The 115343-nt window shown below is 30.7% G+C and carries 107 protein-coding genes, 2 pseudogenes, 2 CRISPR repeat arrays and 3 riboswitches (1 of these 114 only partly in view); of the genes and pseudogenes, 76 read left to right on the top strand and 33 right to left on the bottom strand.

Annotated features, from left to right (window positions below; genetic code table 11):
- Positions 1 to 283: 283 nt before the first annotated feature.
- Together rd and map are read right to left on the bottom strand one after the other, a co-directional pair.
- The gene (gene rd / locus ACJDU8_RS05205) at positions 284 to 973 is read right to left on the bottom strand and encodes a rubredoxin (protein ID WP_406791092.1); all 690 of its coding nucleotides are present in this window, start codon (positions 971 to 973) and stop codon (positions 284 to 286) included.
- A 244-nt stretch (positions 974 to 1217) separates the two neighbouring features.
- Complete coding sequence (map, locus tag ACJDU8_RS05200; protein WP_406791091.1) at positions 1218 to 1973, bottom strand: type I methionyl aminopeptidase; 756 nt, start codon at positions 1971 to 1973, stop codon at positions 1218 to 1220.
- A gap of 214 nt (positions 1974 to 2187) precedes the next feature.
- Here map and ACJDU8_RS05195 point away from each other — a divergent pair.
- From ACJDU8_RS05195 to ACJDU8_RS05145, 11 genes and pseudogenes are all read left to right on the top strand, one after another.
- Positions 2188 to 3341 (top strand): annotated as a pseudogene (locus ACJDU8_RS05195) (ABC transporter permease).
- On the top strand, positions 3334 to 4020 hold the full coding sequence (locus ACJDU8_RS05190) for an ABC transporter ATP-binding protein (RefSeq protein ID WP_406791090.1): 687 nt from the start codon (positions 3334 to 3336) through the stop codon (positions 4018 to 4020). Before ACJDU8_RS05195 ends, ACJDU8_RS05190 begins: the two are co-directional and overlap by 8 nt.
- A gap of 40 nt (positions 4021 to 4060) precedes the next feature.
- The gene (locus ACJDU8_RS05185; RefSeq protein ID WP_406791089.1) at positions 4061 to 4825 is read left to right on the top strand and encodes a LamB/YcsF family protein; all 765 of its coding nucleotides are present in this window, start codon (positions 4061 to 4063) and stop codon (positions 4823 to 4825) included.
- Entirely contained in the window at positions 4822 to 5550 is a 729-nt protein-coding gene (pxpB, locus tag ACJDU8_RS05180; RefSeq protein WP_406791088.1) for a 5-oxoprolinase subunit PxpB, read from the top strand. The genes ACJDU8_RS05185 and pxpB overlap by 4 nt, the downstream gene beginning before the upstream one ends.
- Positions 5547 to 6563: a 5-oxoprolinase subunit C family protein gene (locus ACJDU8_RS05175; protein WP_406791087.1), complete on the top strand. Its 1017-nt coding sequence runs from the start codon at positions 5547 to 5549 to the stop codon at positions 6561 to 6563. Before pxpB ends, ACJDU8_RS05175 begins: the two co-directional genes overlap by 4 nt.
- Positions 6564 to 7164: 601 nt before the next feature.
- Positions 7165 to 9141: a methyl-accepting chemotaxis protein gene (locus tag ACJDU8_RS05170; protein ID WP_406791086.1), complete on the top strand. Its 1977-nt coding sequence runs from the start codon at positions 7165 to 7167 to the stop codon at positions 9139 to 9141.
- 383 nt (positions 9142 to 9524) lie between these two features.
- Positions 9525 to 10994: a nitrogenase component 1 gene (locus ACJDU8_RS05165; RefSeq protein WP_406791085.1), complete on the top strand. Its 1470-nt coding sequence runs from the start codon at positions 9525 to 9527 to the stop codon at positions 10992 to 10994.
- Positions 10991 to 12289 (top strand): nitrogenase component 1, encoded by a 1299-nt coding sequence (locus ACJDU8_RS05160; RefSeq protein ID WP_406791084.1) that lies wholly within the window; start codon positions 10991 to 10993, stop codon positions 12287 to 12289. Before ACJDU8_RS05165 ends, ACJDU8_RS05160 begins: the two co-directional genes overlap by 4 nt.
- 17 nt (positions 12290 to 12306) lie before the next feature.
- Positions 12307 to 12666: a NifB/NifX family molybdenum-iron cluster-binding protein gene (locus ACJDU8_RS05155; RefSeq protein ID WP_406791083.1), complete on the top strand. Its 360-nt coding sequence runs from the start codon at positions 12307 to 12309 to the stop codon at positions 12664 to 12666.
- Positions 12667 to 12731: 65 nt separating this feature from the next.
- A riboswitch (SAM riboswitch) is annotated at positions 12732 to 12836 on the top strand.
- Between the two features lie 184 nt (positions 12837 to 13020).
- The gene (gene hisC / locus ACJDU8_RS05150; RefSeq protein WP_406791082.1) at positions 13021 to 14136 is read left to right on the top strand and encodes a histidinol-phosphate transaminase; all 1116 of its coding nucleotides are present in this window, start codon (positions 13021 to 13023) and stop codon (positions 14134 to 14136) included.
- Positions 14137 to 14159: 23 nt separating this feature from the next.
- Complete coding sequence (locus ACJDU8_RS05145; RefSeq protein ID WP_406791081.1) at positions 14160 to 15269, top strand: iron-containing alcohol dehydrogenase family protein; 1110 nt, start codon at positions 14160 to 14162, stop codon at positions 15267 to 15269.
- Positions 15270 to 15307: 38 nt separating this feature from the next.
- On the opposite strand, the gene ACJDU8_RS05140 is transcribed toward ACJDU8_RS05145, so the two are convergent.
- Entirely contained in the window at positions 15308 to 17608 is a 2301-nt protein-coding gene (locus ACJDU8_RS05140) for a heavy metal translocating P-type ATPase (RefSeq protein WP_406791080.1), read from the bottom strand.
- A gap of 362 nt (positions 17609 to 17970) precedes the next feature.
- Between ACJDU8_RS05140 and deoC the strand changes: the two genes are divergently transcribed.
- Entirely contained in the window at positions 17971 to 18627 is a 657-nt protein-coding gene (gene deoC, locus ACJDU8_RS05135) for a deoxyribose-phosphate aldolase (RefSeq protein WP_406791079.1), read from the top strand.
- A 32-nt stretch (positions 18628 to 18659) separates the two neighbouring features.
- Here the strand turns inward: deoC and ACJDU8_RS05130 are convergent, their stop codons facing one another.
- Positions 18660 to 19985, bottom strand: a complete 1326-nt coding sequence (locus ACJDU8_RS05130) for a sensor histidine kinase (protein WP_406791078.1) — start codon at positions 19983 to 19985, stop codon at positions 18660 to 18662.
- Positions 19986 to 20200: 215 nt separating this feature from the next.
- Positions 20201 to 20395, bottom strand: a complete 195-nt coding sequence (locus ACJDU8_RS05125) for a helix-turn-helix transcriptional regulator (protein ID WP_406791077.1) — start codon at positions 20393 to 20395, stop codon at positions 20201 to 20203.
- A gap of 656 nt (positions 20396 to 21051) precedes the next feature.
- On the opposite strand from ACJDU8_RS05125, the gene ACJDU8_RS05120 reads away from it, so the two are divergent.
- The 5 genes from ACJDU8_RS05120 (at position 21052) to ACJDU8_RS05100 (ending at position 25628) form a co-directional block, all read left to right on the top strand.
- Positions 21052 to 22140 (top strand): ABC transporter ATP-binding protein, encoded by a 1089-nt coding sequence (locus ACJDU8_RS05120; RefSeq protein WP_406791076.1) that lies wholly within the window; start codon positions 21052 to 21054, stop codon positions 22138 to 22140.
- 27 nt (positions 22141 to 22167) lie between these two features.
- Complete coding sequence (locus tag ACJDU8_RS05115) at positions 22168 to 23226, top strand: ABC transporter substrate-binding protein (RefSeq protein WP_406791075.1); 1059 nt, start codon at positions 22168 to 22170, stop codon at positions 23224 to 23226.
- 91 nt (positions 23227 to 23317) lie between these two features.
- Complete coding sequence (locus tag ACJDU8_RS05110; protein ID WP_406791074.1) at positions 23318 to 24223, top strand: ABC transporter permease; 906 nt, start codon at positions 23318 to 23320, stop codon at positions 24221 to 24223.
- On the top strand, positions 24223 to 24999 hold the full coding sequence (locus tag ACJDU8_RS05105; RefSeq protein WP_406791073.1) for an ABC transporter permease: 777 nt from the start codon (positions 24223 to 24225) through the stop codon (positions 24997 to 24999). Before ACJDU8_RS05110 ends, ACJDU8_RS05105 begins: the two co-directional genes overlap by 1 nt.
- 497 nt (positions 25000 to 25496) lie before the next feature.
- Entirely contained in the window at positions 25497 to 25628 is a 132-nt protein-coding gene (locus ACJDU8_RS05100) for a hypothetical protein (RefSeq protein ID WP_406791072.1), read from the top strand.
- A gap of 56 nt (positions 25629 to 25684) precedes the next feature.
- Here the strand turns inward: ACJDU8_RS05100 and ACJDU8_RS05095 are convergent, their stop codons facing one another.
- From ACJDU8_RS05095 to ACJDU8_RS05080, 4 genes are all read right to left on the bottom strand, one after another.
- Positions 25685 to 26329: a superoxide dismutase gene (locus ACJDU8_RS05095; protein WP_406791071.1), complete on the bottom strand. Its 645-nt coding sequence runs from the start codon at positions 26327 to 26329 to the stop codon at positions 25685 to 25687.
- 100 nt (positions 26330 to 26429) lie between these two features.
- Positions 26430 to 26966 carry a macro domain-containing protein gene (locus ACJDU8_RS05090; RefSeq protein ID WP_406791070.1) on the bottom strand — a complete coding sequence of 179 codons (537 nt, stop codon included), beginning with the start codon at positions 26964 to 26966 and terminating at the stop codon, positions 26430 to 26432.
- A 38-nt stretch (positions 26967 to 27004) separates the two neighbouring features.
- A complete protein-coding gene (locus ACJDU8_RS05085; RefSeq protein ID WP_406791069.1) occupies positions 27005 to 28114 on the bottom strand; it encodes an Ldh family oxidoreductase in 1110 nt (369 codons plus the stop codon).
- A gap of 125 nt (positions 28115 to 28239) precedes the next feature.
- A complete protein-coding gene (locus ACJDU8_RS05080) occupies positions 28240 to 28638 on the bottom strand; it encodes a lamin tail domain-containing protein (RefSeq protein ID WP_406791068.1) in 399 nt (132 codons plus the stop codon).
- A gap of 225 nt (positions 28639 to 28863) precedes the next feature.
- Between ACJDU8_RS05080 and ACJDU8_RS05075 the strand changes: the two genes are divergently transcribed.
- Positions 28864 to 29133 carry a SoxR reducing system RseC family protein gene (locus ACJDU8_RS05075; protein WP_406791067.1) on the top strand — a complete coding sequence of 90 codons (270 nt, stop codon included), beginning with the start codon at positions 28864 to 28866 and terminating at the stop codon, positions 29131 to 29133.
- 169 nt (positions 29134 to 29302) lie between these two features.
- Here ACJDU8_RS05075 and ACJDU8_RS05070 read toward each other — a convergent pair whose 3' ends face one another.
- The 3 genes from ACJDU8_RS05070 to ACJDU8_RS05060 are packed head-to-tail and all read right to left on the bottom strand — an operon-like array spanning position 29303 to position 32976.
- Positions 29303 to 30421, bottom strand: a complete 1119-nt coding sequence (locus ACJDU8_RS05070; protein ID WP_406791066.1) for a Ger(x)C family spore germination protein — start codon at positions 30419 to 30421, stop codon at positions 29303 to 29305.
- Positions 30411 to 31502 (bottom strand): GerAB/ArcD/ProY family transporter, encoded by a 1092-nt coding sequence (locus tag ACJDU8_RS05065; RefSeq protein ID WP_406791065.1) that lies wholly within the window; start codon positions 31500 to 31502, stop codon positions 30411 to 30413. Before ACJDU8_RS05065 ends, ACJDU8_RS05070 begins: the two co-directional genes overlap by 11 nt.
- Positions 31483 to 32976, bottom strand: a complete 1494-nt coding sequence (locus tag ACJDU8_RS05060; protein WP_406791064.1) for a spore germination protein — start codon at positions 32974 to 32976, stop codon at positions 31483 to 31485. Before ACJDU8_RS05060 ends, ACJDU8_RS05065 begins: the two co-directional genes overlap by 20 nt.
- A 314-nt stretch (positions 32977 to 33290) precedes the next feature.
- A CRISPR array of direct repeats spans positions 33291 to 34498; the repeat unit is 30 nt; unit sequence GTTGAACCTTAACAAGGATTGTATTTAAAT.
- 94 nt (positions 34499 to 34592) lie between these two features.
- Here ACJDU8_RS05060 and ACJDU8_RS05055 point away from each other — a divergent pair.
- The 10 genes and pseudogenes from ACJDU8_RS05055 to cas2 all read left to right on the top strand — a co-directional run bounded on the left by ACJDU8_RS05055 (position 34593) and on the right by cas2 (position 45506).
- Complete coding sequence (locus ACJDU8_RS05055) at positions 34593 to 35753, top strand: RNA-binding domain-containing protein (protein ID WP_406791063.1); 1161 nt, start codon at positions 34593 to 34595, stop codon at positions 35751 to 35753.
- A gap of 82 nt (positions 35754 to 35835) precedes the next feature.
- Positions 35836 to 36039: pseudogene (locus tag ACJDU8_RS05050) on the top strand (HI0074 family nucleotidyltransferase substrate-binding subunit); the annotation flags it as partial.
- Positions 36040 to 36812: 773 nt separating this feature from the next.
- Positions 36813 to 37523: a CRISPR-associated endoribonuclease Cas6 gene (locus ACJDU8_RS05045; RefSeq protein ID WP_406791062.1), complete on the top strand. Its 711-nt coding sequence runs from the start codon at positions 36813 to 36815 to the stop codon at positions 37521 to 37523.
- Positions 37524 to 37539: 16 nt separating this feature from the next.
- The gene (locus ACJDU8_RS05040) at positions 37540 to 39309 is read left to right on the top strand and encodes a hypothetical protein (protein ID WP_406791061.1); all 1770 of its coding nucleotides are present in this window, start codon (positions 37540 to 37542) and stop codon (positions 39307 to 39309) included.
- Positions 39310 to 40239 carry a type I CRISPR-associated protein Cas7 gene (locus ACJDU8_RS05035; RefSeq protein WP_406791060.1) on the top strand — a complete coding sequence of 310 codons (930 nt, stop codon included), beginning with the start codon at positions 39310 to 39312 and terminating at the stop codon, positions 40237 to 40239. It abuts the gene before it with no gap.
- A gap of 3 nt (positions 40240 to 40242) precedes the next feature.
- On the top strand, positions 40243 to 40983 hold the full coding sequence (cas5b, locus tag ACJDU8_RS05030) for a type I-B CRISPR-associated protein Cas5b (RefSeq protein ID WP_406791059.1): 741 nt from the start codon (positions 40243 to 40245) through the stop codon (positions 40981 to 40983).
- A 20-nt stretch (positions 40984 to 41003) separates the two neighbouring features.
- Positions 41004 to 43553: a CRISPR-associated helicase Cas3' gene (gene cas3, locus ACJDU8_RS05025; RefSeq protein WP_406791058.1), complete on the top strand. Its 2550-nt coding sequence runs from the start codon at positions 41004 to 41006 to the stop codon at positions 43551 to 43553.
- Positions 43554 to 43680: 127 nt separating this feature from the next.
- Entirely contained in the window at positions 43681 to 44175 is a 495-nt protein-coding gene (gene cas4 / locus ACJDU8_RS05020) for a CRISPR-associated protein Cas4 (protein ID WP_406791057.1), read from the top strand.
- 26 nt (positions 44176 to 44201) lie between these two features.
- The gene (gene cas1b, locus ACJDU8_RS05015) at positions 44202 to 45206 is read left to right on the top strand and encodes a type I-B CRISPR-associated endonuclease Cas1b (protein WP_406791056.1); all 1005 of its coding nucleotides are present in this window, start codon (positions 44202 to 44204) and stop codon (positions 45204 to 45206) included.
- A 15-nt stretch (positions 45207 to 45221) separates the two neighbouring features.
- Complete coding sequence (cas2, locus tag ACJDU8_RS05010; RefSeq protein WP_406791055.1) at positions 45222 to 45506, top strand: CRISPR-associated endonuclease Cas2; 285 nt, start codon at positions 45222 to 45224, stop codon at positions 45504 to 45506.
- Positions 45507 to 45683: 177 nt separating this feature from the next.
- Positions 45684 to 47096: a CRISPR direct-repeat array (repeat unit 30 nt; unit sequence GTTGAACCTTAACAAGAATTGTATTTAAAT).
- 403 nt (positions 47097 to 47499) lie between these two features.
- Here cas2 and ACJDU8_RS05005 read toward each other — a convergent pair.
- The 7 genes from ACJDU8_RS05005 to ACJDU8_RS04975 all read right to left on the bottom strand — a co-directional run bounded on the left by ACJDU8_RS05005 (position 47500) and on the right by ACJDU8_RS04975 (position 53112).
- Complete coding sequence (locus ACJDU8_RS05005; RefSeq protein WP_406791054.1) at positions 47500 to 47643, bottom strand: hypothetical protein; 144 nt, start codon at positions 47641 to 47643, stop codon at positions 47500 to 47502.
- Positions 47644 to 47657: 14 nt separating this feature from the next.
- A complete protein-coding gene (locus tag ACJDU8_RS05000; protein WP_406791053.1) occupies positions 47658 to 47816 on the bottom strand; it encodes a hypothetical protein in 159 nt (52 codons plus the stop codon).
- Between the two features lie 246 nt (positions 47817 to 48062).
- The gene (locus tag ACJDU8_RS04995) at positions 48063 to 48755 is read right to left on the bottom strand and encodes a response regulator transcription factor (RefSeq protein WP_406791052.1); all 693 of its coding nucleotides are present in this window, start codon (positions 48753 to 48755) and stop codon (positions 48063 to 48065) included.
- A complete protein-coding gene (locus tag ACJDU8_RS04990; protein WP_406791051.1) occupies positions 48752 to 50230 on the bottom strand; it encodes a HAMP domain-containing sensor histidine kinase in 1479 nt (492 codons plus the stop codon). The genes ACJDU8_RS04995 and ACJDU8_RS04990 overlap by 4 nt, the downstream gene beginning before the upstream one ends.
- Positions 50231 to 50305: 75 nt before the next feature.
- Positions 50306 to 51502 (bottom strand): ABC transporter permease, encoded by a 1197-nt coding sequence (locus ACJDU8_RS04985; protein ID WP_406791050.1) that lies wholly within the window; start codon positions 51500 to 51502, stop codon positions 50306 to 50308.
- Between the two features lie 14 nt (positions 51503 to 51516).
- On the bottom strand, positions 51517 to 52209 hold the full coding sequence (locus ACJDU8_RS04980) for an ABC transporter ATP-binding protein (RefSeq protein ID WP_406791111.1): 693 nt from the start codon (positions 52207 to 52209) through the stop codon (positions 51517 to 51519).
- 27 nt (positions 52210 to 52236) lie between these two features.
- Entirely contained in the window at positions 52237 to 53112 is an 876-nt protein-coding gene (locus tag ACJDU8_RS04975) for an efflux RND transporter periplasmic adaptor subunit (RefSeq protein WP_406791049.1), read from the bottom strand.
- A gap of 341 nt (positions 53113 to 53453) precedes the next feature.
- Here ACJDU8_RS04975 and ACJDU8_RS04970 point away from each other — a divergent pair, with 341 nt between their 5' ends.
- The 12 genes from ACJDU8_RS04970 (at position 53454) to ACJDU8_RS04915 (ending at position 66245) form a co-directional block, all read left to right on the top strand.
- The gene (locus ACJDU8_RS04970; RefSeq protein ID WP_406791048.1) at positions 53454 to 54329 is read left to right on the top strand and encodes a branched-chain amino acid ABC transporter permease; all 876 of its coding nucleotides are present in this window, start codon (positions 53454 to 53456) and stop codon (positions 54327 to 54329) included.
- Between the two features lie 13 nt (positions 54330 to 54342).
- On the top strand, positions 54343 to 55317 hold the full coding sequence (locus ACJDU8_RS04965) for a branched-chain amino acid ABC transporter permease (protein WP_406791047.1): 975 nt from the start codon (positions 54343 to 54345) through the stop codon (positions 55315 to 55317).
- A complete protein-coding gene (locus ACJDU8_RS04960; protein WP_406791110.1) occupies positions 55304 to 56074 on the top strand; it encodes an ABC transporter ATP-binding protein in 771 nt (256 codons plus the stop codon). Before ACJDU8_RS04965 ends, ACJDU8_RS04960 begins: the two co-directional genes overlap by 14 nt.
- Positions 56075 to 56776 carry an ABC transporter ATP-binding protein gene (locus ACJDU8_RS04955; protein ID WP_406791046.1) on the top strand — a complete coding sequence of 234 codons (702 nt, stop codon included), beginning with the start codon at positions 56075 to 56077 and terminating at the stop codon, positions 56774 to 56776. It begins immediately after the preceding gene.
- Positions 56777 to 56849: 73 nt separating this feature from the next.
- Positions 56850 to 57986 (top strand): ABC transporter substrate-binding protein, encoded by a 1137-nt coding sequence (locus ACJDU8_RS04950; RefSeq protein WP_406791045.1) that lies wholly within the window; start codon positions 56850 to 56852, stop codon positions 57984 to 57986.
- A 193-nt stretch (positions 57987 to 58179) separates the two neighbouring features.
- A complete protein-coding gene (gene proC / locus ACJDU8_RS04945; protein ID WP_406791044.1) occupies positions 58180 to 59031 on the top strand; it encodes a pyrroline-5-carboxylate reductase in 852 nt (283 codons plus the stop codon).
- A 39-nt stretch (positions 59032 to 59070) separates the two neighbouring features.
- Positions 59071 to 59889: a glutamate 5-kinase gene (proB, locus tag ACJDU8_RS04940; protein WP_406791043.1), complete on the top strand. Its 819-nt coding sequence runs from the start codon at positions 59071 to 59073 to the stop codon at positions 59887 to 59889.
- A 68-nt stretch (positions 59890 to 59957) separates the two neighbouring features.
- Positions 59958 to 61214: a glutamate-5-semialdehyde dehydrogenase gene (locus ACJDU8_RS04935; protein ID WP_406791042.1), complete on the top strand. Its 1257-nt coding sequence runs from the start codon at positions 59958 to 59960 to the stop codon at positions 61212 to 61214.
- A gap of 209 nt (positions 61215 to 61423) precedes the next feature.
- Positions 61424 to 62452 (top strand): low-specificity L-threonine aldolase, encoded by a 1029-nt coding sequence (gene ltaE / locus ACJDU8_RS04930; protein ID WP_406791041.1) that lies wholly within the window; start codon positions 61424 to 61426, stop codon positions 62450 to 62452.
- 139 nt (positions 62453 to 62591) lie between these two features.
- On the top strand, positions 62592 to 64604 hold the full coding sequence (locus ACJDU8_RS04925) for a penicillin-binding transpeptidase domain-containing protein (protein WP_406791109.1): 2013 nt from the start codon (positions 62592 to 62594) through the stop codon (positions 64602 to 64604).
- 296 nt (positions 64605 to 64900) lie between these two features.
- Positions 64901 to 65554: a cysteine hydrolase family protein gene (locus ACJDU8_RS04920; protein WP_406791040.1), complete on the top strand. Its 654-nt coding sequence runs from the start codon at positions 64901 to 64903 to the stop codon at positions 65552 to 65554.
- A gap of 178 nt (positions 65555 to 65732) precedes the next feature.
- Entirely contained in the window at positions 65733 to 66245 is a 513-nt protein-coding gene (locus tag ACJDU8_RS04915) for a phosphatase PAP2 family protein (protein ID WP_406791039.1), read from the top strand.
- A gap of 56 nt (positions 66246 to 66301) precedes the next feature.
- On the opposite strand, the gene ACJDU8_RS04910 is transcribed toward ACJDU8_RS04915, so the two are convergent.
- Positions 66302 to 66424 (bottom strand): hypothetical protein, encoded by a 123-nt coding sequence (locus tag ACJDU8_RS04910; protein ID WP_406791038.1) that lies wholly within the window; start codon positions 66422 to 66424, stop codon positions 66302 to 66304.
- Positions 66425 to 66841: 417 nt separating this feature from the next.
- On the opposite strand from ACJDU8_RS04910, the gene ACJDU8_RS04905 reads away from it, so the two are divergent.
- From ACJDU8_RS04905 to ACJDU8_RS04880, 6 genes are all read left to right on the top strand, one after another.
- Complete coding sequence (locus ACJDU8_RS04905; protein WP_406791037.1) at positions 66842 to 67285, top strand: MarR family winged helix-turn-helix transcriptional regulator; 444 nt, start codon at positions 66842 to 66844, stop codon at positions 67283 to 67285.
- A 44-nt stretch (positions 67286 to 67329) separates the two neighbouring features.
- Positions 67330 to 69465, top strand: coding sequence for a cell wall-binding repeat-containing protein (locus ACJDU8_RS04900; protein ID WP_406791036.1), 2136 nt, complete (start codon positions 67330 to 67332; stop codon positions 69463 to 69465).
- A gap of 151 nt (positions 69466 to 69616) precedes the next feature.
- A complete protein-coding gene (locus ACJDU8_RS04895; RefSeq protein ID WP_406791035.1) occupies positions 69617 to 71239 on the top strand; it encodes a S41 family peptidase in 1623 nt (540 codons plus the stop codon).
- 43 nt (positions 71240 to 71282) lie between these two features.
- Positions 71283 to 72011, top strand: coding sequence for a M48 family metallopeptidase (locus ACJDU8_RS04890; protein ID WP_406791034.1), 729 nt, complete (start codon positions 71283 to 71285; stop codon positions 72009 to 72011).
- Positions 72012 to 72117: 106 nt separating this feature from the next.
- Positions 72118 to 72672, top strand: a complete 555-nt coding sequence (locus ACJDU8_RS04885) for a manganese efflux pump MntP (protein WP_406791033.1) — start codon at positions 72118 to 72120, stop codon at positions 72670 to 72672.
- A 16-nt stretch (positions 72673 to 72688) separates the two neighbouring features.
- The gene (locus ACJDU8_RS04880; protein ID WP_406791032.1) at positions 72689 to 73135 is read left to right on the top strand and encodes a Fur family transcriptional regulator; all 447 of its coding nucleotides are present in this window, start codon (positions 72689 to 72691) and stop codon (positions 73133 to 73135) included.
- Here the strand turns inward: ACJDU8_RS04880 and ACJDU8_RS04875 are convergent.
- Positions 73127 to 73450: a hypothetical protein gene (locus tag ACJDU8_RS04875; RefSeq protein ID WP_406791031.1), complete on the bottom strand. Its 324-nt coding sequence runs from the start codon at positions 73448 to 73450 to the stop codon at positions 73127 to 73129. The genes ACJDU8_RS04880 and ACJDU8_RS04875 overlap by 9 nt on opposite strands.
- 226 nt (positions 73451 to 73676) lie before the next feature.
- Here ACJDU8_RS04875 and ACJDU8_RS04870 point away from each other — a divergent pair, with 226 nt between their 5' ends.
- Entirely contained in the window at positions 73677 to 74735 is a 1059-nt protein-coding gene (locus ACJDU8_RS04870; RefSeq protein ID WP_406791030.1) for an HD-GYP domain-containing protein, read from the top strand.
- 90 nt (positions 74736 to 74825) lie between these two features.
- Positions 74826 to 75455 (top strand): rhomboid family intramembrane serine protease, encoded by a 630-nt coding sequence (locus ACJDU8_RS04865; protein ID WP_406791029.1) that lies wholly within the window; start codon positions 74826 to 74828, stop codon positions 75453 to 75455.
- 86 nt (positions 75456 to 75541) lie between these two features.
- On the opposite strand, the gene ACJDU8_RS04860 is transcribed toward ACJDU8_RS04865, so the two are convergent.
- Positions 75542 to 77302, bottom strand: a complete 1761-nt coding sequence (locus tag ACJDU8_RS04860) for an ATP-dependent metallopeptidase FtsH/Yme1/Tma family protein (protein WP_406791108.1) — start codon at positions 77300 to 77302, stop codon at positions 75542 to 75544.
- 425 nt (positions 77303 to 77727) lie between these two features.
- On the opposite strand from ACJDU8_RS04860, the gene ACJDU8_RS04855 reads away from it, so the two are divergent.
- Both ACJDU8_RS04855 and ACJDU8_RS04850 read left to right on the top strand, forming a co-directional pair.
- On the top strand, positions 77728 to 77988 hold the full coding sequence (locus ACJDU8_RS04855; RefSeq protein WP_406791028.1) for a hypothetical protein: 261 nt from the start codon (positions 77728 to 77730) through the stop codon (positions 77986 to 77988).
- A 617-nt stretch (positions 77989 to 78605) separates the two neighbouring features.
- On the top strand, positions 78606 to 80303 hold the full coding sequence (locus ACJDU8_RS04850; protein ID WP_406791027.1) for an arsenic transporter: 1698 nt from the start codon (positions 78606 to 78608) through the stop codon (positions 80301 to 80303).
- Positions 80304 to 80415: 112 nt separating this feature from the next.
- Here ACJDU8_RS04850 and ACJDU8_RS04845 read toward each other — a convergent pair whose 3' ends face one another.
- The 6 genes from ACJDU8_RS04845 to ACJDU8_RS04820 all read right to left on the bottom strand — a co-directional run bounded on the left by ACJDU8_RS04845 (position 80416) and on the right by ACJDU8_RS04820 (position 83669).
- Positions 80416 to 80589 (bottom strand): hypothetical protein, encoded by a 174-nt coding sequence (locus ACJDU8_RS04845; protein ID WP_406791026.1) that lies wholly within the window; start codon positions 80587 to 80589, stop codon positions 80416 to 80418.
- A 54-nt stretch (positions 80590 to 80643) separates the two neighbouring features.
- Positions 80644 to 81522, bottom strand: a complete 879-nt coding sequence (locus ACJDU8_RS04840) for a hypothetical protein (RefSeq protein WP_406791025.1) — start codon at positions 81520 to 81522, stop codon at positions 80644 to 80646.
- A gap of 144 nt (positions 81523 to 81666) precedes the next feature.
- A complete protein-coding gene (locus tag ACJDU8_RS04835; protein WP_406791024.1) occupies positions 81667 to 81846 on the bottom strand; it encodes a hypothetical protein in 180 nt (59 codons plus the stop codon).
- Between the two features lie 92 nt (positions 81847 to 81938).
- The gene (locus ACJDU8_RS04830) at positions 81939 to 82118 is read right to left on the bottom strand and encodes a hypothetical protein (protein ID WP_406791023.1); all 180 of its coding nucleotides are present in this window, start codon (positions 82116 to 82118) and stop codon (positions 81939 to 81941) included.
- 354 nt (positions 82119 to 82472) lie between these two features.
- On the bottom strand, positions 82473 to 83237 hold the full coding sequence (locus ACJDU8_RS04825; RefSeq protein ID WP_406791022.1) for a hypothetical protein: 765 nt from the start codon (positions 83235 to 83237) through the stop codon (positions 82473 to 82475).
- A gap of 219 nt (positions 83238 to 83456) precedes the next feature.
- A complete protein-coding gene (locus ACJDU8_RS04820) occupies positions 83457 to 83669 on the bottom strand; it encodes a hypothetical protein (protein WP_406791021.1) in 213 nt (70 codons plus the stop codon).
- A 289-nt stretch (positions 83670 to 83958) separates the two neighbouring features.
- Here ACJDU8_RS04820 and ACJDU8_RS04815 point away from each other — a divergent pair, with 289 nt between their 5' ends.
- From ACJDU8_RS04815 to clpB, 14 genes are all read left to right on the top strand, one after another.
- Positions 83959 to 84522 carry a zinc-ribbon domain-containing protein gene (locus ACJDU8_RS04815; protein ID WP_406791020.1) on the top strand — a complete coding sequence of 188 codons (564 nt, stop codon included), beginning with the start codon at positions 83959 to 83961 and terminating at the stop codon, positions 84520 to 84522.
- A gap of 53 nt (positions 84523 to 84575) precedes the next feature.
- Entirely contained in the window at positions 84576 to 85196 is a 621-nt protein-coding gene (locus ACJDU8_RS04810) for a YARHG domain-containing protein (protein WP_406791019.1), read from the top strand.
- Positions 85197 to 85475: 279 nt separating this feature from the next.
- Positions 85476 to 86342 carry an N-acetylmuramoyl-L-alanine amidase family protein gene (locus ACJDU8_RS04805; RefSeq protein ID WP_406791018.1) on the top strand — a complete coding sequence of 289 codons (867 nt, stop codon included), beginning with the start codon at positions 85476 to 85478 and terminating at the stop codon, positions 86340 to 86342.
- 129 nt (positions 86343 to 86471) lie between these two features.
- The gene (locus tag ACJDU8_RS04800) at positions 86472 to 86747 is read left to right on the top strand and encodes a metal-sensing transcriptional repressor (RefSeq protein ID WP_406791017.1); all 276 of its coding nucleotides are present in this window, start codon (positions 86472 to 86474) and stop codon (positions 86745 to 86747) included.
- A gap of 110 nt (positions 86748 to 86857) precedes the next feature.
- A complete protein-coding gene (locus ACJDU8_RS04795; protein WP_406791016.1) occupies positions 86858 to 88705 on the top strand; it encodes a heavy metal translocating P-type ATPase in 1848 nt (615 codons plus the stop codon).
- Entirely contained in the window at positions 88702 to 88881 is a 180-nt protein-coding gene (locus ACJDU8_RS04790) for a hypothetical protein (protein WP_406791015.1), read from the top strand. The genes ACJDU8_RS04795 and ACJDU8_RS04790 overlap by 4 nt, the downstream gene beginning before the upstream one ends.
- Before the next feature lie 168 nt (positions 88882 to 89049).
- Complete coding sequence (locus ACJDU8_RS04785; RefSeq protein WP_406791107.1) at positions 89050 to 89562, top strand: RNA polymerase sigma factor; 513 nt, start codon at positions 89050 to 89052, stop codon at positions 89560 to 89562.
- Positions 89559 to 90017 (top strand): hypothetical protein, encoded by a 459-nt coding sequence (locus ACJDU8_RS04780; RefSeq protein ID WP_406791014.1) that lies wholly within the window; start codon positions 89559 to 89561, stop codon positions 90015 to 90017. Before ACJDU8_RS04785 ends, ACJDU8_RS04780 begins: the two co-directional genes overlap by 4 nt.
- On the top strand, positions 89998 to 90522 hold the full coding sequence (locus ACJDU8_RS04775; RefSeq protein WP_406791013.1) for a hypothetical protein: 525 nt from the start codon (positions 89998 to 90000) through the stop codon (positions 90520 to 90522). The genes ACJDU8_RS04780 and ACJDU8_RS04775 overlap by 20 nt, the downstream gene beginning before the upstream one ends.
- The gene (locus ACJDU8_RS04770) at positions 90515 to 90820 is read left to right on the top strand and encodes a LiaI-LiaF-like domain-containing protein (protein WP_406791012.1); all 306 of its coding nucleotides are present in this window, start codon (positions 90515 to 90517) and stop codon (positions 90818 to 90820) included. Before ACJDU8_RS04775 ends, ACJDU8_RS04770 begins: the two co-directional genes overlap by 8 nt.
- Positions 90821 to 91117: 297 nt before the next feature.
- Complete coding sequence (locus ACJDU8_RS04765; protein WP_406791011.1) at positions 91118 to 91282, top strand: YtxH domain-containing protein; 165 nt, start codon at positions 91118 to 91120, stop codon at positions 91280 to 91282.
- A gap of 219 nt (positions 91283 to 91501) precedes the next feature.
- Positions 91502 to 92806 (top strand): helix-turn-helix domain-containing protein, encoded by a 1305-nt coding sequence (locus ACJDU8_RS04760; protein WP_406791010.1) that lies wholly within the window; start codon positions 91502 to 91504, stop codon positions 92804 to 92806.
- A gap of 18 nt (positions 92807 to 92824) precedes the next feature.
- Entirely contained in the window at positions 92825 to 94087 is a 1263-nt protein-coding gene (locus ACJDU8_RS04755) for a transcriptional regulator (protein WP_406791009.1), read from the top strand.
- Positions 94088 to 94164: 77 nt separating this feature from the next.
- Positions 94165 to 96765 (top strand): ATP-dependent chaperone ClpB, encoded by a 2601-nt coding sequence (gene clpB / locus ACJDU8_RS04750; protein ID WP_406791008.1) that lies wholly within the window; start codon positions 94165 to 94167, stop codon positions 96763 to 96765.
- Positions 96766 to 96827: 62 nt separating this feature from the next.
- Here the strand turns inward: clpB and ACJDU8_RS04745 are convergent, their stop codons facing one another.
- Together ACJDU8_RS04745 and ACJDU8_RS04740 are read right to left on the bottom strand one after the other, a co-directional pair.
- Positions 96828 to 97559: a type 1 glutamine amidotransferase gene (locus tag ACJDU8_RS04745; RefSeq protein WP_406791007.1), complete on the bottom strand. Its 732-nt coding sequence runs from the start codon at positions 97557 to 97559 to the stop codon at positions 96828 to 96830.
- A gap of 27 nt (positions 97560 to 97586) precedes the next feature.
- Positions 97587 to 98945, bottom strand: a complete 1359-nt coding sequence (locus ACJDU8_RS04740) for a MurT ligase domain-containing protein (RefSeq protein WP_406791006.1) — start codon at positions 98943 to 98945, stop codon at positions 97587 to 97589.
- Between the two features lie 577 nt (positions 98946 to 99522).
- Here ACJDU8_RS04740 and pckA point away from each other — a divergent pair.
- The 3 genes from pckA (at position 99523) to lgt (ending at position 103001) form a co-directional block, all read left to right on the top strand.
- On the top strand, positions 99523 to 101109 hold the full coding sequence (gene pckA / locus ACJDU8_RS04735; RefSeq protein ID WP_406791005.1) for a phosphoenolpyruvate carboxykinase (ATP): 1587 nt from the start codon (positions 99523 to 99525) through the stop codon (positions 101107 to 101109).
- A 239-nt stretch (positions 101110 to 101348) separates the two neighbouring features.
- On the top strand, positions 101349 to 102182 hold the full coding sequence (locus ACJDU8_RS04730) for an undecaprenyl-diphosphate phosphatase (protein ID WP_406791004.1): 834 nt from the start codon (positions 101349 to 101351) through the stop codon (positions 102180 to 102182).
- A 51-nt stretch (positions 102183 to 102233) separates the two neighbouring features.
- Positions 102234 to 103001 carry a prolipoprotein diacylglyceryl transferase gene (gene lgt / locus ACJDU8_RS04725; RefSeq protein WP_406791003.1) on the top strand — a complete coding sequence of 256 codons (768 nt, stop codon included), beginning with the start codon at positions 102234 to 102236 and terminating at the stop codon, positions 102999 to 103001.
- A 46-nt stretch (positions 103002 to 103047) separates the two neighbouring features.
- Here lgt and ACJDU8_RS04720 read toward each other — a convergent pair whose 3' ends face one another.
- Positions 103048 to 104268 carry a S1C family serine protease gene (locus ACJDU8_RS04720; RefSeq protein WP_406791002.1) on the bottom strand — a complete coding sequence of 407 codons (1221 nt, stop codon included), beginning with the start codon at positions 104266 to 104268 and terminating at the stop codon, positions 103048 to 103050.
- A gap of 260 nt (positions 104269 to 104528) precedes the next feature.
- On the opposite strand from ACJDU8_RS04720, the gene ACJDU8_RS04715 reads away from it, so the two are divergent.
- The 5 genes from ACJDU8_RS04715 to ACJDU8_RS04695 all read left to right on the top strand — a co-directional run bounded on the left by ACJDU8_RS04715 (position 104529) and on the right by ACJDU8_RS04695 (position 110339).
- Positions 104529 to 105914 (top strand): MATE family efflux transporter, encoded by a 1386-nt coding sequence (locus ACJDU8_RS04715; protein WP_406791001.1) that lies wholly within the window; start codon positions 104529 to 104531, stop codon positions 105912 to 105914.
- A gap of 39 nt (positions 105915 to 105953) precedes the next feature.
- A complete protein-coding gene (locus ACJDU8_RS04710; protein ID WP_406791000.1) occupies positions 105954 to 107651 on the top strand; it encodes a TaqI-like C-terminal specificity domain-containing protein in 1698 nt (565 codons plus the stop codon).
- Positions 107648 to 107857: a hypothetical protein gene (locus ACJDU8_RS04705; RefSeq protein ID WP_406790999.1), complete on the top strand. Its 210-nt coding sequence runs from the start codon at positions 107648 to 107650 to the stop codon at positions 107855 to 107857. Before ACJDU8_RS04710 ends, ACJDU8_RS04705 begins: the two co-directional genes overlap by 4 nt.
- 112 nt (positions 107858 to 107969) lie before the next feature.
- A riboswitch (purine riboswitch) is annotated at positions 107970 to 108070 on the top strand.
- Positions 108071 to 108145: 75 nt separating this feature from the next.
- The gene (locus tag ACJDU8_RS04700) at positions 108146 to 109552 is read left to right on the top strand and encodes an NCS2 family permease (RefSeq protein ID WP_406790998.1); all 1407 of its coding nucleotides are present in this window, start codon (positions 108146 to 108148) and stop codon (positions 109550 to 109552) included.
- Positions 109553 to 109748: 196 nt separating this feature from the next.
- Entirely contained in the window at positions 109749 to 110339 is a 591-nt protein-coding gene (locus ACJDU8_RS04695) for a YdcF family protein (RefSeq protein WP_406790997.1), read from the top strand.
- Positions 110340 to 110403: 64 nt separating this feature from the next.
- Here the strand turns inward: ACJDU8_RS04695 and ACJDU8_RS04690 are convergent, their stop codons facing one another.
- On the bottom strand, positions 110404 to 110595 hold the full coding sequence (locus ACJDU8_RS04690) for a hydrolase (RefSeq protein WP_406790996.1): 192 nt from the start codon (positions 110593 to 110595) through the stop codon (positions 110404 to 110406).
- Positions 110596 to 110722: 127 nt separating this feature from the next.
- The gene (locus ACJDU8_RS04685; RefSeq protein ID WP_406790995.1) at positions 110723 to 111307 is read right to left on the bottom strand and encodes a GDSL-type esterase/lipase family protein; all 585 of its coding nucleotides are present in this window, start codon (positions 111305 to 111307) and stop codon (positions 110723 to 110725) included.
- Positions 111308 to 111477: 170 nt separating this feature from the next.
- Positions 111478 to 111578: riboswitch (purine riboswitch) on the top strand.
- A gap of 178 nt (positions 111579 to 111756) precedes the next feature.
- On the opposite strand from ACJDU8_RS04685, the gene purE reads away from it, so the two are divergent.
- The 4 genes in view from purE to purM are tightly spaced (at most 39 nt apart) and all read left to right on the top strand, a layout consistent with a single transcriptional unit that may run on beyond the window.
- Positions 111757 to 112236: a 5-(carboxyamino)imidazole ribonucleotide mutase gene (gene purE, locus ACJDU8_RS04680; protein WP_406790994.1), complete on the top strand. Its 480-nt coding sequence runs from the start codon at positions 111757 to 111759 to the stop codon at positions 112234 to 112236.
- Positions 112237 to 112238: 2 nt separating this feature from the next.
- On the top strand, positions 112239 to 112946 hold the full coding sequence (purC, locus tag ACJDU8_RS04675) for a phosphoribosylaminoimidazolesuccinocarboxamide synthase (RefSeq protein ID WP_406790993.1): 708 nt from the start codon (positions 112239 to 112241) through the stop codon (positions 112944 to 112946).
- Positions 112947 to 112985: 39 nt separating this feature from the next.
- Positions 112986 to 114437 (top strand): amidophosphoribosyltransferase, encoded by a 1452-nt coding sequence (gene purF / locus ACJDU8_RS04670; protein WP_406790992.1) that lies wholly within the window; start codon positions 112986 to 112988, stop codon positions 114435 to 114437.
- Between the two features lie 13 nt (positions 114438 to 114450).
- Positions 114451 to 115343 carry the 5' portion of a phosphoribosylformylglycinamidine cyclo-ligase gene (gene purM / locus ACJDU8_RS04665; protein WP_406790991.1) on the top strand. It continues 103 nt past the right edge of the window, so the window shows 893 of its 996 coding nt (coding positions 1-893); the start codon lies at positions 114451 to 114453; its stop codon lies beyond the right edge, outside the window.

Genomic DNA, 115343 nt, shown 5'->3' with positions numbered 1-115343 from the left:
GTCTTATTACCCTGTTAGGGTTTACAAAACCAGATTTAGAAAATATAAATCGAAATGTTGACTTTGTAATTTCAATTACTCCCTTTTAACAGCAATTATTAAGTTTAACTTTATATTTATATATTAATATATATTTTATATATTTTCAACATAATAATATTAAATTTTTATAATTTATAGTAAAACTATAGGAGTTCCTTTAACTTTTTAAAAACTTATAATGTCAATTTGTAAAAGGAAATCCTATAGTTAATGTAAAGATTTTAAATCATATAATTATTATTTAGTCTAAGGGTTTAAATTTATCTTTGCCTACACCACAGACTGGGCATTTCCAGTTGCTAGGTAAATTTTCAAATAGAGTACCTACTTTAACACCCGAGTCAGGATCTCCTATAGCAGGATCATAAATGTATCCGCATATTGAACATTGATACTTAGGCATGTTTTTTACAGGATTATTCTTATTTGCTGCGTGAGTTGGTGAGGTTTGTGGAGACTTGCCACGTTTTACATTTTGATAATATGAGTATGTCATAGGGTCTATATCTTTTAATAATTCTGAATTAAGTACTTTTCCAATAAATATAGTGTGGGTTGCTACGTCTATTTCTTGTTCAACTTTTAACTCAATCCATGAAGCAGCATTATCAAGAACTATTGGGACACCGCTTGCACCTGTTTTAAAGGATACCCCAGAAAACTTATCAGTAGTTCTTCCTGATTTAAAACCGAACTTACCTATAAATTCTAAAGGGGCTTCTGTTGAAAGAGCGGATACTCCTATTAACTTGCTTTTTTGTATATATTCATGGGTAAGATTTTGTTTATTAATACTTACTGCAATTTTAGCTGGATCTGATGTTATCTGAAAAACTGTATTTGCAATTTGGCCATTTTTCTTACCTCCAGAAATAGAACTTATAACATATAAACCATAACTTAGTTTATAAAATGCTTTGTTATCAATCATAATTTAATTATACTTACATATATAAGATTTAATATGTAAGTAATGCCTCCTCTCGTTTATATATTGTTTTACTTAAATATTATATTAAAAGTAATATTTACTTATTCCCCTTTATTCTGTAATAGATCTTTTAAGTTGAAATGTTAAGTTATATATATTGTGTAACATGAATATTTTTATTCAATAGTTAAAATAATGCGGTAATAACAAACCACAAATAATAAGTATTATTTGTGGTTTGTTATCATATATTATCTTGATCTGTTAAGATTATAGGTTCATTTTTTGTTATAGCAATGGTGTGTTCATATTGTGCCGATAAGCTGCCGTCAGCAGTACGTGCTGTCCAATTATTATCATCTAATATGGTTCTGTAGGTTCCTATGTTTATCATAGGCTCTATGGTAATCACCATTCCTTCACTAAGCTTTAGCCCTCTTCCAGCTCTGCCGTAATGGGGTACCACTACGTCATCATGCATTACCTTACCTATGCCATGTCCTGTATAGTCTCTTACCACAGAATATCCTAGAGACTCTGCATAAGTTTGTATAACGTGACTTATATCTCCTATTCTATTTCCACAAATGGCTTCTTTTATACCTTTATAAAGGCATTTTTTTGTAACTTTCATAAGGTCTTCAGCTTTTTGTGAGACTTTTCCTACTGGATATGACCACGCAGAATCTGCCAGCCAGCCATTTGAATTTACAACCATATCAATAGTTACAATATCACCCTCCTTTAAGGGTTTATGTGTTGGAAAACCGTGGCAAATTTCATCGTTCACCGAGGCACATGTGGCATAAGGAAATCCCATATAACCTTTTTGTTCTGGTTTTGCACCTTGTTCCTTTAGATATTTTTCTACGAAGGAGTCTATCTCCATAGTAGTTAAACCAGGTTTTATCATTTTTTTAATTTCTTTGTGGCAGGATGCCAGTATTTTTCCAGCTGATGCCATGTAGCTTATTTCTCTATCAGTTCTTATAGATATCAAATTTTTCCCCTCTATCTTAAAATTTATAATATTTACTCTATTTTAACATATGTGTATACAAAAAAGATGATATTATTTTTTAGACTTTATAAAAACTTTTGTATTTGTTGTTGGTTATATAAATATTAGCTATAATTATAGTTAATGTATCTAAAAAATAGCTTTTTTCTATAATTTTAGACATGAAATAATAAATGTAATTTAGGAGGGTGTAATGTTTGTTGCATTTAAAATAGCGTGGAAATTTTTAAAACACAGTAAAATACAGACTTTTGTTATAATACTTGGTATAGCCATAGGGGTTTCTGTTCAGATTTTTATAGGGCTTTTAAGTAGTGGACTGGAAAATACCATTTTAAATAAAATTGTTGCAGACTCTTCTCAGGTTACAGTTTACTCTCATAGTGGAGGTATTGAAAATTGGCAGGACAAAAAAATGAAAATTATAAAAGGGGATTTAAATGTAAATCATGTGGCACCGGTGGCTGATTGCCAGGCTTTTATCAAACTTGAAAATGCAAACCAGCCAGTTCAGATGAGAGGCTTTATTCCTGAAGATGTAAGTGAGTTATATGGTATGAAATATAATATATATGAGGGAAAGATGTATGAAAGTGCTGGACAAGTTATTGTAGGAAAAGACTTAAAAGAAAGGTTAGGCCTTAAATTAGGAGATAATATTGACATATTTACTATAAGCGCAAAAAAATTAACTTTGAATGTAGTAGGTTTTTTTGATTTGGGTGCCTCTAAGATAAATGCTACTTGGGTTATTACGGATTTAACTGCAGTGCAGCAGCTGATTGGCTTTGGCGATAAAGTTACTTCTATAGAAGTAGGAGTGAGGGATATATATAATGCGGACCTGGAGGCAAAAGCTATAGGAAAAGTACTTCTTGATGAAAACTTACAAGTTCAAAACTGGAAAGATCAAAATCAGTTTTTGGCCAATGGCATGATTGGGCAAAAAATTTGTACCCTTATAATCCAATTTTTTGTACTTCTTGCCGCAGTTCTTAGCATTATAAGTATACTTGGTATAAGTGTAGTTCAAAAGTATAAACAGATAGGCATATTAAAAGCTATGGGAATAAGGGACAGCAGTGCAGGTTTTATATTTTTGTACAAGCATTTATTTTAGGAGTATTGGGTACAGCATTAGGGTTATTTTTTACGTGGATTTATATAAAGGGGTTCAATAAGTATATAGTTAATTCTAAAGGATTACCTTTAGTTGATATAATTGTAAACTATAGGTTTATTGAATTATCATGTGCTATTGACATAGCTGCTTCAACTTTTGCAGCATTTTTCCCTGCACTTAAATCTTTTAGACTTAATCCTGTGGAGGTAATAAAAAATGGATAATATTATTGAACTTAAAAATGTTAGTAAAGTTTTTGGGTGGAGAATTAAAAATAAAGTTTTATATGATATTAGCTTATCTATACCAAAAGGTTCTTTTAATTCCATAATAGGAGCATCAGGGAGTGGAAAAACTACTTTATTAAATATAATGGGTATTTTAGATAATCCCACAGAAGGTCAGGTCTATATTGAAGGGAAAAATATAAAAGATATGGGTAGGAGGTCTTTGGCTTCTTTTAGAAATACAAATATAGGGTTTATTTTTCAATTTCATTACCTTCTTCCTGAATTTAATGCTATGGAAAATGTACTTATGCCTTATAGAATAAAGCATTTTTTGTGTGGAAGAAAGGTCAAAGCTAGGGCCGAGGAGCTTTTGGATTTAGTAGGTATTGCAGATCTTAGAAAGAAGAATGTTTATGATTTATCTGGAGGAGAGCAGCAAAGGGTAGCTATAGCCAGGGCACTTATGAACAAACCTAAAATAATTTTGGCAGATGAACCTACAGGAAATTTAGATTCCACTAATGCAGGTGAGATATATAATTTATTTAGAGGTATAAACAGCAAATTTAATACAACTTTTATTATTGTAACCCATGATAAAAACATAGCAAATAGAGCGGATAGAATTATAGAGATAAAAGATGGAAAGGTACAAAAAGTAACTGTTACCTGATAATAAAGATGGTAGATGTGTATTTTAGGAAGGAGAAGATATGTATAAAGTTGATTTAAATTGTGATCTTGGAGAGAGTTTTGGAGCTTATAAAATAGGATGTGATGAGGAAGTATTAAAATATATTACTTCTGCTAATATTGCATGTGGATTTCATGCGGGAGATCCAGGAGTAATGCATGAAACCGTAAAGAGTGCTCTTTTAAATAATGTAGCAATTGGTGCCCATCCAGGGCTTCCTGATTTAGCTGGATTTGGAAGGCGTAATATGGATATATCTCCTGTGGAGGTCTATAATATGGTTGTGTATCAAATAGGGGCACTTTATGCATTTGTAAAATCTGAAGGTGGAGTAATGCAGCATGTGAAACCTCATGGAGCACTTTACAACATGGCAGCAAAAAACAAAGCTATTGCTGAAGCTGTTGCAGAAGGGGTATATAAAGTTAATTCTGAACTTGTTCTTTTTGGATTGTCAGGGAGTAAACTTATATCTGAAGGCAATAGAATAGGACTTAAAACGGCCAGTGAAGTATTTGCAGATAGAACTTATCAAATAGATGGATCCCTTACTCCAAGAAGTGAGCCTGATGCGGTGATTACAGATAGCGGTGAGGCTATATCTAGAGTTTATCGCATGGTAAAAGATGGTTTAGTTATGTGCCAGCAGAGAGAAGATATTAAAATAAAAGTTGATACGGTATGTATTCATGGTGACAGCAGGCAGTCATTAATTTTTGCAAGTAAGATTAGAGACTATCTTGAGAGTTCTGGTGTTTCTGTAGAAAGGATCAATTATATATGAAGCAGTATGAATTTAAATGGAGTATCTTTCCTGTAAGTGAGTCTGCGGTTTTAGTAGAGTTCGGAAAGGAAATAAATAAAGATATACATCAAATAGTTAGAATGTTTGCAAAATACTTGGATGAACATCCTTTTACAGGAATGGTGGAGTATGTACCTGCATTCTCTACTCTTACCATATTTTATGATGCGGTAAAGGTGAAATCTGTAACAGAGGGAGAACAACAATGCTGTGAAATAGTTTCTTTAATGATTGATAAAATGCTTTGTAATCTTAATCTGTCACTTGAAGGAAAAGTGAGGATTGTGAAAATTCCCGTATGCTATGGGGGAGAATTTGGACCAGACCTTCAGTATGTTGCCAGGTATAATAATATTTCTTTAGATAGAGTGATAAAAATTCATTCAAGTAATGAATATGTTGTATATATGATTGGATTTGCTCCTGGCTTCCCTTATTTAGGAGGAATGTCTAAAGAAATATCCACTCCAAGGCGTAAGTCACCACGTAAATCAGTTCCTATAGGTTCCGTTGGAATTGCGGGAATGCAAACAGGCATTTATCCAATTAGTACTCCAGGAGGATGGCAGATTATTGGAAGTACACCTAGAGCATTATTCTGTCCTCATAAATGTCCTCCAAGTATTCTAAAGCCAGGGGATATAGTGAAATTTTATTCTATTTCCCTTAGTGAATATGAAAAATATAAGGAGAGCGAAAAGTGAATATAAGGATTTTTAAACCAGGACTTCTTACAACTATTCAGGATTTAGGCAGATATGGATATCAAAGGTATGGGGTCATAGTTAGCGGTGCTATGGATATGTATTCACTCCGTCTGGCCAATATTCTAGTTGGCAATAAGGAAGGAGAAGGAGCACTGGAAATTACATTAGTGGGACCTTATTTAGAGATGTCTAAAGGAACTCTTTTTTCCATAACGGGAGGAGATTTTTTACCAACTATAGAAGGAAAATCTGTACCTATGTGGAGACCTGTATATTTAAATAAGGACAGCATATTGGAATTTAGTAATTGCAGATTAGGCTGTCGTGCATATTTATCTGTTGCTGGAGGATTTGATGTTCCTGAGATTATGAAAAGTAAAAGTACATACATTAAGGCTGGAATAGGAGGATACAAAGGAAGAGCTTTGAAAAAAGGTGATATAATTAAGCTCAATCCTCCGAGAAAAAAATCCATTAATATTATGGATAGACTATTAAAAGAAAAGGCATCACAAGCATTTATTTCAGTTAACTGGAAAGTGGGAGGATACAGAAAAGGGGGAAGTGGATACAATTCTATTAGAGTTGTTAGAGGAAGACAATTCAAGTATTTTTCTCAAGAAAGTTTAAATGATTTTTTTCATTCTGATTTTATGATTTCACTGCAGTCTGATAGAATGGGATACCATCTATTAGGACCTAGGATTCGGTTAACTGAAACTTTTGAAATGATTTCTGAAGCGGTTTCTTTTGGAAGCGTTCAAGTTCCTCACGATGGCAATCCTATTATACTTTTGGCAGACAGGCAGACTACAGGAGGGTATCCTAAGATTGCACAGATAGCTTCTGTAGATCTAGAAAAAATAGCACAGATGAAACCTAATGAAAAAATTACGTTTGTAGAAATTTCTTTAAAAGATGCAGAAAATTTGTATTTTAATAGAGAAATATATATACGTAATTTGAAAACAGCTGTAAATTTAAAGAACTCTATCAATTTTCAAATATAATATTATTTTCTTACTTGCGTTAATTTTTTAAATATTTAGTTGACTTATCTAAATGTTCAGGGTATAATATAAACAAGAAAGTAAAAAAATTTTTCTTGCAGATCCTAACTCATAATTTAATATGAATTGAAATGTTAAATATTTTAAAATAGTTAGGGTAAAAATGCAATTAGTTTATTTATAGGTATGTGTTTATATTTATAGATATTCCGTTGTGTACAAGTGTTAGTCTGTAGGAAGTTGATTATTAATAGTGTATATTCCTATAAAACGTCCAATTTGTAAATTACTATAAGCCTTTGTGATGTGCGTAGTAGTACTGAAAAAGCGGTCGAAAAAAGGTGATAAAAAATTCAAGTAAAACCAAGTTTTTTATATGAGTTAGGGTTTGTTTAACCACCAGTTAGTGTCATTTAGCTAATTGGTGGTTTTAATTTTGTTGCATTAAACTAAAATTTATTTAAAAATTATATTTTTTAAATAAGAGTTTCATCTAAAAATATCATGTCGAATTATTATGGATTTTGAAAAACATATGTGGTAAGATATGATAATGTGTATTTGTTAATAAAAAGTTTAAAAAGGGAGGTGAAATTTATATATGTTAAAGAAAATATCATTGGAGCATAAGCTAGTCAGTATATTAATATTATTTATCGTTATACCACTGTTAGTAATATCTATTACAAGTTTTCACATTGCATCAAAACTTGTAAATAATAAAGCAAGCCAGCTAACTCTTCAAATATCAGATGAAAAAACTTCATTTATAGACTTACATAGCAATTCATTAAAAAATTTAATACAAGCTTTGGCAATTAATCAGGCTGTAATAGGAGAGAATAAAGACGATATAATCAATGCACTGAGAAGTATAACTGACAGTAATAAAGATATAATGCAATCATATGTAGCAGATGGATCAAAACAGATGATTATATATCCTGATGCTAAACTACCTGAAGGCTATGATCCTACCAGCAGGCCCTGGTATAAAGATGCAATAGCTGCCAATGGACAAGTGTCCGTAACTAAACCTTATAAAGATGCTGTTACAGATAAGATTATAATAACTATTGCTAAACAATTACATTTCAATGACGGAAAAGAAGGAGTTGTAGGTATTGACATTGATTTATCTACATTATGCAATAAGTTAACGGCAACTAAAGTTGGAAAAACAGGATACTCTATACTAGCTTTACCGGATGGTACTATTATTGCGGATCCTGATAAAAGCAAATTAATGCTTAGCATAAAAAAAGAGATTCCATCTGGACAAACAATTTTAAATGAGAAACATGGAAATTTACAATATAAAGATGGAAAATCTTCAAAAGTAGTTGGATTTAATCAATCTAAAGAAACGGGCTGGATAGTTATAGCTGTTCTTCCCCAGAGTGATTATGTAGGAGATTTAAATGCAGGTATGACAACAGCTTTTGTAATTTTAATTATTATGCTTATAGCCGCTGTTATATGTGGAATAATTATTGCAAAATATGTAACCAGACCTCTGTTAAGAATACAGGATTTTGCAAAAAGGCTGTCTGTCTGTGACTTTAGTACTCCTATAAAGATAACAAGGGCTGATGAATTTTCACAAACAGCTAGTTTGCTTAATATTGCACAGAAAAATGTAAAAGAACTAGTAAAAACCATCATTGATAATTCTAAGAGTATGAGTTCTTCCAGTGAAGAACTTTCTGCGGCAGTTGAAGAAATAACATTAAAATTTAAAAGTGTGAATGGTTCAATAAATAGCATAGTAGCAGGTTCACAGAAAGTTACTTCTTCTGCAGAGGAGGTAACTGCATCTGTAGAGGAAATAGATGCAAATGTAAACGAATTATCAAGCAAAGCTGAAAATGGAAATATTAATGCAAGCCAGGCTAAAGAAAAGGCACTTTCAATACAGCACAATGCCAGGGGTTCAATACAAGAGTGTAAAAATATTTATAAAGATGAAGAAACAAGAATATTAAAAGCTATAGATGATGGAAAAGTAGTTTCACAAATAAAAGAAATGGCAGATGTGATTGCAAGTATTGCAGAACAAACCAATCTACTGGCATTAAATGCATCTATTGAAGCTGTAAGAGCAGGGGAACAAGGAAAAGGATTTGCTGTAGTTGCCCAAGAAGTAAGGGTTCTAGCTGAACAATCCTCTGAAGTGGTTTCTACTATACAAAGTACTGTAGTAAAGGTTCAGGAAGCTTTCGACAATCTTTCAAGTACAAGTAACGAATTATTAAAATTTATTGATGAAAATGTAAATCTCCAGTTAGATAATTATTCAAATACAGGAGAGGAGTATTTTAAAGATTCTGAAGTTACTTTTAATACTTCCAAGGAATTAGCAACAATGACAAAAGAAATAAAAATTACAGTAGATGAAATAACTAAAGCTATTAGTAGTATGGCAGAAACTGCACAAAAATCATCAGAAAGTACCAATGAGATTAAGAGTTCTATAAATTATGCAACTCAAGGTATTATACAGGTTAGCAAAACTGCTGAAGAACAATCTCATTTGGCACAAAGACTTAATGAAATCATTCAAAAATTCAAAGTTTAGTTTCAGATTAAAATTAGTATGATTATTATATTGACAAAAAATTTTTCAAGTAGTATAGTAATAAAAAGTGATATAGTTGACAATAAATACACCTAACCTTACATTTTTTATATTATTAGATTAATTATAAATCTAATATATAAAAAGTGTAAGATTAATTTGAATTATGATGGAAATAAGTATAGTTAGTTCACTAGAGATACTGGAGGCTAGTCTTATTTTATAAAGTAAAATTAGCCTTTTTAATTTATGTGGTATAAAATAAATAAAAATTATTTAGATAAGGCTAACTGGAAAACCAGAGGTATTAAGTATTATAAATTTTACTTAGTATCTCTTTTTTTATTACAATTATTTGGAAATGTTAAAAGGAGATGAAAAGTATGTCAATTAATTTTAACACCTCACTTTCCCAGACGAGAGAGGAGCGGCTGGGAGCTATTACAGGCTACAGCGGAGATCTACATGATTTATGTAATAGGTCAAAATGTGGAAATTTAAATAACAGGGAAAGATGTTTTAGTCAATCCAGCTCTTGTAATGCAGGATGTGCATTAAGTCAACTTTCCGGAATAAGAGATGTAGCAGTAATAAACCATGCACCATCAGGCTGTACAGCCATGTCAGCAAATGTAAATGTTACAAATATTCAAATGGCTACTAAAAGAGGAATTATAAATAACACTGTATTTGTTGGAACTGATATGAATGAAAGAGATACAGTATTTGGGGCTGCAGAAAGTCTTAAAGAAATAACAAGAGAAATTTACAAAAGATATAATCCTAAAGCAATTTTTATAGGAACTTCCTGTGCAACAGGTATTATTGGAGAAGATGTAGATAGTGTTGTAGAGGAATTGAAAGAAGAGATACCAGTACCAATAGCTGCTGTTTATTGTGAAGGATTTAGATCTAGAGTGTGGGCTTCTGGGTTTGATGCTTCAGATCATGCAGTTCTTACCAATATCGTGAAACCTCCTAATAAAAAGAATAATATAATTAATTTTAAAAATTTTTATGAAAGTGCCAGAGAGGAGATAATAGATATATTTTCAAATTTTGGAGTGAAACCATTATTTTTATATCAGAATTCAACAATAGAAGAACTGTCCCATTTATCAGAATCTCTGGCTACAGTATGTATATGTGGAACACTTGGAACATATTTGGGAAATGGTCTTGAAGAAAAATATGGAGTTCCATATATAAAAACAATCAATCCATTAGGTATTGCAGGATTTGAGACCTGGCTTAGGAGTATAGGTGAAGTAATAGAAAAGCAGCAGGAAGTAGAAAATTATATAAAAAGAGAAAGAGAAATATACTTACCTAAAATAGAAGAGGTAAAAAAGAAACTTAAGGGGTTAAGGGCAGTACTTGGAATGGGACCTGGCTATACTTTTGAAGTATCCCGTGTGCTTCAGGAACTTGGTATTGAAATAGCATGGGCAGGTGCATGGCATTATGATAGAAAACATGACAGCGGTATAATTCCCCCTGCTGTTAATTATTTAATGAAAAATTCATCACATAATATAAAATTAAGTGTAACTGAACAACAGAATTATGAAATATTGAATATATTAAATGAATATCATCCGGATATATATTTTTCAAGGCATCCAGGAACTACTGTATGGGCTATAAAGCAGGGAATACCTGCCTTATGTGTAAATGATGAATATATGATTTTTGGATATAGGGGAACATTAAATTTTGCATATAGTGTGCTTGATACAATTAATAATAGGAGTTTTGAAAAAAATCTTGCTTCTAGAGTTAAATTGCCATATACGGATTGGTGGTATGAGCAAAATAATTCAACATTTTTAAAGAAAGGTATGGTAATATGACAAAGATATTAGATCAGCCAAGATATAAATGTGCTATGGCAGCTATGCAGACTGTACATGGAATAACCAGAGCTATTCCTGTTTTACACTCTGGACCGGGATGTGCTGAAAAACTTGAAAGGGATTTTGGAAGTTCAGGATATTTTTCCTCTCATATATTTCCATGCACAAATATAAGTGAAAAAGAAGTGATTTTTGGAGGAGAGGGTAAGATCAAAGAAACCATAGAAAATGCACTTAAAGTGATAGATGCAGATCTTTATGTAGTTTTAACCAGCTGTAGTTCAGAGATAGTTGGAGATGATGCAGAAGAAGTGGTACGCTCATTTAAAAATGCAAAAAAGCCTGTGATATATGCATCAACACCTGGATTTAAAGGTAATAATTATTTGGGCCATGAGTGGGTCATTGAAGCTATTATTGAACAATATTTGAAACCTTCTAACAAGAAGACGAAGGAATTAGTAAATATATGGGCTAGTATACCTCTTCATGATCCGTTTTGGCTTGGTAATTTAAGACAATTAGAAAAGCTTGTTTCAGAGCTTGGATTAATTCCCAATACTATATTCGGATATGGAAGAGGAATTGAGAATATAGATAAAATACCAGAGGCAGAATTTAACCTTTTGGTATCCCCTTGGGTAGGACTTGAAAATATGAAACTTTTAGAAAATAAATTTGGTACCCCTTATTTTCACTATCCAGTATTGCCTATAGGGGCTTTTGAAACAAGCAAATTCCTACGTGCGTTAGGTGAGTTTGCGAAAATAGATAAGCAAAAAGTGGAAGATATCATTGAGAGTCATGAACAGGAATATTATTATTATATAGAGCGTTTTGCAGATGTATTTCTTGAAACTCGTGTTATGTCAAAGCGTTTTGTGGTAGTTTCAGATGCTCAGTACTGTGTTGGAATTACTAAATTTTTGGTAAATGATTTTGGACTCTTTCCTTCGAAACAATATATAACTGATGATACTCCTTTAAAATATCAAAATAACGTAAGGGAATATTTTAAAGAGCTGAATGATGGTATAGAAGCAGAAGTAGAATTTTGTACAGATGGATATAAGATAGATAACGAAATTAAAAATACGGATTTTTATGGATATCCATTGATTATAGGAAGTTCATGGGAGAAGAAAATAGCGGAGGAAACAAAGGCGCATTATATTACTATTTCATGGCCTGTATTTGAAAGGCTTATAATAAATAGTTCCTATGTAGGATATTCAGGCGGACTAAAACTCTTAGAAGATATATATTCTGTAGTTCTTACAAGATTTAATTGATTTATGGGAGGGTGCATATGAATTATAAAGTTGCAGTTGCAAGTAGTGATGGCAAATTTATAAATGAACATTTTAGGAAAGCCAGCCAATTTTATATATATAAAGTGGAAGATGATAATTATGAATTTGTAGAATTGAGAAAAATAGATAATATTTTTCTCCAGAGAGGAGATCACTATGATAGAATTTTATCTGTTATTAAACATCTTTCAGGATGCAAAATAGTTCTGGTAAGTCAAATAGGTAGAGAAGCTGTTATGTTTCTAAATAGGAATGGAATAGAGGTTTTTGATGTAAATCAACCTATAGATAAAGCTTTAAAAAGATTAATTAAATATTATTCTAAAATAAATAAAATTTCTAAACCTTGTGACTAGAAATGTTTTTATAGATAGGTTGTTTACGTTGTTAGAAATATAATACAAAAATAAATTAATAAATATCCTTATCAAGAGAAACCGAGGGGCTGGCCCGATGAAGTTTCAGCAAGTAGTGTGTTTTCATACGAAGTGCTAAGTCCTGCAGATGTATTTCTGAAAGATGGGGAAATCAATGTTAAAAATTTTTTAGCATATACTCCTTTTCATCTGCGAAAGGGATTTTTTATTTCATGAAATTAATTATATATTGTTAAATTTTAGTTGACTGGAAAAACCAGAGACCTTAAATAAAATTTATATTTAAGGTCTCTGGTTTTTTTCATTATTGAATTTGAAAGGAATGATTATATTATGACTAAACTAAAGTGTAGAAATTCATTAAATAATATCCAAGTTCATAAACCATCTAAAGCTGTGGAAAAAATACAAAGAGAATTAGGTCCTAATAATATTTTAAGATTATCAGCAAATGAAAATACTAATGGATGTTCGCCTTTGGTTGAAGGCGCATTAAAGGAGTATATTAATAAATTATATTTGTATCCTGACGGCATATGTTCTGAGGTAAGAGAGATATTGGCCAATATTTATGACTTAAAGCTGGAACAATTCATTTTTGGAAATGGCTCATTTGAAATTATTGAATTAATTGCACAAACTTTTATAAATCCACAGGATGAGTCAATTATTCCGGATCCATCTTTTTGGTGGTATAAGACAGCAACCCTTAAAATGGATGGTGTTGTTGTAAGTGTTCCGTTAAAGGATCATAGAGTGGATTTGAAAAAAATTGCAGATAAAATAACTAATAAAACTAAAATTATTTGGTTGTGCAATCCAAACAATCCTACGGGAACTATATTTAAAAAGAAAGAGTTAATGGATTTTTTAGAATCAGTACCGAAGAATATAATCCTGGTATTTGATGAAGCTTATTACGAACTTGTAAGTGATCCACAGTATCCTCAGACTACAAACTTATTGTATAAATATGAAAATATAATAATTCTAAGGACATTTTCAAAGGTTTATGGATTAGCGGGGCTTAGGATTGGTTATGGTATAGCAAATAAACATATAATTGCTTATCTTAATAAGATAAGAATGCCTGCCAATGTTAATGCATTAGCTCAAGTTGCTGCTGCAGCTAGTCTTAAAGATGAGGATTTTAAGAGAAAATGTATTGAAAGTAATACTGTAGGTAAACAATATTTTTACAAGACTTTTAAAGAAATGAAGCTAGAGTATATTCCTACTGAAACAAATTTTATAATGGTTAATGTAGGAAAAGATAGTACTTATGTAGCCAATAAAATATTGGAAAAGGGTATAGATGTACATGCAGGTACTGAATTTAATATGCCAACTTGGCTCAGAGTTACAATTGGAAGGCCAGAGGAAAATAAATTATTCATAGAAAGTCTAAGAGATATTGTACTAGGTTCAACAATCAGACAATGGTATTAAATATATTTTAAGGGGATGAAAAAATGATAAGAATTAAAACACCAGAAGTTTATGTTAATGAAATAAATGCTCTAGAAAAAAGTGGGGAATACATCTCTAAGCTAGGTAATTATGCATTAATTGTTGGTGGAAAATCAGCACTACAGGCAGTAGAAAAAAAATTTTTTAAGAGTTTTAACAAAGAAAAAATTCAATATTACACTGAAGAGTATAGTGGGTATTGTACATTTAAAGCTATAGATAAGTATACTGAGTTGGCCAATAAATTAGGAGTAAATTTAATTATAGGCGTAGGCGGAGGAACAATATTGGATTTGGCAAAAGCAATAGGTGAAAGAGCAAACCTGTATGTAGTAACAATTCCAACTATTGCTGCCACCTGTGCTGCATGGTCGGCTTTATCAGTAATATATAATGAAAATGGTGAACATACAGATTACTTTTTGTTAGAAAAATCTCCAAAACTTGTTTTAGTGGACATAAGTGTAATTAAAGAAGCTCCAATAAGATATTTGAATGCAGGTATTGGTGATACCATTGCAAAATGGTATGAAATAGTACCTAACTTATCTGGAAATAACGATATTAATCTAAAGATAGGCCTACAAACGGCAAAATTGGCACTTGATATACTAAAAAATTATATTAATGGGTTACATAAAAAATCAGATGATAATGACATTGGAAATCAGCAATATAAAGATGTAATTGATTCTATCATAATTTTAGCAGGATTTGTTGGAAGTATTAATAATGGAAAGCATATAGCTGCAATGGGACATGCTATTCATGATAGTTTCACCCATATCCCAGATACAAAGTATACTTTACATGGCGAAAAAGTTATTTTCGGATTAATTGTACAATTTCTCCTTGAGGGAAAGGATGACGAAGAAATAGAAGGGCTTATTGATGTACTAAACAAATTAAAATTACCTGTTACATTACAACAATTAGGAATAGAAGATGATGTTAATAAAAAAATATTAAGTATAGTTAACGGAGTAGACATACATTCAAAAGAATTAGATAAGCTTAACTTTAAAGTAAATAGTACTCTAATCAAAGAAGCAATTATTAAAGCAAATCGTCTTGGAATTCAAAGTCTTAATAAGGCATCTTCAAATAAATAACTAGATATAATAGTATATTTATTTGAAGATATTTAATGTTAAAATTTAAATCTTTTAAGACTAAGTGAATTTAATAAAACCGATATGGAGCTAAAAGACATAGCTGCAGCTCCAATTACTGGATTTAAATGTCCTGTTACAGCAATAGGTATTCCAATTAAGTTATATATAAAGGCCCAGAACAAATTTTGTTTTATTTTTCTCATAGTTATTTTTGAAAGTTTTATTGAAGCTGGCAGAGCATTTAGGTCTTCTTTTAAAAGCACAATATCTCCAGTATCGATAGCTACATCGGTACCTGTTCCTATAGCAAATCCTATATCTGCTGTAGCAAGGGCAGGTGCATCATTTATTCCATCCCCAACCATGGCCACAATATGTCCACTTTTTTTTAATTTAGTGATTTCTTCAGCTTTATTCTCAGGCTGGACTTCTGATATTATGTTCTTTATGTTTAGGGCATTTGCTACAGAAGCGGCAGTATCTTTATTATCACCTGTAAGCATATAAACTTTTATATTCATTTCTTGAAGAGATTTAATAACCTTCTTTGAATTCTCTTTTATTTTATCTGATAATGTAATAGCTCCAACTAAAATGCCGTTAAATGCTACTAATACAGCTGTTTCGCCTTGCTTTTGAAATTTAACTAGTTTATCCCCTAAATTAGTTAAATCTACAGAATGTTCTTCTAAAAATTTTTTATTTCCTATAAGTATTAACTTATTTTTTATTACTGCAGATACACCTTTTCCTGGAATGTATTGAAATTTATCTACATTTTCAAATTCTTTTGCATAATTTTTTTTTGCATATTTGTATATTGCCTCTCCAAAAGGGTGCTCAGAATATTTCTCAGCTGACGCAGCTAAGATTAATAAATCATTTTTGTTATTAATGTTTATGAGGGAATTATTATTTTTAAATAAAATAATACTGTTAACTTCAGGTTTTCCTGTAGTTAAAGTACCTGTTTTGTCAAATACTATTGTATTTATTTTACAGGCTTCTTCCAATTTACCACCATTTTTAATTAATATTCCGTTTTCTGCTCCTTTTCCCATTCCTACCATTATTGCAGCAGGTGTTGCTAATCCTAATGCACATGGACATGATACTACTAAAACTGATACTGCATAGATTATAGGAATATTTATAAGGAATATTTGATGATGAAAGATAATAAAATACCAGATAATAAAAGTGAGGGCTGATATGAGTAAAACAGCAGGTATAAAGAATCCGGATACTTTATCTGCCATTTTCTGTATAGGTGCTTTACTTTCTTGGGCTTCTTCTACCAGTTTTATAATATTTGAAAGTACAGTATCACTCCCAACTTTAGTAGCTTTAAATTTGAAGGAGCCATTTTTGTTAATGGAAGCTCCAGTTACAAAATTATCTTTTTTCTTTTCTACAGGTATACTTTCACCTGTAAGCATAGATTCATCAACTATGGAATGACCGTTAATTACAATTCCATCTGCAGGTATTTTTTCGCCAGGCCTTACTATTATAGTATCTCCTATTAGCACATTTTCAATGGGGATGTCACACTCAGTATTATTTCTAAGTACTCTAGCTTTTCTAGGTCTTAGCTTATTTAAAGATTGTATAGATTTCGAAGTTCTATTTTTAGCAATCGATTCCAAATATTTCCCAAGAAGTACAAGGGTAATTATAGTAGCTGAGGATTCAAAATATAAATTTACCATACCTAGAGTATAAGTTAAGGGTTGAAAAAGTGATATATATAAGCTGTAAAGATATGCAGCAGTAGTTCCTATTGCAACTAATAAATCCATAGTAAAAGCTTTGAACTTCAGTGCATAAAGAGAACTCTTATAAAATCTAAAACCTATTACAAATTGCACTAAAGTTGCTAAGACCAGTTGCAATTTCCAATTGTGAAGGTTCCAGGATTTCCATCTCAGGGTTTCAATAAAGTTACCCCATTTTCCAGCTGAAGCAGGATTGTAATCGCTGTGGCAGAAACCAACTCCACCTAATAGCATAGCCAATATTAAAGGAAAACTTAAAATAGCAGATATTATGAATAGATTTCTAAGCTTGTTCCTTTCAATTTCGTCTCTGCTTAGACCTTTTTTAGTAACTTTTTCTTGATTTTCTTCACTTACTGAAAAACCTAATAATTCTATTTTTTCTTTTACATCCTTTAAATTTATTTTTTTATTATCATACTGTAATTTTGCTTTCTCAGCAGCATAGCTTACATTTATTTTGTTTATACCTTCAATTCCATTCATGGAGGATTCTATTGTAAGAGCACATAATGTACAGGTCATACCGTATATCTTTAATGAAATATTTTCAATCATTATTTCACACACTCCTCTTTACGTATTTAGATTGATTTAGAAGAACTTATCAGGCGCGTAGGACTATCTCACACTTTAAAAAAATGAGAGTATTAGTAATGTCAACCTTCGGATAAAAAAATTAAAGACTAATAATCTCCTTGAAAGATTATTAGTCTCCAGTTTTCTGGTCAACAAAATTTTAAACTAGTCCTGTTTATATTATAATTTATATAATTTTCATATTTTAAGTATTCTAACATTTTAACAAATTTGTGTCAATAATAAGCATCATTATGGTATTATAAAATTATAGCTATAAAATATATTTTGGAACATAAGTTATGTTTTTTATTATTTGTCAGCGAGGGGAGAAGAAGGTAATGAATAAAAAAGAACTGGCTAAAATGATAGATCATACCCTTTTAAAACCTGAGGCTACTTATGAAGAAGTAGTCAAATTGTGTAGAGAAGCTTTAGAATATGGTTTTGCTTCAGTATGCATAAATCCTTCGTATGTTAATACTGCCTATGAAATATTAAGAGGATCAGATGTAAAAGTATGCACAGTTATAGGTTTTCCTCTGGGGATGTCAACATCTGAAACAAAGGCTTTTGAAACAGAACAGGCCATAAGTAATGGGGCCTGTGAAATTGATATGGTTATAAATGTAGGTTATTTAAAAGCAAAAAATTATGATTATGTTGAAGATGATATAAAAGCTGTGGTGAATAAGGCAAAGGGGAGGGCATTGGTTAAAGTTATTATAGAAGCCTGTCTTCTTACTGATGAAGAAAAAGTCAAAGCCTGTGAGCTGGCCCAAAAATCAGGAGCTGATTTTGTGAAAACATCTACAGGTTTCAGTTCGGGAGGTGCCACCTCTAAAGATATAGAGTTAATGTATAGGACGGTTTTTCCTAACCTAAAAGTAAAAGCATCAGGTGGAATTAGGACATATGAAGATGCCTTAGAAATGATAAATGCAGGTGCAGTGAGAATAGGAGCCAGTGCTTCAATTAAGATTGTTAATGAAAAATAAATTAGGGAGCTGATATAGCTCTCTAATCTATTTTAAATAAACTCATATTTTGAAAGAAACATATTTTCTATATTTTTAGTGATTGGAATTTTTATAAAGAATGTAGTTCCTTTATTTTTTTCACTTTCAAACCATATCTTGCCTTTGTGGGTACTAGCAATTGTATGATAGACCATGAATAATCCCAGACCAGTGCCTTGACCTCTCCTAAATGTAAATGCTTGAAATAGAGAATCTTTTATATCTTCAGGTATTCCACCGGCGGTATCCTTGATTGTAATGACAATAGATTGTTCTTCTGTTTTTGTTTCGATTTCAATTTGCCCACCATTATCCATTAATTGAAGGGCATTTATTAAAATATTTTGTATTGCTCTTTTAAATAAATTCTCACACATATTTATAAAGCCATCTCCGTTATTCATAAAGGATATTTTAATATTTTTAAATTTACACTGGGGCTGAAATTCGTTAATAACTTCTTGTATTACAGGAACCACTTCCTTAGGAAAAAGCTGAGAAGGCTTGAATATGCTTAAAAGTTCTACAATAATATCATTTAGTTCATCAACTTGAGTTATAATTTTGTCTAGATATCCATTAAGTACATTTTTATCTTGGGTTATTTTGCTTAGTTGGCCTAATCCTCTAATTACTGCTAATGGGTTTTTTAAGTCATGGACTGTAGTTGCCATTAAGTCACTAATTTGTAATAGAGGATGATTATTTTGTTTATTTTCTAAGTCAGAGAGTGCAGTTTCAATAGAATTTCCACAAATTGTAGCAAGACTAAATATGGCAGGATGTGCATATTTATTTGGGGTACTAAGAACAAGGTTTCCAATTATTTTTTCATTTAATTTAATAGGTACATATATGCAGCAACAAGCTCCACATGCTTTATTAGAAGGTTTTATGTTATATGTAAAAACCGGATTTTTTATAGCTAATTTTGTTTTTATGTTATCAGTATTGGTATTTCTTTGGCACCAACGTGCGCCTATACAAATTTTTTTATTTTTTATATTTAATTCCTCGGGTGTTCCAGCTAAATCAATAATCCACCCATGATTATCAGTTAGAGAGACTATGTGAGGTATTCCTTTTAAAGATGAGGAAATATACTTTAAGAAAGGGTTGGAAGATTCGATTAGTTGTGAATTTTTAGAAAGTTTGTCTTTGATCTCCGAACTAGATAAAAATCTTATTTTTGATTTTTCAGGTGCTGTATCTTCTAAATCAGCACACTTTATACATGGTTTTATAATAATGGAATTAAATGTGGGATTATCATTAATGTTTTTAATGAATTCTTTCCATTGGTAAATTAATTGCTGATCATCTGCAAAACCGGACATTTTATAACCTCCTCGTAAAATATATATAATTTCAAATAATTGTTGTCTATAGAAATTTATTTTTTTAAAATATTTTAAATAATGTAATAATCATTTTAACTTATAGATTATTTATTTTATATTTTAACATAGAATGTGATAGATTTCATAAAAAATTTCTTTTATATACAAACTTTTTCCTTAATTCAAAGAATATATCCTTAAAATATATGGCACTATTCTAAGTACCATATTTCGTCCAAGTTTTTGCTCAACTTTTTTGCTGCTCTTAATCCCTCCTTCATAGACGGGACTGATGTGCCGTTTTCCCATGCATAATATGTTTTAGGATTGACTTCTATTAGTCTTGCAAATTCCTTAGGATTCATCATATATTCTCGCATTCGAATCTCCTTAAGTCTGTTCTTCATTCTATAACTATCACCTCACCTTAATATATTCTATAAAATACTTATATTCCCTTTTTACACAGTATACTATTAAAGATATTTTACAACATTTTAGTAATGAAAGTATTATAAAAGTAATTTAAAAATATTAAAAAGTTGAGATAAATGATAAATCATATGTATTTTGTAGACAAATGTATTAGCTTATATTTGTTTGTTTTATACATATGAATATTATTAATAATATGATAAATTATACATATAATTATTACTAATATAATAAATTAATCGAGGGTGTAATACAAAATGCTCAAAACAATCTTAAAATATATTTGAAGAAAATTTTCAATAACTTTCAATTTATAAGTAAGTAATATAACATATAAATTGAATGGTGTGGAAATTTCACAGTCAAGTTGTGAGCACTATTAATAAAATGAGTCATTCTTTATTGATATATTATTAAAAAATACAGCTATTTGAGATTGACATGTTAATATGAAGACAGTATAATTAATAAAAATATATCACGCAAAAATGTGCATTTTTACAACATTGTACATTGTGAATAAATTATTTAAAAATGTTGCAAAAATTATGTTTGGTAAATTTATGACTTTATTCATATCTAGTAGGCTTACAAATGAATTTTGATAGTTTAAAAGGGGGGAGATTAAATGAGTACCATTGGAGCTAATTTATTAATGAATAATGTAATAAAATATTATAAAAATTTTAAGGCTGTAGATGAAGTTAGTTTTGGAGTGGACAAAGGAGAATTTCTAACCATACTGGGTCCAAGTGGCTCGGGAAAAACTTCATTATTAAAATTAATTGCAGGATTTGAAAAGATAAATTCAGGTGAAATTCTTTTAAATAATGAAAATATTGAAAAGAAAAAACCCTACGAGAGAAATATAGGAATGCTTTTTCAAAATTATGCATTATTTCCTCATATGAATATTTTCCAGAATATTGCTTATCCTCTGAAAATCAGAAAATTTTCTAAAGACAAAATTAAAGAGAAGGTTATGAATATGCTGAAATTAGTTGATCTTGAAGGAGTGGAAAATAGATATCCCAAACAATTAAGTGGAGGACAACAGCAAAGAGTTGCACTTGCAAGAGCTATAGTATTTAATCCTCCATTACTGTTATTAGATGAACCATTGGGAGCTTTAGACAAGCATTTAAGACAAAGAATGCAATTGGAGATTAAGCATATACAGCAGAAAATTGGAATTACAACCATAAGTGTTACTCACGATCAGGAAGAGGCCCTTACTATGTCTGATAAAGTATGTATTATGAACAAGGGGAAAATAGAGCAGATAGATAGTCCTGAAAATATATACCAAAATCCTAAGAGTACATTTGTGGCAGAATTTATAGGTGAGATAAATATTATTAAAGGAAAAATAGTTGAAACAAAGGGTAAAACGGCATTTATACAAATATTTAATGGGCAGGTTTTAAAAGCACAAATGGATAAGGAAAACCAGTATTTAAGAGGTAAAGCTGTTTCTATAGCATTAAGGCCAGAAAATATATATATTACACTTGGACAGCCTGAATATGAAAATAGTATGGAAGCGTCAGTTAAAGAAGTTATTTTTGTTGGAGATTCACTTAAGGTGAAAGTAATTAATAAAAATAATGAAGAAATGATGATAAAGGCTCCGCCATCTGATAAAAATTTGCTGGCTTCAGGTAAGGAAATTATATTAAATTGGAAAGTAGAAAAGAGTTCATTAATAGCAAATTAATTATGTTAATTTAAGGGGGAATAAACTATGAAGAAAAAATTATTATTTTTATTAAGCTTAATATTACTTTTTAGCCTTACAGGCTGTGGCAGTTCATCAAAAGACCAAAGCAGCAGTAGCAGTGGAGATAAGGAATTGGTTGTTGTAGACTGGGGTGGGGCATATTCTAAAGCCAGACAGGTAAACTATGATGCCTTTGAAAAAAAATATGGGGTAAAAGTAACTGTAGTAAATCCAACAGATTATGGTAAATTAAAAGCTATGGTTCAATCCAAAAATGTTGAGTGGGATGTAGTTAATGTAGATTCTGATTTTGCTCCAAGAGGAGGCAAACAAGGGCTACTTGAAAAATTAGATTATAATGTAATTAAAGCAGATAATATTGATAAAGGACTTGTTAATGAATACGGCGTTGGTTCAGATACCTTTGATGTAGCTATATCTTATAATACAAGCAGTTATTCAAAAGACAAGCATCCTACAACTTGGGCTGAAGTTTGGGATACACAAAAATTCCCTGGAGCTCGTTCTATGTGGAAATATCCTGTAGGTACTTTGGAAACTGCTCTTTTGGCAGATGGAGTTAAGCCAGAAAATTTATATCCTTTAGATGTGGATAGAGCATTTAAAAGTCTAGATAAAATAAAAAGCAGTGTTAAAATATGGTGGAGTGCAGGAGCTCAGGCACCTCAATCTCTTGCAAGTGGTGATGTTAGTATAGCAGCAGCTTGGAATGGTCGTATAAGTACAGCTAAAAAAGAAGGATCACCAGTAGATGTGGATTATAATCAGGCTATAGTTCTTGGAGATTCCTGGGTAATACCAAAGGGAGCACCACATAAAGACTTAGCTATGAAGTTTATTGCTTTTGAATGTGAACCTGAGCAGCAAGCGGCATTTTCAAAAAATATTGATTATGCACCTACTAACTCTAAAGCACTGGACTTATTGTCTGCAGAAGTTAAAGAGAGAATAGGAAGGGCAGACGATGAAACTTCCAAGAAGCTTGTACATGGTAATGAAGAATGGTGGGCAGAAAATTATGATGCTGTAGATGCAAAATTTCAACAGTGGTTAATTAAGTAATTTATTTTGCAATCTAAAGTTCTAGTTATGTAACTAGAACTTTAGATTAATAGTAAATACTTAAAATTAACTAATTTTTGGGGGAATAAAAATGGTAAATGAGAGTATCAAGAAAGAAGAGTTAATGTTTAAAAAAGTTTCTACAAAGGATAGATTAGTTAATTTATTTAGTGCAAAGTGGATATTAATAGTATTGCCAGTACTTTTTATATTAGTATTTACATTTATACCTATGATAGGTCTATTTAAACTAAGTATTATAGATGAGAGCGGATTTACCTTTAAATATATAGCACAGATATTCACAGAACCAATATACCTTCAGGTTATATGGCTTACATTGAAAACTTCATTTATTGTAACTGTAATATCAATTGTACTAGCTTATCCTGTGGCTTATTTTATTATTAGAACAAAATCATCCAGATTAAAAAAGATTATTTTGATGCTTATTATGATACCTTTTTGGATTAGTCTGTTAGTTCGTACTTTTTCATGGATTATAATTTTACAGGATCAAGGGATTTTAAATACATTCCTAAAAAATATAGGATTAATAAAGCAGCCTCTGAATCTACTGTACAATACTACCTCTGTGACAATAGGTATGACTCATGTACTATTTCCATACATGGTGTTAAATGTTTATGCAGTTATGTCCAATATTGACACGCAATTGGTGGAAGTTGCACAGATCATGGGAGCAAGACCGACGAAGGCCTTCTGGCAAATATTTTTTCCTTTATCTGTTCCAGGAATTTTATCAGGTTCCATACTTGTATTTGTTTTAGCGCTGGGATATTTTATTACCCCATCATTATTAGGTGGTTCAAAAAATATGCTGGTATCCACACTTATACAAAATAATATAAGTGCTACTTTAAACTGGCCTTTAGCATCTGCACTTGCCCTGGTTTTATTTATCATTACTATGGGACTTCTAGCAGTACTTGCATTATTGATAAAAGGAAATCCTATGTTAAAGGAGGGAGAATAATGTGGCTTCCAATTGTAGTAATTGTTATATTGTTTTTTCTTATAGCTCCTGTATTTGTATTAATACCACTGTCTTTTACATCACTAACTTATTTTAAATTTCCGCCTCCAAGTTATTCTGCTCAGTGGTATCATGCTTTTTTTAATGATAGTCAGTGGACTCAATGTTTCGGAAGAAGTTTAGGTATAGCTGTTCTAACAGTAATATTAGCTCTTGTTTTAGGAACTATGGCAGCAGCTGCTGTTACTAAGTTAGAATTTAAATTTAAAAATATATTTATGGCTTTTATGGTTATGCCTATGGTTATACCTGTAATTATAATTAGTGTAGCCTTATATAACTCCTTTGCACCTTTAAAGCTAACCAATACTATACCAGGAATAGTTCTAGGTCATACACTGCTGGCTATACCAATGGTATTTGTGACGGTAATGACAGGATTAAAGGGTGTAGATAAAAATATTGAATTGGCAGCAATGGGGCTGGGTTCAAAATATATTAGTGTATTTTTTAATATTACACTGCCCCAAATCAAAGCTTCTATATTTTCTGCGGCAATATTTGCTTTTAGTACCTCTATAGATGAAGTAACTGTTACTATGTTCCTGTCAGGTGCTAAAACTAAGACACTTCCGGTGGCTATGTGGGAGAGTATGAAAACCACTATAACTCCAGAAATAGCTGCAGTATCCACTATTTTAATTGGAATTACTTTAGCGATGCTTTTTATACAAGAATTTATCAAAGGCAGAAGTACAAAGGTAAAGCAAATCTAACCTAAATAATTACATCTTATAGTATTTAGGCACCTGAAAACAGCTAAGCAAGTAAGGTGTCTAAGTACTTCTATTTTTTATTTCTAAATGATATGATGATAATAAAAATAACATTGATAATATTATGACAATAATTTATTATTAGCTATAACACATTTAAGTTATTTTAGAATATTATAAGAAGAGTTTCTTGAATTATCATAGTAAATCTTTAGGCTATATAAGAAATAATTAGAAGCAAAATTAAATATATATAATAGTATATAATATTGAATAATTATTAAGAATAATTTGAATTTTTTAATATAAGATTAGCGTAGAATAAAGATCCATAATATATCGTTAATATTTTAACATAACTATTGCAATTGAAATTAAAGAATGTTAATATATTAACAAATAGATTCAGTTTAATTATATGAGGGTATAAATATATAGTTTTGACACACGAAATGTAATGGAAAAATTTTAATTATTGTAGTGAGGGGGAAAGTTATATGGATGAAAAGATAAGGGATATAGAAAAGTCAAAGGACAAAATTACCATATTGAAAAGAATCAAATCTAAAAGAAGGGAATCCTTTAGTTTCCTGTTTGACATGATAGATACACTATTTACAGGAAAATAGTAAAAGGCAGCTTTAACAGCTGCTTTTTTATTAGAAAATATTTTTAGCTAAGCTATCTAAAAGAATGGATATGGAAAATATCTGGGTTTATTCATATCTATAAGCCCCATTCTGTGAAGGTAATTTTGGAATCTCTCATTTAACACAGTCCAGTTTATGTTTTGGATAAATTTAGAAATATAGCTTTTTCTGTCAGTTCCAAAATCCATAAAATATGCGTGCTCGTAAACATCCAATACTAGTATTGGACAAGAGAGCCATACGGCACCGGTATCGTGTAAATCGCTTCCTATTATGTGAAATTTGTTATCAAGTAAGTCTATGGAAACAATAGCCCATCCTCTCATAGATAATCCTACATTTGTAAGATAGGAGAGAAAATTATTATAGGAAGAAAACTGGTTTGTTATGGCATTAAGTACTGGACCGTGAGGGGTGTTACTGCCACCTGTCATGTTTTCAAAGTAAAGATCATGAAGTTTTACACCATTTAGCGCATAGGTTTCACCAAGTTTTAAGCTGCGCATTTTTGAATAGGTGGGATTGCTGTCAGTATAATTTTTAGGTATATAGGGAGTGTTCCAGATTTTATTTAGATTGTTTACATAACCTACATATAATTTGTAGTGTTCATCCAATTGTTTTTTGGAAATACCTTTAACAGAATTAAAATCAAAAATTTCAGGTTTTATATTATACATTAAATCACCTCTATAAAACATATCAATATTATAATATGTAATAAAACCTGAATGTGTATAATTTCCAATTCTTTATATCATTAAAATATTTTAATAAGAATTAAACATATTTCAGTTCTTCATTTAAAAATATATCAGTTGTTTGTTGGTCGTGATTGCACATAACAATGGTTTTTAAATCTATATCATTTCTTTTTAAAAATTCTACAGAAGTTTCAAGAAGTATTTTTGCACATCTTTCTTTTGGAAATCCAAATATACCAGAACTTATAGCAGGTACGGATATGGAGCTTAAATTATAGGATTCTGCCAGGTTAAGTACACTTTTTACAGCCTTTTTTAGTTTTTCATCTTCATCACCTTCACCCATTATAGGTCCTACAGTGTGTATTACAAATTTACAATTTAAATTATGACCATAGGTTATAACTGCTTTTCCAACAGGTAAAGTACCTATTTTTTTTATAAGTTCATTACTGTCTGACTGTATTTGAGATCCACCGGCTCTTGAAATGGCCAGTGCGGCTCCTCCTCCATGCTGTAGGCCACTATTTGCAGGATTTACTATGGCGTCACTGTTTTCTTTAGTTATATCACCTTTTTTGATTATGATTTTTTTATCACCTATTTTAATCATATATTCTAATCCTCCAATTTGTATTAGCTTGTTTTTTATCATATTTCATCAATGGTAAATTTTGTTATATAATCATTGGCTTTTATATTAAAATATTTACATATGTCTTCTATTTCTTTAAGAGTAACTTCATTTAATGGAACTCCATTTTCCATTTTATCCTTATAAGATTCAACTTCTTTTTCCCCATGGGTATATATTCTTACGGCTCCTTTGGCTTTTTCGGAATTTCTGAGTTCTTCTAAGTATTTTGAAAAACTATCTTCAATGGATTTTTTATCTCCGAATATACCATAGTCTATTGCGCAGAAATAATGACAGGTACCGGAACCAGAGGAACCATTTAAGGTAACATAATTTCCTGTAATACCTCCAGATAGAATTGCAGTAAACATTTCAACTGCAAGAGCCAGTCCATAGCCTTTGTGTCCTCCTGTTAGCTCTCCCGAACCCCCAAGTGGAACCAATCCTCCACCTAATCTTTTAGGTAAGTTGTATAAAATATCATAAGGATCTTTAGTATCTTCTCCATTTTTATCTAGTGCCAGACCCAGTGGAAGGGGTTCGTGTCTTTTATTGTATACTTCAATTTTTCCCCTTGTAACTACACTGGTGGCTATATCCATTAAAAAAGGATAAGGTTTTGCAGGCATAGATATAGCAATAGGATTTGTGCCAAGCATAGCGTCTTTACCAAAAGTCGGTACTATAACAGCTGGTGAATTGGTCATTGAAATTCCAAGCAGGCCTTCTTTCTGAGCCATTCTGGCATAATATCCGGCAATACCGTAATGGTTAGAATTTCTAACTACTACCATGCCCATACCTGAAGTTTTGGCTTTTTCAATTGCCATATTCATAGCCTTTTTTCCTGCCAGTTGCCCCATGCCAGCCTGTGCATCTAAAGTTGCAGATACCGGGATTTCTTTCACTATTTTTGGTGTAGAATCTACTTTTATAAGACCATTTTTTATTTCGCTATAATATTTTACTAATCTTTGAATTCCGTGAGATTCAATTCCGAATAAATCTGACAGCAGTAGAACATCTGTAATAGTTTCACTGTCTTCTTGTGTAAATCCAAATTTTTCAAAAACTATATTGCATAATTCTTTTAAACCTTCGTATTTTACTTTTGCGTATGTCATCTTTACCTCCTGAAAATGTATATGTTAAATTGTATGCAGTTATTAAAATATGCACTATTATTATAATAATAGTAGTTTTATTATATACAGGATAATTATACTGCAAATAGAATAATAATATATTTTTAAGGAACAGCAAGGGTGCTTACCACCGATTTAGTATCAAATAAACAGGTCATATCCCCCTGATTATTCCATATAAAAGCTTTTTCCCCACAATAGAAGTGGAATTCAGATCTGTGGTTAATATCTCCTTCTACAAATTTATTCGAACCATAACCTGTAAAAAGCACTATAATTTCATCAGGATCTAATGTCCAAAAAAAATTGTTAATACGCCTTGGAAACCTATAAATGTGAGAATATTGTTTACCAGGTTTCCAGCGCCACACTTCCCAATTAAACATATTAATTCTTCTTTTACTGATATTTTCAATGCGAATCCATTCATCATTTAAATGAAATTGTCCATTTCTCTCTCTGATAGTATTATTTATATATGTTATTTTTACATCATTAGACACAGTATCATCTCCCTCCCTATGATAAATTCAACATTTAATGTTAAATTCCTTCAAGAGTTTAAATAATTTATAATATTAGTATAGCTTACTTAATGGTTTAGTATTATTTATTTTGTGTATTTTAAGAGTTATAATATAAAAATAGAAGGTGTATTTTAAGTATTATCTAAAATTTTATTAATAATTTAAATTGGTTACAGGCTTTTAGGGAGGTTGATATTAAAAATGGGTAAAAATCACGAGATTAGAAATAAAAGAAAAAGTACAAATATGGTAATGGCTGCGTTTATGTTATTTATCCTTCCCATTGTATTTGTGTTTATAGGGATATTTTCTGGGGGATATATAGGGAAGGTAGCAGAAGGTTCTGTTAGAGTTTATCAAGTTATGGGAGGTATAATTGCTTTTATATTAGCCCTGATATTGATAAAGTTATTTGATAAAGCTACTATAGTAGATGAAAATCAGGAAAAGTTTCATTGGGAAGATATGTAGGGGAACAATATGATTCGTAAGATTACAAATAAAAAGCTTAAAAGATAGATAAGGTTTTAAAAAGATATAGCTTAAGTTTAAATTCTGAAGCTGAGGCTGTATCTTTTTAAAAAGTATATTTTACGGGTTATTAAAGTAGCAGAGGAAAATAAATATAATATATTGTAAATTAATAATCACCTCTTCCGGTCTTCTTAATCTGAACCTTTACGTTTACATCAATCTTTGAATTACATACTATGGAGTTCCAGTCTTTTCCTGTGTGTCTGCCGTATTTGGCAGCGGCAAACTTTCCAAGTTGTAAGCAATCCACTTTATAGTTATTTTTCATTTTACTTATAAAATCATTACATTTTTTTTTAACTTCTTGAGACATATCTCTATTAAATTCCGCATTCTTTTTGGAATCCTTTTGTAAATCTTTATAAAGTGTATCAGTTATTAAATCACCTTCTAAACTAATATCTATGGTGAACTTATACCTATCTCCTGTCTTGGTACAGGATACTTTTCTTTTGGATGTAGCATAATAATTAATATATTTATCAGGAGTTTTTTGTAGTGTAAGAATACCTTTAACATTATTTTCTCTCATTATATTCATAAATCTAAGTTCATCAACACTAATTTTTGAAACCATTCTATCATGATTAAACAAAGTCATTCCGGTAATTTCAATTCCTCCATTCGTGAGTTCGATATAAGGTAATACAGGGTTATATCCTTCACTGCCAATTGATAAAAATAAATTCATAACCCTATATCCATCAGAAAAAAAATTATGGAATACAGAGTTTTTAATTAAGCCTTCTATAAAATCTGCAGAGCTGGGATAATCTCTTAGCTTCGTACCAAGTATATCTGAAGCTTTTCCCTTGCATACTGCAGTATATGCGGTATCATTTAAATATGGATTTCTAAACAAAATATCTGTCCAATCTTTTAAACCATAAATTGCTTGATCTTCACTGATAATAAATACTTTTTCAAGACCCAATATATTTTGTTTATCATCTGACAATTGCCTGTTTTGTCTTGTTTCACCTTTAGTTTTAGCAGTACCGGTTCTTAAGATACTTTCTACCTTTTCTTTAGGTTCAAATAAGTATACTGACATTGGTATAATATGATCTACCTGGCTGTCTTCTATTTTTAAATCTGCTCCCAGTCCTGAAATGATATCCAGTTCTTCTACTGGCTGCTGCTGTTTTAATCCCGTAGAGAAAAAAACGGTTATTCCAACACATAGTAAAAGTATACATATATATTTTTTCGTATTATTTTTCATTTTTATTATCCTTTTTTAAATAGATTCTTAATGTTATTGCTGTTACATAAGCTATATTATATAAAGTATATTTAGGAATAATATAGTTTAAAAAATCTACCCTTGTAGCAGGATTTTTATATCTAAGAGATAAATAAACCATTAAGGGATAAATGACATAGATAATTTTTTTCATTTTTATTTTCGGGAAAAAATCCTTTAAAATCAAAGCTGTTGTAAAATAATTATTAGATATTGTTTTACAAATAAGGGTAGCCCATAAAATAATAAATATAAATCTAAAGTTGTTTATAACAGGTACTTCCAGGGTCTTTGTTACTGAATTTACGGACCACTGCATTTTGGGAATTAGATCTACTCCCACATAATAAATGGTAATAAATGTAACCCAGAAGTAGATTATGGCTGTTATTATGACGCTTAATAGTGACGACTTCATAATCTTTGTTTTATCAGTCATATATGGATAAATTAAAAATAGTATTTCGATTCCTCCATAGGCAAAAATGGACTGCTTACTTGCCTTTATAATATTTAAGGTTCCAGAACCTAATATGGGACACATATTTAAGTATGTTCCTTTAGCTAATGCTACAGCAAGAATAAAAGATAGAAAAATAGTATACAAAAACATAAATTGATTTATTCTTCCTAAAACTTTTAGTCCTTTTGTAGAGGTATATGCAGCTAAAAAGAACAGCACCATTAGTATTTTTAGTGGACTTAAAAAACTTACTACTAAAGTTCCAAGTACGATGCATATTCCAAAGGCTATAGCTGTAGCAAACACTACAAAATATAATAAAAAAACTAGATTTAAAATGCTTCCGAAAAATTTTCCGAAATATTTTTTACTCAAAATTAAAATGTTTTCTTCTGGATGTTTTTTACATATTAGTGAAGCAGCTATAACCATATATAGAGGATATACAGCTCCAATAATCGCTGATATCCATGAATCCTGTTTTGCTATATTAATCAAATCATTAGGCAGTGATAGTATTCCTATACCAATCATTGAACCTATAAGTAAAAAAGTAACTTCTCCGGGTGTTATAGCATTACTTACTACCTTTTTCATCTTTTTTCCCCCAGAATTTATTCCTAAAGTCAGTTTGTCTTATTGGATCATTATTAGGTATACCCTCCGGTCTTTTATTCATCTCCCATAAAGGTATTCGAATAAACATATCTTTTAGGTCATTGTATTTATCTAAGGACAGGTATGGAACTCCAAAGCTATCCAAAGAAAGAAGATGCACAAATACAAAATACCAGCCTGCAATTAATCCAAATGCGCCTAAAAAGTTTGTTAAAAAGAGAAAAGGAAAGCTGATTAATCTTATTGAAATTGACATATCATAGCTTGGTATAATAAAAGTTCCTATGGTGGCTACCCCAACTATTACTAAAGTTGCAGGGCTGACTAAGTTGGCTTGAAGTGCGGCACTTCCTATAATAAAACCTCCAACAACGCTCAACGTTTGACCGATTTTACTAGGAAGTCTTAGTCCTCCTTCCCTTAAAAGTTCTACCACAACCTGCATAGATAGAATTTCCAGCAAGGGAGGCAGGGCTATACCTCTTCTAGATTGAATTATTGGTATAACAAATTTAACAGGGATGAGTTCTGCATTATATCTAATTAAAGCTAAATAAATAGAAGGTAATGTAATAACTATAAGGGTGCCAAATACACGAATCATTCTGTTTAAATTGCTTATAATTGTTCTTTGAGAATAATCTTCTCCTGCTTGAAAAAATTCTATAAATAGAGCTGGAACAGTTAGAGCAAAGGGTGTACCATCAAGCAAGAGCGCAATTCTGCCTTCAGTGAGATTTTGTTGTACTACATCGGGCCTTTGAGATGCATATCCTTGTGGAAAAATGGAATATGGATAATTTTCAATATATTGCTCAAGCATTCCCATAGAAGTTATGGCATCTACATCAACTGAGGATATTCTGTTTCGGATATCCTCAATCAAATCTTTATCTGCAATATCTTCTATGTATATTAAAGCTACATCCCTTTGAGAGCGTCTTCCTACAATGAGATTTTCTATAACTAAATTTTTATCTTTTAATCCTTCTTTTATTAAACTTAAATTTATTTGAATATTTTCTATAAAACCATTTTTGGGCCCTCTGATACCAACTTCATCTAAGGGTTCAGAGATATTTCTGTGTTCTCCGCCCATTGTGTCGGCGATAATGAAATTATCTGTTTTATATATAAGAATAGCTGTTTTACCTCTCCTAATATCTTTTACAACCATATTTATATCAGTCTGAATAGAAATTTTGGACATTGAAATATATTTATTACAAACCTCTTCGTTAATTAGCTGAATTTTACTTATATCTTCATTGACTGTATGCATTAGTGGGTTTAATATATCCCTATTTATGATATCTTGATTTACTAAGCCGTCTTTATATACAAGGGCGGCATCCACAGGATTTTCCTTTCCGATGGCAAATCTTCTTACGATAATTTGCTGACTGCTTCCGCATAATTCCAATATAGAATCGATTTTATAATCTAACTCCATAATTTAATCATCCTTTTAGTGTTTATTACTTATTGTGTGTAGTAATCAAAATATTACTCAAAATTTCAAATTATATATGTTTTTAAAATATTTTTTATATGATGAAGTTTCAGGTTCATTTTCCTATATAAGTTTTTTATTTTCCAACCTGACAAAAAAGTAAAATGGCATAAGTGATTGATTTATAATCGATTATATGATTTTTTTATTGTATTCACAAGAAATGAAAATTGGTTGGAAAATTTTTAGCTGAAGCCTTTATTATCTGAGGATTTAAGAATATAATTAAAATAAAGAATGGCTATTTTACATTAGTTGAACCTTAACAAGGATTGTATTTAAATATAAATATATTAAGGAGTTGATTTTTGTGAATTTGGTTGAACCTTAACAAGGATTGTATTTAAATGCTTCAAAATATAAATTCTAGTCCGCAGAGCTCTGAGTTGAACCTTAACAAGGATTGTATTTAAATCCGTTCCCGCCGCACCAATTCCTATCTTCTGTGTTGTTGAACCTTAACAAGGATTGTATTTAAATCCTCTAGGCGTGTTAGGAACAATTTCTTTCTCTTTCGTTGAACCTTAACAAGGATTGTATTTAAATTTACCATACCTACATATATATCTACCATAATATTGTTGAACCTTAACAAGGATTGTATTTAAATCTTCAATCAGCTATTATAGCTGCAACTCCAATAGCCGTTGAACCTTAACAAGGATTGTATTTAAATTCTTGTTGAATGGACAACACCCATTTTTTTGAGTGGAGTTGAACCTTAACAAGGATTGTATTTAAATCTTTGTATGCTATTTGCATTTTGCTGTAACTGTGATGTTGAACCTTAACAAGGATTGTATTTAAATTAGTCCTGAGTAGATGTAACAAATTGTTTTCTACAAGTTGAACCTTAACAAGGATTGTATTTAAATTATTGTAGATGTATTTTCCAAAACTGCCGCAAATAGTTGAACCTTAACAAGGATTGTATTTAAATGTGCTAAATATACCTGTATTTTCTCCTATAGTATATGTTGAACCTTAACAAGGATTGTATTTAAATTTGAAGCTATAAATGGTGTTCAAATACTTATTCTAGTTGAACCTTAACAAGGATTGTATTTAAATTTGGGGGTTAATTCGCCATCGTTATGCGATATCCTGTTGAACCTTAACAAGGATTGTATTTAAATGCGTATGCCTTGTCTGTATTTGTCTTTGGCTTTATGTTGAACCTTAACAAGGATTGTATTTAAATTTTTCTGATTCCATTATCTCCTGTGATGGTTCTAAGTTGGACCTTAACAAGAATTGTATTTAAATTGCCATTTTTGAAGTGCAAGGGTGGTTTTACCTGACGTTGAACTTAACAAGGATTGTATTTAAATGAGTATAATGACAGGCTTAGAAGCAGGAAAGAGACAGTTGAACCTTAACAAGGGTTGTATTTAAATGTGTCAAAAGGGATAGATATAATAGTTGGTGTAATGTTGAACCTTAACATGGGATGTATTTAAATTGAAGAATTATTTTTTGATTGTAAATAAATGCAAAATAAATATGATATAATTAATTCACAACCAATATATGTTGGGATAAGGATGGGTTTTGCTATGGATAAATTAGAATTATTAAATATAATTGAAAAGGGAGAAAATTCATATATAGAATTTAAAGAAGAAGGTGTAAAAGCGAAAGAATTAGCAGAGGAAATTGTAGCTTTTGCTAATAGTGAAGGTGGAATAATATTAATAGGTGTATCAGATGATGGGAGTATAAAGGGAGTAAGTGATAAAAATATAGAAGAGAAAATCATGAATATATGCAGGAATAATTGTATACCTAATATAATTCCTATTTATGAAGATATAGAATTGGATGGGTTAAAGGTATCAGTAGTCAATATTCCTAAAGGATTGAATAAGCCTTATTACACAGTTGATCACAAATACTATATAAGGGTGGGAACCACAAAACGAATAGCTTCCAGAGAGGAATTAATGAGATTATTTCAAGCCAATGGAAGTATCCATTTTGATATATCACCAATTTATGATACTTCTATAAGGGATTTAAATTTAGATATAATAAGAGATTATTTTTTAAAATACAATACTTTTGATCTATATGAGGAAGATAAAAAGAGCGTAGAAAGAATATTAATTAATGCAGATATATTAAAAGAAGTAGATGGAAAGGCAATATGCTCAGTAGGGGGACTGCTTATATTCGGGAAAAATGTGGAGAATGTTATGTCCCAAAATGGAATTAGTTTTGCTCATTTTCGTGGAAATGAAATAACAGATGAACTTATAGATAAAAAGATGGTTTATGGCAGATTACAGGATATAGCAGAACAAATGATGGTTATATTAAAAAACAACATGAAAAATCCTTCAACTATTAATGAGTTAAAAAGAGAGGAAAGAGAAGAATATCCTATGCTGGTACTTCGAGAAGCTATTATAAATGCCCTTGTTCATAGAAATTATAGTATTTTAGGTTCTAAAATAAGAATTTTTATGTTCGACAACCGTATTGAATTCCATAGTCCGGGGAAGTTACCTAATACTGTTACTATTGAAAAGATGAAAATTGGAGTATCTTATGCAAGAAACCCTTTCCTAGTGAAATATATGGAAAATATGAGATATATAGATCAATTGGGAAGAGGTATTCCTATGATACTGAAAACAATGAAAGATCTAGGAGCAAGGGAACCTCTTTTACAGGAATCAGGAGAAGAATTTGTTCTTACTGTATATAAGAGATAAGTCATAAGTAAAAATTGCTAGACTTTCCAATGCCCAAGTTAAATCCTAACATGGGTGCATTTAAAGAGATTATCCATCCAAATATGTACTGAGAGAAGCATTTTCAGCAGGAATAATTGAAGATGAAAAATTATGGATAAATATACTTAAGGATAGAAACTCTATATCACATATGTATAGTGAAATCAATGCCATAGAAATATGTGAAAATATAAAGGATAAGTATATAAACGCTTTGAAAGAAATTAGGAAGAAAATAGTGGAAAGGAGACAGCAGTATTTATAGTATTGATGCTATTTTTTATATAGCACAAATTGGTAGATAGCCAAAAGCTTCAGTAAAGTATTATTTGAGATGTAACATGATATGTATTTAAATTTTCTGGAAGGGGAAAGTATCTGATACTCTTCCAAGTTGAACCGTAACAAGAATTGTATTTAAATGTTTGAATGATAAATGTTTCAATAGCAAATGTTTAAATTTATGTTGAACCGTAACAAGTGTTGTAATATTATTTATAAAATTAAAAATGGTATTTATTTTAGATATTCTGGGAATTGAATGTAAAATATACTCTTTCTTTTAGGTATGCTAGGCTTCTGATAGGTATAATGTATAAAAAGAGCTAATTAAATTTTGACTAAAATTAGAAAATATAATCTTGAATCAGTTTGAATGATTAATGTAATGGAACAATGTATTTTTGCATATTATTTTATATAATTAATTATATAGCGGGAGGATCAATGTGAAAATAAATAGTATAGATATCATTTTTATTATGTACTTGACATTTTTTATAAAAAATATTGAAATTAAAATTAATATAACATCCAAAAGATAAAATTTAGTACAGTGATTTATTAAGTCTGTACATTTTACATCTGTTGCACCTAAAAATAATATTTGGGTGCATAGTTTTTATTTTAATTCAGAATATTTCCTATAATTCAGCATGTTTCTGTAAAATATTCTAACAATTTTTAAAATAATGCAGGATTTGTTAAATTGGAGTAGAATCTATAAATATGTAACTATCGTGTAAAAGGAGAGTAGATATGGAAGTATACGAGATTAATGTTAAAATATATACACTTCAAAATATTTTAAAGGAAGAATCACTGGAATTATTAAGCAAGCTTCTTGATCAATCCTTCTATAAAAATGAAAAAATGAGGCAATTTCATAAAGAAAACAAAATAAAAAACTATTGTTTTAATAGCCTATATCCTCTTGCCTCAAATAATGAAATGTATAAAAAAGGGTGCATTTATAATTTTCAAGTCAGATGTATCGGAGAAGATTTAATAAGTCATTTCAAAAAATTTTTACCTAATGAACACACATCTAAGATTAAAGTACTTGTATATGACATGAAAAAAATTCCTAAAAGACCTATAGAAAGAATTTATAGTATAACACCTCTTATAATAAAAATTTCAGATGAAGATAAAACTCAATACTGGAGAAACATTCATAATGAATCTGATTTTTTTGAATACATAAGGAAAAGCACCATAAAAAAATATGAATTAGTTACAGAAGAAACAGTAGATGATAGTTTACAACTTTTTAATTATGAGAGAATAGACAATAGAAAACCCGTAGCAACAAAATTTAAGGATAAGAGTATTCTTGGGGATAAGGTTACTTTAACGATAGATACCAATGAAAAAGCTCAGAATATTGCCTATACAATTCTTGGAACAGGGATTGCAGATATGTGTCCCCGTGGATATGGTTTTATGAATTACCAATATGTGAAGTGAGAGGAGGTAATGGCTTTTGATAAATGAAATTTATGATATATTCAGCAGGGAGTACGCTGAAAATGGAGAAGGACTAATTGTAGACAAACATCTTCTTGCACCTGGAGACTACATTAAATTTACACTGGAAGATACAGGGGATAGTATAGAAATATTTCATGTAGATAAAAAAACTGATAATTCCTTAGAAGTTTATAGGGAGTTTGTCCGTAGGGACTATTTAAGTAGATTAATTTCTATGAATAAACCAATAGATCCAAATAAGATAATACACAGTAATAATATTTATACATTTTATGTAAAAAAAGAGAACCTTCATGAATCCAAGGGTAAACTAAATGGTAAAGTTATAAAGGAATATTATAATATATTAAAAAATCCTGAAGTAAAATATAAAAGCAAACCCAAAAGCAGAAAACTTTATTTGAAAATAGAAGAAGAATATGGGAAACCCGATATAGAATTAATAGAGAATATACAAAGTTGGGTACAAAAAAATATAATGGAAATAGCAAAAAAATTAGATTTAAATAAAACCTATCTTAAATTATTCTATGATACTAGTTTAAATAATTATGAAAAAGAGAGTGAGAGGTATATAATACCTAATATTTATAATAGTACTGACTACAATGTGAATATAGCTGGAAAAGTCTATGGATTATCTGACTTTAACATGGGACTTAATTCTAAAAAACCTTATCTTGAAAATAAAACGAGAAAAAGCAAATTGCCTCTGCTTGTGGATTCAGAAAAAATTCTAGTGGAAAAGAAATTGTTTGATTATCTTATGAATTATGCATCAGAAGGTAAAAATTATATATACGCGGAACAGGATTGTGTGGATGGTATTGAGGCAAAAGAAAATAAAAAAAGTGATTTTAGAGGATATTTTTTCAGGGTTAATAAAGGAAAAGAAGTAGAAATCACAGATTATGATTCCATAACTGATTATAGATATAAATTTAAAAGGGTTATAAAGATAATTCCCATATTAAGGCAGGGGTTTGAAAAAGAATTTACCCTGGTTAAAGGAAGTTTGAAAAATATAGGTGAATTGAGTGATAAAGTAAATGAATTGTTTTTTAATAAATATTTGAAAAGTAATTTTTTTACAGAGCCAAAGGACATAAAATTAAATGACAGCAAAGTAAAGGAATTTCTTTTAAAATATAGATATGGTTTTTATACATGGTTTTATAAGGGTGAAGATATTCTTGTGAAAGGATTTTGGGATAAAATGACTTTAGGGCTTTTGTGTAACTCCATAAGTCATGGAAATGCCAATAAGGCAATAAATCAGTTTAATTTAAGACATGCATTACTGGATTATTTCAAGGAGGAAAGTAGGGGAGAGAATATGGCAAATACTATTAAAGATATTAGAAAAAATGTGGATGAAAAGATAAATATAAAAAAAGATGAGGATTATAAAGTAGAAATTAAAGGTGATAAGGAATACTATTTTTGCATAGGACAGCTGCTTCAATATTTTTATAGTTTAAATAAATCTTCCAGTAAAAATTTTTCTTTTATAAGTTCAGTACTTAATGCATCAGATGATAGGATTGTAAAAGAAAAATTAAGACGATTATTTATCAAATACAGCTATGCAATTAAATCTTCTTTTAGATTTAGTAACATGTATTATATGGTTTTGGCTTATAGTTCAGAAAATGAAGTGGATAAGGACTTGATAATAGCAGGTTTTTTATGTCCCAGTCTAATATATAAGAAGTCAGAAGAAGATAGTGATGATGAAAATAAAAATGAGGAGGAATCTTAAATGAACAGAATATATGGAGTTATTGGAATAAAAGCTATTATGGCAAATTGGAATGCGGATTTTAGTGGTTATCCAAAGACCATAGGTGATGGTTCCATATTTGGAAGTGATAAGGCACTTAAATACAGTATAAAAAAATACTGGGATGATTTGGGAGAAAAAATTTTATATATAAAATCCTTTAAAACAGACAAGGACAAGATAAGGCCAAGATCCCTTGAAGAGAGGTATAATCAAGTATTTAATACAACGCTTACTAAAAAAGATAAAAGCGAAGATGTAATTAAAAATCTGTTTTCTACACTGGATGTAAAATCTTTTGGAGCCACTTTTGCAGAGGAAGGGAACAATATATCCATAACAGGTGCTGTTCAAATTGGACAGGGGTTTAATGTATATAAATCTTCAAATTCTGAAGAACAGCAAATACTTTCTCCGTTTCGAAATGATAAAAAGTCTAGTGGAAATGAAGAAGCGAAGGAAGCAAATCAAAGTACCCTCGGAACCAAGATTGTAAGTGATGAGGCACATTACCTTTATCCTTTTTATATAAATCCTATTGCTTATAGAGAGTATGTCCAAATGGGACTTACAGATGGCTATACAGAAGAAGATTATAAAAAATTTAAAGAGGGAGCACTTATAGGAGCTACGGCGCTTAATACTAATGCAAAGGCAGGTTGTGAAAATGAGTTTGCATTATTTGTGGAGACAGATGAAAAAACATATCTTCCTAATTTAACCCAGTTTATGGACTTTGATAAAGATGATGATGAATGTATTCTCGAATTTAATTTGAATCAGGTATTGGATGGGATTAAAGGCAGCATAAAAAATATAGAAGTTTATTATAATGACTACAAATTAAAAGTAGAGAATATACCAGAAGGGGCTAAAGTATTCAATATATTTACAAGAAAAGAGGTTTAGATTATGAAGGCAGTTAGATTTAAACTCTCTGGCAAAACTGCGTTTTTTAAGAAGCCAGATGTAAATACCTACTACTATTTTACATATGGTAATGTACACAAAATAGCCTTGCTTGGAATAATAGGAAGTGTACTTGGATTACATGGATATAATAGTCAAAGCAGAGATTTCAAAAATAATATCTATCCAGAGTTTTATGATAAGCTTAAAGATTTAAAAGTAGCTGTGGTAATGTTAAATCATCGGGGTTACATAACGAAAAAGATACAAACCTTCAATAATTCTGTAGGATATGCAAGTCTCGAAGCAGGGGGTAATCTTGTTGTAAAAGAACAGTGGCTGCAAGATCCCAAATGGATGGTATATGTTAAAGTAGATGGAATCACAGAGAAATTTGCAGATATGCTTGTGCATAGAAAAGCCATATTCTTACCGTACCTGGGTAAAAATGATCATTTCGCGGATATTACTGAAGTTAAAGAAATAAACCTTAGTAGGGTTGAAGATTATGATAAGATTCACAGCTTATTTAAAACAAAATACTTTCAAGTTGAAAAATATCCAGATGATGAAGATGATATACCTTGGAAATATACAGAGTATCTTCCCGTTGAACTGGATGAGAAATTAAATCAGTACAAGTTTGAACATTTTACAGGAACTAATATGAATATAGAATCAACCAGCCAGGGAGAAAATGTATATGGAGATTTAGAACTAAAAAATAATTTGTATTTCTTTTGAATTTTAGGAGGGAAAGTGCGGTGTATTTTGATGAGGTGAAACTTTTTGATTTTGAATCCAATATAGATAATATAGATAATATGTACGCTCATATGGATAGAGAGGATAAAACCAGAAGAGAAAAGCTTTTAAAGCATACAGATCTAACTTATCAGTATATGAAATTTATTTATGAAGAAAAGAATCTTCAAAGTGTACTTAAAAATTTTGAAAATAGAATTTTAACAAATAAAAATCAAAGGGTAATTGCTGTATGGAGAGAAATGATGATAAATACAATATATATGCATGATATAGGAAAAATAAATCCAGCCTTTCAATGTGATAAGATGTTGAATAAATCTTATAGGAATAGTTCAGAAGGAGACTCAAATCACTCCCTTCTAGGCTCATACATATACATAAGTTATTTCTACAGTAGAATAAAAGAAATGAAATTTGATAAAAGTGACAGGCTATATTTACATTATTTTATGTATTTAAATTCATGTATTATATCAAAACATCATGGATATCTTGACATGGAAAATTACAAAGAAAAGTTAGTAGGATTTGAAGAGAATCATCCAAAAGATGAATATTATATTGATTTAAATATTAATACTGTTAAAGAAAATGTAATAAATAATTCTTTTGAATCCTCAAAAGGAAATATGAAAGAATGCAAAAAAGACAATACGGAACTAGGTTTTTCTATTTATATATATTCAAAATTTCTTTTTTCTCTTCTTACAGCATCGGATTACTATGCAACTTCTGAATTTATGAATGGTGAAAAGGTTAATAATCTTGGAATAATAGATGAAAATTTGAAAAATGAGTTTAGTGAATGTATAGATAACTACAGCACCTTTAAGAGCATAAGAGAGTATAGCAATAATCCAGTGAAAAATGGAGAATATACAAGTATAAATCAACTCAGATCTGAAATAACCATTGAAAGTGAAAAAAACTATATAGATAATAAGGATAAAAATATATATTACCTTGAGGCACCTACTGGAGGCGGAAAAACCATAACTTCCATAAATCTTGCTAAACTTATACTTAACTCAAATTCCAATATAAATAAGTTATTTTATGTTTTTCCTTTCAATACACTGGTAGAACAAACCCAAAATGAATTGATGAAGATATTTGATAAAGACAGAATAATTGGAGAGAATATAGCGGTAATAAATTCTATAACGCCTATAAAAACAGAGGATAAAGATGAAGATTGCAATATAGATTATAATAAAGCTTTTATAAACAGGGTTTTCATAAATTATCCTTTTGTTATAACAACTCATGTGAGTCTTTTTAATTCTTTTTTTGGTACAAGTAGGGAAGAACTATTTCCTCTTATAAATTTGTGCAATTCAATAATAATTTTAGATGAAATACAAAGCTATAAAAACTCAATATGGAAGGAAATAATAAATTTTTTAAGCATGTATTCGGAAATATTAAATATTAAAATCATAATAATGTCAGCTACTCTTCCACGATTAAATAAACTTGTAGATAATCAAATCTATAACTTTGTATATCTTATAAAAGATAGAGAGCATTATTTTAAAAATCCATTTTTTAGAAATAGGGTTAAATTTGAAATAATAGATATAGGAGAAGAGCAAGAGGAGCAATTTGAAAATTTATTAGAAGATATTGAAAAAGAGAGCAAAAGCAATAATAAAATACTTATTGAATTTATATTTAAAAAAAGTGCTGATAAATTTTTTGATTATATGAATGAAAATTTTTCAAAGAAATATTCACATGAAATTGTAATAATGACTTCTGATGACAATAAGGCAGATAGAAATAAAGTTATAAAAAAGGCAAAAGAGGAAAATAGAAAGATAATTATAATAGCTACCCAGATTATTGAAGCTGGAGTTGATATTGATATGGATTTAGGGTATAAAAATGTATCCATTTTAGATGCAGAAGAACAATTTATGGGAAGAATAAATAGATCTTGCCTTAATGAGGGCAGAGTGAAGTTTTTTAAAATGGATGATTGTAAAATTATATACAAAAAAGATGTCAGAAGAGAAGATGAACTCACGCTTTCAAGTGAAGAAATTCAAAAATTGTTAAAAGAAAAGAATTTTGAAAAGTATTATGAGAAAGTTATAGGTAAGATTGAAAGAAATAAAAAGGAACTAAATGAAGATGGCTATGGACATTTTATTAAGATTGTAAAAGATATGGATTTTAAAGAGATAAAGGATTATATGAAATTGATAGAGGATGATAATCAGAATAAATATACTATATTTTTATCAAGAAGAATAGAAGATGAAAAAAATAATGTGCTTTTGGGAAATGGAATATGGGAAGAATATAAAAGTCTTTTATTGGATAATAAAATGGATTATTCCGAGAAAAAGGTGAAATTATCTAGGGTAAACTCTAAAGTGAATTATTTTATATACAAGGTAAAAAAGATACCAGAAGTCTATCAAGAATTATTGGGTGATATTTATTACATAGCTGATGGGGAAAAGTATATTGTAAATGGCAGATTTAATCAGGAAATATTTATTGGAGAAACTGCCAATAAGGCAAATCTATTTATGTAATTTACTAAGAAGATAATATTAATAATGATATTATCTGGATAAGTTTTTAGGTTCAGATGGAGAAAATCATTTTTTACGCGAAAAACTTTACCTGAACCTCTAAAGTACTTGATATGGAGGAGTGTATATGAAAACAAACGGTACACTTATAAATTATTATTTTCACTGCAAAAGGCAGTGTTGGCTTCATGGCAATAGAATGAATATGGAGGATAATAGTGAGGATGTTCATATAGGAAAAGTCATTCATGAATTAAAATTAGAAGGAAAAAAAGATACGGAAATATCTATAGACAATGTAAAAATAGATAAAATTACAAAAGATTATTTGGTAGAAATAAAAAAATCTGATGCAGATGTAGAAGCTACTAAGTGGCAGGTGATTTTTTATCTCTACATATTAAAGAATAAGGGCATAGAAAGACAGGGCAAAATTGAATTCCAGGAAAAAAACAAGCAGAAAAATAAAATAATTTATGTGGAGCTTACAGAAGAAAATGAATTGGAATTGAAACAGCTTATTGGTGACATAGAAAAATTATTAGAAAAAGAAGTTCCTCCTAAAATTGAAAAAGTAAAAGGATGTAGAAAATGTGCCTATTATGAATATTGTTATATCTAAACTACATATAAAAGAGGGTGAAGTAAATGGCCAGAGGTGTTAAATATTTGATGAGTATGGGAGAGCTTAAAAGGAAAGATAACTCTATTGTATTTCATAATGATAAGGGGAACTCCTATCTTCCGGTAGAAGCTGTAAGGGAACTATACTGTATGAATGAAATTACTGTAAATAGTAAATTTCTTGATTTTGCTGCAAAAGCGGGAATAGTAATTCATTTCTTTAATTATTACGGGTATTACAGTGGAACTTTCTATCCAAAGGAGAATCTTGTGAGCGGAAGAGTCATTATAAAACAGGTGGAAGCTTTTTCTAATAATAGGAATAATATAGCTAAATCATTTGTTCAGGGTATAGCGGATAATATATATGAGGTACTGTATCATTATTACAGACATGATAAGAAAGAAGTTCGTTCCACCCTTGATTGGATAAAAATAAAATTACCTGAATATATGAAGCATGATAATCTAGGTATAAAACATATATTGAGAATTGAAGGTGAGATATGGCAAAGATTTTATGAAAACTTCAAATATATTTTACCAGAGGACTTCGTACTTAATAAAAGAATAAAAAGACCGCCTGATAATCCTATAAATGCACTTATATCCTTTGGAAATTCTATTTTATATTCTAAAACTGTATCTCAAATTTATAATACCCATCTAAATCAGACTATAAGCTATTTACACGAACCCTCTGAAGGGAGATTTTCTTTAAGTCTTGATTTATCTGAGGTCTTTAAGCCAGTCATAGTTTACAGGACAATTTTTGAATTGGTAAATACAAAGCAAATTCAGGTGAATAAACACTTCGATAAAAAATATAATTATTGTCTTTTAAATGAAAAAGGGAAAATGATATTTGTACAAGCTATTGAGCAAAGATTTGAAGATGTTTTTTACCATAAGAAATTGAAGCGAAAAACAAGTTATATCACAGCCATAAGATTGGATGGACATAAACTTATAAAGCATGTAGTGGAGGGAGAGGAATTTATTCCTTTTAATTTGAAGAGCATGATGTAGCAGGGAGGAGCTTTTGTGGTGAAGAATTTTAATTTCAACTATGCATTTGTATTTTATGATGTGAATGAGAAAAGGGTTAATAAAGTTTTTAAAATATGTAAAAAATATTTTCATCATCATCAAAATTCTGTTTTTAGAGGGGCCATAACTCCGTCTAAGCTTATAAAATTAAAAAGTGAATTAAACAAGATTGTGCAGGATAAGGACTTTGTTACAATTATAAAGCTTATAAATGACAGTTGTTTTGATGAGGAAACTTTAGGTATAAATGAGAAGAATACGGAAAATTTAATACTTTGATTTTTCCAACCTCATAATACGGCTGATGTGGTATGATACATTGAAATTTATAATATTACGCCACTTTTTATATACATTTTATAAAGATGAAAATCGGTTGGAAAAGTTTTAATGAAAGTCTTTATATATGAGTGTTTAAGTAATATAATAAAAATAAAGAATGGCTATTTTACATTAGTTGAACCTTAACAAGAATTGTATTTAAATCTGGTTTTTCTGATGTTTTGTGTTTTATTATAGCTGTGTTGAACCTTAACAAGAATTGTATTTAAATTCAAAAGACTTCAGAGCCAACTTAAGACCATAAATAGTTGAACCTTAACAAGAATTGTATTTAAATTAACCTGCCTTAACAGGCTTTTGAATAAAAACAAGTTGAACCTTAACAAGAATTGTATTTAAATAAAATGCTTATGTAATTGAGGAAAATAAACATGTACAGTTGAACCTTAACAAGAATTGTATTTAAATTCGACTGAACCTCCTATAACTGTTACTGTTGGTTTTGTTGAACCTTAACAAGAATTGTATTTAAATCATTTAATTAATTTTTCAAGCCCACATGCCTGACGCGTTGAACCTTAACAAGAATTGTATTTAAATTTCTTGCCATTGTGCAACCTCCTTTAAGGAGGGGTAGTTGAACCTTAACAAGAATTGTATTTAAATTGGTATCACACCTTATGAAAATATTTTCTTACAATCGTTGAACCTTAACAAGAATTGTATTTAAATGCTTCAGACAGGCTTAACATATAGAAAGATTTTATTGTTGAACCTTAACAAGAATTGTATTTAAATTTAGATTTATAAAGAAAGGTTCTGTTAGGCATAAGGTTGAACCTTAACAAGAATTGTATTTAAATCTTTTTCCTATTTTATTACCTCCTGCTGGAAGTGAAGTTGAACCTTAACAAGAATTGTATTTAAATCTTGCACCTTCCGGGATGAGAAGATATAAATTCCCTGTTGAACCTTAACAAGAATTGTATTTAAATGTATTAAAAGAACAGATGTTATGGGTAATACAACTAGTTGAACCTTAACAAGAATTGTATTTAAATGGTTTATTATTGGTATTTAATATTTCTCTTTCTATGTTGAACCTTAACAAGAATTGTATTTAAATTTATATGTTTGACCCCAGCCTACAGCATTTTTATTAGTTGAACCTTAACAAGAATTGTATTTAAATAACTACTGCATTCATCAGGAATATAGATCCTAATAGTTGAACCTTAACAAGAATTGTATTTAAATGCGTATGGCTGGTTATGATTTAGGAGGTGCTGACGCGTTGAACCTTAACAAGAATTGTATTTAAATTACCTTTTACCTGTCTTTCTTTGGTATGATTATGCTCGTTGAACCTTAACAAGAATTGTATTTAAATTGAGGTAAGTAATCTGTACCATAAAAACTATTAAGGTTGAACCTTAACAAGAATTGTATTTAAATTTGTATACTGTAATTAATTCATCGATGGCTCTGGAAAGTTGAACCTTAACAAGAATTGTATTTAAATAGAGTAAGATTGCAAGTAGGAGTATTAGGAATTAAGTTGAACCTTAACAAGAATTATATTTAAATTAAAATAAAGTAATTTTTAGATTATTAAGATAAGTTCAGATTCCTTAGGGAAAATGTTATCAGATTTAATTAAAATAATATTAAAAGTTTGTTGAAATTAACTGCTTTCTTGTGCTTGTGATAGAAACATGAAGCAGCTTAATCTACTTCATGTTTAAAAGACATTTATTTATAGATAGTTACTTACAAGAAAATTATAAACATCAAGTGATTCTTAGGTCCAGATGGAGTTTGCTTATAAGAATAACTCTCTCCAGCTGAACCTTATTAACAGTATTCTTAGTGTCTTTAGCACTTAAAATACGTTATCCTTTAGGGGAAGAACTTATCCAGGCGCGTAGCAGTGCTTATCCCCCACTTTGATAGAAGATGGGGGTGTTAGCAATGGTAGCGATCGGATAAATTAGAAATGTTTTGTGATTTCTTTTTGTATTCTTCCTACTGTTTTAGGTCTTAATCCAGTTTCTGCTTTAATTTCTTTATTAGTTTCACCTTGAATAAGCATTTCTTTAGCCTTTTTCTTTTTTTTATCTAATTTATCACTCATGAATGAACTCCTTTCTAAATTTTCCCTTCCATTTTTTTTCGAGCTTTAGTAATATCGTGTTCAGTAAGTCCTGTAACTTCTTTTATTTCTTCCATACCTATGCCCTTATTAAGTAAATCTTTAGCTTTTTCCATGGCCTTTTCATGGAAACCTTTATTTTTATGCGATTCCATCACCTAATCACTCCTCTAACTAGTATTTCTTCTGCAATTTTAAATTTCACCATACATTAGATTTATATGCTTTTTCAATCTACTATCTTTCTTTTTATTTTGCATAATCATTTCTCATGATATAGGTTTTCCTCAAAGCTGATTTTTATGCTAAACTATAAGTAATAGCAAATAGAGGTGATATAATAAAATAGAAGTGATAACAATATTGACTTATGTTGTCACTTCCTCCCATTTTATATGATATTATGCTTCAAATCTGTATCCTATGCCCCAAATAGTCTCAATATACTTGGGGTTTGATGCATCAAATTCAATTTTTTCTCTTAACTTTCTTATGTGAACAGTTACCGTTGGAATATCGCCTGTGGATTCAAGTCCCCATATCCTTTCAAATAGCTCTTCCTTTGAAAATACTCTATTAGGGTTACTAGCTAAAAGTAACAGGAGATCAAATTCCTTTAGGGTAAATTCAACTTCATTTCCATTTACATAAACCTTTCTTGAGGTCTTATCTATAGATATACCTCTAATTTTTATTATATCACTGGCATTTTTTTTATTGTGGTCAACTAGCCTTTCATACCTTGAAATATGTGCTTTAACTCTTGCTACCAATTCACTTGGGCTAAAAGGCTTTGTTATATAATCATCTGCCCCTAAGCCAAGCCCTCTTATTTTGTCAATATCTTCTTTTCTTGCTGAAACCATAAGTATTGGTATATTCTTTTCACTACGGAGATTTCTACATATTTCAAAACCATCTACATTAGGAAGCATAAGATCTAAAATAATTAAATCAAAGTCTTTTTGTTTAGCTTTAAGCAGTCCCATGTCTCCGCTATTTTCCATATCTACAGAATAACCATTAATCTCAAGATAATCCCTTTCAAGTTCTGCAATGCTTATATCATCCTCTATTATTAAGATTTTTTTCATGCTAAATCACCTCTATTTGTATGTTTCTTTAGTGTAAAGAAAATAGTAGTTCCTTCATTTAAGCTGCTGTGGGCCCATATTTGTCCTCCATGTTCTTCAATTATCTTTTTAACTATTGCAAGTCCTAATCCACTTCCGCCACTTGTTGTTTCTCTTGAAGTGTCAGCTCTAAAAAATCTATCAAATATATATGGTAAACCTTCTTCTGAAATTCCTCTGCCATTGTCTTTTATCTCTATAATTGTATAAGCATTTTTATCTTTAACAGTTATATTTATTTTTAACTTTCTAAGGGTTTTGTATTTTATTGAATTGCCAACTATATTCATAATTACTCTATTAAGCTTTTGTACATCAACCTTAACCATAATAGGATCTTCTGGAATATTTAAAGTTAGCTCTATATCCTTATCTAAATCAAAATTAATTTCTTCAACGCAATCTTTTATATAATTTCTTATATCCACTATTTGAAAATCAAATAATACTCTATTTAAATCAAGTTTGGAAAATAAAAACAAATCATCAATTAAGTTATCCATATAGTTTGCTTTTGTATATATGGTATTAATGTATTTGTTCATTTTGTCAGGTGTATCAGCTATTCCATCTCTAATTCCTTCAATGTATCCTTTTATGGAAGTAATGGGAGTTTTTAAATCATGAGATATATTTGAAATTAATTCTTTCCTATTTTTTTCATATTGCTGCTGTATTTCTAAGGATTCCCTGAGGCGGGATCTCATTTTTTCAAATGATTTACACACTTCGCCTATTTCATCCTTGGAACAGACATTCATTTTATAATCTAAATTACCCTGTTCTATTTCATTTGCAGCATTTTCAAGTTCTTTTAAGGGTTTAATAATACTTCTTGATATTAAATAAGTCAGTAATCCATTAGTAAAAGTTAATATAAATAGGATACATATAATTAAAATGATAGTATCTTTTCTAATAAATTTATTAAAGGCTCCTACATCTAATATATAAAATATACTTCCCTGGCTGCCATCTTTGAAATAAAAATACTGCTCTCCTAAAATAATTAGAGTTTTATTATGCCAGCTGTTATTTGATGGCGTTGTTGTGTCTGAGTCAAAGGGAGGCAATAATAGTGTATTTAAATCCTTTTTTATATAGTCTGAGGAATAAATTATTGATTTATTTTTTCTTAATACAATGCCGGTATGATTTAACCCTATACTTTTTTCTAATTGCTGAAGATACTTAGTATCTAAAAGTTCATCTGAGTTTTGTAGAATTTGTTTATTTACTTTTTTTATAAATACATTATTTGATGAAATCACTTGATTGTAAAAACTAATCTTATCCTTTACTGTTCTGCCTATTATTGTATCCCTTGTATTTCCTTCAATATATGATATAAATATATTATTTAATGCTATGATAAGAACAAAGGGTATTATTAACATTGCAATATAAGAAAGTTTTAAACGCATCTTAATAGACATAATTATTCACTTCCTTTTTACAACCTTTTCAGGAAGAATCTATTCTCATTATAGCGTACACTCCTCTTAGAATATCTATTCATATCTTAATGCATCAATTGGATCTAAATTTGCTGCTTTCTTTGCTGGATAAATTCCAAAGAATATACCTATGGCAGCTGAAAATAAAATTACTCCCAGGACTGTAACTACAGAGATAGTTGGAGTTACACCTATTACCAGACCTATTAACTGAGAGGCTATAAAGCCTATTACCATACCAAGGATTCCACCAATTAGAGATACAATTGAGGATTCAGTTAAAAACTGAATAAGTATGATTTTTGTGGTAGCACCTATTGCTTTTCTTATTCCGATTTCTTTTGTTCTCTCAGTTACTGATACAAGCATAATATTCATAACTCCTATGCCTCCTACTAAAAGAGATATAGCTGCCACGGCGGTAATGAACATGGTAAATATATTCAAAATATTATCAACTTGCGATAGCTTATCCATCATATTTTCTGCATCATATACATTTTTGCCTTTATTGTTATGTCTGCTTTCTAATATATTTATGGAGCTGTTTGCTGCCAAGGTTCCATCTTCCTTGGTATCAGCTTTTAAGATTAAAGAAGATATCTTATTGGTATCTGGATATAAATTTTGCAAAAATGTAATGGGAAGTATTACAGAAGCTGTATCTGCTGCTGGCCTTATAGACTGAGATTCTACTACCCCAATTATTTTTACGTCTTTCCGTGAAGTTTCCGAACCCACCTTAATGGTTTTGCCAACTGCATCGGAATAACCAAACAAATCCTTAGCTGATTTTTCATCTATGAGTGCAACAGCCTTATTATTTAGCACTTCGCTTTCACTGAAAAATCTTCCATAAAGTATAGTACTATTATTTATCTGGCTGTAATCTTGGTTACAGCCAGTTACATTGGCTGATTCTGATTTGTCTTGAGAGGAAACGCTTCCTTTTTCCTGCAGCAGAGGACTTATATATTTTACAGTATCAACTTTAGTTTTTATGGTTTCTATGTCTTTTAAAGTTATATAATCGTTTCCCTGTACGTTATTATTATTTACTGTGATATTTATATTATTTGCTCCCATTTTTTCGAAGGAACCAGTAATACTGTTCTTTCCACCACTGCCTAAAGATACAATTGTTATAACTGAACTTATTCCTATAATTATTCCGAGCATAGTAAGGAAGGAACGCATTTTATTTGCTTTTATACTTTCTAAAGACATTTTAAAATTTTCTATAAAGTTCATAATTTTTCTCCTTCCTATAGTCTTATTCTATTTTCTACATTTTTGTCTTCTATAATTTCTCCGTCTTTAAATCTAACAATTCTTTTAGTATATTGTGCCACATCCGGTTCGTGGGTAACCATTATAATGGTGGAAGCATCATCATTTAAATCTTGAAATATTTTCATAATATCAAAGGTAGACTTTGTATCTAAATTTCCCGTTGGTTCATCTGCCATTATTATTATAGGTTCATTAACTATAGCTCTTGCTATTGCAACTCTCTGTTTTTCACCACCTGAAATTTCATTGGATTTATGATTGAGCCTATCACCAAGGCCTACTTTCTCCAAAGCTCTTAATGCCTTTTCTCTTCTTATTTTCGCTGGAATGCCAGCATAAATCATAGGAAGTTCTACATTTTCTAATATTGATATTCTAGGCAGCAGGTTGAAGGCTTGAAATACGAATCCAATTTCTTTATTGCGTATATAAGCAAGCTTATCATCATCGAGTTTTGATACATCTTTACCATTTAGTAAGTACTTCCCTTCACTCATACGGTCAAGACAACCTAATATATTCATAAAGGTTGATTTACCTGAACCTGAAGCTCCCATTATAGATGTAAATTCTCCTTTGACTATTTCAAGACTTACACCTTTTAATGCTTTAAAATTAATAGATCCGCTTTGATAACTTTTTACTATGTTATTTACATTAACTATGCTTACACTGCTCATATAGTATTCCCCCTATTTTACTAAAGTCCCATTTTGAATTTCATCAGTTGGGTTAAGAATAACTTTTTCACCAAGCTCCACGCCATCTGTTATTTGAGCTTCAGTATCGGATTGGATTCCTACCTTAACTGCACTTTCAACAGCTTTATTATTCTTTACAATATAAACAACGCTTTTTCCTGTTTTATCTGTTTTAATACTTTCTACCGGCACTTTTAGTACATTTTTAACTTCATTTAACAAAATATTTATATCTGTGTCAAAACCAATTTTAAGTTGGGGGCTTTTATCTGTTATGGTGACATCTACTTCAAGGGTTGCGTCACCTGAGTTTAAATTTTGAGAACTTTGGGCTATTGGAGCAATATAAGAAACTATACCGTGATACTCATTACCATTACTACTAATAATTGCATTCTGATTTAATTTAATTTTATTGGCATCATATTTGCTCACAGAAAGTACAGCTTTTAAATTTTCAAGATTTTCAGTGACTAAGGCAGCCTGCTGCTGGTTTCCTATGCTCCCTTCAACAGCATTTACGGATGTGACTACGCCAGCTCTATCCGCAACTATATTGCTTATAGTTTGTTTTGGAGAAGTATTTAAGTCCTGTGAATCATAAGTTACTAAAACATCTCCTTCTTTTACGGCATCTCCCACTTTTACATTTACTTTATCAATTTTTGCTTGCGAGGCATAATATTGTTTAACGTCCTGAGATTCGATCAATGCTGTTGTTGACAGATATTCCTGTATATCTCCTTTTGTAGCTGCCGCAATTTTTACTGGAATATATTGATTCTTGTTTTTTGTCATAACCGATAATCCTATTATACTTCCAATGACAGCTGCTGATATAATTATGGTAATTATTTTCTTTTTCATGAGCAATTACCTCCTCTTAATATTATGGATTTATTGTATAGGTCAAATATAAAATATGGCTTAATCAATTCTTAAATATTTCTAAAATAACACTAAAATTTTAACCTGGGCACATTTTTTTGTTAGACGAAAGGGTTATTATGGAAAAATATTTTAAGTTATCATCAAAAAAACGGTAAAAATGTTGACGGTTTATTAAGGAATAATGTTTTGTTTGGTAGTATTCTTGATTATACCCCAAATATAATATATAATTAGTTCATAATTAATCGTTTATTTATAGAAAATGTAAAAATTTATTTAATGACTATAGATATAACTTTTCATACAGGAGGCATATTATGAATTTTGCTCAGCAATTAGTTAATGGACTGGCACTTGGAGGTGTTTATGCTTTAATAGCAATTGGGTATACCATGGTTTATGGTATAGTAAAACTCATGAATTTTGCACATGGAGATATATATATGGCAGGGGCTTTTTTTGGGTTTTTAGCGGTTAAAAATCTAAATGTGGGATTTATACCTACCCTTGTAATAGCCATGCTGGGGAGTGCGCTTTTGGGAATAATAATTGAAAAAATTGCATATAAGCCCCTTAGAAATTCATCCAGGATAACTTTGTTCATTACATCTATGGGAATATCACTTTTGCTTGAGAACGGTTTTAGAGTTATATTTGGACCAAATCCCAGGCCATTTCCTGAACTTTTAAAGGTAAAACTTTATAAAATAGGGGATTTCCAGATAAATAATCTGCAAATTGCCACTTTATTGGTTTGTTTTATATTAGTTATTTTGCTGCAGATTATTGTCTATAAAACAAAAGTTGGAAAAGCCATGAGGGCAGCATCTTTTGATACAGAGGCCACAGCACTCATGGGTATAAATGTAAACAACACTATATCTTTAACTTTTGCCATAGGTTCAGCACTGGCTGCAGCTGCAGGAGTGCTTATAGGCATGTCATATCCAAAGATAGACCCCTATATGGGAATGATACCGGGACTTAAAGCTTTTATAGCGGCAGTTGTAGGCGGTATAGGACTTATTCCGGGAGCTATGGTTGGTGGAATTGTACTTGGAGTATCAGAAATATTTACCAAGGCATTTATATCTACAAGACTTTCAGATGGTATAGCTTATATTATATTAATAATTATACTTATATTTAAGCCTAGTGGATTACTTGGTAAAAAAGTTAACGAGAAAGTGTAGGTGGGGTTTTAATATGAAGTATAGGAAAAATATATTATTAATATTGATTCCGGTATTGATAGTATTTGGTGTAGTACAAACGCTGGTAAGTCTAGACATGATAGATGGGTACATAGTTCAGATATTAATTGTTATAGGGATAAATATAATATTGGCAGTAAGTTTAAATATGGTACTTGGATATACAGGTCAGCTGGCTTTAGGACATGCAGGATTCATGTCTGTAGGCGGGTATACTGCTGCTATTTTAACTTTAAAGTTAGGGTTACCTTTCTTTGTGGTATTAATAATGGGTGGAGCAGTGGCAGCATTGTTTGGACTGCTCATAGGAATTCCGACACTGAGATTAAAGGGGGACTACTTGGCTATAACAACCCTGGGATTTGGGGAGATAATAAGGATTGCCATAGTAAATTCAAATACCCTGGGCGGAGCTGAAGGACTGGCAGGGATACCTAAAAAAACCAGCTTTGCAACGGTGTTTTTTATTACAGTTTTTATTATAATAGTTGCCTATAATATAAAAAAATCTTCCTACGGACGTGCAATGTTGTCTATAAGAGAGGATGAACTTGCCTCAAGTTCTGTAGGTATAAATACTACTAAATATAAAATGATAGCCTTTGTTACCGCATCTTTTTTTGCAGGTATAGCAGGGGGATTATATGCTCATTATTTTATGTTTTTAGATCCTAAATCGTTTGACTACTTGAAATCATTTGACATAGTTACTTATGTAGTATTTGGGGGAATGGGAAGCATATCAGGGTGTATTCTATCTACAACTATACTGACTTCACTGCCTGAAATTTTAAGACCTGTGGCTAACTACAGAATGGTTATATATTCCGCAGCTCTTGTTCTTCTTATGATATTCAGACCAGAGGGTGTATTTGGTATGAAGGAAATTTCCTTCAAGAGAATTATTAATTTTATAAAAAGAAAAATATTGTTTAAAAAGGGAGGGAAGTATGATGTCCCTGCTTAGCGTCAGGAATCTGACAATAAAGTTTGGTGGTTTGACAGCTGTTTCAGATTTCAATTTAGATATTTATGAAAATGAAATTGTTGGATTAATAGGTCCAAATGGGGCAGGAAAAACCACTGTTTTTAATATGCTTACGGGGGTATATCAGCCTACGGGTGGGCACATAGAGATTTTAGATAAAAAAGTTAGTAACTTAAAACCTCATGAACTGGCCCGAAAGCATGTAGCACGTACTTTCCAGAATATAAGGCTATTCAAGCATATGTCTGTAATCGATAATGTGAAAATTTCATTTGCACACTTGAATAAATATAATTTTTTTCAATGTATTTTAAGAGTACCAAGTTATTATAGAGAAGAAAAGCATATGGATAAAAATGCAGAAAAGTTATTAAAGGTATTCGGACTGCTGGACAAAAAAGATGAGCTAGCAGTGAACCTGCCCTACGGACAGCAGCGAAAACTTGAAATAGTCAGGGCGCTTGCTACGGAACCTAAAGTATTACTTCTAGATGAACCGGCAGCAGGTATGAACCCACAGGAAACTTTGAGTTTAATGAAGCTTATTAAATGGATAAGAGATGAATTTAAAATCTCAATACTTTTAATTGAGCATGACATGAAACTGGTTATGGGGATATGTGAAAGACTGGTAGTTCTAGACCACGGCCAGATGATTGCAGAAGGAACTCCTGAGGAAATAAGAAAAAATCCTAAGGTTATAAGTGCATATCTGGGAGGGGAGGTTAAAATATAGATGTTAAAACTTAATAATATAAATTTATATTATGGTGCAATCCATGCACTGAAGGACATATCTCTAGAAGTAAGTGAAGGAGAAATAGTTACATTAATAGGGGCTAACGGTGCAGGAAAAACATCAATTTTAAGGGCAATATCAGGACTAAACCCATGTAAGTCAGGAGAAGTTATATTTAAAGGAAAGTCTTTAAATAAGGTTCCAGCCTATAAAATAGTCTCCAGGGGAATTTCACATGTTTTAGAAGGCAGGAGGGTGTTTTCAAATTTAACTGTAATTGAAAATTTGCAGCTGGGGGCCTACATACGAAAAGATAAAGAAGGTATAAAAAAGGATTATGAAACCATATTTGATATATTTCCCATATTGGAGGAGAGGAAAAACCAGCCTGCAGGTACTTTAAGCGGCGGGGAACAGCAAATGCTGGCAATAGCTAGGGCACTTATGGTAAAGCCCCAACTGCTGCTTATGGACGAGCCGTCTATGGGACTTGCACCTATAATAGTTCAACAGATATTTAATATAATAAAGGAAATCAACCAAAGTGGTACTACTATTTTATTGGTTGAGCAAAATGCTAATATGGCACTTTCTGTAGCAAGTAGAGCCTATGTTTTGGAGACAGGCAGAATAGTTCTCGAAGGAAGTTCGGGAGAATTACTTGTTAATGAATCTGTAAAAAGTGCCTATCTTGGGTAACATATATTATGATAAAGTTGTTTTGGAATTAAACAAACTTAATTCATAAAAATTTTTAAGGGGGATCTTATAGATGTTAAAAAAAGTTTTGTCAATATCATTGACTTTTTTGTTAGCAACTGTATTATTAGCAGGCTGCGGACAAAAATCTGATTCACAAGAGATAAAATTAGGGGCAGTTTTCCCACTTACGGGAGATGTGTCTGCCATGGGTCAATCATGTAAAAATGCACTGCAAATGCTGGAAGAGGAAACTAATGCAAACGGAGGCATTAACGGTAAGAAAGTTAAATTTTCTTTTGAAGATGATGAAAACAAACCTTCTAATTCCGCAAATGCCATACAAAAACTTATCAATAGTGACAAGGTTGTAGGTGTAGTGGGAAGTTATGCCAGCAAGTGCTCTATAAGTATGGGACCTATTGCCACATCAAATGAAGTTCCAATGATATCCGTAAGTACCAGTCCAAAGGTAACGAAAAATGGGGGAGATTATGTATTTACTTCAACATTCAATGATACCTTCCAGGGAACAATTATTGCAAAAATAGCAGCTGAGGATTTAAAAGCTAAAACAGCAGCCGTACTTTATGACGTAGGAAATGATTATGATAAGGGACTTAATGAATTTTTCACAACTAACTTTAAAAAATTGGGTGGAAAAGTATTGACTTCAGCTACATTTAATGCAGGTGACCAGGATTTTAGTGCTCAGCTTACCAATATAAAGAAACTTAATCCAGATGTACTGATTCTACCTGACTATTACGGTACAGTGGCCTTAATAGCAAAGCAGGCAAGAGATTTAGGAATAACTTCTACTTTTATTGGAGGAGATGGATGGGACTCACCAGCTTTGTTTGACATTGGAGGAACTTCAGTTAACGGAAGTTATTTTAGTAATTTCTTCTCTACAGGTGATACAACACCAGGATATATAAAGTTTAGACAGGGCTATGAAAAGAAATATGGTAAAACTCCTGATGCAATTGCAGCCAGCTCTTATAATGCGGGCAGCTTGTTAATAGAAGCTATCAAAAAAGCGGACAGCACAGAAGGCAGTAAAATAAGAGATGCCCTGAAAAATATCGATTTTGAAGGTGTGGCAGGAAAGACTAAATATGACAGCAACAGAAATGCCATTATGGGTGGAGATGTAATAAAGATAGAAAACCAAAAACAGGTATTTGTAAGAAAAGTAAGCCAGTAATGGACGGCGTTGTGAACTTTAAAGAGAGGTTTGATTCTTTTAAAGTTCACAACTTTTTATATAGAAAAAATTCAATATATTTAGAATAAAGACCTTTTATTAATTTTATAAATAATATATACTTTATACTTATAAGCTGTAAGTTGTTTATTATATACTTTTGGTGGAAATCTATAATATTGGGAGGATAAGTATGGGTAAGTTAGGTAAGAAAATTGGATTTATTGGAACAGGACAAATGGGGGAAGGTATAATTAGAGGATTTTTGACAGCTGGATTGTTTGAGCCGGATGATATATATGTTATGGATATTTTAGATTCCAGGCTTCAGTATTTAAAGGAAAATTTAAAAATAACTCATTTAAGCAGCGACAAAGACACAGCGTATAGTTATGTAGTAGATAACTGTGATATTGTAGTCTTAAGCATTAAACCACAGGTTTTAAAGGATGTACTAGGGTATATGAAGCATTGTAATTGGAATGAAAAAAATCAGGTTGTGATTTCAATTACAGGGGGTATAAATACTTCACTTATAGAAGAGTATTTACCTAAAATACCAGTTGTTAGAGTTATGCCAAATACTCCTATGTTGGTCAATGTAGGGGCTTCAGGAGTGGCACCAGGAAAAAGTGCTTCAGGGGAACATGCTAAACTAGTACATGGTATGTTTCAAGCGTTAGGGGTAAGTTATTTGGTAGAAGAGAAGTTTATTGACTCTATAACCGCTATAAGCGGATGCGGACCTGCCTATGTATATATGTTGATTGAAGCCATGGCAGATGGAGGCGTGGAATTGGGACTGCCTCGTGAAATGGCTCAGACCTTGGCGGCCCAGACAGTTATGGGGTCAGCTAAGATGGTTCTAGATATGGATGAGCATCCTGGGAGATTAAAAGATAAAGTCTGTTCTCCAGGGGGATCAACTATTGCCGGAGTTAGGGCACTTGAGCAGGGAGCCTTTAGAGGAACTATCATGAATGCCATTGAAGCAGGAAAAGTGCGTATGGAAGAGGTGGGAAAAAAACAAGAGAGCAATAAATAATAAAAAGTGAACATGTATAATATTTATAGGAGCTTTAAAATGAACATAGAAGAGAAGATTAATATAAGAGAAAAATATCTATTAAATGCTAAAAAAATTGTAATAAAGGTGGGCACATCTACACTTATAAATGAAGATGGAGTTGTAAATTTTTATAGGATAAGACAAATTGTAAAAGAAATGTGCCGTTTGCAGGATCAGGGAAAAAATATGGTTTTGGTAACTTCCGGTGCCATTGGTGTAGGAGTTTTAAAAATGGGGCTTGACAGAAAACCTAAAAATATTTGTGAGAAACAGGCAGCAGCAGCTATTGGACAGGGGGTACTTCTTAGGATATATGAAAAGGAGTTTGCAGCATATAGAAAAATAATTGCCCAGCTTCTGCTTACTAAAAATGATTTAGATGATACTGAGAAATGTACCCATGCCAAAAATACTTTTAATGAACTTTTAAAGCGGGGAGTAATACCTATAATTAATGAAAACGATGCAGTTGCAGTAGAAGAAATAAAATTTGGAGACAATGATACATTGTCTGCTTTAATTGCAAAAACTATAGGAGCAGATTTACTTATACTACTTTCGGATATTGATGGACTTTATAGTTCGGATCCTAGAATAGATAAAGATGCCAAAATGATAAGTTATGTTGATAGTATTACGGAGGATATTGAAAATTGCAGCGGTGATTCTATGGGAGAACTGGGTACTGGCGGTATGTGCACTAAAATTAAGGCTGCTAAAATTGCTGTATCCTCGGGAGTGTCTATGATAATAGCAAATGGCTCCCAAGATAATGTGATAGAAGATATAGTATCCTGTAAAAAAATAGGAACTTTATTTGCTTCAGGTAAATAATAAGTATGGAGTATAAAAAAAGGAGAGGAGGTTTGGTAGGAACTATTTGTTGTTTCTACTGAAAATAAATGAATATATATAATTCTGTTTTGGAAAAAGCTAAAAAAGCTAATAGTGCAGCAAGGATATTATCTAATATAAGTACAGATATAAAAAATAAAGCTCTTACAAAAATGGCAGAAGAACTTAAAAATAATAAAGAGGGTATCTTAAGGGCTAATGCTTTAGATCTAGAAAATGCCAAAAATAGTGGAAAAAACAATGCTTTTATAGACAGATTAACTTTAAATGAAGAAAGAATAAATTCTATGGCACAAGGACTTGTTAAGGTAGCTTCTCTCCCTGATCCTATAGGAGAAGTTATGAAAATGTGGAAAAAATCCAATGGCCTGAATATTGGAAAGGTAAGAGTGCCTCTGGGTACCATAGGTATAATCTATGAAGCCAGACCAAATGTTACAGTAGATGCGGCAGCATTATGTCTTAAAAGTGGAAATTCAGTTATTCTAAAAGGCGGAAGCGAGGCTGTTAATTCCAATTTAGCCATATATAATACCATAAGCAGGGCTGCAATTGAGGCAGGACTTCCAGAAGGCTCTATTGAATTCATTGACATAACTGAAAGAAAAGCAGTAGAAATTTTGATGAAGTTGAATAAATATGTGGATGTTTTAATACCAAGAGGGGGAAGTGGTCTTATAAATTCTGTTGTAGAAAATTCCACTGTGCCTGTAATTGAAACGGGAATAGGAAATTGTCATGTTTATGTAGATGACAGTGCAGATTTAACTATGGCAGAAAACATAGTGATAAATGCAAAAACCCAGAGACCTGGAGTTTGTAACGCTATGGAGACACTGCTTGTGCATAAAGATGCAGCAGAAAATTTTATACCTCATCTAGGTGAAACTTTAAGTAAAATGGGAGTTGAAATAAGGGGATGTGCAAGAACCCAAAAACTTATTCCAGCTATTAAGCTGGCTACTGAGGAAGATTATGCAGAAGAGTTTCTAGATTTGATTCTGGCTGTAAAGGTAGTTGATTCTTTAGATGAAGCTCTAAATCATATTTATAAGTATGGCACGAAACATTCAGAAGCTATAATAACCAACAATTATACTTCATCCCAGAGGTTTTTAAGGGAAGTTGATGCAGCTGCTGTATATGTAAATGCATCTACCAGATTTACTGATGGTGAAGAGTTTGGTTTTGGTGCAGAAATAGGAATAAGTACCCAAAAGCTTCATACCAGGGGTCCTATGGGGTTAAATGAATTGACTACTGTGAAATATATAGTTTATGGTGAAGGGCAAATACGAGAATAGATGTTGAAATAATATATTTGCTAAAGTTAAACTTCCGGGGCAGTTTTCATGCCTGGGAGTTTAATTTGTTGGAATAATTCTACAGTTTATTTTTGTATAATTTAAACCTAAATTAGTAATATATGAACAGATGATTTATGGTATATTATTATAGTTTAGGTTTGTTTTATAGCTGTAATAAATACATAATTAAATATGGAGGTACGTTTATGTGGTTTATAGAATTAAGGAGTGATACGGCAACGGAGCCTACCCAGGCTATGAGAGATGCCATGTACAAAGCTGAAGTAGGCGATGACGTATATGGAGATGATCCTACTGTAGTAAAATTGGAGAAATATGCAGCAAAGCTTGTGGGGAAAGAAGCGGCGCTATTTGTACCAAGTGGTACTTTTGGTAATCAGTTAGCTTTATTTACCCATTGCAAAAGAGGGACAGAAGTAATACTTGGAGAGGACAGCCATATTGTGGTTCATGAAGTGGGTGCTCCTGCTGTTATAGCAGGAGTACAGCTTAGAACCCTAAGGACTAATGGGGGAGAAATGGATCCCAAGGAAGTAAAAGCAGTCATAAGGTCTGAAGAAAATATACATTATCCAGAGACAAGCCTTATATGTATGGAAAATGCCTATTCTAATGGGAAAGTACTTTCTTTAAAAAATATGAATGATATTTATAATGAGGCAAAAAAATGTAATTTGCCAGTTCACCTTGATGGTGCCAGATTGTTTAATGCAGCAGCATATTTAGAAGTAGACGCAAAGGATATAACTAGATACTGTGATTCTGTAATGTTTTGTCTCTCCAAGGGTTTGTGTGCCCCTGTAGGTTCTATACTGGCAGGAACAGAGGAGTTTATTGAAAAAGCCAGGAAAGGCAGGAAACTTATGGGGGGAGGATTGAGGCAAGCAGGGTTTTTGGCAGCAGCTGGTCTTGTGGCATTAAAACATATGACTGAAAGACTCAGGGAAGATTATGAAAATGCATTATTTATGGGAAAAGAACTTTCAAAAATACCAGGTATTAAAGTTAATGTGGAAGATATTCAAATAAATATGGTTTTCTTTGATATGTCTGAAACGGGATATGATAGCAATAAATTAGTAGAAGAATTTTATAAAAAAGGAATTAAAATAAATCCTGAAGAAAATGGAAAAATGAGATTTGTAACCAACTATTGGGTAAGTAAAGAGGATATACCCTATGTTGTGAACACTTTAAAAGAAATAATTTCATAGTACTAATATTAAAAGGCTGTAATAATTTACAGTCTTTTAATATTAAAGTCTATACAAAATATTTAAAATTTAAGTAAAATTATGAATGTTTGTGGTACAATAAAAAATAAGAATTTTCATATTATGAGGTATTATTTTGATGAAGTATAAATTTTTATGTGGTATTTTTGTAATATTATTTTTGATTAATGCTTCAGCATGCAGCAGAAGTGAAATGGTGATAAATGGTATAAACCAATATATAAATGCATGGAAAAAAAGTGATTATAAATTGATGTACAGCAAAATAGATGAGGAAAGCAAATCAATCATTGGGGAAAAGGAGTTTATAAATCGTTATGACAATATTTATAGCGGAATGGGAGTAAAGGATATAAATGTAAATATTGATACTGGCAAGGACATAAAATATGAGGATGGGAATGCCAAGATTCCTATTAAAGTAAATATGGATACAGTTGCTGGAAAATTAAATTTTACAAATACCATAACTTTAACTAAGGAAACTAGTGGTGGAAAAACAAACTGGAATGTGGTATGGGGACCTGAATCTATATTTCCCCAATTAAGTGATGGAGATAAAGTTAGAGTAGATACTGTGCTGGGGAAAAGAGGTACTATTAAGGATAGAAACGGCAGTGTTATAGCGGAAGATGGATATGTGGCACAAGTTGGTATTGTCCCAGGAGACCTTGGAGAAAGTGGTGAAATTTCTAAAGAAAATGTAGCCAGCCTTTTAAATGTCTCAAAAGATGATATAGATAAAAAGCTGTCAGCTTCTTATGTAAAACCATATATGTTTGTTCCCATAAAAGTTATACCGGAAGATGATGAAAGATTGAGCGTACTTGAAAAAATTCCAGGTGTATCTATAAATAATAAAAAGGCCAGAGTATATCCATTAAAAGCTGCAGCGGCACATTTGTCAGGATATGTGCAGGAGGTAACTGCGGAGGATTTAAAGTCAAATAAAAATTATAATCCTGGAGATGTAATAGGCAAAATTGGTGTGGAAAAAATATATGATAGTATTTTAAGAGCAGAAAATGGTTATGAAATCTATATTGTGGATAAAAGTAATAATAAAAAGAAGGTACTTGCTAAGCGAGAAGTACATAATGGAAAGGATATTAAACTTACCATAGATTCAAAAATTCAGAGTTTGCTTTATGACCAGTTGAAGGAAGATGCAGGTATGGCAGTTAGTATGAATCCAAAAACTGGTGAGGTTTTAGCCCTTGTAAGTACCCCAGCTTTTGATCCCAATGACTTTGTAATGGGAATGTCTCCAGATGTTTGGAATAGTTTGAATGAGGACAAAAAGAGACCTTTTTATAACCGCTTTCAAAGCAATATAGTTCCGGGATCTGTTTTTAAACCAGTGACAGCAGCCATAGGTTTAAAAAGCAATAAATTGAACCCGCAGGTCTCTAAAAATATTTCAGGACTTAAATGGCAAAAAGACAGCAGCTGGGGGGCATATTATGTTACTAGGGTAAAAGATTATGGCCAGCCCAGTAATCTTTTAAATGCTTTTATTTATTCAGATAATATATATTTCGCAGAAACTGCATTAGATATTGGAAAAGATACCATGAAAACTGAGCTTGAAAACTTTGGACTGGGAGAGCAGATGCCTTTTGAATACGGGTTGTCCAAATCTCAGTTATCTGCAGATGGAGATATAAAAAATGACTTACAGTTAGCAGACAGCGGCTATGGACAGGGGCAAATTTTATTAAATCCTGTACATTTAATGGCTATTTATGATTCTTTTGTAAATAATGGTAATATTATAAAACCATATCTTTTATGTAAGGATAACACAAAAGCGGAAATATGGAAGAAAAATGTATATTCCAAAGAAGTAGCAAATACTATCTTGAGTGATTTAATACAAGTAGTTTCAAATCCCAATGGAACTGGACATGGGGCATATATACCTGGGATGACTCTAGCAGGAAAAACAGGTACGGCAGAGATAAAAAATTCTCAGCAGGATACTAAAGGTACAGAAGTGGGATGGTTTGCAGCAGTAAATGTGGATAATCCAGACCTTCTTGTAGTGGCTATGGTGGAAAATGCCAAGGATAAAGGCGGAAGTCACTATGTAGTTCCAATGGTAAAAGAAGTTTTTAAGCAAATGAAATAAATTGTAGATTTGAATCAAGTGATTCTTAGGTTCAGGTGGAGTTTGCTTATGAGAACTTCTTTTCTCCAGCTGAACCTTATTAACAGTATTCTTAGTGTCTTTAGCACTTAGAATACGTTATCCTTTAGGGGAAGAACTTATCCAGGCGCGTAGCAGTGCTTATCCCCCCACTTTGATAGAAAAGCAGAGAACCAAAATTTTTAATTTTGTGTGAATCGCTTTCACAGAGTGCGATGGGGGGGTTAGCAGTGGTAGCGATGGGATAAAAATAAAATTTAAGAGGTGGGTATGGTAATATGTTAAATGTTGAAAAAGTATTAGAAATGGAAAAGGAGATTAAGGGAAAAAAATTAAACCTAAGGGATTTAAAAAAAGAACACACCGCAATAGTAGTAGTAGACATGGTAAATGGTTTTGTGCATGAAGGACTTTTAGCTTCTCCACGAATTAAAGGTATAATAAAAAATATATCAGATTTAAATAATTGCACTTTAGGCTATAAAAAGATATTTTTTTTAGATGAACATGGAGAAAACTCCGTAGAATATAAAACTCATGGAGTTCATTGTAAGGCAGGGACTACAGAATCACAGCTGATATCAGAATTAAGGGAAGAGTTGATGGATTGTGATAATACAATTATGATACCTAAAAACAGCACTAATGGTTTCCATGCTCCTAAATTTAAGATATGGCTGGATAAAAATGAAAATGTTATTGAGAATTATATAGTAGTGGGTTGTGAAGCAGATATTTGTGTAATAAATTTTGTTATTACACTAAAAACTTATTTCAATGAAAAAAATTTAGACAGGAGAATAATAGTTCCTTCCAATTCTGTAGAAACCTATGATTTAGGAAGTCATGATGGGGATTTGATGAAAATTATATCTTTATACAATATGCAGATGAATGGTATAGAAATAGTAGATAGTATAAGCATACTTTAAATAAATAACAGGTCAGTACGAAGTGAAAATGAAATATTTTTCACTTTTTTTATTTAAATGAATAATTTTAATATAAACATAAACATTTTTTAATTTATTTTTAATGTGTATAATACATAATTATAGAGATGATGAAGATAATTTTATTAGAATTCTTAGTGAGAGGATAATATAAACAATGTATTTAATAGAAAAAATTGATAATTACATTTTATTTATTATTAAAAACCATATACAAAATAAATATCTTGACAGGATAATGTCTACAGCAACAAAAGCGGGAGATTTAGGACTTATTTGGATTGTAATAGCGTTTTTTCTATTGTTGAGTGAACACTATAGAATTATCGGAGGTATGGTAATATTTACACTGATTATAAGTACAATTATGGGAGAAGGAATATTAAAACATATAGTTAGAAGAGCAAGACCTTGTAATGGTGGATATAATGGCCTACTATTGATTTCAAAGCCTGTATCTTATTCTTTTCCTTCAGGACATACCTTATCTTCATTTGCCTCTGCCAGTGTTTTATCCATGTACTTTAGACAATATAGTTTTATATTTTTTATAATAGCATTTATAATAGCTTTATCAAGAATATATTTGTATGTTCACTATCCTACTGATGTTATAGGAGGAATTGTGTTTGGGCTATTATGTTCAAAATTAATTTTTATAATTTTATAATGTTGCAAAAGGGCAATTTATTAATAATATAATAAATTGCCCTTTTAATTTAAAATTTAAATTGAAGATACTGCAAATACTATTGCAGATACTATTAGAATTAATAGTATGGAGAAAATTGTAATAGTAACCTTGATATGTTTATTACGTAATTCTGCTGGTGAAAGTTGTTCTCTCATGCTAGAATAGCTCCTTTTATGTAATTTTAATTGCAAATTTAATATAATTAATAGTATATAATAAACTTAACACAAATAATTGTTAATTTCAATAATTAAAAAGGTTTAATATTATAAAGTGTGAACAAATTTTTAAATTTTATTATTAAATATGTGGAAGAAAATAACCAATAATGTTATAATTATTTTAATGTTGAAATAATATTTTTGATTATTGTTAAATCAAGTGATTCTTAGCTTCAGGTGGAGTTTGCTATAGAGAAGTGCTTTTCTCCATCTGAACCTTAGAAGAACTTATCCAGGGGCGTAGCAGTGCTTATCTCCCACTTTGAAGAAGATGGGAGTATTAGCAATGGTAGCCTTCGTATAAAGAAATTTAAATGATATAATACAATTTTGTCTTGAAAGGAACTGCTTATGTATAGAGAAGAAGAATATAAAATTATAACGGATTTTACAGTGATAGTGAATCTTATGAAAAAGAGATTGCTGAGTACCCGCAGAGAAAATATTTCAAATTTAGGGATTTCATCTCTTATAATATTAAATCAGGTTGAAAAACATATGCCTAAGACTTTAAAGGAAATAACCGAAAAGTCAGGATTACCTAATAGCACGGCATCTGTAATTATAGATAAATTATGCCAGAGAGGCTTTGTACATAGGAAAAGAGATAAAGAAGATAGGAGAAAAATACTAATATATTTAACAGAAGAAGGACAAAGGTTATTGGATGATTTAAATAATAAAAAATTGGCATATTGCATACAAGTGTTGGAATCTGCCAATGATGAAGAAATAGAAATAATTTCAAATGGGCTACGGGTTTTAAAAAAAATAATGGAAAAGCATGTGGTTTAGAGGCACTAGCAAGTTCCATTTGAAAACAACAAGGGGGGATACAAGTGAGTATAAAGAAGGCTGTGTGTTTACTGCTGGCTACTTTATGTTTAAGCTTGGTAATTTCAAATAAGGCTGAAGCTGCAATTGTACCAGAGCGTATAGGCGGGTCTACCAGGTATGACACTTCGGTTTTAATTTCGCAAAATGGATGGAGCCAGAGTTCGGATTATGCAATAATAATTAGTGGACAAGATTTTGAAGATGCACTGTGTGCAGCACCTCTGGCCCGAAAATATAATGCACCTATTTTACTGGCCCCAAAAGATAAAGTGGATAATCAGCCCGATGGAAATAATTTAAGCAAGGAGCTTTATAGATTAAAAGTAAAAAAGGTATTTTTAATAGGAAGGGAAGATTATATATCACCTAATATAGAATGTGAAATTGAAGACAGAGGGATTGAGGTTAAAAAAATAGTAGGGAAAGATAAGTATGACATTTCTTTTCAAGTAGCTAAAATGGTAGGAACAGATAATGGAATGGTATTAGTAAATGGGGAAAGTTGTACAGATGCTGTTACAATTTCTTCTATTGCAGCTGCCAAAGGAATGCCCTTAATACTAGTACCGGACACTGCTGATAGCATTTATAAGAATGATTTGCAAGTTATAGGGAAAGACGTACCTAAAGTTTATGCAGTTGGAGATAGTAGTTTGATAAGTGATGATATTGTAAGTAAATTAAATAATGTGGATAGAATTCTGGGGGATGATGAATACGAAAGAAATGTAAATATACTGGAAAAATTTAAGAATGATGTAAATTATAATACAGTTTACCTGGCAAGTGAAGATGATCTAGCAGATGGACTAGCTGGTTCATCACTGGCAGCCTTAACTTCATCTCCTATAATATTGATAAAAGATAAATATGATTCCAGGATTCAAGACTATTTAAGCAGTAAATTAGACTTGATAGGGCAAATAAATGTTTTAGGTGGACAAGGAGTCATAAGTGATTTAACGCTTCAGAGTATACTTCCAGTGTCTAAAAATCAAATTATGGGTAGTGGACTTAAGGATGATTCTATAAGCGGGCAAAAAATTAGTGATAAGGACAAAAACTCGAATTTTTTGATTAATACCAGTTTAAGTACTTCACCTCAAGAAGAACAAAAGGAAAATGGGACTGCAGTTTCAATTATTAATAATTCTACATTAGGATTAAATGTTAAGACGGATGGTAGTGATGAAAAAACTTTAAGTAATTTGCAGAAGAATGTTACAATGCAGGTTGCAGGTATGAATATAAAGACTACTGCGTGGGCAGTGTTAGATATTACCCGAGATAATACAGGAATTAGGGAAATTGTTAAAATACCAGCCATACTATATCCTTATCTTCCAAGGGAATTTAAAGGGAAACAATATGTAATTATGGATCCTGTAACAATGATGGACAGTACAGATGACAGTATTTCAGATTTTAAAGAGATGATTGACTTTCAGAGAAATTTTCAGCCGCAGTTTGAGAATTTTATAGAGAAATATGCAGAAGATTGGAATCCGGGATTTGATTTTATAACTTACAAGGGTTTAATGAGAATGGATACTCAAGAAGGACCTAAGTATGCCCAGACTTATAATTTAAAGCTTACAGATGTTACTTTTAAACCAATATTAGAGTATGCAGCACAAAATTTTATACAGGATAAAGACTTTATAAGCTTTATAAAACAAATTATGGTTACGTCTATAGATCTTTCGGTAGATGCAGATAAAGAAACACAAAAAAAGCAATTGGAAAAAACATTTGATGAGATTTATTCACATCCGGAAGAGGTATCGAATAATATAAATACTTTTATAAATATTATAAAAGATTTAAAAATAATTGGAGATAAAGGAATAGATATAACCTATAATATATGTGATGGCTATATCGTGGGAGAAAGTGGTACTGTGGATTTGAACACAAGTATTAGTAAGCTGGTGAAAGCTATAAATAGTTTAAGTAGTAATAGGGAAGAAGTTACAGCAGAAAATATAAAAAATATCCTTGGGTTGGAATTTAATTTTAGTGTTGAAAGTCACAATATAAACAAGAGTGTAAAAATAAGTTTTCCAGAAATTACAGAAAGTAATTCTATAGACTATAGTGAGTTTTTAAAGCTTGGTAATAGTAAAATTAAATATTAAAATGTCATACCTAAAAGGATGTATAGTTCAATATTTTAAACTTTATATTGAATATATGTCCTTTTTATACGATAATCTAAAAAGATGTATATATCCTTAGTTAGAAAGTGTATAATTTTTATAATTGAATTTAAAATTAGGAGGATTATGTATGAAAGTTAAATCTAAGTTTTTAGGCATAACTTCACCTGAGAAATCAAAAGTAAACTTTAATGTAAAAAACATATTTGTAGTATTTTGGTTGATGATTTTTATATTTAGTTTTGCGGTTAGTGTACATGCCCAGGATTCTAATGTGTTAAATGAGGTTAGGGATATAATTAAAAACAACTATGTCACAGATGTACCTGATAGTGTATTGAATAGCTCAAGTGTAGAAGAAATACTAAAACAATTAAATGACCCTTATAGCGAGTATTTTTCAGCAGAAGAAGAAAAAGATTTTTTGAATTCCATAGATAACAAGATATGTGGAATAGGTATAGAAATCTCTGAAGTTTCTTCAGGAACTGAGATAAGTGCAGTAATTAAGGATTCTCCAGCAGAAGCTGCAGGGTTAAAAGAAGGAGATATTATAGCTTCTGTAGATTCCCATTCACTTAGTGATTTAAGTATAGACGAAATAGGTAATTATATAAGGGGTGAGGAAGGTACTACAGTAAATATTAAAGTCCAAAGGGAAGATAAAATACTAAATTTTAACATACAAAGGTCACAAATACAATTATCTACAGTAGAGGGTAAAATGTTAGATAATAATATAGCCTATATTTGTATATCCTCTTTTGGAGAAAATACCTCTCAGAAGTTTAGCGAGATATTAGAAGAGCTTGAAGCAGAAAATCCAGAAAGTTATGTAATAGATTTGAGGAATGATGGGGGAGGATATATGTATTCTGCAGTGGATATAGCAGGAAATTTTGTAGGAGACAATTTAGCGCTAATAGTTGAAGATAGGTACGGGAATAAGGTGGGATATTTGGCGGGACAGCAGAAAAGCATAATAGACAAACCAATTATATTTTTAACTAATAAGTATACAGCCAGTGCTTCTGAAATATTATCTGCGGCAGTTAAGGATTATAAAAAAGCTCTTTTCATAGGAAATGTTACTTATGGCAAAGGGGTGGCACAACAGGTATTCCAGCTTTCTAATGGGGATGCTTTAAAGCTAACTACACAAAAGTTTTATTCACCTTTTGGAAATGTAATACAAGGGATAGGTATAAAACCTGATTTTGATACAGGGGATGTAGATGCATTAAAAACAGCACAGCTATTGTCAGGGGAGTGTAAGAATGATGTGGATAAACGTGGATTTGTAAAAGTTGTATTAGATAAAAGAGAATTTGATATAAATTTAAATACTGCTAGAAGTGAAGATTATTGGTCAGTTTTCAAATATATAATAGATCATGTGGATAAATCTAATGTTTATATAGGAACTATAAATGGCTGGGCAAATACTCCTGACCAGTATTTTAACAATATATATAAATTTTTTTACCCTGATTATAAGGTGCTGAGTACATTAGAGCAGATACCACAGGATAAGTCATTTACTGTAACTCTTAATAAAAAAATTAATCTTGACTTAAATAATAATGTAAGTATGGAAATTATAAATAGTAGTACAGGCAAGAGAGTAGCTTTTCAGATAAATATTTTAGGAGATAATAAAATGATTATGGTTCCAAAAGAAAAATTAGATAAGGGTCAGACTTACTATATAAAAATTAAAGATACTATAAAGCCTGTTGTTGTTAAAAATTAAATGTATAAATGGCAAGTGAAGTGTATATTAGGAGAGATGGAAGATGGAAACTACTCATAAGCTTTTTTCATTAAAGTATACGATACTTAGAAAAAATAGAAAAAATATAAGTATCAAAATTGATAAAAAGGGAAAAGTAATTATAATTGCTCCCAATGAGATAAGCTATAAGGCCATAGAGGAAGTAGTAAAGAGCAAAATGCCCTGGATATTAAAAGGTCTTCAGACAATAAAAGAAAAAATGGAGAGTACAGAATTTAAGGGTATTCAGGAAGGAAAAAAAATCTTATGGATGGGTACACCGCTGGATATTGAAAAATATCCTTTAAATATACAAAAATGTTATGTGAAAATTTTTAAAGATAGATTTGTAATTTATGGATTTAAAACTTTACTAGAAGATGAGGAAAATATTACAATTACTATTCATAAGTTTTATAGGGAAAAAGCTAAGGTGATTTTTAAGCATAGAGTAGATGTATACAGCAAAAAAATAAATGTATGTCCTAGAAAAATCAGTATTAGATGCCAGAAAACTATATGGGGAAGTTGTTATTCAAGTGGAAATATAAACTTTAATTATAAGCTTTTAATGGCACCTATAGAAATCATAGATTACATAGTTGTGCATGAATTATGCCATCTGGTACATATGAATCATTCAAAAGATTATTGGAAGTTGGTAGAATATATAATACCCGACTATATAAATAAAAAAAATTGGCTTAAAAATAATGGATACATGCTTGCTTTCCCTGAGAATTTTCAATAATGGTATATATAGTTAATAGATCCATATAATAGACATATGAAAAAATATAAAGTACAATAGAGTACAATAATGTTATTGATAATTTTAATATGAGAGGAATAGTAATATGGCATTTCAATCCTTATTTTTAATTGCACTGGCGCTTTCTTTAGATGCTTTTAGTGTTTCTTTATCTGTGGGGTTAAATAGTGAAATAAAAAGGAAGAATAAAATTCAATTTTCACTTTCTTTTGGATTTTTTCAGTTTTTATTTGCCATAATAGGTGCATATGCAGGTTTTTTATTTAATAAATACATTGCTTCAGTTCCTGCGATAGTTGGAGGGGCAGTGGTGTCCATTGTAGGCATACTAATGCTTAAGGCGGGATTTGAAAATAAAAAAGGTTATACACTTATGAGACCTGGAATGGTTATACTGCTTGGAGTTTCTGTAAGTATTGACGCTTTGGTAATTGGATTTACTACGTTAAACAATATAACAAATAATTTAAGTATAATATGCAGTACCTTATTTATAGGTATAGTAACTTTTGTATTAACTTCTTTTGCCTTTATCATTTCAAGGTATCTCCAGAAAATACATGCTATAAGTAAATATGCAGACTACATAGGAGGGGTAATACTTATTATATTTGGCATTAAAATGATGTTTTTTAAGTGAAGTTTGGGGTGATTTTATGGATGTAGAAAAATCCTTGAGAAAATATGGGATAAAAGTTACACAGGCAAGGTTAAATATTTTAGATATATTATATAAAAGTGAAATTGCATTAAGTGTAGAGGATTTATTTCGAAAATATAAACAGAAAAATATAAATGTAGATTTATCTACGATTTATAGGTCTTTAGAGTTATTTGAAGATAAAAAGATTGTAAGAAAATTCGATTTAGGTAAAGGTAGATATAGTTATGCTATAATAAGAAAAGATCATAAACATATATTACAGTGCAGAATATGTCAGAAACAAGTAGAAATAGACTGTCCTATGCAGCAAATAGAAGAAATAATAAAAAGTAAAACTGATTTTGTATTTGTGGAAGAAGAATTGGATTTTAAGATAAACGGAGTATGCAAAGAATGTAGAAATAAACAGTTGGGCTGTAGAGTCGGGAAGTTACTGTGAGGTTATTTCTTGAGGATATATTTTCTTTACTTTCCAAGTACCTTTACTGTTTTTCTCTAAAGATACAGTATATTTCATTTCGCGGTGGGGTGTTTTACTGGACATGCCCTCAACTTTCACAAAGGCAATTTTACCATTAGAAAATGATAGATCTATATTTTCCATGTTACATAGTTTATATTTGTTAAAAATTCCTGTGGTAAAATAATTTTCAACTGCATAGTTGATATCTATACACTTATTTGATACATATATATTTTTAACTAATAGAATAGCTAATAAAATGACTATTATGGATAATATAAATTTTTTCATACATTGCCTCCATAGTGATATAAAAATATTATCTATAATTATAATAACTAATTTTTTTATGTAAGTAAATAGAAAAAATAATTTTTGTAACCTTATTAGTGCAAATTTACCAATTGGGCTAATTTGTATTAAAATATAAATTAAAGTATTTTAATTTATATTTTAATTGTGTTATTCTTTTATTTAGAAAAGAAATTAATATATGAAATTTTATTGAGGTGAAACAATGAGATTAGAATTCATAAATAGAATTAAAGAAAAAGATGTAATTGGGAAAAGCATATTAACATGTGATGGACAAGTTCTCTTAAAGGCAGGTGTAGAATTAACCAACAATTATATAAATAAATTAAAACAATTAGGCGTATTTTATTTATATGTAGAAGATGAAAGATTAGAAGATGTAAATATAGAAGATGAAAAATTACTGGAATTAAAGCAATCATCAATAAAAAGTATGTCAAATATAATGAGTAATTTATATGATTGTAATGGAAAGAAATTGAGGAAATCTCTTACAGGTATAGAAGATATGATAAATTACATAATTGAACTTGGAGATGTGAATAAAAGCCTTTATGATATACAAACTTATGATAATTATACCTTTATTCACTCAATAGATACCTGTATTATGGCTTCTTTTCTAGGTGTTTCAACAGGATATGATAAATGGCAGTTGAAAGAAATTGGTATAGGTGCATCACTGCATGATGTAGGAAAAACTAAAATTCCTTTAGAGATACTAAATAAAAAGGCTAAACTGACGGATGAAGAATTTGCAGAAATAAAGAAACATCCCATGTATGGGGGTGAGCTTCTTAAGAAAAATGTTATAATTTCAGATGCTGTAATTAAAATAGTTGAACAACATCATGAGAGGGTAGATGGAAAGGGATATCCTTACGGACTTAAAGATAAGCAAATAACAAATTATGCAAAATTGGTTTGCATATGTGACGTATATGATGCAGTGAGTAATGATAGATGTTATAGAAAAAAATTTAGTCCTAATGATGCTTATGAGCTTATACTTTCAGGAAGTGGTAGTAATTTTGATCAACAGTTAGTACATAATTTTAAAGATACTTTTGCTATATATCCATTGGGCTGTGGTGTTGAATTGTCAAATAAAATTAAAGGTTATGTTGTAAGGCAAAACAAAGGATTTCCGGACAGACCGATAATAAGAATACTTTATGATGTGAACACAGAAAATCCTATACCAGCTTATGAATTGGATTTATTACAAATACCTAATGTGGTTATTACTGGGTTAATTTAATAGAAATTGAATAAAATTTTCTATACAGTGTATAATAAATTGGAAGTAATAGTGTAAATATGCTGTTTAGCTTTTTTTAGGGAGAGAAATATGAATTCATATGTTCATAGCTTAATACAAATCTTATACAAAAATAAAATAGGAGAGGCAATTGTTACATACTTAATTATAGCATTAAATATATTAGTATATGTAGGAACTTCATATCTTTCTGGTAATATAATAGATAGTAATTTAAACGTATTAGTGCTTATGGGAGCCAAGGTAAATTTCCTTATAGATAGAGGCCAGTACTATAGATTATTTACATGTATGTTTTTACATGCAGGCATAGTACATTTAGGGGTAAATATGTATTCACTTTATATGCTGGGTACTTTTATTGAAAAAATATATGGTAAGTTTAAATATATGGTTATATATATTATTTCAGGTTTGGTTTCATCTACATTTAGTTATATGTTTTCATCCTCAGTATCCGTAGGAGCTTCAGGAGCAATATTCGGGCTTTTAGGTGCGGCACTAGTATTTGCTCTTAAAATGAAACATCAAATAGCTAAGGGATTTATTGTGAATATACTATCTATAATTGTAATGAACCTTGTAATAGGACTTTCCATAGCAAATGTAGATAATTTCGGACATATAGGGGGCCTCATAGGAGGAATACTGATTACTTATTTATTAGGCAGTGTGAAGCCTGAAAAATTTCAATTTTAGTTTTTTTACCTCTGGAATGTAATTCTGTGGGAAGGATAATAATTGCATTCCAGAGGCATTATTCAAATAATTTTTAATTTGTATGTTTAGTCGCGTTTTACTGGTAACTGCAAATTACCTAGGTCCTTTGAATATAGAGTTTCTTTTTCTATAAGAAGTTCAGTAATTTTTTTAAGATAAGGTCTGTTTTCAATTATGATATTTTTTGTCTGACAGTATATGGAGTCAATAATATTTTTACATTCTTCAATAATTTTATCTTGATTTATATTTAGTTTCATGAGTTCCTGCATATTTAAAAGGCCTAGTGTTTTGCCCATACCATATTGGGTAATCATATTAAAGGCTATGTGTGTACTACGCTGTAAATCATTATGGGCACCAGTGGTTATATAATTGGCACCAAATATAACTTCTTCAGCAGCTCTTCCTCCCAAAAGTACCATTATCCTTTTTTTTAGGTAATCTTTATTTTCATAGAGCTTGTCCTCTGGAATACTTAAAGTATATCCTCCCACTCCGTTAGTGCTTGGGATAATTGTTACCTTAGATATTTTTTCATTGGGAAGTACCTTTAAGGAAACTAAAGCATGGCCTACTTCGTGGTATGCAGTTATTTTTTTGTCCGAATCTTTTATATAATCTCTGTTTTTCTTTTCATATCCTGCTAAAACTATAGAAAAAGCCTTGTCCATATGCTTATTTTCAATAGCTGTACTATTTTCTTTACATGCAATTATTGCAGCTTCATTTATTAAGTTCTCAATTTTTGCACCTGAAAAATAAGAAGTTTTTTGGGCCCATTCATGTAAATCTACATTACCTACAGGTTTATTATTTAAATGAAGGGCTATAATCTTTTCTCTTGAACAAATATCAGGAAGAGTTATTTCTATATTTCTGTCAAATCTTCCAGGCCTTAAAAGTGCCGGATCTAACATGTCCAATCTATTGGTTGCAGCAATAACTACAATTCCTTTTTTTTCATTAAATCCAGACATTTCTGTGAGCAGGGCATTTAAAGTTTGATCTCTTTCATCAGAACCCCCAGAAGCACTTGTGCCATCTCTTTTTTTACCAATAGCATCTATTTCATCTATAAATACAACTGCTTTTCCTGTACTGTTATTTCTGGCCTTTTTAAATAATTGCCGTATACGGCTGGCTCCTACCCCTACATACACCTGTACAAAGTCAGAACCGGATACTGCATAAAAAGGAACGTTTGCTTCACCTGCAACAGCTTTGGCTAGAAGAGTTTTACCAGTTCCAGGCTGTCCGTATAGCATTATACCCTTAGGCATTCTTGCTCCATAAGATATATATTTTTCAGGATTTTTCAGGAAATCCACTATATCTTTTACACTTTCTTTTGCCTCCTCATTTCCTGCTACATTTTCAAAGGTATAGTTAAAATCTTTTACAGCAGAGGCTTCTAAATAATCAATAGGCAAAGTTTTGTTGGAAACCTTTTGAGGATTTTTAAGCAACATAAAAACAATTGATATAATGGAGATAACCATTAAAGTACCTGGATATACTTGTCTGCTATTCATTGGGTAATCTTCAGATACAGTTATATTTTTTTCCAAGAGTGTTTCTTTAATATTAGGTGTTCTAGGGTTGTCTGTTTCATATACACTGCCATTTTTTAATTTTATCCTTATTTTAGGATTATCTGTCATGTAAACTGTAGAAATGCTTTTATTTAACAGATCTTTTTGAAATAAATTGTAGGATTTATACGCTATAGAGCTATCTTTATAGTTCATAAAGATTAAAAATGCCAGAGATAGTATGAAGGTGAAAATTGGTATCAAAATAAATTTATTTTTTATATTTTTTATTATATTCTTCATTAAAATATCGCCCTCCTGGAATAAAGTGATTAACATATTATATAAAAAATACCTATGATTCAATAATTTTACATAAATTTTTGCAAAAACAAGCAAATAAATTGTATTATTACCTTGCTATAATAATGATATTATAATATTTTTCTCTGTTAGTCTAATTAAAATCATAAAATTTTCTAAAGTAGTTTATGGGAAAAGGTGAAGCCTTTGAAATACTAGGCAATAAATACCGTATAAATAGGATTCGTGAAAAATTCGTCAAAAATTTAGAAAATAAAAAAATAGAAGGGATTAAAGTGAGCAATTTTGCATTGGATGAAAAAATACAGAAGTACTTTTATTAGTATTTAGTAACCATATAAATACCCCCCACATAGTATGTTAATAACAACAGATAAAATGGGGGAATACAGGTGAAAGAACTATTATCAAAATTAATTAAAAATCGTGTTGATATTTTTTTAAAATCGGGAGATAAAATAGAAAAAGCAATTATAGTAGCTGCAATCAGAAATGCACTTGTAGTTGATTATAATGGTGGTATAGCAGTGATAGAAATACCTCATATTGCTTATGTTCTAGCGGAAGCAGGAACTGCTGAATTAATGGACAGTATATTAAGTGATGAAGAAGATAAAGATAATGATGAAAAGAATCATAAAAAACATCCTTAATAGTTAGTTAGGCATATGTAAACAAGTATCATTTTATAAGTAATTTTAAATTTTAATAAGATGTATCAAATACCTTTTAAAAATATATCAATATTGCAAAAATTAATATAAGTGAGTTAGAGGATATTTGGTATTATAATTAGTGTTGCTCAAAAATCAATAATTGAAACCATAGTAGATTATTTAAATGAGTATTGCACTTTTTTTTTAAAAAAAAGTACAACTGAAGTATTTTACTTGTAAGTAGGTTACATTGTTCAAAATAACTGAGATTTAGGCTTTGATAGTTCTGGCTTATTATGTAACTTTATGGATAAGGGGATAACTAATTTTGACAATGAAAATTGTATAGCGTGTATTTATAAATTTTCACAAAACTTGATGGTGATAATTACATACTAAGAGATTCCTAACTACAAAAATTGTGATTAAATTATAGCTTTAAATTTATAGCGAACAGGGAGAGGAATAATTATGAGCAATACAGGTATCATAATCTTAGTAATAGTATATGCTATTTCATGTTGTAAGCATGAATATAGACCATCAAATTAACCACAAAAATTGTGGCTAAAGCATAACTTTAAATTTATAAAAACACAGGAGGATGAATAATTATGACCAATCTAGTTATCATAATTTTGGTAATGTTATGTATTATTTGGTGTTGTAAGCATGAAGATAAAACATTTAAAAATTTTGATGATTATTTAATAAATTTTTATAGAGGACCTAAACCCCCACACAGGAGGATACCGAAACCCCCACATAAAAGGTTACCCAAACCACCACCACTTTTTAAGCACCACGAGCAACAAAGACATCTATATGATAAACATCTAGAACATCAGGATAAAAGTAATTCAGGTTACTTCTCACTATCATCAGGTGAGTTTTGGCATAATCATAAATTGATTTCTTCTTTTATTATATTGATAGTCGGAAGCTTTACTATATCTTTTCTCAGTATAACTATAGCAACTATTTTTGTGTTTATTATGACAACTATAATTATTTTCTTTTCACCAAGAGAATTGAATGAAGCATATCCTGCTGCAATAGGGGCTATTATGGTACTATTCATAGGAGTTGTGACTTATCCTAATCTAGTAGATATTGCTCATAAAGTTAGCGGTGCTTCTCTCACTATCATTGCAACTATTGTCATGGCAATTATTTTAGAAAGCTTTGGTTTTTTCCACTGGGTGGCAGCTAGATTATCGGGTTTAGCAAAGGGATCTGGTTATAGGTTATTTTGGTATATACAATTATTATGCTTTCTCATGACTTTACTTTTTAATAATGACGGAAGCATTTTGATTACTACACCTATTCTTATTTTATTATTAAAAAATTTACAATTAAATACTCGTGAACAGATACCTTATTTATTGAGTGGTGCGTTAATTGCGACTGGTTCAAGTACACCTATAGGTGTAAGTAATATTACAAATTTAATTGCATTAAATATAATTCATATGACACTTTACAAGCATACAGAAATGATGTTCATTCCTGGCACATTTGGACTTCTATTCATGTCACTTTTGATGTTTTTGCTACTAAGAAAGAGAATCCCACGTACTCTTCCAAAATCAGTAATAGAACTAGATGAAATATTTTTTACAAAGGAGTTTCATCCATTTAAAGCAAATTTCTCTCTCAATACGAAAAAAAGACGTACAAGCTTTATGTTAAAGATTTTAATATTCGTATTTGGAATACGTTGTCTATTATTTGTCGCATCTTACTTTAGCATTCCCATAGAAATTGTTGCAGTTGTTGGGTCACTTGTCTTAATACTTTTGAGGTGGTATTATTTAAGAACAAGCCCATTGGATATTTTAAATAAAACACCATGGCATATTCTGTTATTTGCTTTCTCAATGTATGTGATTATTTATGGATTAAATAATGTTGGATTAACAAAGCAGATCATAAGCTTAATTGAGCCAATTTCAAAGCAAGGTTTGTTTTACGCAAGTTTTGCAATGGGAGGATTAACTTCCATTTTATCTAATATTTTTAATAATCATCCTGCGTTAATGATAGGTACAATTGCATTATCTAATATGAGATTAGATAATCTCACTTTAAAAACAATTTACTTGGCTAATATTGTTGGAAGTGATATGGGTTCTCTTCTTCTTCCTATTGGAACACTAGCTTCATTAATGTGGATGCATATATTAAAGAAAAATAAGATTAAGATATCATGGAAAGAATATTTAAACGTAACAAGTATCATTGTTCCTTTAACAGTTGTGTTTACTTTATGTATTTTATATTGGTGGATTAAAACAATGTTTGGTTAGAACTTATCATTAAATAATTTCAGTTTTCCTTAGTCTGTTGGACTTTTGCCAGCAGACTCTTGTGCAAGGGGAGCTTTTATCATGTTTCTATCTATGCGAAGTCATTTCTAATCTATACCTTTAATTCCGTCATATCCTTCAAGTTACCGTTTCCACATGCCTTTAAATACTCCCGCATTACACTATTATTTAAAATGAGATGTATTGAATTATAGACAGCAAATTTTTCTCTTAAGTATAGCTTTCCACTGTATATCTGTTCTGAATACATAAAATATAGTTTCATATCAGAATTTCTTTATGATAAGTTCTTAATAATAACTTAGATTCCATTTGAAATTTAACAAAAGTAGGCAATTTGCTCAGGATTGATATAATAGGTCTTTTCATCTGATTTTAGAATAATTAAACGGTTGTAGTTAAAAATAACTTCTCCTGATATGATTTGGGTGGAAGTAGTATAAATTGTTAAATGCACACCTTGAAAATTACTGTTTATAAATGCTGCTAGAGGAGAACTTAGAAGATTTTTCTTATAATTATCTTTATGATTATATTTCTGTATAACTTTGTCACAGTTATGATCTTTTTTATAATCAGTAATGATTTCATCATTATTAAGTTCTGAATGTGCTGCATAATTAATATCACGTTCATCTGAAATAATTGCAGCATTATTAACAAGCTCCAATGATGGATTAGATTTATTTTTACTCTGTGGTAGTATACTGGTATTCTCTTGTGAATTATCATAAATAGTACTTTCACTTGGTATCAAAGCTGTATTTTCTTTAGGGAAATTTGCATAATGAGATTCAGTGATTTTCTCATTACTTAAAGGTTCTACGGCGTGTAATTTGGCATTAGGAATATTTGTTTCAGGTGGTGTAGTATCTTTATGGTGTGTTTTCTCTAATAATAAATCTTCGCCCTCAACAACTGGATCAGATTCAATACGTTTAGTGTTTGACTTATAAGCATCTTGATCTTCAGTGAGTGCATCCTTATACTTTGCTGTCCAGTATATAATTTTATTACAATTCATATGGTAAATTGTATTATCATGTGTTTTTAATATAATAAATTTTTCTTTTGAATTCTTTTCAGAATATTGAAGTAATTTACAATGAAGTTTTTTACACTTAGAACCACAGTCATAAATAACAGTAATATGCTTTCCTATAAAGTTATTATAATCATTAAAATGATAATCAGACATTGCATGAATCCTCCTAATAAGATATTAATATATTATACTTACGGGTAATTTATAATTAAAAGAGGTACCATTAAGGTAGCCTCCAAATTATTTATATTTATTTAAACTTATAATCATAAACTATTATGATTATAAGTTTGAATTTTAATATATACTTTCTATAGCAGTATAATTGACAAATACTATACCTTTTTCAGTTTTCAGTTTTAATACATCCGCATCTTCATCGTTTTTTAAGATAGCACCTTGTATTTTATTACCGTTTACTGTAACAACCGTTACGTTATAACCAAGTTCACCTTGATTTATTTTATTAATATTCATCAAATTTTCCTCCTCTTACGAATATTGTTATAGTATTATAAAAAGTGCTGTGTCTGCAAAAAATAGTTTTTACAGTTGAACTTGTATGAGGGCTAATATATACTTTCAATTGCATTAGTACTAACCATCGTTATTCCATTCTCAGTTTTAAGTTTTATGAAAGTAGAGTCTTCATCAGTTTTTAAAATTTCGCCTTGTATTTTATTACCGCTTTTTGTTACTATTGTCATCTTTGTCCCCAGATAATTTTGTTCTATAATTTTAATGTTCATAATAATGACCTCCTTATAATATTTAGAAATCTTTAGTATACTTACTGTTAATATATATTTAATTGAAGCAATTAGTTTCTTCACTATATATTATTAAATTTTAATCAATAATGTTACGAAGCTACCATAGATTTAATACTTAAATTCTAGTGGAAATTTTATTTTTACTAGAACTGTATTTACTTCAACCAATGGAAGGTTTTTTCGCATTACTACAAAGGTTTTGTTTTTTATAAATCTTTTTTAGAAACTTAAGCTAATGACATTAACAACAAACCACCCGTTTTTTAAGGGTGGTTCTGAATATATAAAAATATTTCATTTACTTTTCATATTTTATTTATAAATGCCGTATTAATTTTCAGCATATCTTTTTATATCAACAGTAAGTTCAATTAAGGTTTTATTAACAATTCCTTTTATAAATTTCTGCTCTTCTTCACCACGCATTATAGAGATAGTTGATTCTTCATCATCCTCTTCTTCATAAATTGGATTTGTAGTAATTGATTTCAAGTTATTTAAAATAGATGAAGATGTAACTGAGCAAATATCCTGTTCTTGAACTTGTGGATCAGATATAAATGATTTAAATGGTATCGAAACAGTTGTATGGCGAATAACACCGTCTAAAGCGACGCTATTATCTACAACACCGCAGCTTGGTTTAGCTTGCTCCTTCTTATTCTTATTTGCAGTGGTATTATCACTACTGTTATTATTTTGCATACTTATATAGCCATGACCCTGCGAATTATTTGAATTCTCGTTATTATTTTGGTTATTATTATTTTCGGCTTGTGGTCGTTTCATGGTAGTATACATAATGCAACTATTTAAATAACCACTTACTAAAATGGTTCCAGTAGCTACGTTTATATCTTTTATCTCAACTTCGTTTAGTATATTAATCACTTTTAATACTACGTCTTTCTTGGGAGCATCAAAAATAATTTCTCTTTCGATTAACTCCTGACGTGTTACACTTCCCATTGATTTAAGCTGAATGTTTTTATCCTGTGGATTTAAATTTATTTTCATTGGAATATTTTTATCCTCTGGATTTGGATTTATTTCCATGTAGATATTTTCATCTTGTGGATTTAAATTTGTTTCCATATAGCTGCCTCCTTATATAATCTTGTTAGTACATAGTTTTTGCACTATTTAATAATATCTATAATAGTTCCATTTGTTACAGTGCCTTTGCTACATTTGGAATTTTCATCTAATTATAATATATTTTTAAATTTTTAAAATGTTCATTGTGATTGAGAAAATTTCATATGCCCATAAATAAAATTATAAAATTTATACTTGATAATATTGAGTAAAAATTTAATTTTCTTTAAATATATGACATATTATTTTGTTCTTGTGAATATAAGTAATTTTATTTTTACTATCTTTCACTATGAAATGATCGTTAGTCTCTCCTAAAAATATTCCATTGATGTAAGAATGTCTATGACCGTATTCAATCATTACTGAAACATATTTTCCTATGGCATCTATTTTTTTGTCCGTACTTTCGTCCAAATGTTCTGACATTGGTTTCCACCCCCTCTTCTATAACTAATGCTTCTCACAAGTCTGGAAGTATCAGAATCTTTACAATGTTATGAATCACATTAGTTGTAGGTTTAATACATTATATTGACTTCATGAATAAAATGTTCAACTAAATTGTTTAATGAAAAAGTATTTTCAGCAATGTATATCCTGTGGGGGGTAATTCTGTCAACTTACATTAGTAATTGTGATTATGTAAGCGGTAGTGTATAATTAGAATCATATAACACAATATGAAATAAATTCATAAGGGGGGCATAATATTTATATGATTTGTAAAAATTGTTCTAAACAGATTGATAATGACAGCAATTTCTGTATTCATTGTGGAAGTAAAGTTTTTATAAGTAGTAACAAACTTAATGGTATTTATAAAAGCATGGCTGTGCTTTTATCGGTAATTTCAGTGTTCTTGTGTGTAAAGGTTTTCGTGATCAATAAAGATCTTGCCAAACAGGCAAATAGCAATCAATCTGCCAAATCAATTGTAACGTCAACTCAGTCATCTGAGGATAAGAAGAAAACTTCTCCAGACCAGGAATCTTCTAAAAATAGTAGTAATAACGAAAATAGTACTCAATCTGTTAAATCAACTGTGACATCAACTCAATCATCTCAGGATAATAGTAGTAATCTATCTTTGGATAATTCAGCATCTACAGCAAGAGATCAAGCAGCAGCAGCAGCTGCCTTGTATTATCAGCAAAAGGCAGCAGAGCAGCAAGCAGAGATTATGGAACGAAATGCAGAGCATCAGGCAGAAGTTCAAGCGGATTTAGAAAGAGCAGATGAACAGCGTAGAGAAAGTTTTGCAGAAAGCTTTTCATATTAAATGTTTAATTAGTATAAGAATAATCTAATAGGTTATGTGGGAGGAAACCAATCGTGTCTTATTGTAAAAAATGCGGATTTGATGTTGGGGATAAAGAATTTTGCTCTAAATGTGGGACACCACAAAAAAATCAAACTCAAAATATAAACACAGATACTAATGTTGGAAATTATGTGAAATTTATAGCTCTGCGGGTGTTAGTAGGGTTACTTATTTTGTTAGTAGGTTTTTGTGGATATTATATTTATGATAAGAATAATAATACTACAGTTTCGCAAGGGAGCAATATTAATAAATCAGAAACAACAGAAAGTAAGAGTAGTACAGACAATGGGGATAATAACACAGTAAAGGATAATAACACAGTAAAGGATAATACAGTAACAGACAATAAAGAAATAAATGATTCTAGTGATTATATATTTAGTGATAGTGCTGATAGGAGACTTACAGATGATGAATTAAGCTCATTAAGCAAAGAGACCTTAGCCCTTGCACGAAATGAAATATATGCAAGACATGGTTATGTGTTTGAAACAGAACCATATAAGAGTTATTTCGCTAATGAAACATGGTACAAACCTAATCCAAGTTTTAAGGGCAGCGATGAGGAGATAAATGAAGTAGAAAGATATAATGTGCAGCTAATATCGGAATATGAGAAGGCAAAATAGGGAATATGAAATATATTATGTAATCATCAAGTGATTCTTAGGTTCAGGTGGAGTTTGCTATAGAGAAATACTTATCTCCATCTGAACCTTAGAAGAACTTATCCAGGCGCGTAGCAGTGCTTATCTCCCACTTTGATAGAAAAGCAGAGAACCAAAATTTTTAATTTTGTGTGAATCGCTTTCACAGAGTGCGATGGGAGTATTAGCAATGTTAGCGTTCGGATAAATGGAATACTTCATAATTAATTGTGAAAGTTGATATTGAAAGGAGTTTAAATTTTGAAATTTGAATTTAAAGTAATGTCCTTTTGTATATTTCTTGTATTTTTATTTGCAGGATGTTCAAAAATAATGCAGCCTGTTTCTAATGTAAGCAAGGGCAGTGAATATAGTCAAAGTGCATCTTCAAGTAAAACTAGTGATAAACAGAAGAATGATAAGGATAATAATAAAAAAGCCGCAGAAAATAATCAAGAGGACAAAAAGCAAAATGTTGACAGTGAAAAAACAAAAGAAGTTAAGAGGAAGGTCGTAGTTCTTGATCCTGGCCATGGTAGGGGGTCAAATTTGGAAAAGGAAGCCATATATCCGGGAGCTAAGGAATTAAAAATAAAGGATGGTGGTGGAGCAGAAGGAATAAATAGTAAAACACCAGAGTATGTAATAACTATGGATATTGCTATGAAATTAAAAGGTCTTCTTGAAAATAAGGGTTACAACGTAATTATGACTAAAACAACTCTACAGGAAAGTCCAGGCAATATAGAAAGAGCGGAAGTTGGTAATAGAAATAATGCAGATTTGGTTGTAAGGATACATGCAGATGCCTCTGAAAGCTCAAATATTTCAGGGGCATCTATGCTAGTTCCAGCACCTATAGGGTATGCTGAGGATATAAGTGGAATTAGTAGAAAATATGGACAAGTAGTGTTGGAAGGTTTAGTAAATGAAGTTGGGATGGAAAACAGAGGGATTGTTGAAAGAAATGACCTTACAGGATTTAATTGGTCTAAGGTTCCTACTATATTAGTGGAAACAGGATTTTTGTCAAATCCACAAGAAGATAAATTATTAAATACTGAGGAGTATCAAAATAAAATAGCAAAGGGACTGTTTCATGGGATAGATAATGCTATTAATAATTAAATTTCAAACTTATAGTTTGTTTGAAATTTAATTGTTAAAAATGTTGTTAAGCATGAGAAGTATAAGAACTTAGATTAAGTTGACGTTATGAAAGGAGGATGGTAGTATACTATTTAAGGAGGTGTGATAATGCGTCAATGCATGGATGCAGGCAATCTACACAGACGGCTGAATAAAATTATGGGACAGATAAAGGCTATTGATAAAATGGTGGATGAAGATATTCCATGTGAAGATGTTTTAATTCAGATCAATGCTGCGAAAAGTGCTTTACATAAAGTAGGTCAGGTGGTTTTAGAAGGTCATTTGAACCATTGTGTCAGAGAAGGTATTGAACATGGAGATGCCGATAGGGTAATAGCAGATTTTGCCAAGGCTGTAGAGCATTTTTCAAGAATGTCATAGATGTCCTAATAAGCAACTGTTAAAAGTAACAGTTGCTTTTTTATTGACATGCTATACCCATGGGGGTATAATATACACATACCCCCATGGGTATAAAAGGAGTGGTTTTATTGATACAATTATTAAAGGATGATGACAAAAGAACATTATTATTTCTTGCATTATCTCTAATTGCTCTAATTATAAGTTTTTTTAATATGGAAAGTGCGGCATGGATTGCAATTATTTTTTGTGGTATTCCCATTGTAAAAGGAGCTATTTTAGGACTAGTAACTGAGTTCGATATTAAGGCAGATGTATTAGTTTCAATTGCATTGATTGCCTCAATTTTTATCGGTGAAATCTTTGCAGCTGGTGAAGTGGCTTTTATTATGACAATCGGGGCTTATCTGGAAGAGCGTACTGTTGCTAAGGCCCGTGCTGGAATTGAAAAGTTGGTACATCTTACACCCACAAATGCAAGAATTGTACAAAATGGTGAAGAATCTATAATTCCTGCTGCTCAAATTAAAAAGGGTGATATTCTGCGAGTTCTGGCAGGAGAGACAATAGCTGTTGATGGAATGATTATCAAAGGACAAACCTCTGTGGATCAGTCTATAATGACTGGAGAATCTTTACCTGTGGATAAAGATGAGGGTGATGAAGTTTTCAGCGGCACTGTCAATCAATTTGGTACTTTTGAAATGGTTGCACAGAAAGTTGGAGAGGACAGCTCTCTTCAGAGGATGATCCATCTTGTTGAATCAGCAGATGCAGGAAAGGCAAAAATTGTTGGAATAGCTGATAGGTGGGCTACGTGGATTGTAGTCATAGCACTTGCGGCGGCAGTTGGCACATGGTTTGTTACCCATGAAATTATCAGATCAGTTACCATCCTTGTTGTATTTTGTCCATGTGCATTAGTGCTTGCAACATCCACAGCCATTATGGCTGGAATTGGAAATGCCACAAAGTATGGTATTCTTGTCCGGGAAGGTGATGCGTTAGAGCGGCTTGCCAAAATAAAGAGAATGGCATTTGATAAAACCGGTACTATTACATACGGTAAACCCGAAGTGGTTCAGGTAAAAAGCTGTGTATCAAATATCAATTCAGAAGCATTACTTGCACTTGCGGCATCTGCGGAACTTCGTTCAGAGCATCCTCTGGGGAAAGCAATTGTTTCCTATTATAAGAATAAAAATGGTAAATTGCCAGAAGAGTCAAGTACCTTTACTCTTATTGCAGGTAGAGGGGTTTTGGCCGATGTAGGTGGTATCAGAATACTGGCAGGTAATGAAACTTTGTTATCTGAACAAAAAACTGAATTGCCAGTTACTCTTTATCAATCAGCGGAAGAAGCTAAGGCAGATGGAAGTACAGTGATTTATGTTGCAGCAAATCAAAAAGCTATTGGATTGATTGCATTGTCGGATACGCTTCGTCCTGATGCTTTAAAAACAATTGATGCAATACACCACACGGGAATTCAAACTGTATTGCTTACTGGTGATGCACCACAGGCAGCAAATCATATGGCACAGATTGCTGGAATTACAGATTTGAAATCAAGCTGTTTGCCTGAAGATAAAATGAAAGCTATCAAAGAGTATCAGAATAAAGGGGAGCTTGTTTGTATGGTGGGTGATGGAATTAATGATGCTCCTGCATTAAAGACAGCACATGTAGGAATAGCTATGGGTGGAGTTGGAAGTGATATTGCAATTGATGCTGCAGATATTGCCCTTGTGGGGGATGATATCAAGGAAATCCCACACCTTTTACAGCTTTCCAGAAAAACTATGCAAACCATTAATATAAACCTCGCAGCTTCTATGATGCTCAATTTTATTGCTATTACCCTGGCCATTACAGGCATATTAAATCCCGTTGTTGGAGCACTAGTACATAATGTTGGTTCCGTTGCAGTTATCATTAATTCATCATTATTATTAAAATGGAGGAAATTAGAATGAAAGCATGGATTTTATTTGGACTTTTTGTTATTGTTGGACTAGGAATGTTTATTGCAGGAATTATCTATATGAAAAAAGAAAAAAATGATGTTGAATCTGTAGGAATATATAGAAATATCTCTATTATAGGTGCGGTATTGGCTGCTGCTTCTATAGTAGTGAAATTCTTGCTATAAGTATTTTCTGTTTAATGGAGATAATCCCAAGTAAAGCTGCACATAGCTTATATTTATATAGGTTATGTGCAGCTTTATTATATTAAAAGAAAAGATTAAAAAATTATTATATTTATTGAAGTATTTTTTATTTATAAATCGTTATATTATTATGAGGGTAAAAAGGTGGTGATGATTATTTGGAAAAATCAATTTGAAAATTACATAAAACAGTATGAACGTTTAATCATTACTATTTGCTTTTCCTTTACTAAAAATTATTTTGATGCAGAGGATATAGCTCAGCAGACTTTTTTAACTGCCTACGAAAATATGAATAAATTTGATGGCAAAAATTTTAAGGCATGGGTTACAAAAATTGCGTTAAATAAGTGCAGGGATTATGTTAAAAGTCCTGCTAGAAAGTTAGAAAGCCTTACCAGCGAAGATTACAAATATATAGAGGATACAAAGTATTCTCCAGAAGAAAGTGTATTAAACAAGTATAGTGATGCAAAAATATATAACTTGTGTAATAGGCTAAGAGAACCCTATAAAACCGTGGCAATAAATTACTTCTGTGAAAATATAAAGCTCTCAGATATGGCAAAGGATACAGGAGAAAATTTAAAAACGCTCCAAACAAGATTATATAGATCAAAAAAACTTCTTAAAATTTTATGGAAGGAGGAATTCGCTTGAGGGATAGTTTGTTTGATAGTAATGGACATATAAATGATTTATGTATAAAAAAGTTTAAAAAGGGAGACTTGGATAATAAAGAACTTATTGTTGTATCTCAGCATATGGAGTGCTGTGAAAAATGTGTCCAATGTCTTACAGAAAGCTTTGATGATAATGAACTTATAGAAGTACCTTTGGGATTTGAAGAAGAATTAAAAAATAAAATAATTAAATATAAGAAGAAAGATAAACAGTTTTTGTTTTATTCTCTTAGAGTTTCCATTGCCGCATGTATATCCCTTATATTTGTGTTTTCAAGTACATTGAATTTTATAGCAAATACTAAAATGAAAACATTAGAAATTGGTTCACCTAAATTTACAGTAGTGAATTCCATTAATATAGAGCTTGGTAATTTCACCAATAAAATAATTAATATGGAGGTATTCAATAATGAAAATGAAAAAAGGTAATTTTTTAACCATTTTCTTTTCTTTTCTTCCAGGTGCAGGACATATGTACATGGGACTTATGAAAATGGGATTGTCAATTATGTCTGCATTTTTCTTTGTAATATTTCTTTCAACATGGCTTCATATAGGACCTCTTTTATTTGTCTTACCCTTAATTTGGTTCTATTCTTTTTTTGACTGTATAAATAGACAAAGCTTATCTCAAGAGGAGTTTTCCCTTATGGAAGATAATTATATGTTTTCCGTAGACAAATTGTTTAATTGGGATAAAAACTTATTTAAAAGGAGAAGGTTATTTTTTGGAATACTTCTGGTGTGCATGGGGATTTACCTTATATGGGACAATATCAGATATGTTATTGAGCCATATATAAGTGTAAGAGCTTATGAGGTTATAAGCAATTTTGGAAGAGTTGCCCCTCAGGTAATTGTGGCAATAGCAATAATTATAATTGGAGTAAAACTTATCATGGGAAAGAAAAGGGAGAGAGATATGGATGATTAAGGGGAGAAGAGTTGGTACATTTACTTCAGGGATAATACTTATTGTATTTGGGGTAATGTTTTTAACGCATAGTATGTTTAAGAATATAAATTATAATTTAATAATATCGTTGTGGCCGGTAATGTTAATTCTTATTGGAATTGAGATCATTGCAGCATACATTGTAAATAAAGAGGAGAAAATAAGGTATGATACAGGTGCTGTAGTTATTGTAATGATTCTTTGTATTTTTGCCATGATAATGGGGGCAATTCAGTTTGTAATTACAAATTATCCTCAATTTAAGATTATGTTTTAAATTGTTTCAAAAATATTAATAACATATTAAATGATACAAGTGTTCATTAACCATTTTTTTCATTGAAACTATGAATTTATTTTTGGTTAATCAACATTTATATTCTTAATCAATTAATTTAGTTTAAAAAAATTAAAATTGCATACTCTATGTTATATATAGAATAACATATTTTCAAAAAAATAATTAGACAGTATGTAGATATCATTATTTATAATTTGAATAAAATTGTGAAATTTTTAGATGTCCTTAATAAACAAAAGTATCATTTTGAAAATTATGAAAGGAGTGAACAAAATGAGTGGAAAATTTGTAGCAGGTGCAATAATTGGGACAGCACTAGGTATGATGATAGTACCTGAATTAGATAAAACTACCATGAGGAGGATAAAAAGAACTTCTCGGTATTTGAAAAATGCAGTAGGCAATGTATATGGAAAAATGTCGAATTTTACAATGTAATATTTTGTAATACAACACTAAAGGTGTATTAATTATAATATAGTTAATACACCTTTAGTATTATATTCTGGTATTTTATACTAAATAACCTGTATTACTGCCAATATAGTTAAAAATTTTTCTTTTGCTCCTAAAAATATGATATAATTAAAATAGTTAATTTATTAAAATTTTAATGTGGTTAAAATAAAAAGACAAGGGTAAAGGAAGAGTGAATATATGGAGATACTTTCTTTAGGGGAGAAAATAAAGAGGAGAAGAAAAGAACTTAATATGACTTTAAAAGATTTAGCAGGGGATAGAATTACACCGGGGCAGATAAGTCTTGTAGAATCCGGAAAATCCAATCCTAGTATGGACCTATTGGAATATTTAGCATCAGAGTTGAAAACTTCTATTGAATATTTAATGGAATCAGAAGAAACTCAAGCTGAAAAGATCTGTACTTATTTTGAAAATATAGCTGAATCTTACATAATAAATGGTAATTTTAATCAATCAGAAAGATATATTGATAAGGCCTTATATTATGCAGAAAAATATTCGCTGGAATATAAAAAAGCAAAGAATTTATATTTAAGAGGTACGGTACATATGGCTAAGGGAGAATATCCTATTGCACAGCAGTTTTTGTTGTCTGCAAATGTCATATTTATAAAGGATAATAATTATGAAGAGACTATAAATACCTTTGTGAATCTAGGTAGAATATCTAAAAAACTAAAAGCATATTATTCATCTTTAAGTTATTTTCAACAGGCCGAAACCGTATATAAGGAAAATAACATAGGTGATGATTTTTTACTTGGACAAATATATTATTATATAGCTTGTGTGAATTTTAAGTTGGAGAATATTCCAGAGGCAATAAATTACTCCTATCTGGCAAAAGAAAAATTTAAACAGATGGATGATGAAAAAGAATATGCTAAAACACTCTTTTTATTAGCTGAGGAGTATAAAAAAAGAGGAGATATAGATAATGCTATAAAGTATTCTAAAAAGACTTTAAGTGTGTATAAAAAGTTAGATGATGTAGTTAGTATTGCAAAAATCGAAAATAACTTAGGTAAGCTTTTTTTTGAATTTGATAATATTGAAGAATCTTTTATACATTTAAATAAGGCTAAGGAATTAAGATCAAAACTTAAAGATAGTAATATTATTGAAACCCTTGTAAACATATGTGAAAATTATATAAAGTTAAAAGATATTTTCAATTCTAAAAAAATTCTTCAGGAAATAATGGAAAGAATAGATGAAGGTAATGATAGAACCTTGGTATATTATTATCTGTTAAAATTTAGAATAGATATGCTTGAATCCAATAAAAAAGAAGCAGAAAATACCCTTATTAGTGCATTGAGTTTTGTAAAAAATATGGATTATACCAAAGAAATGGGGGATATTTCTATAATATTAGGGAAATTTTATATAGATAATAAAAGAGATAAGGAAGCAGCCAAGTATTTAAATGAAGGTGTTAATATTTTTAAAAGGATCGGGGTTTTAAAAGAGATTTAGGTAAAATAGGTGAGAATTATGGAAATACTTTCTACGGGAGAGAAAATTAAGAGGGCAAGAATATATAGAGGTTATACACTAAAAGATTTGTGTGGTAACAAAATATCGGTATCTAAGATGAGTTGTATTGAAAATGATAAGGTAAAACCTGAGGAATGGATATTGAAATTTATAGCAAATAGACTTGAAGTTGACATTGGATATTTGAAACAGGACATAAAGGATCAAATAATAAAGAATATAGACAATATAGTTAAATGTGATAATAAAAAAGACTATGAAGAAATCCTCAAGTATAATTTCAAATTTGCTAGAGATGGTGGTTATAGTAACATATGTTTTGAAGTACTACATCTTTTATTTAATTGCTATTTAGATAGGAAAGAATTAGAAAAAGCTCAACATGTAATACGTAACTATTATGGTTATTTACAAAAGTGTTTCTCTCATGAAAGGGCAGTTACATATTATATAGATATTGCAAGATATTTTTTTACGTCCAAAGAATATTTACATGCTATAAATTATTATAATAATGCTATAGATATTACGCTAAAAATTAATAATAATGAGCTTTTAGTAAAAGCACTTTATAATCAATCTATGTGTTATTTTGTTATGGAAAACTATGAAAAATCTTATGAATTAGCTGATAAGATTGTGAGTTTGCTGCATTTTGTAGAAGAAGATATAAAGAAAGCAAAGATATATCATTTGCTGGCGCTGATTTCTCTTAAAATGAATATAGGCAAATTTAAAGAATATGAAAAAAAGGTAGATGTGTTTTTTGGAGAAGATATAAGAAATAAAGCTAAAGCTATTTTTGAGTATGCTTCTGTCATGTTTATTTTAAATATGAAGGATATTGCAATAGATTATTTAAATAAAGCTATAGATATATATCCTAAGGACGATATAAGAGAAATGGTAAGATTTATGCTTATGACTGTAAATATTTTAATAAAAAATGAAGTTCTAGATAAAGCACGTCATATATGTGATATAGCCTTGAATTATACTATAAATTTAAATGATATGGAATATATAGAAAGAGCATATTATTACAAGGCGGTTATACTTGTAAAACAGGGGGATTTTGAATTGGGAGAAATGTATATGAATTTATCCCTGGATACCTTGTTTAAATTTGCAACAAATATTAAAATATATAAAAGATATATAAAGATGGGCCAAATGTACTATAAGATGGGAAATGTTTCAGAATCAATTAAATATTTTGATTTTGCTGTAAAACTAGATCAAAAATATGGTTTCTCTTAGCTGTTATAATCTAAAAATCAATTAGAAAGGAGGAAAGTTGTCTAAAACTTACAGAATTTTAGGCAACTAGGTGTGATATGGATATAGATAAGCTTACTATTAAAGTTCAACAGGCAATAAATAATGCCCAGGGCATAGCCATAAAGTATAACCATCAGCAGATAGATGTTATTCATTTGTTTTCGGCATTAGTGTTTGAGGAAAATGGATTAATTCCAAATATATTTGGGAAAATGTCTGTAGATGTAAAGGCGCTGGTGAATGAAACTGAGAATGTTTTGAATAAAATGCCTAAGGTATTAGGAGAAGGGGCACAAACTTCTTCACTCTATGCTACAAGAAGATTTGAAGACATCTTTATAAAGGCAGAAAATGTGGCTAAAAAATTTAAAGATTCCTACATAAGTGTAGAACATGTAATGCTGGCTATTATGGGAATTTACTCCAGAGAGGTAGACGGACTTTTAAAGAAATTCAATATAACAAAAGATAGATTTTTGGAAGCATTAACACTTATTAGAGGAAACCAGAAAGTTGAAACCCAGGATCCTGAAGGAACTTATGAAGTATTAGTTAAGTATGGAAGAAACCTGGTTGAAGAGGCTAAAAAGCATAAATTGGATCCGGTTATAGGCAGAGATGAAGAAATTAGGAGAGTAGTTAGAATAATTTCAAGAAGAACTAAGAACAACCCTGTGCTTATAGGAGAGCCAGGTGTGGGGAAAACTGCCATAATTGAAGGGTTGGCGGAAAGAATTGTAAGAGGAGACGTACCAGAAGGATTGAAGGAGAAAATAATATTTTCTTTGGATATGGGGGCATTAATTGCAGGAGCTAAATTTAGAGGAGAGTTTGAAGAGAGATTAAAAGCTGTATTGAAGGAAGTTGAAAGAAGTCAAGGAAAGATAATATTGTTTATAGATGAGATTCACACTATAGTGGGAGCTGGTAAAACTGAAGGTTCTATGGATGCAGGAAATTTAATTAAACCAATGCTAGCAAGAGGTGAACTTCATTGTATAGGGGCAACTACTTTTGATGAATATAGAAAGTATATAGAAAAAGATAAAGCTTTAGAGAGAAGATTTCAACCCGTAGTAATAGATGAACCTACCAAGGAGGATTCTATTTCAATACTGAGGGGCCTTAAAGAAAAATTTGAAATATACCATGGCATAAGAATTCACGATTCTGCCATTATAGCAGCAGTAAAACTTTCAGACAGGTATATAACAGACAGGTACTTACCAGACAAGGCAATAGACCTAATTGATGAGGCATGTGCTATGATAAGAACGGAAATTGATAGCATGCCTACTGTTATGGACAGTGTTAAAAGAAAAATATTTCAACTAAAAATTGAAAAAGAAGCCCTATCTAAAGAAAAAGATACTGCTTCTATAGAAAGGCTTAAGGCTTTAGATAAGGAACTTAGCAATTTAAAAGACAGAGATAATGAACTTACTTCAAAATATGAAATGGAAAAGTCAAATATAACCTTGGTTAGGAATTTGAAGAAGCAATTAGATGAAGTAAAAGGACAGGTTGAAAAGGCAGAAAGAGAGTATGATTTAAATAAAATGGCAGAGTTGAAATATGGAGTTATTCCTAAATTGGAAAAAGAAATAGAAGAAAAGGAAGAACTGTTAAAGGAAAACAATGAAAATGCCATGTTGAAAGAAGAAGTTACAGAGCAGGAAATTTCACAAATAGTGTCCAGATGGACTGGTATACCTGTTTCCAAATTGGTAGAGGGGGAGCGGCAAAAGCTTCTTAAATTAGAAGAAGAACTTACAAAAAGAGTTATAGGACAAAAAGAAGCTGTTAAGGCTGTATCCAATGCTGTAATAAGGGCTAGGGCAGGGATGAAAGACCCTGGAAGGCCTATAGGCTCTTTTATATTCTTAGGACCTACAGGTGTAGGTAAAACAGAACTGGCAAAAACTTTAGCCAGAACATTGTTTGATAGTGAAGAAAATATAGTTAGAATAGATATGTCAGAGTACATGGAAAAATATTCAGTTTCAAGGCTTATAGGTGCCCCTCCCGGATATGTAGGTTATGAAGAAGGGGGTCAGCTTACAGAGGCAGTGAGAAGAAAACCCTATAGCGTAATATTATTTGATGAAATTGAAAAGGCACATGATGATGTATTTAATGTATTTCTTCAGATATTGGATGATGGAAGGCTTACAGATAATCAGGGTAAGGTGGTAGATTTTAAAAATTGTATTATAATCATGACATCTAATATGGGAAGTGGTTACCTGCTAGAAAATAAAAAGGATACTGGAATAGATAAACATATAAGAGATAGAGTAATGAATGAAATGAAGTTGAAATTTAAACCTGAATTTTTAAACAGACTAGATGACATAATAATGTTTAAACCACTGAATACAGAAGAAATTGAGTCTATAATAAACATATTCTTAAAGGACATAGAAAATAGGCTTAAGGATAAAAATATTTCTTTAAATGTAGAAAGTAGTGCCAGAAAAGTTATGGTGCAGGAGGGTTATGATCCAGTTTACGGGGCTAGACCTTTAAAAAGATATATAGAAAATGTTTTAGAAACATCCATCGCAAAGAAGATAATTAAAGGAGAAATATATGATGGATGCAAGGTGAGAGTAAGTTACCATGGTAACTTTAACATAAGTTTAGATAAAAATTAGATTATGTAGACAGGGAACTTAGGATTTTTTAAGATAAAAATACTCCTAAGTTCTTTATTTAGCTATATTTTTCCTTTGGTTTCTCTGTTTATTATGAAATTTTTAGCGTTTATTTCTAACTGGTCATCTAAGGGGGTTAATTTTATGTCCCCATATTTTTTTGTAAGGGCTAAAGTTATAAACCTATCTGCCAACTCGGGATTTTTAGAGAGTAGAGAACCGTGAAAGTAGGTGCAAAAGCAATTTTTATATATACAGCCTTCATAGCCGTCCTCTCCGTTATTTCCATAACCTACAATTACTTTTCCAAGAGGTTCTAGATCTCCAATGTAAGTTCTTCCTGAGTGATTTTCAAAACCTACATAAGTTTCTTTAAATCGTTCATTGTATATTACGGTGTTTCCTATAAATCTTTTATTGCCACCTTCAGTATAGATATCTAACACATGAAGACCTGGTAGTTTTTCACCTTTAGGAGTAGAATAATACTTTCCTAAAAGTTGGTATCCACCGCAGATAGATAAAAATACATTTTCATTTTCAATATAGTTTACGATACCTTCTCTCTTATTTTTTACTAAATCTTCTGATACTATGGACTGTTCATAATCCTGTCCACCTCCAAAGAAAGCTATATCATATTTAAACTCATCAAAGGGATCACCTAGGGATATGTTACATACATTTACATTTATACCTCTTTGTTGAGCTCTATATTTTAAAATAAGTATATTTCCTAAATCTCCATATACATTTAATAAATCAGGATATAAGTGACATATATTCAGTTCCATTTTATATAACTCCTTATTTAAATATTTTTACCAAAACTTTTTAATATATCCTTTAAAATTAAGAAATTTTCTGAAGTTTATCATAGCAGTGTAAGTAGCTAGCACATATACAGTATTCAATTTGCAGTTTTTTATTTCTTCGGTGAGAGATTCATAGGTTTTGGAAATTATAAAGTTTTCTTCCGGCAAGCCGGCAATTTTTAATCTTACGGCTATGTCGTAAACTCTTATACCTGAAATCATTATTTTATCTATGTTTAAAGTGGATAATTTTTCAAAGCTAACATCCCATATCCAGGAAACGTCTCTTCCATCTGCATAGTTATCATTTAGAAGTACTGCAAGGTTGAAAGTTCTATTATCAAGGCTTAAAGTGTTTATAGCCTGATCGTAGCCTGCAGGATTTTTTACTAAAATTATCTTAACCTGTTTGTCACCTATTTTTATATTTTCATGTCTCCCAAAACTACTTTTTTGTTTTTTTAGGGAGTTATATATATTTGATGTAGGTATATCACATACCATTGCCACAGAATATGCACAAAGGGCATTATACATGTTATATGTACCAGGTTGGTTTATATAATATTCTTTTCCATTTATTATTACAAGAGAGCCTTCTGGAGTTTGTTCTTTTATTTCATCTAAAGTGTAATCTAATTCAGGACGTTTATATCCGCAATTGTCGCAGTAGTAGTCACCTAGATGATTATATGTAAGAAAATTATACATATAAGGACTCTTACATTTCTTACAGAATTTTGCATCGGAATTAAGTGATACCTTTTTATTTTCTGTAAGAGGGCAGTTAAATCCATAATATATAGTTCTGTTTGGTAAGTTTAAATCTCCAAGCAGAGATTCATCACCGTTTAAAACCAAGTTCGAAAGAGGAACTTTTTCAATACCTTGTATGATTTTATTTAAAGTAGAATAGACTTCGCCATATCTGTCTAGCTGATCTCTAAATAGATTGGTAATAGTTATAATTTCTGGTGTTACATAATTTGTGAACAAAGGTATATTTGCTTCATCACACTCTATAACTGCATATTTTGTCTTACAGCATTTTTTAAATGAATAGTTTTCTACAAAACAAGATACTATCCCTGTAAGCATATTAGCTCCTGTATTATTTGTAATTACACACTTCTTGCTATCTTTTAATATGTTATATATCATACTTGTAGTTGTAGTTTTACCATTTGTACCTGTTATAAGTATAATCTTATAGTTATTACATATAGTTTTCAAAATATTTTTATCTAATTTTAATGCAACCCTTCCTGGGAAATTACTTCCACCCTTAAATAAAATTTTTGATAACTTTATTACAATTTTACAAATGATAATGCTAAAAAAAGAATTTATGTTAATTTTGCACACCACCTTTAATATATGGTTTCTAAAGTTATTAAGAATTATGAAGAATTTTTCTTATACATACACATTATTGATATATCAATATATCAATATGTAAGCCTCAGAGCAACTCTTAAATATTATAATACAATATAAGAATTTTTACATCAAAAAAGTAAAAATTCTCTATTAATTCTTGTACTTTAATATAAATTTAAATCTAATAAAATTTAAGGTTTTTGTTTTAGGTACCATTCAAGAATACGTGTATAAACATTCTTAATATATGCATAAATATAATAAAAGCTTGGATGATAAGGAAACTTTATGAAAATTAATTTCTATAAAATATATTTGTTAGAAATTAATTGGTTAAAATTTATATAATTAATGTTGAAGGATCTAAAGATTTAAATTGCACAAATAATATATCACATATGGAAAAAGTATAGCTTATATAATATATAATACAAATATATAATTATATTAGTGCAGGAATACTAGGAAAAATGTTGCATAATGGAAATAAAATAATCTTTTGTGTTGCATTTTTCTATAAATGGTGTAATATATATATTATAAAATGTTAGGGGGAAGTAATATGAATATTGACTTATCATATTTAAATATTAAAGAATACAAAAATGTGTATAAAAATTTATCACCTGCAAAGTTAATAGAATTAGCTATTAAAAGAGAAGAGGGATTTTTATCTAATAAAGGAGCTTTAATAATCAATACTGGCAAATATACAGGCAGATCCCCTAAGGATAGATTTATAGTTAATCAGGAAAGCATAAGGGATAAAATAAACTGGGGAAGTGTAAATTTATCTATAGAGGAAGAAATCTTTGATAAAATGTATAATAAAACTTTAGACTACCTAAAAGGTAAGGATATTTTTATATTTGATGGATTCGTAGGAGCTTTAAAAGAATATACTCTTCCTATAAGGGTTATATGCGAAAAGGCATGTGAGGCTTTATTTGCCAATCAGCTGTTTAGAAGGCCAACCCAAGAAGATTTACAGTCTTTTATTCCAGGATTTAATGTAATAGCAGTACCTGATCTTAAGTCTAGCGGAAAAGCAGATGGCTTAAATTCCGAAGCTTTTATATTAATAAATTTTGATAAGAAAATTATATTAATAGGCGGAACCCAATATTTAGGAGAAATAAAAAAATCTTTATTCTCAGTAATGAATTTTTTGCTGCCTGAAAAGGGAGTTTTGCCAATGCACTGTTCTGCCAATATAGGACAAGATGGAAGAACATCTTTGTTTTTTGGACTTTCAGGCACAGGAAAAACCACATTGTCAGCAGATCCTGAGAGAAAATTAATTGGGGATGACGAACATGGATGGTGTGATAAAGGTGTATTTAATTTTGAAGGCGGATGCTATGCAAAAACTATAAGACTTGACAAAGAGAAGGAACATGAAATATATAATGCTATAAAATTTGGTACTGTACTTGAAAATGTAGTAACTGATGAATATGGAGTACCTGATTATAATGACGGCAGATATACAGAAAATACAAGAGGAGCATATCCTATTGAATATATAGAAAATATACAACAAAATGGAGTTGGAGGTAATCCAGACACCATAATATTTTTAACTGCAGATGCCTTTGGAGTAATGCCTCCTATATCCAAGCTTTCAAAAGAGGCAGCTATGTACCATTTTATGTCTGGTTACACTAGTAAGGTGTCTGGTACAGAAAGAGGTATAGTTGATCCGGAGGCAACTTTTTCATCTTGTTTTGGAGAACCATTTATGTTAATGAACCCTGCTGTTTATGCCAAGTTACTAGGTGAAAAAATAGACAAACATAATACAGAAGTCTATTTAGTAAACACAGGATGGTTAAGTGGCGGATATGGAAAAGGAGACAGAATAAATCTTCCGTATACAAGAGCTATGATTAGAGAAGCTTTAGGTGGAAAATTTCAAGATATTGAATTTGTAGAGCATCCTATATTTAAAGTAATGATGCCTAAAGAGTGTCCAGGGGTTCCAAAAGAAATACTAAATCCTAGAAATACTTGGGAAGATAAAGAGGCTTATGATGCTACAGCAAAAAAATTAGCGGTGAAATTTAATGAGAATTTTAAGAAGTTTGGTAATGTTTCAGAAGATATAGTTAAAGCAGGACCTGAAATTAGACGCTTTACTTGTATATAAAATTTACTAAAAACCGTTTTCTTCATTATTGTAGAAAACGGTTTTTATTTTGTCCCAATGCGGTAATTGGCCAATACTGCCATATTCTTTAAAGTGAGAGATAAGCAAACTCCACCTGAACCTAAGAATCACTTAATGTAACAATTTATTAATAATAATAGTTGTTGTAAAGAAAGTTACAATGATAGTATAATAATAGTTGTTGTAAAAATTAAAAACATAGAGAGTGAGTGGAAATAATGGAACTAATCTTTATTATTAAGGCTGCTGTTATTGGTATAGTAGAGGGAATAACAGAATTTCTTCCCATATCTTCTACAGGACATATGATAATAGTGGGCAGTTTGATAAACTTTAAAGCACCAACCTATGATAAAGTCTATATAAACATGTTTGAAATTGTAATTCAGCTAGGGGCTATACTGGCTGTAGTGGTTCTTTATTGGGATAAGATATTTAATTCACTTAAAAATCTTATGCCTGGTAAATGGGGATTTAAACTTTGGACTACTATTCTAGTTGCATTTTTACCTTCTGCTATTGTGGGAGTATTGTTCAATGACATTATTGAAAAAAAGTTATTTAACTCAATTACAGTATCCTCTGCCTTAATATTTGGGGGTATCCTCATGATATATATGGAGAATAAGTATAGAAGAGGAAATAGTACTAAAAGTATTGAAAATGTTAGCATTTTGCAGGCGTTTAAAATAGGATGCTTTCAATGTCTTTCTTTGTGGCCTGGAATGTCCAGATCTGCCTCTACAATAATGGGAGGATGGATAAGTGGACTTACAAATGTAGCCGCAGCAGAATTTTCTTTTTTTCTTGCCATACCAACTATGGTAGCTGCATCAGGATGGTCACTTATAAAAGTAAAAATAGATATGAGTATTTTACAGGTTATTGCTCTAGCAATTGGGTTTGTGATTTCATTTTTAGTAGCCCTAGTAGTTGTAGAAAAATTTATGAATTTCTTAAAAAGAAAGCCTATGAGAATTTTTGCTATATATAGAATATTTGTGGGTATAATAGTACTTGTATTGGCCCTTACAAAAGTTATAAGTGCTTAAGGTAATTGTTTTTCTATAGCTTTCAGTTGATAAAGAAAGGGTGTAATATTTATGGATCCTATAGCTTTTTCTATTAATGGTTTTGGAATCAGATGGTATGGCATAATGATAGGTCTCGGAGTTTTGGCAGCTCTTTTTTTAGCTAATTTCAATTGTAAATATAAAGGATATGACTTTGATAGCTTAATAGATGTATTTTTAATATCTTTTCCATTGGCAATTATAGGAGCTAGGGCCTATTATGTTATCTTTCAGTTTCAAGATTATAAGGATAATCTTATGGATATATTTAATATAAGGCAAGGAGGACTTGCTATTCATGGGGGTCTTATATTTGGATTTATGGCTGCTTATATAGTGTCCAGATATAAAAAAATGGATTTCCTAAAATTGTGGGATTGTTTTGCACCTTCTATAATTTTGGGTCAGGCAATAGGCAGGTGGGGAAATTTTTTTAATGGTGAAGCTCATGGAGGTATTGTAACTCATGAATTTATAAGTAGATTTCCTTTATTTATACAAAAAGGAATGTACATAAATGGTAATTACTATAATCCTACATTTTTATATGAATCCCTCTGGGATTTAGTGATATGTGTTATCTTGGTTTATATTTTTAGAAGAAAACATAGAAAGGGTTCTGTAATAGCTGCTTATGTTGGGCTTTATTCACTGGGGAGACTCTTTATAGAAGGTTTAAGAACGGACAGCTTAATGCTTGGATATGTTAGAGTGGCCCAATTAGTTAGTCTTATAGGAATTATATGTAGTGCGGGTTTTTTTATATATTCAAAAATTAAGACTAGGAGAAGTGCTTAACATTTTTAAAGGGCATATTTAAATAAATTAAATATGCCCTTTATACTTATTCTGATAATTTTAAATCTAGTGTTTTGGTGGAGCCGTCTCTGTAAACCACAATGGAAACTGTATCTCCTGATTTGTGGGTAGCTTTTATCTGATTTATTTCACTTATAGACTTAACAGATTTGCCATCAAACTTTTGTATAACATCTCCTACCTTTAATCCAGCTTTCTCAGCAGGACTAAATTCTTCGATTTCAACTACATAAACACCTTGTGGCTCATTATATTGCTTAGACAAACTGGCATCTATATCTCTTCCGGCAATTCCAATTTTCAATACAGGTTTCAAAAGACCATTTAATCTAGATTTTACAGTATTTATTGGAATTGCAAACCCTATGCCTTCGACTCCATTTCCACCTATTTTAGCAGAATTTATACCTATTACCTGTCCTAATGAGTTTACAAGAGCTCCCCCACTGTTTCCGGGATTTATAGCAGCATCTGTCTGTAGGAAGGTTTGAGTAGTACTTCCTGTGCTGATCTGCCTTTTTGTAGCACTTATAATGCCGCTTGTTACGGAACCTAAAAGTTCTTTGCCTAGAGGGTTTCCAATAGCTACTACGGAGTCACCTACTTGAATATTATCCGAGTTTCCAAGTTCCGCCACTGCAGGCATGGTAGCAGCACTGGTTGTTTTTATTACAGCTAAATCCTGATCTGCATCGTAATTTACAACCTTGGCAGGCACTTCTTTGTTATTATTTAGTATTATAGTTATGCTGTCAGCACTTTGTACTACATGGTAATTGGTAAGTATATATCCGTCAGAACTTATTATTATTCCTGAGCCCATTCCGTCATCTTCACTACTTTGACCATCTGAGAAACCAAATACATTAGACTGAGAAACAGTTTTAATAGATACTCCTACTACTGCAGGACTTACCTTTTTGGCTATTTCAGCTATAGTAAGTCCGGTGGAACTTGTAGTAGATATAGTAGAAGCTTTGGTCTGTGGGGTTTGTGAAGTTGAAGATATATTTGAACTAATGCTATTATAAAGTGGTGTGTTCTTAAAAAAAGTTGTACTTGGTACTACATATAAAAATGCTGCTACAGATACACTTCCGCCTATTAAACTTGATATTAGACCTACAGCTACATAGGATAAAATTCTTTTGAATCTAGAATATGTTTTAGATCTATTTTTAAAATCATATTTTACAAGTGCTTTTGAAGTATTTTCGTTATTTTCATTGTTATTAAAGTTATCCATATAAAAACCTCCATTAAATTAATATAATCATTTTATTATTATAATGATAGATTGATTTTGTTACAGTTCTATGACAGAACTGTTAATGAGTTATGACAATTTTGTTGAATATATGTTACAATTGCTTAAAATTTGAATATAAGTTAAGAATTAAGATTAAAAGAAGATAAATAAGTCATACATATTATACCATATAGAATTTATTTTACAAAAAAAGAGAAAAGTATTACACTTAAATATATGAAGGAGGTGTTTTTTATTTGGAACGTTCTATTAAATTAAGGAGTGAAAAAGTAAGTAAATTACTGCTTGAGTTTTCCATACCAGCTATAGTTGGCATGCTGGTAAATTCATTATATATTGTAGTAGATAGAATGTTTATAGGAAGAGTTGTAGGGGCTATGGCCATATCTGGAGTAAGTGTGACATTCCCTATAGCAATTATAATCATGGCATTTGGTATGCTGGTGGGTATAGGAGCTGCTGCCAGAATATCTATAAAACTTGGGCAAAATAATAAGCAAGAGGCAGAACATATACTAGGCAATGCATTAATACTTCTTATTATAGTATCCATTATAGTAACTGTATTAGGTCTTATATTGGTAAACCCTATGCTCATAGGCTTTGGGGCAAGTAATAATACCATAAATTATGCCCGGGAATTTATTACTATAATACTTTGTGGAGCCGTATTTCAAATAATAGGATTTGGACTTAATAATGTAATAAGATCAGAAGGAAATCCTAAAAAAGCCATGAGTACAATGCTTATAGGAGGAATACTAAATATAGTATTGGATTTTCTATTTATATATATATTTCATTTTGGAATAAAAGGAGCTGCTTTTGCTACTGTTATCGCCCAATGCGTAAATATGATATGGGTGTTATACTATTTTTTGAAGGGAAATAGTATGCTTAAGATAAGAAAAAAGAATTTGATATTGAAGTGGGAAACGGTTATAAGTATATTTTCCATAGGTATGTCTCCTTTTGCCATGCAGCTTGCAGCCAGTGTTGTAAATGTGGTATTGAACAAGAGCCTGGGGATATATGGAGGTGACTTGGCCATAGGTGCCATGGGGATAATAAATGGAATAGCTACTGTAATCCTTATGCCTATATTTGGAATTAATCAAGGAACCCAGCCGGTAATTGGATTCAATTATGGAGCGGAATTATATTCCCGTGTGAAAAAGTCACTAAAGTTGGCTATTATAGCAGCTACTGTAATATCTACTGCAGGAGCATTATGTACTCATATTTTCCCCAATATCTTAGTAGGATTCTTTAATAAATCAGATGCTAGCTTAACTAATATAACAGTTAATGGAATAAAAATATACATGTTGTTATTTCCTATGGTGGGATTTCAGGTAGTAAGCGCTAATTTTTTTCAAGCTATAGCAAAGGCCAAAATTTCCATGTTCTTGGCACTCTCAAGGCAGGTAATACTTCTTATTCCAATGATTCTTCTATTACCCCATGTTTTTGGGCTTAACGGTGTATGGATGGCAGCACCTGTATCTGATGGGGTATCTTCCATACTGACAGGCATATTTTTAGTAATTCAAATTAAAAAGTTAAACTCTAGAGATAAAATGAATATATCTGAGGACAAAATGTCCTTAGGAGAAATATAAATACCTTTAAATTTTCGAAGAGAGGAGAAATATGATTTTATGGCAAAGTGGTATGACTCTGCTATACTTGGCGAAGTTTATGAAAAATCAATGAATAAGTCAGAAAGAAAGGAAAGGGGAAGTTTTTATACCCCTTATTTTATAGTAGAATATATAGTGGAAAATACCCTGTCAAATTTGGATATTAAATTAAATCCTTTTGTTAAGATATTGGATCCTTCCTGCGGCAGCGGCTATTTTTTATTGAAAGTATATGACATTCTAATGGAGAAATTCAATGAGAATTTGGAAAGTATACGATATAATCTTAAAGATGAAAGTTATATTGTTGAAACCCAAAATGGATTAAAAAATATATGTGGGTTAGAATACTGGCAGTATTCTAACCTAAGTTATCATGTACTTAAAGAATGTATATACGGAGCAGATTTAGACAGCGAAGCTGTAGAACTTGCCAAAATAAACTTATGCAGAAGAAGTGGAATCAATCTTGAGCTTAAAAATAATATTATATGTTGTAACAGTCTGATAAGGTGGGAGAAAAAATATAAGGAACATGGATTTGGACATATAAGTAAATTTTGGGAGGAAAAATATGATTATGTATTAGGAAATCCTCCATGGGTATCTCTAAGCAGAAAGCACAAAAAAAATATAGAAGATAATTTAAAGGAGTATTATAGTAAAAGTTATGGGGGAAATACATATTTGCCTAATTTGTATGAATACTTCATTAAAAGATCTATGGAAATTTTAAAAACTGGTGGAAGATTTGGATTTATAATTCCAGATAGGCTGGCCAGCAATCTTCAATATGGGGATTTCAGAAAGCATTTACTTGAAAACTATAATATATTAAAGCTTGTGTTTGAAATAGAATTCCCAGAAATAAATACAGATGCTATGATTATGGTAGCTGAAAATAAATATGATAAGTATAATAAAATAAAGGTAGATGTATATAAGAAAAGTATATATAGCATAAAACAACAGGAATATATGCAAAATCCCAATTATGAATTTTCTTATTATTATAATAGTAGGAATTTACACATAAAAAATTCTATGAGAAAAAACAGTGAACTGCTTGGTGATGTATGTAAGACCTTTACTGGGTTTATAGGATATAAGAGGAAAATAACTTCTAGTAGAGAAAATCAGGAACAGGTTGAAATATTAAAAGGTGAAAATATAAAAAAATTTCAGATATTAAATAATTATTACTATAATTTTACTGCTTGTAATATAAAAGGCGGAACTAGTGATATAAAAAAGCTTACAAGTAAAAATAAAATAGTTATAAGAAAAACGGGCAAATATTTAATGGCAGCTTTAGATACTAAAGGGTATATAATAGAACAATCTTTGTATGGTATATTATGCGTAAATGATAATTTTCCTCCTTATTATATTCTAGGGCTATTAAATTCAAAACTCATTCAGTGGTACTATTTAAATTTTTTAATAACTAATGCCAATTCTACCCCACAAATTAAAAAATGCAGTTTAGATCAAATACCTATAAGTAATTGCAGTGTGGAATATAAAATGAATATAGAAAAATTAGTTCGTAAAATAATGTATGAAAAGCTTAATGCCAATATACTTGAAAAAAAATTAGATAAAATAGTATTTGATTTATATAATATTAATTGTGATTATAGAAATATTATATCGAAAGATGTAGAAAATATGATAAACTTAAAAAAAAGAGATGAGGGGGGGCATAATTTATGATTGTTCTATTTGGTATTGTAATGATAATTTTAACTTTCTATCTTCTGTTATCTATAATAGGGATTATAGTTCTGCCTATTGTAGGTACAGTTATGCTTATAGGTTTTTTCATAGCACTAGTTGGCATAGCTTTTAAGGTAATGTTTTCTATCCCGTTTTTAATAGTAATTATAATATTGTATATTTTATATACTAAGAGAAAATAGACAAGCAGTAGGTTTGATTTATATTAGCTAATAGTTGATAATTATTAAGGTTTTTTAAACATATATATTGACTTATTTTATATATAATGATAAGATAATTACGTAAATTTACTAAATTTTTCAATAAATCATTCGTATAATCTTGATAATATGGTTCAAGAGTATCTACCAAGGCACCAAAAATCCTTGACTATGAGTGAATCACGGGAAATTAATATTTTTTATTATTTTCTAATTTGGATTGCCCGTAATTCATATTAGAAATTTTTTATTTTTGGAGGTATTAATATGAATGTTGAAAAAACCAAGCTGGACTCATTTTTTAAGTTAACGGAAAATAATACCAGTGTAAAGACAGAAATTATAGCGGGAATTACTACATTTATAACCATGGCGTACATAATCTTCGTAAATCCTAGTATACTTATGCAGGCGGGGATGAATTCTCAGGGACTTATGGGCGATGCGGCTGTGAAAGCTGGATTATCTGTAGCCAATGATCCTTTAGTAGCTTCTGTATTTGCAGCTACTTGTATAGCCGCTGCAGTGGGAACTCTGGTTATGGCTCTTTATGCAAATCTTCCTTTTGCGCAGGCTCCAGGAATGGGGTTAAATGCATTTTTTACTTACAGTGTTTGTTTAGGCATGGGATATACATGGCATCAAGCGCTGGGAGCAGTTTTTATTTCAGGAGTAATTTTTATAATAATTACCGTAACTTCCATAAGAGAAAAAATTGTTGATGCAATTCCACGCAATCTGAAATTTGCCATATCAGGTGGTATTGGACTTTTTATAGCCTTAATAGGCCTTAAAAATTCAGGTATTATAATATCAGATCCTGCTACATTGGTGGCTTTTGGAAAATTGACTAGTCCCGGAGTACTTCTCTCCATTATAGGTATTTTAATTACAGCAATACTTATGGCAAGAAATGTTAAAGGGTCAATATTGATTGGAATAATTTTAACCGCAATAATTGGCATACCTTTTGGTATAACCAAACTTGCGGGAATAAAACTAATAAGTGCTCCACCTTCACTGGCACCTACATTTTTAGCTTTTGATTTTAAGGGCCTGTTTAGTATGAAAGCAGGGGTAATAGGGGCAATTACCAGTGTACTTACAGTAATTATTACATTTACTTTAGTTGATTTATTTGATACCATAGGAACTTTGGTTGGAACAGCGGAAAAAGCAGGTATGGTTGATGAAAGCGGAAAGTTTAAAAATATGAATAAAGCTCTTTTATCAGACTCATTAGCAACTACGGTGGGTTCAGTGCTTGGAACTAGTACTGTTGTTACATATGTAGAATCTACATCTGGGGTGTCCACAGGTGGAAGAACTGGACTTACTTCTGCTACTGTTGGAGTATTATTTATACTTGCATTGTTTTTCTCAGGGGTAGTGGGAATAGTTCCAACACAGGCTACAGCTCCAGCACTTATAATTGTAGGAGTACTTATGATGGGAGCAGTTACTAAAATAAATTTCAATGATTTTTCAGAAGCGCTTCCAGCTTTCTTTGCTATAGCATTTATGCCTTTTAGCTATAGTATAGCAAATGGTATAGCAGCTGCAGTAATATTTTATCCAATAGTTAAGATTGCTACAGGAAAATATAAGGAAGTTCATCCAATAATATATATACTTGCAGTGCTATTTATATTCAGATTTGCTATGCTTGCATAAAAATAAATTTATATAAAAAGAAGAATTCAAACCGGATGAAAAGTAACAATTTTCATTCGGTTATTTTTGTATTATTTTCAAATGTTAATTGGATATTAATAGGTATTAATAAACTATTAAATGTAAGGTATAGTATTGAAATTTTGTTTCCAATAAACTATGATGTTAGAAATAGTAATTTAGGATGGTTTCTATTATGAAAAAAAGTTTTAAGTTTATATTATGCCTTTTTATCCTGGTATTTACGACTGTTTTAATAACAGAAATTCAAATAATTATCTTTGGACAAAATGCACAGCCAAAAAAATCAGATTGTATAATTGTTTTAGGATGTAAAGTCTATGGTAGTACGCCAAGTCCTTTTTTAATTTGGAGATTAGATAACGGTGTTAATCTTTATCATAGAGGCTATGGAAAGTACATTATTGTCTCTGGAGGAAGAGGAGAGGGAGAGAATATATCAGAGGCTGAGGCAATGAAAAACTATTTGGTATCTAAAGGAGTGAACTCCTCAAAAGTAATAATGGAAGATAAATCTGCATCTACTATTGCAAATTTGGTAAATTCCAAGAAAATAATGAATGCTAGAGGATTTAAAACCGCAGTAATAGTATCCAATAAATATCATTTAAAAAGAGCATCATTAATGGCTGAAAGTCAGCACATAGATGGAAGTTACTCCGGGGTATTTGTATCCTTATATAAACAGAGAGAAATTAGCGGATATATTAGGGAAATACCTGCTGTGTGGAAGTACTACTTTTATAAAATTTTCGGCTTGTATTAAAGTAAATGTAAAAAAATAAAAATATACCTCATAGTTAACCATGAGGTATCAATTTCAAACTCTTCTAATCTACAAAACTATTCCAATAATTTGAATAATCAAGGACTGTTGAATTCGCACTTACATCTTTTATATTATAGTAATCAGCTAGTCCCTTTATAAAGTCTTTTGCTGGTATTCCAGACTTGGATATCAAATCTGCTACCTGTTTCTTTAAATCTTCAGGTATTTCGGAAAGACAGTAAGTAGTATTCATTTTAATAAATCCTCCTCTATAATATAAGTCTTCAGTAAAGCATATAATATAATTTTAAGTATTATGTATAACTTATATTTCTCCTTAAGTATATCATTTTATATGCTAGAATTCAATAAAGAGTAGGCTATTGTAAAAATGTTCTAAAAGAATCTACAATGTATTCTGCTGTTAATTTGTGACCTATTGCCGTGGGATGTATTCCATCTATAAATAGGGAGTGACTATCTGATGTCTTCAATTTTTCCAAAAAACAATTATAAATGTCTATGTAATGAAGATTATTTTTATAACAAAAATCTAATATCCAATTTCTATAATCCTCTAAGAGTTTATTTACTTTATCATAATTTACGGTGCCATCCCATTTTCTTTCAGCCAGGGTTTTATCTATGGCAGGTTCTATACCTATTATTGGAGTTATTTTTGCATTTAAAGCTTCTTTCATTATTTCAGTTAGACCGCCTGTTACTAGGTTCAAACTTCTGTTGCTCATAAAGTCATTAGAGCCCCCCAGAATAATCACATGACTTGGGTGGTTTTCAACTATATCTCTATAAGAACGGGATAATATACCTGACATGGTATCTCCATTTACTCCCTTGTTTAAAACTTCAATTTTCAACATATTTTTTATGAGAGATACCCAGCAATCATCTTTAAAAACACCATATCCAGAAGTCAAACTGTCTCCTATGCATACTAGTTTCATTACAAATATTTTCCTCCTTTAATAAAATCTTTTTGTTATTACAATAATGTTCGTTATGGTATGAACATTGTCACTATAAAATCTACTACAATTTTAAAATATACGAATATTGGATTGTAAATTGATACTAATATATTGAACTATATAATTTCATATGTTAATATAATTATATCACAAACAAATAGAGTATCCATATAATCCTAATAATGTGGTTTAGGAGTTTCTACAGGAAGCCGTAAATTTCCGGTCTATGGGTGAATTTATTTAAAGCTTGATGTTTTTTGTTGAGTTTTAAATTGGTTTGTCAATTTTAAGGTTTCATATAGATTCAAGATTATGGATTTATGAAATTTTTTTTTATATTTATGAAATATTATGAGTTAAGGTATCTAAAAATCAATAATAGTTAGGGGGTACCTAAAGCTTATAAAACTTTAAGGAGGATGCAGATGAAAGTAGCAATTATATTTGGCAGTAGTTCTGATACAGAAAAAATGAAAGGTGCTGCTAAAGCTTTAAAAGAATTTAATATTAATTATGAAGCATTTATTTTGTCAGCACATAGAGTGCCTGAAAAGCTTCTAGAGACTATAAAGAAATTAGAGGCTGAGGGCTGCGAATGTATTATTGCCGGTGCCGGTCTTGCAGCCCATCTTCCAGGGGTTATTGCATCAAGCACTACTATTCCCGTTATAGGAGTCCCTCTAAATGCAGCCGTTTCCGGGCTTGATTCTCTTTTTTCAATAGTTCAGATGCCAAAATCCATACCTGTAGCTACCGTTGGAATAAATAATAGTTATAATGGCGGCATGCTGGCAGTACAGATTTTAGCACTTAAATATCCTGAGATTAAAGAGAAATTAATTGAATATAGAAAAAATATGAAGGAAAAATTTATTAGTGAAAATGGAGAAGGAGTGGAATTATAAAGATGGAAAAGGGAAAAATGATCTATCAGGGAAAAGCAAAGAAAGTATATGAAACAGATGACAAAGATAAGGTAATAATTTATTATAAAGATGATGCTACAGCTTTTAATGGGGAAAAGAAAGCACAGATCTCTGATAAGGGTGTACTTAATAATACTATTACTTCAATGTTGTTTGAATTATTGGAAAAAAATCGTATAGAAACTCATTTTGAAAAGAAACTAAGTGATAGAGAACAGCTTTGTAAAAAGGTAAATATAATTCCACTGGAAGTAATAGTTAGAAATGTAGCTGCAGGCAGTATGGCAAAAAGACTGGGATTAAAGGAAGGCTCACCTCTTAAAGCTACTGTATTTGAATTAAGTTATAAAGATGATGCACTTGGAGATCCGCTTATAAATGATTATCATGCAATTGGTATGGGAATTGCTACCGAAGATGAACTTAAAACTATATACAGCATGACAGCTTCTATAAATGATGTGCTTAAAGAATTTTTTCTAAAGCAGGGTATAAAATTAATAGACTTCAAATTAGAATTTGGAAAATTTAAGGATAAGATAATATTGGCGGATGAAATATCTCCAGACACTTGCAGATTATGGGATGTAAACACCAATGAAAAGTTAGATAAGGATAGATTCAGACGTGACATGGGAAATGTAAAAGAGGCCTATGAAGAAATATTAAAGAGAATAAGCAATAGTTAGTTTCGTTTAATTATTTATGGTAAAAGGAGAGAAATTTTAATGGATGCTTTAAATGAGAAATTTGATGGGTGTTCTTGCATTGACTTAGAAGAAGATAAATTTAAAGATGAGTGCGGAGTATTTGGAATATTTTCTAAAAGTGATATGGATGTAGCATCTGTAACTTATTATGGATTATATGCCCTTCAGCATAGAGGACAGGAAAGTGCAGGAATTGTAGTTTCAGATGGGGATAAATTAAAACATCACAAGGAAATGGGATTGGTTTCTGATGTATTTCACAGGGAATTACTTCAGGGATTAAAAGGTAAAAGTGCAATAGGACACGTTAGATATTCTACTGCAGGGTCCAGTACTTTAAACAATGCCCAGCCTCTTATAGCACAGTATAAATTGGGATCTATTGCCATAGCCCACAATGGAAATTTGGTAAATGCAGATATTATAAGAGATCTTTTAGAAGAAGCGGGATATATTTTTCAAACATCTATAGACACAGAAATTATTTTAAGTCTTATTGCAAGAGGAGCCAGGAAAGATATAGGAAATGCAGTAGTAGATGCGGTACAGGCGGTTAAAGGTTCCTATGCCATTGTAATTTTAACAGAAAATGAACTTATAGGTGTAAGAGATCCAAATGGAATAAGACCACTTTGTATGGGAGAGTTAAATGGAGAATATATACTCTGTTCTGAAAGTTGTGCCCTGGATTCTATAGGTGCCAACTTTATAAGAGATGTGGAACCTGGAGAAATTGTCATAATAAATGAAGAGGGAATTAAATCCATAAATTTTGCTGAAAAAACCAAATGTGAAACCTGTTCTTTTGAATATATATATTTTGCAAGACCAGATAGTACTATAGATGGAATAAATGTATATACGTCAAGGCTAAAGGCTGGAAGAATACTTTATAAGGAAAATCCAGTAGAGGCAGATGTGGTAATTGGAGTTCCAGACTCTGGTATAGCAGCTGCCATAGGATACTCAGAAGCATCTGGAATACCTTATGGTATAGGCTTCATAAAGAATAAATATGTAGGGAGAACTTTTATTTCACCTTCTAAAGAACTTAGATCTAAAGCAGTGGCCGTAAAACTCAACCCTCTTAAAGTAAATGTAGAAGGTAAAAGAGTGGTAATTGTGGATGATTCAATAGTTAGAGGTACTACCAGCAGAAAGCTTGTGGAAATACTTAGAAGGGCTGGGGCTACAGAAGTGCACTTTAGAGTTTCTTCTCCTGTAGTTAAATATCCTTGTTATTTTGGCATTGACACTCCTTACAGGAATGAACTTATAGGTTCCAATGCTGAACTAGAAGAAATAAGAGAAGAAATAGGAGCAGATAGCTTAGGATATATAAGCATAGATGGAACTTTAGAAGCTCTGGAGTATGGTGACGATGAAAAGAAGGGGTATTGCTTAGGATGTTTTAGTGGAATATATCCTATATCTGCTCCTATGGAAAAAAATAAAAATTATTTAGAGTAAAGGAAGGTATACTATGGTAACATATAAAGATTCTGGTGTGAACATTGAGGAAGGGTATAAGTCTGTAAAACTTATGAAAGAATATTCAGCACAGACTTTTATTCCCGGAGTTTTAAATGGACTTGGAAGTTTTGCAGGTATGTTTGAGCTGGGCAAGTACAAAAATCCGGTACTTGTATCTGGAACAGATGGAGTTGGAACAAAGCTTAAAATAGCTTTTGAAATGAAAATATATGATACTGTAGGAATAGATTGCGTTGCTATGTGTGTTAATGACATTTTATGCCATGGTGCAAAACCACTGTTTTTTCTTGACTATTTAGCTTGTTCAAATTTAGAAGCAGAAGTGGCAGCGGAGCTGGTTAAAGGAATATCAAAAGGATGTATAAATGCAGGCTGTGCATTAATTGGAGGAGAAACAGCTGAAATGCCGGGATTTTATTCTAAAGGAGAATATGATATGGCAGGATTTGCTGTAGGAGTTGTTGAAAAAGAAAATATAATAAATGGCAGCACAGTGGAAGAAGGAGATGCATTAGTAGGAATAGCATCAAGTGGAATACACAGTAACGGATATTCCCTTGTTAGAAAACTCATAGACAACTTGAAAGTTAATTTTTTGGATAAAACTTTGGGGGATGTGCTTTTAACGCCTACAAAAATATACGTAAAGCCAGTGTTAAAGCTTATGGAAAAATTTGAAATCAAGGCTATGGCACATATAACAGGAGGGGGCTTTTATGAGAATATACCTAGAATGTTTAAAGAAGGTTTTACAGCAGTTATAGATAAAAATAGTTTTCAAATACCTGAAATATTTAAATATATAATGGACTTAGGCGTAGATGAAGAACATATGTATAATACTTACAATATGGGAATAGGTTTTGTACTCTGTGTAGATAA

Source organism: Candidatus Clostridium eludens, assembly GCF_045310515.1.
Taxonomy (GTDB): domain Bacteria; phylum Bacillota; class Clostridia; order Clostridiales; family Clostridiaceae; genus Clostridium_B; species Clostridium_B eludens.
Note: the sequence above shows the minus strand (reverse complement) of the source record. Positions and strands in the feature narration are given on the sequence as shown.

Coding starts and splice junctions, on each gene's coding strand:
- pckA (WP_406791005.1), top strand. CDS start 99,523: ATGAATATTGACTTATCATATTTAAATATTAAAGAATACAAAAATGTG.
- ACJDU8_RS04685 (WP_406790995.1), bottom strand. CDS start 111,307: ATGAAACTAGTATGCATAGGAGACAGTTTGACTTCTGGATATGGTGTT.
- ACJDU8_RS04950 (WP_406791045.1), top strand. CDS start 56,850: ATGTTAAAAAAAGTTTTGTCAATATCATTGACTTTTTTGTTAGCAACT.
- ACJDU8_RS05110 (WP_406791074.1), top strand. CDS start 23,318: ATGGTAAATGAGAGTATCAAGAAAGAAGAGTTAATGTTTAAAAAAGTT.
- ACJDU8_RS04830 (WP_406791023.1), bottom strand. CDS start 82,118: ATGAACATTAAAATTATAGAACAAAATTATCTGGGGACAAAGATGACA.
- ACJDU8_RS05090 (WP_406791070.1), bottom strand. CDS start 26,966: ATGATTAAAATAGGTGATAAAAAAATCATAATCAAAAAAGGTGATATA.
- cas1b (WP_406791056.1), top strand. CDS start 44,202: ATGGCCAGAGGTGTTAAATATTTGATGAGTATGGGAGAGCTTAAAAGG.
- ACJDU8_RS05085 (WP_406791069.1), bottom strand. CDS start 28,114: ATGACATACGCAAAAGTAAAATACGAAGGTTTAAAAGAATTATGCAAT.
- ACJDU8_RS04790 (WP_406791015.1), top strand. CDS start 88,702: ATGAAAGCATGGATTTTATTTGGACTTTTTGTTATTGTTGGACTAGGA.
- ACJDU8_RS04745 (WP_406791007.1), bottom strand. CDS start 97,559: ATGGAACTGAATATATGTCACTTATATCCTGATTTATTAAATGTATAT.
- ACJDU8_RS04990 (WP_406791051.1), bottom strand. CDS start 50,230: ATGTCTATTAAGATGCGTTTAAAACTTTCTTATATTGCAATGTTAATA.
- ACJDU8_RS05165 (WP_406791085.1), top strand. CDS start 9,525: ATGTCAATTAATTTTAACACCTCACTTTCCCAGACGAGAGAGGAGCGG.
- rd (WP_406791092.1), bottom strand. CDS start 973: ATGATTGATAACAAAGCATTTTATAAACTAAGTTATGGTTTATATGTT.
- ACJDU8_RS05075 (WP_406791067.1), top strand. CDS start 28,864: ATGGGTAAAAATCACGAGATTAGAAATAAAAGAAAAAGTACAAATATG.
- ACJDU8_RS05160 (WP_406791084.1), top strand. CDS start 10,991: ATGACAAAGATATTAGATCAGCCAAGATATAAATGTGCTATGGCAGCT.
- ACJDU8_RS04770 (WP_406791012.1), top strand. CDS start 90,515: ATGATTAAGGGGAGAAGAGTTGGTACATTTACTTCAGGGATAATACTT.
- ACJDU8_RS04840 (WP_406791025.1), bottom strand. CDS start 81,522: ATGTCTGATTATCATTTTAATGATTATAATAACTTTATAGGAAAGCAT.
- ACJDU8_RS04885 (WP_406791033.1), top strand. CDS start 72,118: ATGGCATTTCAATCCTTATTTTTAATTGCACTGGCGCTTTCTTTAGAT.
- ACJDU8_RS04820 (WP_406791021.1), bottom strand. CDS start 83,669: ATGTCAGAACATTTGGACGAAAGTACGGACAAAAAAATAGATGCCATA.
- ACJDU8_RS04760 (WP_406791010.1), top strand. CDS start 91,502: ATGGAGATACTTTCTTTAGGGGAGAAAATAAAGAGGAGAAGAAAAGAA.
- ACJDU8_RS05035 (WP_406791060.1), top strand. CDS start 39,310: ATGAACAGAATATATGGAGTTATTGGAATAAAAGCTATTATGGCAAAT.
- ACJDU8_RS05055 (WP_406791063.1), top strand. CDS start 34,593: ATGGATAAATTAGAATTATTAAATATAATTGAAAAGGGAGAAAATTCA.
- ACJDU8_RS05120 (WP_406791076.1), top strand. CDS start 21,052: ATGAGTACCATTGGAGCTAATTTATTAATGAATAATGTAATAAAATAT.
- ACJDU8_RS04895 (WP_406791035.1), top strand. CDS start 69,617: ATGAAAGTTAAATCTAAGTTTTTAGGCATAACTTCACCTGAGAAATCA.
- ACJDU8_RS05095 (WP_406791071.1), bottom strand. CDS start 26,329: ATGTATAATATAAAACCTGAAATTTTTGATTTTAATTCTGTTAAAGGT.
- ACJDU8_RS04850 (WP_406791027.1), top strand. CDS start 78,606: ATGACCAATCTAGTTATCATAATTTTGGTAATGTTATGTATTATTTGG.
- proC (WP_406791044.1), top strand. CDS start 58,180: ATGGGTAAGTTAGGTAAGAAAATTGGATTTATTGGAACAGGACAAATG.
- pxpB (WP_406791088.1), top strand. CDS start 4,822: ATGAAGCAGTATGAATTTAAATGGAGTATCTTTCCTGTAAGTGAGTCT.
- ACJDU8_RS04935 (WP_406791042.1), top strand. CDS start 59,958: ATGAATATATATAATTCTGTTTTGGAAAAAGCTAAAAAAGCTAATAGT.
- ACJDU8_RS04765 (WP_406791011.1), top strand. CDS start 91,118: ATGAGTGGAAAATTTGTAGCAGGTGCAATAATTGGGACAGCACTAGGT.
- ACJDU8_RS05130 (WP_406791078.1), bottom strand. CDS start 19,985: ATGTCCGGTTTTGCAGATGATCAGCAATTAATTTACCAATGGAAAGAA.
- ACJDU8_RS05125 (WP_406791077.1), bottom strand. CDS start 20,395: ATGAAGAACAGACTTAAGGAGATTCGAATGCGAGAATATATGATGAAT.
- lgt (WP_406791003.1), top strand. CDS start 102,234: ATGGATCCTATAGCTTTTTCTATTAATGGTTTTGGAATCAGATGGTAT.
- ACJDU8_RS04755 (WP_406791009.1), top strand. CDS start 92,825: ATGGAAATACTTTCTACGGGAGAGAAAATTAAGAGGGCAAGAATATAT.
- ACJDU8_RS05145 (WP_406791081.1), top strand. CDS start 14,160: ATGATAAGAATTAAAACACCAGAAGTTTATGTTAATGAAATAAATGCT.
- ACJDU8_RS04925 (WP_406791109.1), top strand. CDS start 62,592: ATGAAGTATAAATTTTTATGTGGTATTTTTGTAATATTATTTTTGATT.
- ACJDU8_RS04775 (WP_406791013.1), top strand. CDS start 89,998: ATGAAAATGAAAAAAGGTAATTTTTTAACCATTTTCTTTTCTTTTCTT.
- ACJDU8_RS05070 (WP_406791066.1), bottom strand. CDS start 30,421: ATGAAAAATAATACGAAAAAATATATATGTATACTTTTACTATGTGTT.
- ACJDU8_RS05065 (WP_406791065.1), bottom strand. CDS start 31,502: ATGAAAAAGGTAGTAAGTAATGCTATAACACCCGGAGAAGTTACTTTT.
- proB (WP_406791043.1), top strand. CDS start 59,071: ATGAACATAGAAGAGAAGATTAATATAAGAGAAAAATATCTATTAAAT.
- ACJDU8_RS04955 (WP_406791046.1), top strand. CDS start 56,075: ATGTTAAAACTTAATAATATAAATTTATATTATGGTGCAATCCATGCA.
- ACJDU8_RS04875 (WP_406791031.1), bottom strand. CDS start 73,450: ATGAAAAAATTTATATTATCCATAATAGTCATTTTATTAGCTATTCTA.
- ACJDU8_RS05005 (WP_406791054.1), bottom strand. CDS start 47,643: ATGAGTGATAAATTAGATAAAAAAAAGAAAAAGGCTAAAGAAATGCTT.
- clpB (WP_406791008.1), top strand. CDS start 94,165: ATGGATATAGATAAGCTTACTATTAAAGTTCAACAGGCAATAAATAAT.
- ACJDU8_RS04985 (WP_406791050.1), bottom strand. CDS start 51,502: ATGAACTTTATAGAAAATTTTAAAATGTCTTTAGAAAGTATAAAAGCA.
- ACJDU8_RS04800 (WP_406791017.1), top strand. CDS start 86,472: ATGCGTCAATGCATGGATGCAGGCAATCTACACAGACGGCTGAATAAA.
- ACJDU8_RS05170 (WP_406791086.1), top strand. CDS start 7,165: ATGTTAAAGAAAATATCATTGGAGCATAAGCTAGTCAGTATATTAATA.
- ACJDU8_RS04870 (WP_406791030.1), top strand. CDS start 73,677: ATGAGATTAGAATTCATAAATAGAATTAAAGAAAAAGATGTAATTGGG.
- ACJDU8_RS05100 (WP_406791072.1), top strand. CDS start 25,497: ATGGATGAAAAGATAAGGGATATAGAAAAGTCAAAGGACAAAATTACC.
- ACJDU8_RS05045 (WP_406791062.1), top strand. CDS start 36,813: ATGGAAGTATACGAGATTAATGTTAAAATATATACACTTCAAAATATT.
- ACJDU8_RS04910 (WP_406791038.1), bottom strand. CDS start 66,424: ATGAGAGAACAACTTTCACCAGCAGAATTACGTAATAAACATATCAAG.
- ACJDU8_RS04890 (WP_406791034.1), top strand. CDS start 71,283: ATGGAAACTACTCATAAGCTTTTTTCATTAAAGTATACGATACTTAGA.
- ACJDU8_RS04690 (WP_406790996.1), bottom strand. CDS start 110,595: ATGAATACTACTTACTGTCTTTCCGAAATACCTGAAGATTTAAAGAAA.
- ACJDU8_RS05060 (WP_406791064.1), bottom strand. CDS start 32,976: ATGGAGTTAGATTATAAAATCGATTCTATATTGGAATTATGCGGAAGC.
- ACJDU8_RS04835 (WP_406791024.1), bottom strand. CDS start 81,846: ATGAATATTAATAAAATAAATCAAGGTGAACTTGGTTATAACGTAACG.
- ACJDU8_RS05000 (WP_406791053.1), bottom strand. CDS start 47,816: ATGGAATCGCATAAAAATAAAGGTTTCCATGAAAAGGCCATGGAAAAA.
- ACJDU8_RS05105 (WP_406791073.1), top strand. CDS start 24,223: ATGTGGCTTCCAATTGTAGTAATTGTTATATTGTTTTTTCTTATAGCT.
- ACJDU8_RS04960 (WP_406791110.1), top strand. CDS start 55,304: ATGTCCCTGCTTAGCGTCAGGAATCTGACAATAAAGTTTGGTGGTTTG.
- ACJDU8_RS05155 (WP_406791083.1), top strand. CDS start 12,307: ATGAATTATAAAGTTGCAGTTGCAAGTAGTGATGGCAAATTTATAAAT.
- ACJDU8_RS04905 (WP_406791037.1), top strand. CDS start 66,842: ATGTATAGAGAAGAAGAATATAAAATTATAACGGATTTTACAGTGATA.
- ACJDU8_RS04695 (WP_406790997.1), top strand. CDS start 109,749: ATGAAAAAAAGTTTTAAGTTTATATTATGCCTTTTTATCCTGGTATTT.
- cas5b (WP_406791059.1), top strand. CDS start 40,243: ATGAAGGCAGTTAGATTTAAACTCTCTGGCAAAACTGCGTTTTTTAAG.
- ACJDU8_RS05190 (WP_406791090.1), top strand. CDS start 3,334: ATGGATAATATTATTGAACTTAAAAATGTTAGTAAAGTTTTTGGGTGG.
- ltaE (WP_406791041.1), top strand. CDS start 61,424: ATGTGGTTTATAGAATTAAGGAGTGATACGGCAACGGAGCCTACCCAG.
- ACJDU8_RS04970 (WP_406791048.1), top strand. CDS start 53,454: ATGAATTTTGCTCAGCAATTAGTTAATGGACTGGCACTTGGAGGTGTT.
- ACJDU8_RS04880 (WP_406791032.1), top strand. CDS start 72,689: ATGGATGTAGAAAAATCCTTGAGAAAATATGGGATAAAAGTTACACAG.
- ACJDU8_RS04965 (WP_406791047.1), top strand. CDS start 54,343: ATGAAGTATAGGAAAAATATATTATTAATATTGATTCCGGTATTGATA.
- ACJDU8_RS05115 (WP_406791075.1), top strand. CDS start 22,168: ATGAAGAAAAAATTATTATTTTTATTAAGCTTAATATTACTTTTTAGC.
- ACJDU8_RS04975 (WP_406791049.1), bottom strand. CDS start 53,112: ATGAAAAAGAAAATAATTACCATAATTATATCAGCAGCTGTCATTGGA.
- ACJDU8_RS04710 (WP_406791000.1), top strand. CDS start 105,954: ATGGCAAAGTGGTATGACTCTGCTATACTTGGCGAAGTTTATGAAAAA.
- ACJDU8_RS04815 (WP_406791020.1), top strand. CDS start 83,959: ATGATTTGTAAAAATTGTTCTAAACAGATTGATAATGACAGCAATTTC.
- hisC (WP_406791082.1), top strand. CDS start 13,021: ATGACTAAACTAAAGTGTAGAAATTCATTAAATAATATCCAAGTTCAT.
- purC (WP_406790993.1), top strand. CDS start 112,239: ATGGAAAAGGGAAAAATGATCTATCAGGGAAAAGCAAAGAAAGTATAT.
- ACJDU8_RS04705 (WP_406790999.1), top strand. CDS start 107,648: ATGATTGTTCTATTTGGTATTGTAATGATAATTTTAACTTTCTATCTT.
- ACJDU8_RS04995 (WP_406791052.1), bottom strand. CDS start 48,755: ATGAAAAAAATCTTAATAATAGAGGATGATATAAGCATTGCAGAACTT.
- ACJDU8_RS05140 (WP_406791080.1), bottom strand. CDS start 17,608: ATGATTGAAAATATTTCATTAAAGATATACGGTATGACCTGTACATTA.
- ACJDU8_RS04730 (WP_406791004.1), top strand. CDS start 101,349: ATGGAACTAATCTTTATTATTAAGGCTGCTGTTATTGGTATAGTAGAG.
- ACJDU8_RS04825 (WP_406791022.1), bottom strand. CDS start 83,237: ATGGAAACAAATTTAAATCCACAAGATGAAAATATCTACATGGAAATA.
- ACJDU8_RS04865 (WP_406791029.1), top strand. CDS start 74,826: ATGAATTCATATGTTCATAGCTTAATACAAATCTTATACAAAAATAAA.
- deoC (WP_406791079.1), top strand. CDS start 17,971: ATGAATAAAAAAGAACTGGCTAAAATGATAGATCATACCCTTTTAAAA.
- purE (WP_406790994.1), top strand. CDS start 111,757: ATGAAAGTAGCAATTATATTTGGCAGTAGTTCTGATACAGAAAAAATG.
- ACJDU8_RS04720 (WP_406791002.1), bottom strand. CDS start 104,268: ATGGATAACTTTAATAACAATGAAAATAACGAAAATACTTCAAAAGCA.
- ACJDU8_RS04915 (WP_406791039.1), top strand. CDS start 65,733: ATGTATTTAATAGAAAAAATTGATAATTACATTTTATTTATTATTAAA.
- cas4 (WP_406791057.1), top strand. CDS start 43,681: ATGAAAACAAACGGTACACTTATAAATTATTATTTTCACTGCAAAAGG.
- ACJDU8_RS04920 (WP_406791040.1), top strand. CDS start 64,901: ATGTTAAATGTTGAAAAAGTATTAGAAATGGAAAAGGAGATTAAGGGA.
- purF (WP_406790992.1), top strand. CDS start 112,986: ATGGATGCTTTAAATGAGAAATTTGATGGGTGTTCTTGCATTGACTTA.
- ACJDU8_RS05185 (WP_406791089.1), top strand. CDS start 4,061: ATGTATAAAGTTGATTTAAATTGTGATCTTGGAGAGAGTTTTGGAGCT.
- ACJDU8_RS04845 (WP_406791026.1), bottom strand. CDS start 80,589: ATGAAACTATATTTTATGTATTCAGAACAGATATACAGTGGAAAGCTA.
- ACJDU8_RS04700 (WP_406790998.1), top strand. CDS start 108,146: ATGAATGTTGAAAAAACCAAGCTGGACTCATTTTTTAAGTTAACGGAA.